The 114309-nt window shown below is 69.2% G+C and carries 107 protein-coding genes, 2 tRNA genes and 4 pseudogenes (1 of these 113 only partly in view); 61 read left to right on the forward strand and 52 right to left on the reverse strand.

From position 1 onward, the window contains the following. Together ABD743_RS04720 and ABD743_RS04725 are read left to right on the forward strand one after the other, a co-directional pair. Positions 1-721, forward strand: a 721-nt coding sequence (locus ABD743_RS04720) for an MFS transporter (protein ID WP_344719238.1), incomplete at its 5' end; no start/stop codon positions are given. A gap of 28 nt (positions 722-749) precedes the next feature. Continuing rightward, positions 750-1328: a hypothetical protein gene (locus ABD743_RS04725; RefSeq protein WP_344719240.1), complete on the forward strand. Its 579-nt coding sequence runs from the start codon at positions 750-752 to the stop codon at positions 1326-1328. A gap of 13 nt (positions 1329-1341) precedes the next feature. On the opposite strand, the gene mdlC is transcribed toward ABD743_RS04725, so the two are convergent. Genes mdlC through ABD743_RS04740 form a run of 3 tightly spaced genes read right to left on the reverse strand, consistent with a single transcriptional unit; the run spans position 1342 to position 5088 of the window. After that, a complete protein-coding gene (mdlC, locus tag ABD743_RS04730; RefSeq protein ID WP_344719242.1) occupies positions 1342-2964 on the reverse strand; it encodes a benzoylformate decarboxylase in 1623 nt (540 codons plus the stop codon). After that, positions 2961-4253, reverse strand: coding sequence for an MFS transporter (locus ABD743_RS04735; protein WP_344719244.1), 1293 nt, complete (start codon positions 4251-4253; stop codon positions 2961-2963). Before ABD743_RS04735 ends, mdlC begins: the two co-directional genes overlap by 4 nt. 55 nt (positions 4254-4308) lie before the next feature. Next, entirely contained in the window at positions 4309-5088 is a 780-nt protein-coding gene (locus ABD743_RS04740) for an IclR family transcriptional regulator (protein ID WP_344719246.1), read from the reverse strand. 99 nt (positions 5089-5187) lie between these two features. Here ABD743_RS04740 and ABD743_RS04745 point away from each other — a divergent pair, with 99 nt between their 5' ends. Further along, positions 5188-5598: a DoxX family protein gene (locus tag ABD743_RS04745; protein ID WP_344719248.1), complete on the forward strand. Its 411-nt coding sequence runs from the start codon at positions 5188-5190 to the stop codon at positions 5596-5598. A gap of 191 nt (positions 5599-5789) precedes the next feature. Here the strand turns inward: ABD743_RS04745 and ABD743_RS04750 are convergent, their stop codons facing one another. From ABD743_RS04750 to ABD743_RS04760, 3 genes are read right to left on the reverse strand one after another with little or no spacing between them, the layout of a single operon-like run. Next, positions 5790-6581, reverse strand: coding sequence for an SDR family oxidoreductase (locus tag ABD743_RS04750; RefSeq protein ID WP_344719250.1), 792 nt, complete (start codon positions 6579-6581; stop codon positions 5790-5792). Further along, entirely contained in the window at positions 6578-6907 is a 330-nt protein-coding gene (locus ABD743_RS04755; RefSeq protein ID WP_344719252.1) for a nuclear transport factor 2 family protein, read from the reverse strand. Before ABD743_RS04755 ends, ABD743_RS04750 begins: the two co-directional genes overlap by 4 nt. Positions 6908-6961: 54 nt before the next feature. Continuing rightward, positions 6962-7810, reverse strand: coding sequence for a helix-turn-helix transcriptional regulator (locus tag ABD743_RS04760; RefSeq protein WP_344719255.1), 849 nt, complete (start codon positions 7808-7810; stop codon positions 6962-6964). 227 nt (positions 7811-8037) lie between these two features. Here ABD743_RS04760 and ABD743_RS04765 point away from each other — a divergent pair, with 227 nt between their 5' ends. The 3 genes from ABD743_RS04765 to ABD743_RS04775 all read left to right on the forward strand — a co-directional run bounded on the left by ABD743_RS04765 (position 8038) and on the right by ABD743_RS04775 (position 10922). Then, entirely contained in the window at positions 8038-9141 is a 1104-nt protein-coding gene (locus ABD743_RS04765) for an LLM class flavin-dependent oxidoreductase (protein ID WP_344719256.1), read from the forward strand. Continuing rightward, on the forward strand, positions 9138-9755 hold the full coding sequence (locus ABD743_RS04770) for an FMN reductase (protein WP_344719258.1): 618 nt from the start codon (positions 9138-9140) through the stop codon (positions 9753-9755). The genes ABD743_RS04765 and ABD743_RS04770 overlap by 4 nt, the downstream gene beginning before the upstream one ends. Positions 9756-9944: 189 nt before the next feature. After that, entirely contained in the window at positions 9945-10922 is a 978-nt protein-coding gene (locus ABD743_RS04775) for a GlxA family transcriptional regulator (RefSeq protein WP_344719260.1), read from the forward strand. A gap of 7 nt (positions 10923-10929) precedes the next feature. Here the strand turns inward: ABD743_RS04775 and ABD743_RS04780 are convergent, their stop codons facing one another. From ABD743_RS04780 to ABD743_RS04790, 3 genes are all read right to left on the reverse strand, one after another. Next, entirely contained in the window at positions 10930-11721 is a 792-nt protein-coding gene (locus ABD743_RS04780; protein ID WP_344719262.1) for an MBL fold metallo-hydrolase, read from the reverse strand. Then, positions 11718-12557, reverse strand: a complete 840-nt coding sequence (locus ABD743_RS04785; protein ID WP_344719264.1) for an alpha/beta hydrolase — start codon at positions 12555-12557, stop codon at positions 11718-11720. Before ABD743_RS04785 ends, ABD743_RS04780 begins: the two co-directional genes overlap by 4 nt. A gap of 207 nt (positions 12558-12764) precedes the next feature. Next, a complete protein-coding gene (locus ABD743_RS04790; RefSeq protein ID WP_344719266.1) occupies positions 12765-13004 on the reverse strand; it encodes a helix-turn-helix domain-containing protein in 240 nt (79 codons plus the stop codon). A 180-nt stretch (positions 13005-13184) separates the two neighbouring features. Between ABD743_RS04790 and ABD743_RS04795 the strand changes: the two genes are divergently transcribed. Further along, positions 13185-14093 (forward strand): haloalkane dehalogenase, encoded by a 909-nt coding sequence (locus ABD743_RS04795; protein WP_344719268.1) that lies wholly within the window; start codon positions 13185-13187, stop codon positions 14091-14093. 7 nt (positions 14094-14100) lie between these two features. Here the strand turns inward: ABD743_RS04795 and ABD743_RS04800 are convergent, their stop codons facing one another. Together ABD743_RS04800 and ABD743_RS04805 are read right to left on the reverse strand one after the other, a co-directional pair. After that, on the reverse strand, positions 14101-14661 hold the full coding sequence (locus ABD743_RS04800) for a GrpB family protein (protein WP_344719271.1): 561 nt from the start codon (positions 14659-14661) through the stop codon (positions 14101-14103). A 70-nt stretch (positions 14662-14731) separates the two neighbouring features. Next, complete coding sequence (locus tag ABD743_RS04805) at positions 14732-15241, reverse strand: helix-turn-helix domain-containing protein (RefSeq protein WP_344719272.1); 510 nt, start codon at positions 15239-15241, stop codon at positions 14732-14734. A 67-nt stretch (positions 15242-15308) separates the two neighbouring features. Here ABD743_RS04805 and ABD743_RS04810 point away from each other — a divergent pair, with 67 nt between their 5' ends. Further along, positions 15309-16637, forward strand: coding sequence for an MFS transporter (locus ABD743_RS04810; RefSeq protein WP_344719274.1), 1329 nt, complete (start codon positions 15309-15311; stop codon positions 16635-16637). A 77-nt stretch (positions 16638-16714) separates the two neighbouring features. Here the strand turns inward: ABD743_RS04810 and ABD743_RS04815 are convergent, their stop codons facing one another. Both ABD743_RS04815 and ABD743_RS04820 read right to left on the reverse strand, forming a co-directional pair. Continuing rightward, positions 16715-17071, reverse strand: a complete 357-nt coding sequence (locus ABD743_RS04815; RefSeq protein WP_344719276.1) for a PPOX class F420-dependent oxidoreductase — start codon at positions 17069-17071, stop codon at positions 16715-16717. Beyond that, positions 17004-17990: an SDR family NAD(P)-dependent oxidoreductase gene (locus ABD743_RS04820; RefSeq protein WP_344719531.1), complete on the reverse strand. Its 987-nt coding sequence runs from the start codon at positions 17988-17990 to the stop codon at positions 17004-17006. Before ABD743_RS04820 ends, ABD743_RS04815 begins: the two co-directional genes overlap by 68 nt. A gap of 101 nt (positions 17991-18091) precedes the next feature. Here ABD743_RS04820 and ABD743_RS04825 point away from each other — a divergent pair, with 101 nt between their 5' ends. The 3 genes and pseudogenes from ABD743_RS04825 to ABD743_RS04835 all read left to right on the forward strand — a co-directional run. Then, a complete protein-coding gene (locus tag ABD743_RS04825) occupies positions 18092-18745 on the forward strand; it encodes a TetR/AcrR family transcriptional regulator (protein ID WP_344719278.1) in 654 nt (217 codons plus the stop codon). Positions 18746-19090: 345 nt separating this feature from the next. Further along, complete coding sequence (locus tag ABD743_RS04830) at positions 19091-19687, forward strand: TetR/AcrR family transcriptional regulator (RefSeq protein WP_344719280.1); 597 nt, start codon at positions 19091-19093, stop codon at positions 19685-19687. An 82-nt stretch (positions 19688-19769) separates the two neighbouring features. After that, positions 19770-20030 (forward strand): annotated as a pseudogene (locus tag ABD743_RS04835) (VOC family protein); the annotation flags it as partial. An 80-nt stretch (positions 20031-20110) separates the two neighbouring features. Here the strand turns inward: ABD743_RS04835 and ABD743_RS04840 are convergent. Beyond that, positions 20111-20404: a hypothetical protein gene (locus tag ABD743_RS04840; RefSeq protein WP_344719283.1), complete on the reverse strand. Its 294-nt coding sequence runs from the start codon at positions 20402-20404 to the stop codon at positions 20111-20113. 90 nt (positions 20405-20494) lie between these two features. Here ABD743_RS04840 and ABD743_RS04845 point away from each other — a divergent pair, with 90 nt between their 5' ends. Next, entirely contained in the window at positions 20495-20785 is a 291-nt protein-coding gene (locus ABD743_RS04845; RefSeq protein WP_344719284.1) for a DUF1330 domain-containing protein, read from the forward strand. 146 nt (positions 20786-20931) lie between these two features. On the opposite strand, the gene ABD743_RS04850 is transcribed toward ABD743_RS04845, so the two are convergent. Next, on the reverse strand, positions 20932-21672 hold the full coding sequence (locus ABD743_RS04850; RefSeq protein WP_344719285.1) for a class I SAM-dependent methyltransferase: 741 nt from the start codon (positions 21670-21672) through the stop codon (positions 20932-20934). A 147-nt stretch (positions 21673-21819) separates the two neighbouring features. On the opposite strand from ABD743_RS04850, the gene ABD743_RS04855 reads away from it, so the two are divergent. Continuing rightward, positions 21820-22173, forward strand: coding sequence for an ArsR/SmtB family transcription factor (locus tag ABD743_RS04855; RefSeq protein WP_344719287.1), 354 nt, complete (start codon positions 21820-21822; stop codon positions 22171-22173). 3 nt (positions 22174-22176) lie between these two features. Beyond that, on the forward strand, positions 22177-22662 hold the full coding sequence (locus ABD743_RS04860) for an SRPBCC family protein (RefSeq protein WP_344719289.1): 486 nt from the start codon (positions 22177-22179) through the stop codon (positions 22660-22662). Positions 22663-22743: 81 nt separating this feature from the next. On the opposite strand, the gene ABD743_RS04865 is transcribed toward ABD743_RS04860, so the two are convergent. Beyond that, a complete protein-coding gene (locus tag ABD743_RS04865) occupies positions 22744-23121 on the reverse strand; it encodes a DUF6223 family protein (RefSeq protein WP_344719291.1) in 378 nt (125 codons plus the stop codon). Between the two features lie 338 nt (positions 23122-23459). On the opposite strand from ABD743_RS04865, the gene ABD743_RS04870 reads away from it, so the two are divergent. Next, positions 23460-24650 (forward strand): sensor histidine kinase, encoded by a 1191-nt coding sequence (locus ABD743_RS04870; protein WP_344719293.1) that lies wholly within the window; start codon positions 23460-23462, stop codon positions 24648-24650. Positions 24651-24675: 25 nt separating this feature from the next. Beyond that, positions 24676-25356: a response regulator gene (locus ABD743_RS04875; protein WP_344719295.1), complete on the forward strand. Its 681-nt coding sequence runs from the start codon at positions 24676-24678 to the stop codon at positions 25354-25356. A gap of 55 nt (positions 25357-25411) precedes the next feature. Here the strand turns inward: ABD743_RS04875 and ABD743_RS04880 are convergent, their stop codons facing one another. Then, positions 25412-26023 carry a hypothetical protein gene (locus ABD743_RS04880; RefSeq protein ID WP_344719297.1) on the reverse strand — a complete coding sequence of 204 codons (612 nt, stop codon included), beginning with the start codon at positions 26021-26023 and terminating at the stop codon, positions 25412-25414. Positions 26024-26382: 359 nt separating this feature from the next. On the opposite strand from ABD743_RS04880, the gene ABD743_RS04885 reads away from it, so the two are divergent. From ABD743_RS04885 to ABD743_RS04900, 4 genes are all read left to right on the forward strand, one after another. Next, positions 26383-26952, forward strand: a complete 570-nt coding sequence (locus tag ABD743_RS04885) for a TIGR03086 family metal-binding protein (protein ID WP_344719299.1) — start codon at positions 26383-26385, stop codon at positions 26950-26952. Positions 26953-27027: 75 nt separating this feature from the next. Beyond that, positions 27028-27150, forward strand: a complete 123-nt coding sequence (locus ABD743_RS04890; RefSeq protein WP_344719301.1) for a hypothetical protein — start codon at positions 27028-27030, stop codon at positions 27148-27150. 75 nt (positions 27151-27225) lie between these two features. Beyond that, on the forward strand, positions 27226-28125 hold the full coding sequence (locus tag ABD743_RS04895; RefSeq protein WP_344719303.1) for an EamA family transporter: 900 nt from the start codon (positions 27226-27228) through the stop codon (positions 28123-28125). A gap of 99 nt (positions 28126-28224) precedes the next feature. Next, on the forward strand, positions 28225-29607 hold the full coding sequence (locus ABD743_RS04900) for a PQQ-dependent sugar dehydrogenase (protein WP_344719305.1): 1383 nt from the start codon (positions 28225-28227) through the stop codon (positions 29605-29607). A gap of 23 nt (positions 29608-29630) precedes the next feature. Here ABD743_RS04900 and ABD743_RS04905 read toward each other — a convergent pair whose 3' ends face one another. From ABD743_RS04905 to ABD743_RS04915, 3 genes are all read right to left on the reverse strand, one after another. Then, on the reverse strand, positions 29631-30878 hold the full coding sequence (locus tag ABD743_RS04905) for an epoxide hydrolase family protein (RefSeq protein ID WP_344719306.1): 1248 nt from the start codon (positions 30876-30878) through the stop codon (positions 29631-29633). A 267-nt stretch (positions 30879-31145) separates the two neighbouring features. Continuing rightward, positions 31146-31298, reverse strand: coding sequence for a hypothetical protein (locus ABD743_RS04910; protein ID WP_344719307.1), 153 nt, complete (start codon positions 31296-31298; stop codon positions 31146-31148). Between the two features lie 251 nt (positions 31299-31549). Beyond that, entirely contained in the window at positions 31550-32401 is an 852-nt protein-coding gene (locus ABD743_RS04915) for a dienelactone hydrolase family protein (RefSeq protein WP_344719309.1), read from the reverse strand. A 447-nt stretch (positions 32402-32848) separates the two neighbouring features. On the opposite strand from ABD743_RS04915, the gene ABD743_RS04920 reads away from it, so the two are divergent. Beyond that, positions 32849-33337 (forward strand): cupin domain-containing protein, encoded by a 489-nt coding sequence (locus ABD743_RS04920; RefSeq protein ID WP_344719534.1) that lies wholly within the window; start codon positions 32849-32851, stop codon positions 33335-33337. 6 nt (positions 33338-33343) lie between these two features. Here ABD743_RS04920 and ABD743_RS04925 read toward each other — a convergent pair whose 3' ends face one another. After that, entirely contained in the window at positions 33344-33931 is a 588-nt protein-coding gene (locus ABD743_RS04925) for an AAA family ATPase (protein WP_344719311.1), read from the reverse strand. 254 nt (positions 33932-34185) lie between these two features. On the opposite strand from ABD743_RS04925, the gene ABD743_RS04930 reads away from it, so the two are divergent. After that, positions 34186-34686 (forward strand): DUF3291 domain-containing protein, encoded by a 501-nt coding sequence (locus tag ABD743_RS04930; RefSeq protein ID WP_344719313.1) that lies wholly within the window; start codon positions 34186-34188, stop codon positions 34684-34686. Positions 34687-34788: 102 nt separating this feature from the next. On the opposite strand, the gene ABD743_RS04935 is transcribed toward ABD743_RS04930, so the two are convergent. From ABD743_RS04935 to ABD743_RS04950, 4 genes are all read right to left on the reverse strand, one after another. Further along, a complete protein-coding gene (locus tag ABD743_RS04935; RefSeq protein ID WP_344719315.1) occupies positions 34789-35625 on the reverse strand; it encodes an LLM class F420-dependent oxidoreductase in 837 nt (278 codons plus the stop codon). Positions 35626-35832: 207 nt separating this feature from the next. Further along, positions 35833-36423, reverse strand: a complete 591-nt coding sequence (locus tag ABD743_RS04940; protein ID WP_344719316.1) for an NUDIX hydrolase — start codon at positions 36421-36423, stop codon at positions 35833-35835. Between the two features lie 29 nt (positions 36424-36452). Beyond that, entirely contained in the window at positions 36453-37694 is a 1242-nt protein-coding gene (locus ABD743_RS04945; protein ID WP_344719318.1) for an alpha/beta hydrolase, read from the reverse strand. 226 nt (positions 37695-37920) lie between these two features. After that, the gene (locus ABD743_RS04950) at positions 37921-38166 is read right to left on the reverse strand and encodes a hypothetical protein (protein WP_344719320.1); all 246 of its coding nucleotides are present in this window, start codon (positions 38164-38166) and stop codon (positions 37921-37923) included. 172 nt (positions 38167-38338) lie between these two features. On the opposite strand from ABD743_RS04950, the gene ABD743_RS04955 reads away from it, so the two are divergent. Beyond that, the gene (locus ABD743_RS04955) at positions 38339-38854 is read left to right on the forward strand and encodes a 2'-5' RNA ligase family protein (RefSeq protein ID WP_344719535.1); all 516 of its coding nucleotides are present in this window, start codon (positions 38339-38341) and stop codon (positions 38852-38854) included. A gap of 29 nt (positions 38855-38883) precedes the next feature. On the opposite strand, the gene ABD743_RS04960 is transcribed toward ABD743_RS04955, so the two are convergent. Beyond that, on the reverse strand, positions 38884-39888 hold the full coding sequence (locus ABD743_RS04960) for an FAD-dependent oxidoreductase (RefSeq protein WP_344719537.1): 1005 nt from the start codon (positions 39886-39888) through the stop codon (positions 38884-38886). Positions 39889-40414: 526 nt separating this feature from the next. Continuing rightward, positions 40415-41389, reverse strand: a complete 975-nt coding sequence (locus ABD743_RS04965) for a helix-turn-helix domain-containing protein (RefSeq protein ID WP_344719321.1) — start codon at positions 41387-41389, stop codon at positions 40415-40417. Between the two features lie 630 nt (positions 41390-42019). Between ABD743_RS04965 and ABD743_RS04970 the strand changes: the two genes are divergently transcribed. After that, entirely contained in the window at positions 42020-43561 is a 1542-nt protein-coding gene (locus tag ABD743_RS04970) for a GMC family oxidoreductase (protein WP_344719322.1), read from the forward strand. 378 nt (positions 43562-43939) lie between these two features. Here ABD743_RS04970 and ABD743_RS04975 read toward each other — a convergent pair whose 3' ends face one another. After that, on the reverse strand, positions 43940-44269 hold the full coding sequence (locus ABD743_RS04975) for a peptidase inhibitor family I36 protein (RefSeq protein WP_344719324.1): 330 nt from the start codon (positions 44267-44269) through the stop codon (positions 43940-43942). Between the two features lie 1115 nt (positions 44270-45384). On the opposite strand from ABD743_RS04975, the pseudogene ABD743_RS04980 reads away from it, so the two are divergent. The 3 genes and pseudogenes from ABD743_RS04980 (at position 45385) to ABD743_RS04990 (ending at position 48942) form a co-directional block, all read left to right on the forward strand. Next, positions 45385-46110: pseudogene (locus ABD743_RS04980) on the forward strand (YoaK family protein). 14 nt (positions 46111-46124) lie between these two features. Next, entirely contained in the window at positions 46125-47837 is a 1713-nt protein-coding gene (locus ABD743_RS04985) for an NAD-dependent malic enzyme (RefSeq protein ID WP_344719326.1), read from the forward strand. A gap of 31 nt (positions 47838-47868) precedes the next feature. Then, entirely contained in the window at positions 47869-48942 is a 1074-nt protein-coding gene (locus ABD743_RS04990; RefSeq protein WP_344719328.1) for an AEC family transporter, read from the forward strand. A 32-nt stretch (positions 48943-48974) separates the two neighbouring features. On the opposite strand, the gene ABD743_RS04995 is transcribed toward ABD743_RS04990, so the two are convergent. Both ABD743_RS04995 and poxB read right to left on the reverse strand, forming a co-directional pair. Further along, complete coding sequence (locus ABD743_RS04995; protein WP_344719330.1) at positions 48975-49895, reverse strand: LysR family transcriptional regulator; 921 nt, start codon at positions 49893-49895, stop codon at positions 48975-48977. Positions 49896-50594: 699 nt separating this feature from the next. Continuing rightward, positions 50595-52331: a ubiquinone-dependent pyruvate dehydrogenase gene (poxB, locus tag ABD743_RS05000; RefSeq protein WP_344719332.1), complete on the reverse strand. Its 1737-nt coding sequence runs from the start codon at positions 52329-52331 to the stop codon at positions 50595-50597. A 1024-nt stretch (positions 52332-53355) separates the two neighbouring features. Between poxB and ABD743_RS05005 the strand changes: the two genes are divergently transcribed. After that, positions 53356-54102, forward strand: coding sequence for a phosphotransferase family protein (locus ABD743_RS05005; RefSeq protein ID WP_379659078.1), 747 nt, complete (start codon positions 53356-53358; stop codon positions 54100-54102). 422 nt (positions 54103-54524) lie between these two features. Here the strand turns inward: ABD743_RS05005 and ABD743_RS05010 are convergent, their stop codons facing one another. Next, entirely contained in the window at positions 54525-54911 is a 387-nt protein-coding gene (locus ABD743_RS05010) for a DUF302 domain-containing protein (RefSeq protein ID WP_344719336.1), read from the reverse strand. A gap of 1121 nt (positions 54912-56032) precedes the next feature. Between ABD743_RS05010 and glsA the strand changes: the two genes are divergently transcribed. Both glsA and ABD743_RS05020 read left to right on the forward strand, forming a co-directional pair. Further along, positions 56033-57661: a glutaminase A gene (gene glsA / locus ABD743_RS05015; RefSeq protein ID WP_344719539.1), complete on the forward strand. Its 1629-nt coding sequence runs from the start codon at positions 56033-56035 to the stop codon at positions 57659-57661. Positions 57662-57716: 55 nt separating this feature from the next. Continuing rightward, positions 57717-59090, forward strand: coding sequence for an ammonium transporter (locus tag ABD743_RS05020; protein ID WP_344719338.1), 1374 nt, complete (start codon positions 57717-57719; stop codon positions 59088-59090). Positions 59091-59097: 7 nt separating this feature from the next. Here the strand turns inward: ABD743_RS05020 and ABD743_RS05025 are convergent. The 3 genes and pseudogenes from ABD743_RS05025 to ABD743_RS05035 form a co-directional block, all read right to left on the reverse strand. Continuing rightward, positions 59098-59371, reverse strand: a pseudogene (locus ABD743_RS05025) (transposase family protein); the annotation flags it as partial. A 97-nt stretch (positions 59372-59468) separates the two neighbouring features. After that, positions 59469-60092 carry an NADPH-dependent F420 reductase gene (locus tag ABD743_RS05030; RefSeq protein WP_344719339.1) on the reverse strand — a complete coding sequence of 208 codons (624 nt, stop codon included), beginning with the start codon at positions 60090-60092 and terminating at the stop codon, positions 59469-59471. Positions 60093-60339: 247 nt separating this feature from the next. Then, entirely contained in the window at positions 60340-61074 is a 735-nt protein-coding gene (locus ABD743_RS05035; protein WP_203922400.1) for an SDR family NAD(P)-dependent oxidoreductase, read from the reverse strand. Between the two features lie 292 nt (positions 61075-61366). On the opposite strand from ABD743_RS05035, the gene ABD743_RS05040 reads away from it, so the two are divergent. Continuing rightward, positions 61367-62005, forward strand: coding sequence for a TetR/AcrR family transcriptional regulator (locus ABD743_RS05040; RefSeq protein WP_344719341.1), 639 nt, complete (start codon positions 61367-61369; stop codon positions 62003-62005). A 508-nt stretch (positions 62006-62513) separates the two neighbouring features. Here the strand turns inward: ABD743_RS05040 and ABD743_RS05045 are convergent. Next, complete coding sequence (locus tag ABD743_RS05045) at positions 62514-63737, reverse strand: FAD-dependent monooxygenase (RefSeq protein WP_344719343.1); 1224 nt, start codon at positions 63735-63737, stop codon at positions 62514-62516. Between the two features lie 338 nt (positions 63738-64075). On the opposite strand from ABD743_RS05045, the pseudogene ABD743_RS05050 reads away from it, so the two are divergent. Continuing rightward, positions 64076-64277 (forward strand): annotated as a pseudogene (locus tag ABD743_RS05050) (2OG-Fe(II) oxygenase); the annotation flags it as partial. Positions 64278-64361: 84 nt separating this feature from the next. Here ABD743_RS05050 and ABD743_RS05055 read toward each other — a convergent pair. After that, the gene (locus ABD743_RS05055; protein ID WP_344719344.1) at positions 64362-65771 is read right to left on the reverse strand and encodes a pyridoxal phosphate-dependent decarboxylase family protein; all 1410 of its coding nucleotides are present in this window, start codon (positions 65769-65771) and stop codon (positions 64362-64364) included. 430 nt (positions 65772-66201) lie between these two features. Continuing rightward, positions 66202-66275 (reverse strand) — tRNA-Gly (locus ABD743_RS05060). Positions 66276-66601: 326 nt separating this feature from the next. Between ABD743_RS05060 and ABD743_RS05065 the strand changes: the two genes are divergently transcribed. After that, positions 66602-66675: transfer RNA gene (locus ABD743_RS05065), tRNA-Pro, on the forward strand. Between the two features lie 81 nt (positions 66676-66756). Here ABD743_RS05065 and ABD743_RS05070 read toward each other — a convergent pair. Beyond that, positions 66757-67329, reverse strand: a complete 573-nt coding sequence (locus ABD743_RS05070; RefSeq protein WP_344719346.1) for a DinB family protein — start codon at positions 67327-67329, stop codon at positions 66757-66759. A 57-nt stretch (positions 67330-67386) separates the two neighbouring features. Between ABD743_RS05070 and cutA the strand changes: the two genes are divergently transcribed. Continuing rightward, positions 67387-67743, forward strand: a complete 357-nt coding sequence (gene cutA, locus ABD743_RS05075; protein ID WP_344719348.1) for a divalent-cation tolerance protein CutA — start codon at positions 67387-67389, stop codon at positions 67741-67743. 4 nt (positions 67744-67747) lie between these two features. Here cutA and ABD743_RS05080 read toward each other — a convergent pair whose 3' ends face one another. Next, the gene (locus tag ABD743_RS05080) at positions 67748-68917 is read right to left on the reverse strand and encodes a cytochrome P450 (protein ID WP_344719542.1); all 1170 of its coding nucleotides are present in this window, start codon (positions 68915-68917) and stop codon (positions 67748-67750) included. A 199-nt stretch (positions 68918-69116) separates the two neighbouring features. Between ABD743_RS05080 and ABD743_RS05085 the strand changes: the two genes are divergently transcribed. Then, positions 69117-69749, forward strand: coding sequence for a TetR/AcrR family transcriptional regulator (locus tag ABD743_RS05085; RefSeq protein WP_344719350.1), 633 nt, complete (start codon positions 69117-69119; stop codon positions 69747-69749). Positions 69750-69756: 7 nt separating this feature from the next. Beyond that, entirely contained in the window at positions 69757-70671 is a 915-nt protein-coding gene (locus ABD743_RS05090) for a COX15/CtaA family protein (RefSeq protein ID WP_344719351.1), read from the forward strand. Between the two features lie 55 nt (positions 70672-70726). Here ABD743_RS05090 and ABD743_RS05095 read toward each other — a convergent pair whose 3' ends face one another. Further along, positions 70727-70930, reverse strand: coding sequence for a cold-shock protein (locus ABD743_RS05095; RefSeq protein WP_169395190.1), 204 nt, complete (start codon positions 70928-70930; stop codon positions 70727-70729). Between the two features lie 276 nt (positions 70931-71206). On the opposite strand from ABD743_RS05095, the gene ABD743_RS05100 reads away from it, so the two are divergent. Continuing rightward, on the forward strand, positions 71207-72568 hold the full coding sequence (locus ABD743_RS05100; protein WP_344719353.1) for an acetamidase/formamidase family protein: 1362 nt from the start codon (positions 71207-71209) through the stop codon (positions 72566-72568). On the opposite strand, the gene ABD743_RS05105 is transcribed toward ABD743_RS05100, so the two are convergent. Next, on the reverse strand, positions 72540-73157 hold the full coding sequence (locus ABD743_RS05105; protein WP_344719355.1) for a TetR/AcrR family transcriptional regulator: 618 nt from the start codon (positions 73155-73157) through the stop codon (positions 72540-72542). The two genes, ABD743_RS05100 and ABD743_RS05105, sit on opposite strands and share 29 nt — an antisense overlap. 89 nt (positions 73158-73246) lie before the next feature. Between ABD743_RS05105 and ABD743_RS05110 the strand changes: the two genes are divergently transcribed. Together ABD743_RS05110 and ABD743_RS05115 are read left to right on the forward strand one after the other, a co-directional pair. Beyond that, positions 73247-73759, forward strand: a complete 513-nt coding sequence (locus ABD743_RS05110) for a PH domain-containing protein (RefSeq protein ID WP_379659079.1) — start codon at positions 73247-73249, stop codon at positions 73757-73759. Further along, the gene (locus tag ABD743_RS05115) at positions 73756-75276 is read left to right on the forward strand and encodes a PH domain-containing protein (RefSeq protein WP_344719358.1); all 1521 of its coding nucleotides are present in this window, start codon (positions 73756-73758) and stop codon (positions 75274-75276) included. Before ABD743_RS05110 ends, ABD743_RS05115 begins: the two co-directional genes overlap by 4 nt. On the opposite strand, the gene ABD743_RS05120 is transcribed toward ABD743_RS05115, so the two are convergent. After that, positions 75266-75808 (reverse strand): TetR/AcrR family transcriptional regulator, encoded by a 543-nt coding sequence (locus ABD743_RS05120; RefSeq protein WP_344719360.1) that lies wholly within the window; start codon positions 75806-75808, stop codon positions 75266-75268. The genes ABD743_RS05115 and ABD743_RS05120 overlap by 11 nt on opposite strands. Positions 75809-75854: 46 nt before the next feature. Between ABD743_RS05120 and ABD743_RS05125 the strand changes: the two genes are divergently transcribed. Further along, a complete protein-coding gene (locus ABD743_RS05125; RefSeq protein ID WP_344719362.1) occupies positions 75855-76352 on the forward strand; it encodes a GNAT family N-acetyltransferase in 498 nt (165 codons plus the stop codon). Positions 76353-76374: 22 nt separating this feature from the next. Here ABD743_RS05125 and ABD743_RS05130 read toward each other — a convergent pair whose 3' ends face one another. Together ABD743_RS05130 and ABD743_RS05135 are read right to left on the reverse strand one after the other, a co-directional pair. Further along, positions 76375-76527, reverse strand: a complete 153-nt coding sequence (locus ABD743_RS05130; RefSeq protein WP_344719364.1) for a hypothetical protein — start codon at positions 76525-76527, stop codon at positions 76375-76377. 90 nt (positions 76528-76617) lie between these two features. After that, positions 76618-77358, reverse strand: a complete 741-nt coding sequence (locus ABD743_RS05135) for an HAD-IIA family hydrolase (protein WP_344719544.1) — start codon at positions 77356-77358, stop codon at positions 76618-76620. Positions 77359-77472: 114 nt separating this feature from the next. On the opposite strand from ABD743_RS05135, the gene ABD743_RS05140 reads away from it, so the two are divergent. Together ABD743_RS05140 and ABD743_RS05145 are read left to right on the forward strand one after the other, a co-directional pair. Next, a complete protein-coding gene (locus ABD743_RS05140; protein ID WP_344719365.1) occupies positions 77473-78255 on the forward strand; it encodes a hypothetical protein in 783 nt (260 codons plus the stop codon). A 63-nt stretch (positions 78256-78318) separates the two neighbouring features. Then, positions 78319-79545 carry a cytochrome P450 family protein gene (locus ABD743_RS05145; RefSeq protein WP_344719367.1) on the forward strand — a complete coding sequence of 409 codons (1227 nt, stop codon included), beginning with the start codon at positions 78319-78321 and terminating at the stop codon, positions 79543-79545. A gap of 95 nt (positions 79546-79640) precedes the next feature. On the opposite strand, the gene ABD743_RS05150 is transcribed toward ABD743_RS05145, so the two are convergent. The 3 genes from ABD743_RS05150 to ABD743_RS05160 all read right to left on the reverse strand — a co-directional run bounded on the left by ABD743_RS05150 (position 79641) and on the right by ABD743_RS05160 (position 82347). Next, the gene (locus ABD743_RS05150; protein ID WP_344719369.1) at positions 79641-80459 is read right to left on the reverse strand and encodes an Fpg/Nei family DNA glycosylase; all 819 of its coding nucleotides are present in this window, start codon (positions 80457-80459) and stop codon (positions 79641-79643) included. A gap of 13 nt (positions 80460-80472) precedes the next feature. Beyond that, positions 80473-80964, reverse strand: a complete 492-nt coding sequence (locus ABD743_RS05155; protein WP_344719371.1) for a ribose-5-phosphate isomerase — start codon at positions 80962-80964, stop codon at positions 80473-80475. 69 nt (positions 80965-81033) lie between these two features. Next, positions 81034-82347 (reverse strand): AI-2E family transporter, encoded by a 1314-nt coding sequence (locus ABD743_RS05160; protein WP_344719372.1) that lies wholly within the window; start codon positions 82345-82347, stop codon positions 81034-81036. A gap of 129 nt (positions 82348-82476) precedes the next feature. Here ABD743_RS05160 and mobA point away from each other — a divergent pair, with 129 nt between their 5' ends. The 3 genes from mobA to ABD743_RS05175 all read left to right on the forward strand — a co-directional run bounded on the left by mobA (position 82477) and on the right by ABD743_RS05175 (position 86405). Beyond that, positions 82477-83352, forward strand: a complete 876-nt coding sequence (mobA, locus tag ABD743_RS05165; protein WP_344719374.1) for a molybdenum cofactor guanylyltransferase — start codon at positions 82477-82479, stop codon at positions 83350-83352. Between the two features lie 97 nt (positions 83353-83449). Further along, positions 83450-85246 carry an aldehyde ferredoxin oxidoreductase family protein gene (locus tag ABD743_RS05170; protein ID WP_344719376.1) on the forward strand — a complete coding sequence of 599 codons (1797 nt, stop codon included), beginning with the start codon at positions 83450-83452 and terminating at the stop codon, positions 85244-85246. A 421-nt stretch (positions 85247-85667) separates the two neighbouring features. After that, positions 85668-86405, forward strand: coding sequence for a DUF3616 domain-containing protein (locus ABD743_RS05175; protein ID WP_344719377.1), 738 nt, complete (start codon positions 85668-85670; stop codon positions 86403-86405). Positions 86406-86459: 54 nt separating this feature from the next. Here the strand turns inward: ABD743_RS05175 and ABD743_RS05180 are convergent, their stop codons facing one another. Then, entirely contained in the window at positions 86460-87977 is a 1518-nt protein-coding gene (locus ABD743_RS05180) for an Nramp family divalent metal transporter (RefSeq protein WP_344719379.1), read from the reverse strand. Positions 87978-88257: 280 nt separating this feature from the next. Between ABD743_RS05180 and ABD743_RS05185 the strand changes: the two genes are divergently transcribed. Both ABD743_RS05185 and ABD743_RS44390 read left to right on the forward strand, forming a co-directional pair. Continuing rightward, positions 88258-90117 (forward strand): ABC transporter ATP-binding protein, encoded by a 1860-nt coding sequence (locus ABD743_RS05185; RefSeq protein ID WP_344719546.1) that lies wholly within the window; start codon positions 88258-88260, stop codon positions 90115-90117. A gap of 262 nt (positions 90118-90379) precedes the next feature. Continuing rightward, on the forward strand, positions 90380-90706 hold the full coding sequence (locus tag ABD743_RS44390; protein ID WP_465270062.1) for a DUF981 family protein: 327 nt from the start codon (positions 90380-90382) through the stop codon (positions 90704-90706). On the opposite strand, the gene ABD743_RS05190 is transcribed toward ABD743_RS44390, so the two are convergent. Continuing rightward, positions 90646-91212: an ArsR/SmtB family transcription factor gene (locus tag ABD743_RS05190; RefSeq protein ID WP_344719381.1), complete on the reverse strand. Its 567-nt coding sequence runs from the start codon at positions 91210-91212 to the stop codon at positions 90646-90648. The two genes, ABD743_RS44390 and ABD743_RS05190, sit on opposite strands and share 61 nt — an antisense overlap. 70 nt (positions 91213-91282) lie before the next feature. On the opposite strand from ABD743_RS05190, the gene ABD743_RS05195 reads away from it, so the two are divergent. From ABD743_RS05195 to ABD743_RS05215, 5 genes are all read left to right on the forward strand, one after another. Then, a complete protein-coding gene (locus ABD743_RS05195; protein ID WP_344719383.1) occupies positions 91283-92728 on the forward strand; it encodes an alpha/beta hydrolase family protein in 1446 nt (481 codons plus the stop codon). Between the two features lie 152 nt (positions 92729-92880). Next, positions 92881-95862, forward strand: coding sequence for a formate dehydrogenase subunit alpha (fdhF, locus tag ABD743_RS05200; RefSeq protein WP_344719384.1), 2982 nt, complete (start codon positions 92881-92883; stop codon positions 95860-95862). Beyond that, positions 95859-97616 (forward strand): NAD(P)H-dependent oxidoreductase subunit E, encoded by a 1758-nt coding sequence (locus tag ABD743_RS05205; RefSeq protein WP_344719386.1) that lies wholly within the window; start codon positions 95859-95861, stop codon positions 97614-97616. The genes fdhF and ABD743_RS05205 overlap by 4 nt, the downstream gene beginning before the upstream one ends. Before the next feature lie 150 nt (positions 97617-97766). Continuing rightward, a complete protein-coding gene (locus tag ABD743_RS05210) occupies positions 97767-99002 on the forward strand; it encodes a molybdopterin-binding protein (protein ID WP_344719388.1) in 1236 nt (411 codons plus the stop codon). Positions 99003-99338: 336 nt separating this feature from the next. After that, positions 99339-100670 (forward strand): AI-2E family transporter, encoded by a 1332-nt coding sequence (locus ABD743_RS05215; RefSeq protein ID WP_344719390.1) that lies wholly within the window; start codon positions 99339-99341, stop codon positions 100668-100670. Between the two features lie 45 nt (positions 100671-100715). Here the strand turns inward: ABD743_RS05215 and ABD743_RS05220 are convergent, their stop codons facing one another. After that, entirely contained in the window at positions 100716-101957 is a 1242-nt protein-coding gene (locus ABD743_RS05220; RefSeq protein ID WP_344719392.1) for an FAD-binding oxidoreductase, read from the reverse strand. Positions 101958-102013: 56 nt separating this feature from the next. Here ABD743_RS05220 and ABD743_RS05225 point away from each other — a divergent pair, with 56 nt between their 5' ends. The 8 genes from ABD743_RS05225 to ABD743_RS05260 all read left to right on the forward strand — a co-directional run bounded on the left by ABD743_RS05225 (position 102014) and on the right by ABD743_RS05260 (position 111924). Continuing rightward, positions 102014-102976 carry a helix-turn-helix transcriptional regulator gene (locus ABD743_RS05225; RefSeq protein ID WP_344719394.1) on the forward strand — a complete coding sequence of 321 codons (963 nt, stop codon included), beginning with the start codon at positions 102014-102016 and terminating at the stop codon, positions 102974-102976. A 214-nt stretch (positions 102977-103190) separates the two neighbouring features. Beyond that, positions 103191-105101, forward strand: a complete 1911-nt coding sequence (locus ABD743_RS05230) for a molybdopterin biosynthesis protein (protein WP_344719396.1) — start codon at positions 103191-103193, stop codon at positions 105099-105101. Positions 105102-105248: 147 nt separating this feature from the next. Next, positions 105249-107129 (forward strand): potassium transporter Kup, encoded by a 1881-nt coding sequence (locus ABD743_RS05235; protein ID WP_344719398.1) that lies wholly within the window; start codon positions 105249-105251, stop codon positions 107127-107129. A gap of 12 nt (positions 107130-107141) precedes the next feature. Next, positions 107142-107879 (forward strand): 2-phosphosulfolactate phosphatase, encoded by a 738-nt coding sequence (locus ABD743_RS05240; RefSeq protein WP_344719400.1) that lies wholly within the window; start codon positions 107142-107144, stop codon positions 107877-107879. Between the two features lie 20 nt (positions 107880-107899). Next, on the forward strand, positions 107900-108544 hold the full coding sequence (locus ABD743_RS05245; RefSeq protein ID WP_344719401.1) for a TenA family protein: 645 nt from the start codon (positions 107900-107902) through the stop codon (positions 108542-108544). A 151-nt stretch (positions 108545-108695) separates the two neighbouring features. After that, positions 108696-111272 (forward strand): glutamate--cysteine ligase, encoded by a 2577-nt coding sequence (locus ABD743_RS05250; RefSeq protein WP_344719403.1) that lies wholly within the window; start codon positions 108696-108698, stop codon positions 111270-111272. Positions 111273-111342: 70 nt separating this feature from the next. Beyond that, complete coding sequence (locus ABD743_RS05255; RefSeq protein WP_344719405.1) at positions 111343-111651, forward strand: type II toxin-antitoxin system Phd/YefM family antitoxin; 309 nt, start codon at positions 111343-111345, stop codon at positions 111649-111651. Positions 111652-111660: 9 nt separating this feature from the next. Next, entirely contained in the window at positions 111661-111924 is a 264-nt protein-coding gene (locus tag ABD743_RS05260) for a type II toxin-antitoxin system RelE family toxin (protein ID WP_241041406.1), read from the forward strand. 93 nt (positions 111925-112017) lie between these two features. On the opposite strand, the gene ABD743_RS05265 is transcribed toward ABD743_RS05260, so the two are convergent. Together ABD743_RS05265 and ABD743_RS05270 are read right to left on the reverse strand one after the other, a co-directional pair. Next, a complete protein-coding gene (locus ABD743_RS05265) occupies positions 112018-112566 on the reverse strand; it encodes an EF-hand domain-containing protein (protein ID WP_344719407.1) in 549 nt (182 codons plus the stop codon). Positions 112567-112776: 210 nt separating this feature from the next. Beyond that, a complete protein-coding gene (locus ABD743_RS05270; RefSeq protein WP_344719409.1) occupies positions 112777-113580 on the reverse strand; it encodes an LLM class flavin-dependent oxidoreductase in 804 nt (267 codons plus the stop codon). 145 nt (positions 113581-113725) lie between these two features. Here ABD743_RS05270 and ABD743_RS05275 point away from each other — a divergent pair, with 145 nt between their 5' ends. Then, positions 113726-114309, forward strand: the 5' end (the start) of a protein-coding gene (locus ABD743_RS05275; protein WP_344719410.1) for an N-acetylglutaminylglutamine amidotransferase. The gene runs 1198 nt beyond the window's last position; only the first 584 of its 1782 coding nucleotides appear in the window; it begins with the start codon at positions 113726-113728; the stop codon falls past the right edge of the window.

A 114309-nucleotide genomic window follows, 5' to 3' on the forward strand; every position in this document is an offset into this window, starting at 1 on the left:
CCTCATCGGACTCTTCGCCGTCGTCATGCGCAAACGCATGACCGAAACCCCCGTCTTCACCCGCACCACCGGAGCACGCACTCCGATCCGCCAGCAATTCTTCGCCCACCCCACGCTCCTGCTCCGCGTCATCGGCCTCACCGCGGGCGGCACGATCACCTTCTATCTGTGGTCGGTCGCCGCTGCCCCGTTCGCCATCCAGCAACGCGGCACCGACCCATCCGGCGCACTCTGGGCCGCCACCGCCGCTCTCGTGCTGTTCATCCTGGTGCTGCCGCTGTGGGGAGCGCTCTCGGACCGGATCGGCCGCCGCCCGGTTCTCATCATCAGCTGGGTACTGCTCGCCGTGCTGACCTTCCCGCTGGAAGGCCTGATCCAGGGGCAGGCCTGGCAGTTGCTGGCGGCGATGGGCGTGGCGCTGGTGCTGGTCGCAGGAACGGTGTCGATCATCCCGGCGTTGTTCGCCGAGATGTTCCCCACCGGCATCCGCGCCGTGGGCTTCGGCGTGCCCTACTCGCTCGCCGTCGCACTGTTCGGCGGCACCGCGCCCTATCTCCAGGCCTTCTTCGACCAGCGCCAGAGCACGTCGCTGTTCTACTGGTGGGTGATCCTGCTGATCGTCGTCTCGGTGGTCACCGCATTGCTCTCCCCCGAGACCCGCGGGCGCGACCTCACGGCCGTCGAGTCCACCATGGTCCCTGCCGGGACAGCGCGCTCGTGATCAACGCGTGCCCCTACGATCACGGCCGATGGACGAGGCCGAGCATCGCAACGACGTCCGGCACGATCTCGTCGACGACGTGTTCGGGAGAGTCACCATCGCGGTCGACGTCGGCGGAGGCCTTGTCACCGTGCAGGGCGAGTCGCTTCCCGAGGTCACCGTCGAGCGCCGCAGCGGCGTGCCCCTGCTCGGCTACATCCCGATCGGCACCCGCGACCCCGCGGCTCTCACGCTGCGGGTCGCGGGCACCAGGCAGGAGCTGAACCCGGCGAAGGCCGGTCTCTCCCGGCGGTCGTACCGGGTACGGGCCCGGATCGACTCCGTCGATCTGCTCCTCACCCCGAATAGTCCCACCACCGCCCGTCTCGTCCGGGGACGCTCCTACAAGCCCGAGCGCGAACTGGGCGTCTACGAGCGTCTCGACGACGGGTCGGTGGCGGCGAGATGGCACCAGGACGTCGCTGTTCTCGGCGTCGTCGCTCCAGCGGCACGACCCGAGCCCGCGGAGGCCGCGGTCGGATACGCACTGGCGACAGCCTTCGGAACGGGCGCCCGCTTCTTCCTGTTCGCAATGTTCGCCGGGCTGGGCGAGAACGCCCCCTGGTGAGACCGTCGGCGCACTAAGGCGGGAAGGACCGTTCCGGCTCCACCGCCACCTCGAGCACCAGCGGTTGCCTGCGGTCACCGAGGGTCGGCACCACCGCGTCCAGCCTCTCGACGAGCGCGGGATAGTTGTCCACCCGCTCGGCCGGACACCCCAGTGCCAGCGCCAGCCCGTGCACGCTGACCTCGGTGAACGCCGGCCACGGTGGTTTGCCGCCGCCGTTCCCGTGCTGCTCGGCCAGCCGGTCCATGATCGCGTAGCGGCCGTTGGCCAGCACGACGAACAGCACGCCACAGCCGTAGTGGGCGGCGCTCCACAGCGACTGGATGCCGTAGAGCGACGAGCCGTCCCCGACCACGGCGATCACCGGCTGGTCCGGCCGGGCCATCCGCACGCCGATCGCCGCGGGCATGGCGAACCCGAGCCCGCCCATGGCCGCGCTGAGGAAACCCAGCGGGCGTCGCGCAGGCACCAACCGGTGCAGGTCGGGACGCGTCGACGGCGTCTCTTCGACGATGACGGTCTCGGCCGAGATCCGCTGCGCCAGAGCCGCCATCACGTGGGCGGCGCGTAACGGCTCGCCCGCCCTTGGAGGAGGCGGCGGCGCGACGCGGTCGGCTACCGGGACGGGCGCGTCCGTCCGCTCGGGCAGGCGCGCGGCGAGCTGGCGGCAGACCGGTGCCGGGCGCGCCACCACGGCGAGGTCGACGGGACTGTGGTGAGCGTCCTCGGCGTCGTCGGTGACCAACGCGACCACCGTGCCGTCCTCGACCAGCGGGCCCGCCTCGAACGGGTACTGCCGGAACACCGGCGCCCCGACGACGAGCACGACATCGTGGCCTGCCAGTACCTGCCGGAGCCGGGCCCGGCCGGAAGGAAGGTGCCCGGCGAACTGTGGATGATCCTGCGGGAACCCGGCGCGGGCGGCGAACGACTCCTGCCACACCGGGCAGCGCAACCGCTCCGCGAGCTCGACCAGCGCCGACCATGTCTCGGCGTCGTCGGCGTCTGCTCCCACGACGAGAGCCGGTGACTCGGCCCGGCCGACCACGTCTGCGAGCGCGTCGACGGCCGCGGGGTCGACGGCCGATGCGCGATACAGCACCGCGGGCGCGCCGGGCGGGGTGTCGTCGGCGGGAGCGCTCCAGTCGTCGCTCGGCACGATCACGAGCGCCGGGCCGCGTCCGTCGCGTGCCTCGTGGAAGGCCCTCGCCACCGCACCCGGCACGTCCTGGGGGCGCGCGGGCGTGGTGACCCACACCGGGTACCGCCCGGCCAGCCCCTCCAGCTCACCGGCGAGGAACGGCTGCAGCGCGAGATGCCGGCGATCCTGCTGGCCCACGATCACCACCAGCGGCACCCGGTTCACCCGCGCGGTCGCGAGCGCCCCGACGGCGTTGCCCAGGCCGGCAGTGGTGTGCAGGTTGACCAGCGCAGGCCGGTCCAGGGCCGTCGCCCACCCCGTCGCGATTCCGACGACCGAGCCCTCGTGCAGAGCCAGGACGAACTCGATGTCGTCGGGGAGATCGGTCAGGAACGCGATCTCCGTGGAACCGGGGTTGGCGAAGATGGTGGTCAGACCGTGTCGACGCAGAACGTCGAAGGTCGCATCGCGGACGGTGCGGCCCGGCTCGCTCATCCCGCGTCGTCCCTCTCGACGGCAGCCCTCTCGACAGCGGCCCTCTCGACGACGGCAGGGTCACCGGTGCGGGCCACGATCGCCACGGAGACGGCGCCGACGGCTGCCACCGCGGCGAAGATGTAGAAGCCCCACGGGTAGGCGATGCCGGCGGTGAGCAGCGCGCCACCGATCAGCGGGCCGGTGATCGCACCCAACCTGCCGATGCCACTGGCAGCGCCGATGGCCGTGCCGCGGGCGGCGGCCGGGTAGAACTGGCTCACGTAGGCGTAGACGAGCACCTGTGCGCTGAACACGAACACACCGGCCAGCAGCACGCTCACGTACACGCCGATGCCCGGGAGCCGGATGCTCAGCAGCACCAGGAAGAGTGCGGCCAGGGTGAACCAGGCGATGGTCGAGATTCGCGTGCCGATGCGGTTGGCCACCTGGCCTGCCACCAGCAGCCCGACGATCGCGCCGACGTTCAGCACGAGCAGCAGGGCGAGCGCGGCCCCCAGGTCGTACCCGGCGGAGCGCATGATCTCCGGCAGCCATGTGTTCAGGCCGTAGACGAGCAGCAACCCCATGAACGAGGTCACCCAGAACGCGATGGTGGCGCGAAGGTACCCACCGCGGAACAGGATCGTCACCGGGTTGCGCTCGCGGTCCGACCGGGCCCCTGACGCGCGTTCCCGCAGGAAGGACTCCGACTCCGGCAGGTACCGCAGGATCAGCGGCACCAGCACCAGCGCGGGCAGGGCGCCGATCACGAACATCGCCCGCCAGCCGAGTGCCGGGATGACGACGATGCCGAGCAGGGACGTGACCACGGCGCCGACGTGGTAGCCCGTCATGAGCGTCGTGGTGGCGCTACCGGCGCGCCCCTGGTGGGCGTACTCGTTGACCAGCGCGATTGCCACGGGCAGCACGCCACCGAGGCCGAGCCCGGCGAGGAAGCGCAGCAGCCCGAAGATCCACGGGTTCGGAGCGAACGCGCAGAGCAGAGTGAGCACCGAGAACGCGATGACGGTGAGCAGCATCGTCCGGCGGCGGCCGACGATGTCGGTGACGGGGCCGATGGCGAGCGCTCCGACCATCACGCCAAGCAGGCCGACCACCGAGATCAGCGAGGCCGTGGCCGGGTTCAGCCCCCAGTCGGGGTAGCGCAGCAGCGACGGCAGCACCACGCCCAGCACCACCAGGTCGTAGCCCTCGAGAGCCACGGCCGACCAGCACAAGGGCGCCACCCAGCCGGCGGCATGGCGATCTCGGACGGTGGTCGGGTTCACCGTTGAATCCGCGGACATCTCCTGAGCCTTTCTGCCGATGTGCGCGGGAGTATCGGCGCCCGGCGCGGATCCGTCAGCGCTTCCTCTCACCCAGTGGAGAACGGGGGCGCAGCGTCCGGGTAACAGCGGCAGCCCCGATCCGCACGGCAGGCACCAGCCGCTGGAGGTTCTCGGTGCTGCTGGGCACGACCACGGCGATGCTCGCGACGACGTCCCCGGACGGTCCCGTGATCGGCGCCGCCACGGAGGACGCGCCGTCGGTCATCTCGTTGCGGGACAGGCAGTACCCGGTGCTGCGAACCTCGGCGAGAGCCTGCCGGAACTGCCGCGGGTCGGTGATGGTGCCGGCGGCGAGCCGGGGCAGCCCGCGGGCCACCACCTCGTCGACGAACTCGGCGGGGGCGTGCGCGAGCATGATCTTTCCCGGGCCGCTCGCGTGCAGCGGCAGCCGTCCGCCGACGCGCGAGCGCACGTGCACGTGGGAATGCCCGGCAAGCCGCTCGACGAAGAGGGCCTCGTGGCCGTCGAGTACGACCAGGTGCACGACGTGGCCAGTCACCGCGGCGAGGTCCTGCATGACCGGCAGAGCAGAGTCACGCAGGGTGCGCGGCACGGGCGCGAGGGCGCCGAGCTCCCACAGGCGGATGCCGATCCGATAGCGCCCGCGCGCCGGCCGCTCCAGCGCACCCCACTCCACCAGCTCCGCGAGGAGCCGATGGGCGGTGGCCGAGGCCAGGCCGGTGGCCGAGGCGATCTCCCCGAGCGTCAGCTCCGGATTCTCGTCGGAGAAGGACTCGAGCACAGCGAGCGCTCGGCCGAGCACCGATCTGCCCGCGCGAGCGGAGTCACCCATCGGCTGCCTCCCGTCCTCCGGAGCACCGATGACTTCTCCGATGCCGGCGGGTCCTACCCCCGACAGCCAGATCGTGCTCCTCACCGGAAGGAACATTCCATGACCGTCTCCGCCCCCGCAGCTTCCCTCGGCCGCACCACCCACCGCGTCCTCTGGGGCCTCCAGATCGTGGTCGGCCTGTTCTTCGTGATCGCCTCGGCGATTCCGAAGTTCTACGGCGACCCCTTTGCGGTGTGGCTGTTCGAACAGATCGGCGCAGGCCAGTGGTTCCGCTTCCTCGTCGGCGTCCTGGAGCTGGCCGGCGGGATCGGGCTCCTCATCCCGCGGCTGGCCGCACCGGCCGCGATCGGGCTCATGGGCCTCATGATCGGGGCGGCGTTCACCCAGGCCGTCGTGCTCGGGGCGCCCGCCGGCATGGTGACGCCCGCGATCCTCTTCGTCCTGCTCGCCCCGATCGCGTGGGGTCGCCGGGAGCAGCTCTCCGCATTGCTCTCCAGCCGCACTCGTTGACCCCACCCCCCGGTCCGGGCCAAGTGTCACGGAAACGAGGTCGTCTTACCCGCCTCCGGCACCCAGGCGGCGCCTCGCGGCGTTGTCGTCGGCCCCGATACAACAGCGGTATCGGCGCCTCCTCCGCCTTGCGATGCATCCGCCTGGGACACCGGATCCGGGCAAGGAACCCCGTTTCCGCGACACTAGCGTCAGATCGTCCGCGTGCTCCCGCCGTCGATGACGTGCTCCGCGCCGGTGATCGCCGAGGCCCGGTCCGAGACGAGGAAGGCCACCAGCTCGGCCACCTCCTCCGGCCGGGCCGGGCGACCGAGCGGTATCCCGCCGATCGACTCCATGATCCGCATGCGGGAGGTGGCCTCGTCCACGCCGTCAGCGGCCGCGAGCGCGCTGACCATCCCGCGCGCCCCGGCCGTCTCGACGAATCCGGGCGCCACCGTGTTGACCCGCACCCCCTTCGGGGCCATCTGCGTGGCGAGGTTCTTGCTGTAGCTGGTCAAGGCGGCCTTGGCCGCCGCGTACGGCACGGTGGTGGGCAGCGGCACCCTGCGCTGGATCGAGGTGACGTGCACGATCGCTCCCCCGCCCTGGTCGATCATCGACGGGAGCAGTGCGCGGTCCAGGCGCACGGACGCGAACAGGTTCACGGCGAAGGCCTGCTCCCAGTCGTCGTCGGACAGGGCGAGCACGCCGCCGGGTTCCTGACGCGATCCGCCGACCACGTGCACCACGATGTCCACGCCACCCAGCCGTTCCAGGGCGGCATCGGCGACCAGGGCGATGCCCTCCGCGGTGCCGACGTCCGCGGCCACGAACAGCTCGGCGTCGGCCAGATCGTCAGGCGTGGATCGGGCGGTGGTGAGCACACGCGCGCCTGCCTCGGTGAGCCGCGCGGTGATCGCCGCACCGATGCCGCCGCGCGTGCCGCCGGTGACCACGGCCCGGCGCCCGTCGAATTCGCACTCGCGCATCAGGCTGCTCACGGGCAGATCGTGAGGGCCGTGATCCGGTCCTCGGAGACCGTGAAGTGATGGTGCAGGTCGACCGGGCTGCCCGGGAAGTTCCCGGCGACCCGGACGAGAACCACCGCCGCCCCGCCGATCCGGTGCGTCTCGACCACGGTGCGCTCGAGCCGGTACCTCGTGGATATCTCGGCGGCCCAGTCGCGGATCGCCGAGATCCCGACGTGGTTCCTGCCCTCGTCGTGCACGACCGCGTCGTCGGCGAAATTCTTCAGCACCGCCTCGACGTGGTCGTCGACCTTCGCCGTCAGGTAGCCCGCGACGGGCGCGGGGATGTCCGTAGGCATGCGTGTCTCCTCGAATGTGGTGCGGATGTGTGACGGACGCCGAGGCGCCCGTGGTCAGTCGCGGGTCGGCGTGAGGTCCTGGTCGCCGATCACGCGCAGCAGGCTCAGCTTCTCGGCCGTGGCACTCCCCGGCGGCGGGGTGAAGACGAGGAGCCTTTGGTCCTCGGCCGGGGTGAGCAGCGTCTCGCTGTCCAGCTCGATCAGCCCGATGCTCGGGTGCAGCACGCACATCCGGCTGCGCCTGCGCACGGCGACCTCGTGCCGGTCCCACAGCTGCGTGAACTCGTCGCTGGCCGCGCGCAGCCGCCGGACGAGCCCGGCCGCGGTGGCGTCGGTGCCCCGACGAGCCACGGCGGCGCGCAGGTCGGCTACGTGGATGCGGCTGAGGTACTCGTGCTCCTCGGGTGAGTGGGCCGCCCGCACCGCCGGGTCGGTGAACCATCGCACCACCACGTTGCGGGACTCCTCCCGCTCCGAGCAGACCGACCCGAACAGGAACCGGGCCATCTCGTTCTGGGCGAGCAGGTCACCGAGGTCGCCGAGGATCTGTGCGGGCGTGCCGACCAGCGCGTCGAGCAGATGCATCAGGCCGGGCCGGACGTGGTCGCCCGCTGCCCGCCCGGCCGGTACCGGATGACCCGCCAGGACGAACAGGTGGTCGCGCTCGTCGTCGGTGAGCCGCAGCGCGCGGGCCAGCGCCGCCAGCACCTGGGGTGACGGCTGTGAGCTTCGCCGCTGCTCGAGGCGCATGCAGTAGTCGGCGGACACCCCCGCCAGCTGCGCCACCTCCTCCCGGCGCAGGCCCGGCGTGCGCCGCCGTGGGCCTGCCGAGAGCCCGACGTCCGCCGGGCGCAGCTGCTCCCTGCGGCGGCGCAGGAAGTCGGCGAGCTCGGAGCGGTCCATGTCCCGAGCATCGCCTGTTCACCGCTCCTGTGCCACGGAGAGCCGCTCCTAGCCTCCGGGCATAACCGGCGCGCGCGGCACGTTCATCTCACAGTGATTGCAGATGCAACAATCCGGAGGCAAGATCGCAGGCAGTCGCGCGGCTCGACCCTCAGGGCATAAGCGAGGAGCCCTTGGAGTTGATAAGAATCAGTGACTGTTTAAGTTTCAACGACCGGAGGCAGGACATGCAGCTCGGCATCTTCTCGGTCGGGGACGTCACCCCTGACCCGACGAACGGCCGCACGCCGACCGAGGCGGAGCGGATCAAGGCGATGGTCGCGATCGCGCTGAAGGCCGAAGAGGTCGGGCTGGACGTCTTCGCGACCGGCGAGCACCACAACCCGCCGTTCGTGCCGTCGTCACCGACGACGTTGCTCGGCTTCATCGCCGCGCGCACGAAGCGGCTCGAACTCTCGACGGCGACCACGCTGATCACCACGAGCGACCCGGTGAAGATCGCCGAGGACTTCGCGATGCTCCAGCACCTCGCCGACGGCCGGGTGGACCTCATGCTCGGCCGGGGCAACACCGGCCCCGTCTACCCGTGGTTCGGCCAGGACATCCGCAACGGCATCCCGCTGGCCGTCGAGAACTACGCGCTGCTGCGCAGGCTGTGGCGTGAGGACGTGGTCGACTGGGAGGGCCGGTTCCGCACGCCCCTGCAGAGCTTCACCTCGACGCCGCGGCCGCTCGACGACGTGCCCCCGTTCGTCTGGCACGCCTCGATCCGCAGCCCCGAGATCGCCGAGCAGGCGGCCTACTACGGCGACGGGTTCTTCCACAACAACATCTTCTGGAACAAGGAGCATGTCCAGCGGATGGTGGAGCTCTACCGCGCGCGCTTCGAGCACTACGGCCACGGCCCGGCCGACCAGGCCATCGTCGGACTGGGTGGGCAGGTGTTCATGCGGAAGAACTCCCAGGACGCCATTGCCGAGTTCCGCCCGTACTTCGACAACGCGCCGGTGTACGGCCACGGCCCGTCCCTGGAGGACTTCACGGACCTGACGGCGCTCACGGTGGGCAGCCCGCAGCAGGTGATCGAGAAGACACTGTCCTTCCGCGAGATGGCAGGCGACTACCAGCGCCAGCTGTTCCTGATGGACCACGCCGGGCTGCCGCTCAAGACGGTGCTCGAGCAGCTCGACATCCTGGGCGAGGAGGTCGTGCCGGTGCTGCGCCGTGAGTTCGCCGCACTGAAGCCTGCCGGCGTCCCGGACGCCCCGACGCACGCGAGCCTGCTGGCGGCGGCCGCGTCCGAAACGAAGACCGAGGAGGTCGTTGCATGACAACTCGCACGATCGCCGTGGTGAGCGCCGGGATCAGCGTCCCGTCGTCGACCAGGCTGCTGGCCGACCGGCTCGCCGCAGCCACAGTATCGGCCCTGCGCGAGCGCGGGGTCGACACGAAGGTCGACGTGATCGAACTGCGCGACCACGGCCACGAGCTCGTCGACAACGTGCTGACCGGGTTCCCGAGGCCAGAGCTTCAGGCGGCCCTGAAGGCCGCGACCGACGCCGACGGCCTGATCGCCGTGACGCCGACGTTCTCGGCGTCCTACAACGGGCTGTTCAAGATGTTCTTCGACGTGCTCGAGTCCGACTCGCTCGCCGGGAAGCCGACGCTCATCGCCGCCACCGGCGGCACGGGGCGCCACTCCCTCGCGCTGGAGCACGCCGTACGCCCGCTGTTCGCCTTCCTGCGCGCGATGGTCGTGCCGACGTCGGTGTTCTCGGCTCCTGAGGACTGGGGCGCCGGTGACCGGACGGCCCAGTCGCTGGACCAGCGGATCGCCCGGGCAGCCGGGGAGCTGGCCGAGATAGTCGCCGCCCGCCCGGCGCAGAAGGCGGCGGACCCGTTCCTCGAGCCGACCCCGTTCGAGCAGCTCCTGAACGGCTCCTGACCCGGCAGCCCGGTCCGGAATGGACGATCGCTGAAGTTCACCCGCGGCTCCTGGTCAACCCGGGAGCCACGGCTCTACGATCCGCCGCCTGAGGATCTCGGAATCAACCGGGGCCGGACAGGAGACGCCGATGGCCGGGCTCACCGAGATGAAGGTCGACACCCTCCCCCGCGACCACGGCTGACGCCGATGCGGACCGTCGCGCTCCTTGCGTACGACGGGGCCCAAGTCCTCGACCTCATGGGCCCGGCCGAGGTGTTCTACGTCGCCGACCAGCTGGCCGGCGGCGGCATCTACGGCGTTCACATCGTCTCGGCCGACGGGCGCGACACCGTCAGCGCCTCGGGTCTTCGGATGGGCGTCGCTTCGTCGCTCGCGGAGCTCGACGGTCCGATCGACACGTTCCTGATCCCCGGCACGCCCCACTGGGCGCGTCTGATGGAGGACGAGCCGCTCCTCGCCGTGCTCCGCAGCGGGGCGGACCGGGCCCGGCGCGTGGCGGCCGTCTGCGCCGGCGCCTTCCTCCTGGGTTCCGTCGGCCTGCTGGAAGGCAGGCGTGCCACGACCCACTGGCTGTTCCTCGATGACCTCGCCGAGCGCTTTCCCGCCACCACCGTGGAGCGCAACCCGATCTTCGTGGGTGACGGGCGGGTGTTCACCTGCGCGGGCGTGACCGCCGGGATCGACCTCGCGCTGGCACTGGTCGAAGCCGACCACGGCCCCGACCTCACCCGGCAGGTGGCCCAGTTCCTCGTGGTCTTCATGCAGCGTCCGGGCGGGCAGGCCCAGTTCAGCGTCCGGATGCGGACACAGCCGCCCGCCCGGTCACCGCTGCGCGAGATCCTCGACGCCATCGTTGCCGACCCCGCGGGCGACCATCGGGTCGCCGCGCTCAGCGAACGGGCCGGGTTCAGCGAAAGGCACCTCGCCCGCCTGTTCCTCCGCGAGCTCGGCATGACTCCGGCCCGCTATGTCGACCAGGTACGGGTCGAGGCTGCACGCATGCTGTTGGAGGTGTCGGACGCACCGCTCGACACCATCGCGCGGCGGGCCGGGATGAGTTCCGCGGAGGCGTTGCGGCGCAGCTTCACCCGTGAGGTGGGCACCACACCGCACGCCTACCGCCAGCGCTTCCGCACGACCGGGGTGGCCGCGGGCACCGCGTGAGCCGGGCTCACGAGGCGATGTCCACCCCGTCGCCGAGGGGCAGCCAGCGCAGCCGACGTCGGAGGTCCTCCGGCGCTCCGGCGAACTCGCGATCGACGGCGTCCCGGCCCTGCGCGAAGTGCGCCCACCCCTCGTAGTGCACGGGGACGGCGGTGTGCGGCCGCACCAGGCGCACCGTCTCGACCGCCTGCTCGGCCGTCATGGAGTAGCGCACCGGACCCGTCACCGGGAACCGCACGCCCCCGAGGTGCAGGACCGCAATGCCGACCTGCAACCGGTCGGCGACCTGACGCACCCCGTCGTAGAGCACCGTGTCGCCCGAGATCCACAGCACCCCGTGCTCCTGACCGTCCCAGCGCAGGGCGAAACCGATCACGTCACCGACGATGACGCGGCTGGCGGGTGGGCCGTGGCGGCACGGTGTGGCGGTCACGTCGATCGTCGGCCGTCCTGCCGCCTCGAGCCTGGTGGTCTCCCACGGCCGCAGACCACGGACGCCCCTGCCCAGCCGCCCTGCCCCGGCCACGGTCGTGAGGACCGTGCCCGCCGACGGGAGCAGCGCACGCCCGGCGTCGTCCAGGTTGTCACCGTGGTGGTCGTGGCTGAGCAGCACGGCGTCGATCGGCCCGAGGTCCGGCGCCGCGATCGCCGGCCCGGTCAGCTTCCGCGACGACGTCCCCCAGCCGAAGGTGTACCGACGGCCGGGGGCGTCGAAGGTGGGATCGGTGAGCAGCCGCCAGCCGTCGATCTCGATCAGAGCGGTCGGCCCACCGATGTGGGTGATGCGAAGCCCGATCATGCCGGGGTCGTCGCTCCAGCGACCCTCGCGGTGGCGTGCCGGACGGCCCAGGCGAGGGCGTAGTCGGCGATCTCCTCCCACCCCTGCTGCGCGGGCAACAGGTGTGCCTTTCCGCTGAACTCCACCACCTCGGTGACCGTGTCGGACTTGTAGTGCTTGGCGTTCGACCACTGCACCTTGGGCGGCATGAGGTGATCCTCGGTGCCGGCGATGAACAGCAGGGGCGCACGGCGGTCGTTGTGGTAGTCGACCCAGGTGCCCTGGTGGCCCGGCTGCAGGTTGGCAAGCGCGGACTCGAAGAGGATCGAACCGGAAGCGGGGATGTGGTAGCGCTCGTAGAGCGCCTTCGACTCCTCTTCGGTGAAGGTGTTCGTGAACGCGTAGTGCCACTGCTCGTGGGTGTAGCCGACAGCCTTGTGCCGGTTGGCGGGGTTGCCCAACACAGGGAACGTCGCCTTGATCTGGCTCAGCGGCACCACGGGCACCCCCTCGGTGGGGGCCGAGTTCAGCGCCACCCCGGCGGCACCGAAGCCGTGGTCCAGCAGGATCTGCGTGAACGCACCACCTGCGGAGTGGCCCATCAGGATGGGTGGCGAGTCGAGGTCACCCACCACCGACTCGAGGTGCTCGACGATCCCCGTGATCGTCGCGGCCTCGATCGGGGACGGGTCGGCGTTGAGCGCCTCGACCTCCACCTCGTAGCCCGGGTAGGCGGGTGTGATCACGCGGTATCCGCGCTGCTCGTAGCGGGTGATCCAGTGCTCCCAGCTCCGTGGGGTCACCCAGAACCCGTGGATCAGCACAATGGTGTCCGGGGCCGTCGACTCGCTGCTCAAGATCGTCCTTTCGCCGGGTCTTCGACACGGAGCATCGGGCCGGCGGCCGGGCCGGACAAGGACACGAAACCCCTGTTTTCGGACATTCCACGCCCACCCGGACGTCGGGGGTCGCACAGGCCGAAGAAGCTCGCCTGCCCCACATCGGTGGCGCGCAGCGTGCGTGACACGCCTGGGGGAGCGAGGTGACCGACGGCCCGGCGCGGCTCAGGCGTAGCCGAGGACCCGCAGGTAGGTACTGAAGGCCGGCCGCGGCGGGATGATCCTACCCGCTTCGAACTCGGCGACGTCCTGTTCGCTGACGCCCGCGCGAGCCGCGAGCTCTGCGGCACTGACGTGCTTGATGGCCCGCAGCTCGCGCAGGACGCGACCGCAGTCGTCGGCATCCTCGGCAGCGGTGACGTCAGCGGAGGCAACGCACTGGGGGTATCCGTGGCGCGCTTTCATAAGCTCTCCTTTCGACGGTCCAGGTCGGACGAACGGCGGCAGTCGGGGGTCTGCCGCGCCGCGTGGCACTCTGCCGCATGATGTTCGCAATTGCCAGTCCTGCTCGGTGATCAGCACACTGCATGTCGCCGTGCGGCCACGCAGCAGGACTCCACAGGGCACGCCCCGTACTGTCATTTCATGCGATTCCTGAGAACGCCGGACGAAAGTTTCACCGACCTGTCCGATTTCGACTTCTCGCCCGAGTACGCCACCATTGTCGATGACTCCGGTGGATCACTGCGAATGGCGTACGTCACGGCCGGCCCGCCTGCCGGCCCCGTCGTTCTCCTGCTCCACGGCGAGCCCACCTGGTCGTTCCTCTACCGGTCGATGCTCCCGGTGCTGGTCAACGCCGGGTTCCGCGTGATCGCACCGGACCTCGTGGGCTTCGGCCGCTCCGACAAGCCCGCCGAGCAGTCCGACCACACGTTCGAACGGCACGTCCAATGGCTGGGCGCACTGCTCTTCGAGGCCCTGGACCTGCGCGATGTCACCTTGTTGGGCCACGACTGGGGCGGGGCCTTCGGCCTCGGTGTGGTGGCCGAGGAGCCGGGCCGGTTCTCCCACCTCATCATGTCCAACACAGGCATCCCCAATGGCCACACGGAGATGCCCCAGCAATGGTGGGACTACCGGCGGACCATCGAGACCTCCCCCGACCTCCGCATCTCCGCACTCATTCCGGAACTGGTCCAGAAACCATTACCGCCGGCCACTCTCGCCGCGTACGACGCCCCGTTCCCCGACGATTCTTACAAGGCCGGACCACGCGCCATGCCCGGCCTGGTACCCACCGCTCCCGACCATCCGACCGCCGCAGCCGCACGCCGGATCTGGACGGTTCTTTCCGAACTGCACATACCCCTGCTCTGCGCCTTCAGCGACGGCGAGGTGTTCACCAAGCCCATGGCTGCTGGGATGATCGAGAACTTCCCCGGAGCGGCCGGGCACGATCATCCCGACATCCCAGAGGCCGGTCACCTCGTGCAGGAAGACGCCGGACCGGCGCTCGCCAGGACCGCTGTCGAGTTTGTTCGGGCGTACTGACAGGTGCCTACTCCTGCCATCCGCCACGAGCGAGGATCTCGCCGATGACGGGCCATTTCGCCTCGGCGTAGTAGTTGACGTCGGGCCACTCCCGTTCAGCGAGCTCCCGCTTCGTCCTCTCGTAGAGATCACGGTCCGCGTCGTTCGCCCGGAGCCGCTCACGGAAGATCAGATACTTGCGGACCTCGGCGTCCTCCGGGGGATAGCAGTGCAGGTTCACCTGCTCGTCGGGTTCACCGATGCGCAGGCACCGATGACCGGGCTCGCGGACCCGCAGTTCATAACCCGCGGCCTCGAGATCGGGGAGAAAAGCCGGTTCGTCGTCCGGGTCGTCGATGCCCATCACGATGTCGACGATCGGCTTGGCCGCGAGACCGGGCACCGAGGTGGAGCCGACGTGCTCGATGAGCCGGGCCCGATCACCGAGGATGTGACGGAGCTCCGCCGCGCGGGAGGCGAAGCGAACGGGCCACTGGGGGTCGTACTCCGCGATCACGACCCGGGTCGGGCGCAGGCCACGCAGGAGCTTGGAGCTGAGGACGTCATCGGTGAGCGTTTCGCGGGACATCGGTGCAACCTCTCGATAGGCAGCAGGCCAACGTAGCGCCGCGCTCGAAGCGTGATCAACACGATTGCGATCAGTCGCGGTCGGGATCCGGATGGATGGCCACGAAGACCGACCACGGCCGCCCGTGCGGGTCGGGGGAACGCGCGGCGAACTCGTTCAGCACCTCGTCCAGACGCCGCACGAGGTCGGCGTGGCCCGCGGCGTCGAGCCGGAGCCCGAGCCGCGACACGGATAGATCCTCCTCGCCGACATCGGACGTGGTCTCCAGGAACGCCTCGATCATCGGCCGGCTCGACCGGTGGTCCTCCAGCATCCACGACTTGCGCGTGGCGCGGTACGGCACCGGCCGTGACCCGCGGGGACCCTCCTGGACGGGGAGCGCTTCGAGGAAGCCCGTGGCCGTGAGCGTGCGGACGTGGTGCAGGACGCTCGCCGGAGGACGACCCAGCCGCTCGGCCAACTGGGCGTTGGTCATCGGTTCGTCCAGACACATCCGAAGGATCCGCAACCGCAATGACGACGCCAGCGCCTTGGCCTCGGCGTCCGTAGCGGGCCGGCGCCCGAGCTCGGAAGGGTCCACAAGACCACGGTAGCGTTGCGAAGGTAACTGATTGACTTTTCCCAATCGGTCGCCGAACATCACATGGGTGATCCCGGCCGAACCCGCCACCCCGTCGCGGCTCCCCCGCTGGTACCGCACCAGCCTCGTAGGCCACCCCGCGGGCCGGGACTTCCGGCAACTCTGGATCGGCGACACGATCAGCCAGGTCGGCACGCAGGTCGGCACGATCGCGTTGCCGCTGCTGGCGGTATCCGTGCTCGGGGCGGACGAGTTCGAGATGGGCATGCTCGCAACATTCGAGCACCTCGCCTTCCTGGTCGTCGGTCTGCCTGCAGGTGCATGGGTGGACCGGATGCGCAAACGCAACGTGCTGATCGCGGGAGACCTCGTGCGCGGCGTCGCACTGCTGTCGCTGCCACTCGCATGGCTGGCCGGGGTGCTCACGTTCCCGCTCGTGCTCGCGGTCGCGACCGTCATCGGCGTCGCCACGGTGTTCTTCGACGTCGCCTACCAGAGCTACCTGCCCTCGCTCGTGCCGTCGTCGCGCATCAGCGAGGGCAACGCGAAACTGCAGGTCTCGCACTCCGTCGCACAGGTGGCGGGGCCGGGGCTCGGCGGCGTGCTCGTCCGCGCGCTCGGCGCACCGTTGGTGATCCTGGTGGACGCAGTCTCCTTCCTCGCCTCTGCCGTGTTCATCCTGCGCATCCGGCACCGGGACGAGCGCTCGTCCGGAAGCGATCGCCGCGCCCTGCACATGGAGATCGGCGAAGGGCTCACGTTCGTCTTCCGGCAGCCCTTGCTGCGTCGCATCGTCGCCACCACTGGCGCGTCGAATCTCTTCGGCGGCATCAGCAACGCGCTGCTCGTGCTCTACGCGATCCGCGACCTCGGAGTGGGCGAAGCCGGCCTCGGCCTCGCACTGAGCGTCGGCGCGATCGGCGGGCTCGCAGGCGCCCTCCTCGCCGGGCCCCTGATCAGGCTCGTCGGCGAGGGTCGCACGATCGCCATCGCCCTCCTGCCCGGCCTGCCTGCGCTCGCGCTCGTCCCGCTCGCCGCCGGTCACTCCCGTCCGGTCGCGATCGCGATGCTCGCGGCGTCGACCGCCGTGGTCGGCGTCGGCATCGTGGTCTACAACGTCGCCCAGGTGTCGTTCCGCCAACGCCTGTGCCCGAGGCGGTTGCTGGGCCGGATGAACGCCTCTGTCCGCTTCGTCGTCTGGGGGACGATGCCGGTCGGAGCGTTCCTCGGCGGGGTCATCGGCAGCGAGTACGGAGTGCTCACCGCGCTCTGGGTGGGAGTGGCGGGCCAGGCACTCGGCGCTCTTCCGGTGTTGATCAGCCCGCTCGTGCGCATGCGCGACCTGCCGAGACACCTTGACGAGCACGCCGACGCCGAGTCGACGCCGCAGAGCTGATCAATCACTCCTTCGTCACACAGCGGACGTCTACGGGACAGCCGTGACCCTGCTCGATGCGTCGCCTGATCGACGTATCAGAGACGTCCGGCGACCGTGCCGGGCGTGACACGGACCGCGACCGTCCCGGCGAGTCCCACGTTCGCCTCAGGAGTGGCCTCGACGTGCTCCGCGAAGGTCTTCCCGGTGTACTTGAGCGACAGTTCGTCCCGGAGCCAAAGGTCGGCCGCAGGATCGAAGGTCGCGGTTCCGCGGATCGCGGCGTAGCCGTACGGCGCGTCCGGCGGGAAGACGAGCACGCTCACGCGCGGATCACGGCGCAGGTTCCGTTCCTTGCGACTGCCCACGCCGATCATGAAGAGCACGTCATCGCCGTCCCGCGTCACCCAGACCACCGACTGCTGCACGCTGCCGTCGGGCTGGATGGTTGCCACGGTGGCGAAGATCCGGGAGTCGAGCACCTCCCGCAGTCTCTGCGTCGACACCCCCCGACATCACGTACGGCTGCCGGGGCGATGCGGGCACGGCTGACAGCAGCTTCTCGGTCTCGACGTACAACCGCCGGGCGGCCTCCAGGTCGAAGGAGGGCCCGGCAAGGCTGATCGGCTCACCCATCATCGAGGCGCTGATCGGCTCGGCAGGCGGGTCGTCCAGCATTGCGAGGATCGGCTCGATGCCTTTCTCGATTGGCGTGGCGGCCTGGCGCAACGACTCGATCTGAGCCTCGGTCTCCGGGTCGTACTCGCCGGAGAAGCTGGTGGCCACGGTGCCCGGGTTGAGAAGCACGTATCGCACCTTCCGCGACGGCCGGTTCACGGCGAACCCGACACCGAGCAGGTCGTTGAGCAGACCACCCTGCATCATCGCGTCCGTGCCGTGGTAGTTCCGCTCGAAGCCGAGGTCGTTCCAGCGGATCTCACCCGGACCGGCGCCCGGCCCGCAGACGTTGAGGATCATCGGCTCGTCCGCGGCGTCGAGCAGGTCGGTCATTCCGTAGCTCATGAGGAAACGGCTGAGATAGAAGAGCGCAAAGTTGCTCTCGAACCCCTCCTCCGTGACGGACCTCGTGGACCTGTAGTGCCGGGCACACAGCACCAGCGCGTCGATCTTCGGAAAGAGAGTTCCGATCTCGCCGATCACCCTCCTCGTCTCGGCAACCAGGCTCAGGTCGGCGAGGACGAAATGGGCTCGCCCTGCAGCACCGAGTCGCGCCGCCGCGTCGAGGAAGGCGGCACCCTTCTCGGCGTTGCGTCCGACGATCGCCACTTCGTCGCCCCGGCCGAGGCGGGCAAGAGCAACCCCTCGCCCCATGCCATCCGTGCCACCTGTCACCACGACCGTCTTCCCATCCATTGAACTCACGAGTTCAACGTAGTGTCCTCACACGTATCGTTGCAACCAGCACGTCCAGTGCATTGAACCGATGAGTTCAGATCGCGCAGTACGATCTGGCAGTGCGCACAACCTCAGCCACGTCCGGGCGCAACGCCGCACGCGGACGTATCGACAAGCGGCAGGCGATCCTGAGCGCCGCGGTCGCCGTGTTCTCGCGCGAGGGATACGCCCAGGCCGGGGTGGACGTCATCGCTGCCGCGGCCGGCGTCGCCAAGCCCACCGTCTACAACCACTTCGGCGACAAGGAGAACCTGTTCCGTCAGGCGATCGCAGCCGACTCAGACCGGGCGCTCGCCGAGCACCTGGCCGTGGTCGAGCAGTTGCAGGACACCGGTGGCGACGTGAGGACGATGCTCGAAGACGTGGGACACCACATGCTCGAGTGCTACTGCGACGACCGGTCCTGGGCGCTGCGGCGCCTCCTGTACGCCGAGCTCACCCAGTTCCCCGACCTGATCGACATCGTCCGTGGGCACGCGGCGGATCGCGTCACGGATGCCCTGGCGGACAAGCTGGCTCGCCTGTCCCTGGCCGGCCGACTGGGCCGACTCGATCCGGCCCAGGCCGCCGAGCAGTTCGTGGCACTGCTCACCGGTCCGATGGAGGCACGCGCGCGGCTGGGCACCCGGCGAGTCCCGGACGACGAACTGTGGGCCGTCACGCGGGCGGCGGTGAGCACTTTCCTACACGCCTTCGGGGCGGAGCCCGTATAGATCGCACGAGCTGGATCTGCCTGAGACGGTCTCAGCGTTGCGCCCGTCACCTTCGGCCGGGTCGTCCACCAGGTCCGTCTCACCGACAGCGGTGCCGAGATGCGCAGCCGGTGCTTGCTCGACCACCCGAAGCACCTGGATCTGCCGCCTTTGTCCGTGGCTGCCCCTCCCGAAAACCGCGCACCTTCGGCCGAACCCGGCACGGACGTGCTCGGGCGTCGCTCTGCTGAATCACGGCGCCGCGCAGATGAATGATCTCGCGTCGTTTCTCCCCGCCCTTGACGAGGAGTTCAACGGCATGCCGTGGCTCCGCCACCGCGATAGTTTTGCTCGAGGAGGAGAAACATGAAGCCGCTGCCGACAACAGAACGCGGGCGCCGTAGCCGCATGGCGATCGTCTCGGCGGCGGCGAAGCTCATGCACGAGCGAGGGCTGGCCGCACCATCGATGGACGACGTCCTGGCGGCCAGCGGCGCGGGGAAGTCGCAGCTGTACCACTACTTCGGCGGCCGGCAGGACCTCCGTGTGGCCGTGCTGCATCACCAGTTCGATCTCGTGATCGCTGCGCAACCGGCGCTGCGCGACCAGACGTGCGACGACATCCGCCGCTGGCGCGACGAAGTGCTGGCCGCCCACCGGTCGAGCGGCCTCGGCACCTGCCCTCTCGGCACCTTCGTCGGCCAGACCGACGGCGACCAGGTGCTCCAGGACACGCTTGCCGGTCTGTTCGCACGGTGGCAGGACGCGATCGCCGGGCTCGTGGCGCGAGCGCAGCGCACCGGCCGGGCCGATCCGGAAACCGACCCTGCCGCGGCCGCTCTCTCCCTGCTCACAGCGTTGCAGGGCGGCATCATGCTCGCTCACCTGAGACGTGACCCGGCGCCGCTGCAAGACTCGCTCGACACTGCCATGAGCCCGCTGCTCATCCGCACATCGCAGTGACTCCGTTCCGCAACAGACGCAGCGACGTCGCAGCCCGTCGCGCGTCCTCGCAGCACGCCGGGACGCTGCGAGGTCACCACACGCGCTGCGAGGTTGCCGCGCTCGTCCTGACCCGGCCGCTGCCCGGCGGCTGCACCTGGACTTCGTCGTGGACGACCTTGACGAGGCCGAGGCGCACCTGTGCTCGATGAGCGCTCGCCTCGCGGAGGTGCAGCCCGGTGGTGATCGCTTCCGAGTGCTCATCGATCCCGCAGGGCACCCGTTCTGCCTCGCCACCTCTCAGGCGGCATCGACACCGAGCGGCCAGGTGCGCGAAGTGGATAGGAGCAGGCAAGGCGCCTGAAGTCGGAGCGCTCGCGTTTTCGTCACCTTGGCAATAATCGCGAACGGCGCCGGTCGACCTTTCCATCATCGGAAGCTGCATCATCTCGGTGGTGCGGTGAACGTGAGAAGGTAACGCCAGAAGAGTCCCCGCCGGAGCCGGAATCCGGGGATCAGGCGGCCGGCCGTGTCCCGGATATCAGCGAGCGTCATATTCGCCGGGGTGATGGGCGCAGACATCGGCAAGGGAGGCGCGGCCGCTGGTTGCGGCTCCGATACAGACCGATCGCCATGTTCGCGCTGCCGCAGGACCCAGGGGTGGTAGTAGTTGTTGTGGTTCCAGGCGTGAGCGGCGTTGAACCGGTTGATCCGGGTCACCAGCTGTTCGGGCAGCACGAGACCATCGTCCCGGGTCGACGTGGCGCGGCATCTGGGATTGGGCCGAGACCTGGGATGCAGGCAGTCGATCGAGAGCCGAGGAGCGACGTGACCGCTTATGTCGTGGTGGAGATCCAGGTGCACGACCCGGAGCTGTACGAGCAGTACAAACCCATCGCGGCGAATTCGATCGAGCTGCACGGCGGCCGGTATCTCGCTCGGGGCGGCGAGACCGAGCTGCTGGAGGGCGACGTTTCGCCGGCGAGGATCGTCATCCTCGAGTTCCCCGACGCGGCCGCGGCACGCCGCTGGTACCACTCGGCCGAGTACGCGGAGGCGCTCAAGATCCGGGAGCGGGCCTCGGTCGGCCGCCTGATCGTGGTCGAGGGACTGGCCTGAGAACAGTCGACCGGGTTCGCCGAGGGTCGGTGCGACGCCTTCACCATGTGCACATCGGCGCTGCCCTCAATGGGAATCCCCTCGCCGTTGAAGCCGGCGCCGGCGCCCAATGTCCAGCCGGGACGAGGCTTCCCGAAAGGCCGTGCCTACTTCCGCGGGACGGCGTTGATCCACAGAAAGAGCGGCATGCGTTCCCATCGCGCCCGGACTGGGTCGTGCCCGTTGAGGCGGGCCGGGCGGGGCTCACGCAGTGATGTGATGGCAAGTCCCGCGACCTGAAGAGCGGCGACGTAGTCCTCCAGAGGGTATGACCACCCGGCAAAGTGCATGGTGCGGCCCGCTCGGGATTCCGTGCCGGTGAAATGGCTACGTCCGAAGTAGGTACCGGGGACCACGAAGGGGGCGTCGGGTTCGACGCCGGCGAAGGAGCCGCGGTCGACGAAGGGGTGAACGATCGAGATCGTCAGGACGCCGTCGTCGGCGAGCACGCGGGCAGCTTCAGCCACCGCGGCCGCCATGTCCGGCACGTCCATCAGCATGTTGTAGGCAACGACTCGGTCGAACGCGCCGTCCTCGAACGGCAGCGAGGTCGCGTCGGCGACCATGTAGCGCTGTTCGGAGCCTGCCGCTTCCGCCGCAGCGACGAGGCTGGGCGAGATGTCGGTTGCGGTGACGTGATGACCCAGGGCGGTGAGATCGCGGGCGATCCGGCCCTCACCGCAGCCGATCTCCAGCGTCGCGACGCCCGGCCCGGGCAGGAACTCCCGGAAGGCATCGCGGTAGTACCAGTAGGCGTCGTGCTCGGGTGCTCGGGCCCAGTCCGTCCACTCGTTCGCGACCTCTTCCCAGTGTCTTGCTGCGTCGTGCTCGGCCGGCCGATCGATCATGCCGACAGCGTTCCCGCGGGCGACGAACCGCCGCAACGGGGTTCGAGCCATCACGATCCAGCGCCGTCGCGTGCTGTCGGTCGGCAGATCGACCGCTGGGAGCCGACCTCTTGACAACGTACAACCGATTAGTTGTATATTTTGCCCGTGACCGAGACCGACGAGGAGCGGGCAGACGCCCTGTTCCACGCACTCGCCGACCGGACCAGGCGCGACATCATGCGCAGGGTGCTGGCCGGGGAGCACTCGGTCTCAGCTCTCGCGACGAAGTACGACATGAGCTTCGCGGCGGTGCAGAAACACGTCGCCGTCCTGGAGAAGGCCGGCCTGCTCACCAAGCGGCGCAACGGTCGCGAGCAGCTGGCCAGCGGCGACGTGTCGGCGGTGCGGTCGGTGGCGTCCATGCTCACCGAGCTGGAACAGGTCTGGCGTGGCCGCATCGCACGCATCGACGAGCTGATCGCATTCGACACCACAACCCACCCCGACCAGGAGGACTGAGCCATGCCCGTCACCGACGTCAAGCACGATCTGGACAGCCGCACCCTGACCATCACCGCCGAGTTCGCCGCCCCGGTGGAGCGGGTCTGGCAGATCTACGCCGACCCGCGCCAGTTGGAGAAGGTCTGGGGCCCGCCGTCGCACCCGGCGACCGTCGTCGAGCACGACCTCACCCCCGGCGGCCGGGTGAACTACTTCATGACCAGCCCGGAAGGTGAGAAGTTCGCCGGGTACTGGACGGTCACGGCCGTCGACGAGCCGCGGAGCTTCTCGTTCGAGGACGGGTTCGCCGACCTCGAGTTCAACCCGAACCCCGACCTACCGATCGCGTCGAACGTCTACACCTTCACCGAGCACGACGGCCGCACGCACGCGACGTACGTGGCTACGTACGCCACCGTGGAAGGCCTGCAGAAGGTATTGGAGATGGGCGTCGTCGAGGGCTCCAGAGGGGCGATCAACCAGATCGACGAGTTCCTCGCCTCCTGAGGCGCCAGGCCGCGGCGGCCGGTCTCGATCAGAGAACAGCCGGTCGGACGGCCGCCGTGGCGTTCGGCGGCAATGCCACGATCAGGATGTTGCGCTGCGGTGGGAGCGGACGAGCACCAGCCCACCGATGATCATGCCGATCAGCCCCAGCACCAGGGCCACGATGGCTCCAGCCAGCCCGTTGCCGGTACCGAGACCACCGGCAGAGTTGGCCATATGCAGCCCTCCGATCGCTGCGCTGATCAGTCCCAGCCCCAGGCCCACGATGGCCCCGGCTCGCCCGTTGCCGACGCCGATGCGACCGGCGGAGCGGGCCAGTGCCAGCCCACCGACGACCACGCTGATCAACGCCAGCACGGCGGCTACGGTGGGCACCGTTCGCCCGGAGCCGATGTCGTAACCACCGACGGCGACGGAGACGTGCGCGGCCTGTTCGACAAGCAATTGACGGACAGTCATCGAGGATCCCTTCGGTCGGATAAACGAGTGCCGGCAGCGCATGCACCACGCCTGATGCGAATACTGGTTCTCAATGCGGCAGGCCTGGAATTCACGGATCGGTCGCGCGGTCGGTGCAGCGATGCGTGAGCGAGAGCGATGGTGGTTGCGGGGGCGGCGTCTGCGCATCGGGCGCCAGTCGTGTTCCCCGGCTGATGCCCGCGGGGTACGGTCGATCGCCGGTAGTAGACGCTCTCAACCGGTGCGGTAGTGCCGAGACACCGCGCCCGGTGGATGCGCACCCACGGCGGCACCCGCGAACATGGGGCCGGGCGACGGGTGCCCGGATCGAGGGCGGAATGGTCAACACCATGCGTGAGGCCGTGCGTCGCGGCGCGCTGTCGCCGGTGGTGGCCGACGCGAGTCTCGGCGCTTGCGTGGCGGTGGGATTTCTCGCCGCCGCGTTCGCCGGGGTCGACCCGGTAGTGGCAAATACCCGCGCGCTGGACGCCGGAGCGGTAGCTCTGGGCGCGACGGTCGCAACTGCGGTCGCGGTGCGCCGCCGCTACCCGATCGCGGCGTTGGCCGTGCTCAATGCGGTCTCCGTCATCTGGTTCCTCGGCGCCTATCCCGGGCGTCTGGTCACCCTGGCCCCGCTGATCGGCTGTTACACCCTCGCGGCCTATCGGGGGTGGCGGTGGGGCCTCGCGGGCGCCGCGTTCACCGCGCTGATCCAGATCGTCGCGATCCGGTTGGTGCTCGGCGACACCGAGACCGCCGGCGTGGTCCCCTTCGCGGTGCTGTTGGTGGCCACTGCGGGCAGCGCAGGCGCGGCCGCTGGGTACTACCGGGCGGTTCTCGCAGCCACCCGCGCCCAGCTCGCTCGGGAAATCCAGACACGCGAGGAGCGGGCGCGCCTACTTGCAGCCGAGGAACGGCTGCGCATCGCACGCGAGCTGCACGACGTCTTCGGGCACGCCATGGCCACGATCAGTGTGCAGGCCGGAGTAGGTCTGTACGTCATCGAGCAACGCCCCGGGCAGGCCCGCGACGCACTCGCAGCGATCAAGAAGATCTGCGACGACGGCCTCACCGACGTCAAGACCATCCTCGGCATCCTGCGTGCCGACACCCCGACGGTGGAGGAGGAACCGCGCGCGCCCCGGGGCGGGCTCGACCGGCTCACCGACCTGCTCCACACCGCCGAGGCCGCAAACCTTCAGGTGGAGCTGAACGTCGAAGGCGAGCCGCGGCCGCTGCCCGCCCCCGTCGATCTGGCCGCCTACCGGATCATCCAGGAAGCGCTGACCAACGTGCTCCGCCACGCCGAGGCCCACACCGTCCAGCTGACGCTCACGCATGAACCGTCGCGGCTCCTCATCCGGATCCGCAACGACGGGCCCACGACCAGCGCGGACACCCCGTGCGGACACGGCATCGACGGGATGCGCGAGCGTGCCCGTGCGCTGTCCGGCCGGCTCACCGCCGCTCCCCACCCCGACGGCGGCTTCGAAGTACGCGCCGAGTTGCCCATCCCGAACCCGCGATGATGTCGACGTGCGCCCGAGTCACCCGATGACCGAACCCATCCGCGTGCTCATCGCCGACGACGAGGCCCTCGTGCGGGGCGGCTTCCGGGTACTCGTCGACACCGAGCCAGGCATGATCGTGGTCGGCGAAGCCGGCGACGGCGCCACCGCGGTGGAGCTGACCCGGCAGACCCGCCCCGACGTCGTGCTGATGGACATCAGGATGCCCGGCGTCGACGGCCTGAGTGCCACCCACCAGATCGCCGCCGACCCGGATCTCGCCGGCGTCCACGTGCTCATCCTCACCACTTTCGACCACGACGAGTACGTCATCGATGCGCTGAGCGCCGGCGCCGCCGGCTTCCTGATCAAGAACACCGAATCCGTCCAGTTGTTGCGCGGTATCCGTGTGGTCGCCGGCGGCGAAGCACTCCTGTCCCCCGGGCTGACGCGGAGGCTGATCGCCCAGCTCACCGCCCGAAGCCCTACTCCGCGAATCGACGCTCGCGCACTGGCCCAGCTCACCACCCGCGAAAGGCAGATCGTCGGACTGGTCGCCCAGGGACTGAGCAACACCGAGATCGCTACGACGCTGACCATCAGCCACGCCACCGCCAAGACGCACGTCAGCCGCGCCATGACCAAGCTCGGCGCGCGCGACCGCGCTCAGTTGGTGGTCCTGGCCTACCGACACCGCCTCGCCGAACCACCCGCCCCCGCCCCATGACCGCCGGCGGCCAGTGAGGATGCGGCCGTTGCGGCTGCTGGATCCGTTGGAGCTCTCAGTCGAGTCGCACCGAGGTGCGAATCACCGTGCAGTTCTCGACGTCGAGGAATTGGACGCCGGCGTGTTCGGTCGCTCGGGCCCTCAACTGCTCCGCGACGGGCCAGAACGCGTCGGCGGCCGTCAGGTTCTCCCAGCTCGATACGACCATTCCGTGGCCGGTGTCGCGGTTGAACAGCAACTGGAAGCTGCACACACCATCGGCGCTCTTGACCCGGGGCACTGCTCCCTCGCGCATGTTCGTGATCGCCTCGTCGACCCTGGCGGGCTCCACCAGGAACCGTGAAAGCCGTAACAGGGCGCCTCTGGCCGGGATGGAGCGCCGGAAGCCGGCCACCACCTCGAAGCGCTCGATGCTCATCTCGGCGCGGGCCATGTCGGCGGCACGCGCCCGTGACTCGGCAAGTGCGGACTCCGCGTTCATCATCGATTCGCGGCTGTCCCAATAGGATGCGCCGATCAGCAAGCCGCCGGCGGGATCGGCAGCCACCCCGAAACCACGGTTGCCCGGTGTCGCTTCGACGGCAGCCCTGACCTCTCCATCCACATACTCGATCGCGGCCTCGATCTTGTCGCGATCGCCTCGCAGTGTGGTGTATCGAGCGAACATGTCGGTGCCCCTTCTCTGTTCCGTCCCCCCTCCGACCGAGCGAAACGAGTCCTGCTTTCGAGAGTGTTCGCCTGCGCACGTCTCGTCAGGAGTGCTGCGAGGTGCGCGACGGACCAGCGTGCTCGCGGCGGCTGGGACCCACAAGGGCCCGGATCGGGGGTCACCCGGCGTCGTCGGTAACGCCGTGATCTCCGAGCGGTGTCGGTCCGGGCAGCGCCCGGCCGCAGGAGGCACGTGTCGGCTGATCCATCACGCCTTCGACCGATGATTTGAGCACGGGGCTGTGGTCGTGTCTGTGACAGCACGCGAACGGGCGTCGCCCGTCGCACCCACCGGCCCTCTCCAAGGGAGACGACGTCGTGATCGCGAACCAGACCCCCGCCGACGAGTACCGCGAGATCGCCGACCGCTTCACCAAACTCGTCGAGGGTGTGCCCGACGATGCAACGTGGAATCGCCAGTCCCCCGTCCCCGAATGGACCGCCCGCGACGTTGTGGGTCACCTTGTCGAGTGGTTCCCCGGATTCCTGGCCGCCGGCGCAGGCGTCACGCTGCCGCAGGGGCCCGGCGTCGACGAGGATCCGGTCTCCGCCTGGCGCACCATGAGCGACGGCGTCCAGGCCGTCCTCGACGACCCTGCCTCGGCCGACAAGAAGCTGGTCAACCCGCACATCGGCGAGGTAGCGCTGCCGACGGCGATCTCACGGTTCTTCACCAGTGACGTGTTCATGCACAGCTGGGACCTCGCCCGCGCCACCGGTCAGGACGAGACCCTCGACCCTCAGCGCTGCGCATTCCTGCTGGAAGGAATGCAGCCCCTCGATGACCTGCTGCGCTCGAGCGGGCAGTACGGGCCCAAGGTCGACGTCCCCGACGACGCCGACGTGCAGACCAGGATGCTCGCCTTCATCGGCCGCGACCCACGCTGAGCGTCGCTCACACAGAAATCGACGCGTTGAACGCGTCGGCGGCGGGCATGCCGTCCGAGTAGGGTCTCGGACAGCATGTGGTTGCGCCTAGGGTTCCGCCTGCTGCCTGCCTACCAGCCCACAACCAGGGTGGTCGGGGTCTGGACCGAGCGGCGCCACGGCCGCCCGACCGTCGGGTCGGGGCCGGTCGACACCTGACGGGATAAAAACCCCGAGGGCTCCGTGTTCGACGTGCCCATCTTCGGATGGCACCGACGCCAAGGAGCCTCCTCGGTGGCCGCTGATGTTGCTGTCCTTCCCCTCTCGACTGCTGTTCCTGCCCTCGGCGATGGCCACGCGCTGTCCGCCGGTGTCGTCGCACTCACGCTGTTGGCCGCGTTCCTGCACGCGGTATGGAATGCCGTCGCCCATGGCGTTCCCGACCGTCTCGTGGGGTTCGCGCTGATCGGGGCGGCCTACGTCGTGATCTGTGGGGGCGCCGTGCTGGTGCTGGGCCTGCCGCCCGCCGCGGCATGGCCCTTCATCCTGGCCTCGGCCGTCCTTCACGTGGTCTACAACCTGCTGCTGTGGGCGAGTTACCAACTCGGCGAATTCAGCCACGTCTACCCGGTCGCGCGCGGGACCGCGCCGTGGGTGGTCGCGATGATCGAGGTGGCGCTGGGTCACGTCCCGCCGGTGGTGCAGTTGGTCGGGATCGCCGTGATCTCCTTCGGACTGATCAGTCTGGCGCTCGACGGAGGCCGTCTCTCACGCGCGGCGCTGCCCGCGTTGGGTGCCGCAGTGGCCACGGGGGTCTGCATCGCCGGCTACACCGTGGTCGACGCCGCGGCGGTCAGCACGACACCGGTGCTGGTCTACGCGGCGTGGATGTTCCTGCTCCAGGGCCCGGTGATGCCGGCGATAGCGCTGGCCCGCAGGAAGCAGGGCCTGTTCACCCTGGCACGACCGGTACTGATCGCGGGGCTCGGCGGCGGGGTGATGTCGCTCGCCGCGTACGGGTTGGTGCTCGTGGCCCAGACCAGCGGGGCGACCGCAGCCGTCGCGGCGCTACGCGAGACCAGCATCGTCGTCGGAGCCATCATCGGCACGGTCTTTCTCGGTGAGCGCTTCGGGATCGGTCGTGCTGCTGCCGCTGCGGTGGTCGCAGCCGGCATCGTCGTGGTCAACTTGTGAAGCGGAACGCCCCGCGGCGCATTGATCCAATCGGAGCGCGGCAATGCCGGGCGACGAGGTCGCCCGCGCGCGCCCGGTTCGGGGACTACCCTGCCGACGATGAGAGCGCTGCGATCGGCGCTGGCCACCGCAGCGGTGCTGGCCGTTGTGGTCAGCGGCTGCGCAGGCGGCGGCTCGAACACGAACGGCGCCATGGCCGCGGCGGCCGCCGACCCGGCGCTGACTGCAGACCCGGCGACGACGTCGGTCGAGCTCTCGGTTCCCCAGGCCAACGCGACGCCGCCGTTCGACGCACCACACGACGTCCAGGTCCCGGTGGGGTGGAACGCCTCGGTGTGGGCGCGCATCGCCAACGCACGCTACGAGGTGTGGACGCCCGCGGGCGACCTGCTGGTCAGCCAGCCCAACGACGGCACCGTGTCGCTGCTGAGCCCGGGCAGCGATCCCAGCGCCGTGCCGCAGCAGCGGGTCCTGCTGGCAGGCCTGACCCAGCCGCAGGGTCTGGCCTTCGACACCTGGCACGGCCAACGCGTGCTGTACGTGATCGAGTCCGATCGGCTCGACCGCTACCCATGGTCGGCCGCAGGCCCGGGCACCCGTACGACGGTCGTCGATCACCTGCCCGACCTCGAGCCCGGCGGGGACGACGTGCACCGCCTGAAGTCGATCGTCGTCGGGCCCGACCACACGCTCTACCTCCCGCTGCCGAGCTCGACGAACGCCGGCCCCGCCGACCAGCAGATGAACCCGCCACGCGGCACCGTCGCCACCGTCGATCCCGACACCGGCAAGCTACGCATCTTCGCGCGCGGGATCCGCAACGGCGAGGGCCTGGCGTTCGCGCCCGACGGGTCGCTCTGGGTCGCGGTCAACAACCGCGACAACATCGCCTACCCGTTCCACCGCGCCTACGGCGGCCAGCCCGACGCGTTCGGCAAGGTCATCACGGGCTACGTCACCGACCATCCGCCGGAGGAGGTGGCGCGCCTGACGCCGGGCCGCGACCTCGGCTGGCCGACCTGCAACCCGGATCCCGACGTCGATCCCGGTGTCGCGGGCACCGCGCTGGACGAGACCGATCCGCCGTACACGCCCGACGCGCAGAACAACCCCGATGGAAAGGTCCGCAGCTGCACGGGCCTGACGCCGATCGAGCGCGGGATCCCGGCCCACAGCGCACCGCTCGGGCTGCATTTCCTGCCCGCCGGCACGCTGGGCACCGACCGTGGCGAGGGCGCGGTGCTCGCGCTACACGGCTCGTGGAACGCGCAGCCGCCGCGCGCGCCCGCGGTCGTCTGGATGCCGTGGGACGCGACCGGCAAGACGCTCGGCGCGCCCCAGACCATCCTCGGCGGCTTCCAGGACGCCAAGGGCGATCGCTGGGGCCGCCCGGTCGACAACGTGATCGGGCCCGACGGCGCGCTCTACGTCAGCGACGACAACTCCGGCGCGATCTACCGCCTCACGCCGAAAACGAAGTAGTACCGCGAGATCGTGACCGGTGATCAACGCAGTGACCGGAACGCGGCCCGTACCTCGGTCGTGTAGAGCTCCGGTTCCTGCCAGGCCGCGAAGTGGTTGCCCTGGTCGACTTCGTTGAAGTAGATGAGGTTCGAGTAGGCCTGCTCTGCCCAGCTCCGCGGCGCTTGATAGAGCTCTCGGGGAAAGACGCTCACCGCGGCCGGGATGGTGACTCCTTTGACATCGAAGAAGCCGAGCTTGTTCTCCCAGTAGAGACGACCCGAGGAAACCCCTGTGTTCGTCACCCACATGAGCGTGATGTTGTCGAGGATCTCGTCTCGTGTGAGGTTTCCTACGGGGTCGCCTTCGAAGGCCCGTGCGATGTCCTCGTAGCTTAGCGCGTCGTGGTCGATCATCCAGGCGGCGAGGGCGACGGGCGAATCAGCGAGGCCGTACAGCGTCTGCGGGTGTAGTCCCATCTCGGTCGCGTATCCGATGCCCTTCGCGAAAAAGAAGCTCAGCTGCTCCCACGCGCGGTTCTCCTCGGCTGACAGGCCGACTGGTGCCGGGCCCCCGGACACGAGTGCCTTCGAAACGTCAGGTGGGAGCGCGCCGGGCATGTTGGAGTGGATGCCGAGCAACCCCGGAGGAGCCTGCGCACCCATCAGGTCCGTGATCAGCGCACCCCAGTCGCCGCCCTGGGCGAGGTAGCGGGTGTATCCGAGGCGCTTCATCAGCTCGGCCCAGGCTCGAGCGATGCGCTCCGGGCCCCAGCCGGTAGCGGTCGGCTCGCCTGAGAACCCGTAGCCCGGCATCGACGGAACCACCACATCAAACGCGTCCTCCGCGTCGTCGCCGTGTGCCGTCGGGTCGGTGAGTGGGCCGACGACGTTCAACATCTCGATGACCGAGCCCGGCCAGCCGTGAGTGATGATGAGCGGCAATGCGTTCTCGTGCGGTGACTTGACGTGGATGAAGTGGATGTCGAGCCCATCGATCTCGGTCATGAACTGAGGCAGTGCGTCAAACCTCGCCTCGAGCCTGCGGAAGTCGTAGTCGCCGGCCCAGTAGCGCACGAGTTCCTGCATCGTCGCGAGCTGCACGCCCTGCGAGGCATCTACCACGGTCTCGCGTTGGGGCCAGCGCGTCGCCGAGAGGCGCCGGCGCAGATCGACCAGTTCCTCTTCCGGAACATCGACACGGAAGGGGCGGACTTCAGTTGCTCTGGACATCGATCTCTTCCTTTCCGCGGATTGATCGACCTGATGAGCTGCCGCCCGGACGGGGTGCAACCCCGGGAAGGTCCGCGCGGCCATGACGGCTCCCGCCCGGACTTCGAGCTCTTCCGCCGTCGCGCGCCGAAGCCGTGCAGCATCCGCGGGAGGCCGAATCGGGCACCTTCTGGGTGCAGCGTCCCCGCGGCGCCGGCTGATGGCCTCACCCATCGGAGATGAGCGGCGTCAGCGCGGCATCGTTTCCGCTGTGACGTACAGAGACGGCGTCACTCGTCGGGCGCGAAGGCCGGCAATACGCACCTAGCGTGACTACGTGCCACGCGATCATCCATCCAACCCGACGTCGTCGGAGCCACGTTCCACGTGTGCCCGGCGGCGCTGGTCACCCCAGCACGTCGTGCTCGCCGCGGCGAGCGCCGTCTTCGCGCTGGGATGTGCGGTGCCGAGCGCGTCCCCGTCCGATCCGTCGAGACCCATCTCCACGGCCGTACGGGACGGTTGGTGAGCCGCCCGGAGACCGCACGGTTTTTCTGCCCGGCGATCACCCTTTGATCTGCCACCTCCACGTCCACCTCACCGTTCCGAGGCACTGGGCGGCGCGGGCGGCATGCAGCGAGCCCGGATCGGACCTCGGCGACCGGTCCGTCCGGGCGTGGCCCCTGGTCCAGGCCTCCGCGGGGGATGCTGCTCAGTGGTGCTCCACTGCCACGGGCAGCCGCATAGCGGGCTCAGTCCTTCCCGGACAGGTGCTTGCCGAAGAAGGTTTCCACGCGCTCCCATCCGTCGATCGCGGACGCTGGGCGGTATAGCGGCATGTCGACAGAGAAGAATGCGTGCCCCGCCTCGTCATAGCGGTGGAACTCGTACTCCTTGCCGTGGGTCTGCATGAGCCTCTCCAGCTCGTCGACCTCATCCGCCGACGGATAGGTGTCCCTGCTACCGAAGAGCCCGAGCACCGGGGCGCGCAGCTCGGCCACGCGGCCGGCGAGCGGCTGGACCTGCAGCGCGTGACCGTCGGGCGGCGTGCCCACGACGAAGGATCCGTAGCAGTCGACGGCGCCCTGGATATCCAGCTCCAGGGCGGTCAGGAACGCCTGGCGGCCCCCGGCGCAGTAGCCGATGGTGCCGACCTTGCCGTTGGAGGTGGGTTGGGCGCGCAGCCAGCGCACCGCACCCGCGGCGTCGCCCACGAAGCGCACGTCCGGCACGCCGCCCTGCGCCCGAGCCGTGGCCGCGGCGTCGTCGGGCTCCACACCGGGTGCCTCGCGGCTGTAGAGGTTCGGGCAGATGGCGTTGTAGCCGATGACGGCGAACCGCCGCGTGATCTCCTTGGTCTCGCGGTCGTAGCCGGGCATGTGGTGAATCACCAGCACGCCTCCGCGACTTCGGCGGTCCATGGGGCGCGCCGCGTAGGCCTCGATCTCGTCGTTGTCGGCACCCTGGATACCCACCGTTTCGGCGAGCACGGCGTCATAACGCACGAAAGCACGTCTCCCTCGGTCGTCACGGTCCCGGCGTGGGATGGCAGGGCTCAGCTGATTGATCGGCGAGCCGAGTAGCTCGCGGAGAACCGTCTCCATCGGACTGCTCCGCGATATCCGCTTGTGCAATATCGACGGAACAGTCCCTGATCGACCGTGCGCCCCGAATCACCACTCTGGCACGTCGGCGGAGGCGTGAGCGAGACGATCTGTTGACGTCTCAGGTGGGCGCATCCGGCAGGCGTACGGCGAGCCATGAGGGCATCAGATGTCGGTACCGAACGCGGCGACCGGCGGCGAAATTGGCCCAGTAATCCGTCGTGGGAATGTCCCAGATCCCAGCACCACGGGCACGTAGCGTCGCGGGCGTGACAACGAACAACGCGCGGGTTGATACGAATATCTCCCGGACCACGCACCGCGCACGAACTGAATGAAGCGTGCCCGACGGCCTACAAGGCCATGATCCGCAGAGCGACACACCGAAACCCGAACACCCACATTCACAGTAGAAATCCGACAGAAGGAGAGCAGGACGTGAACAAGATGGTCAAGATGGGATTGGTATCCGTGCTGGCGTTCAGCAGCGTACTGGCGTGCAGCAGTGGCCAAGCGTCCAACAACGCCCAAGCACCCAGCAGTGCCGCCCACGCGCCCGACAGTGCCCATGACCAGGACGGGGTCCGTCACACGAAAGCGGGGACAGTGACACGTCTGATGACCCAAGAGCTTCCCGACCTGCCCGGCAAGGAAGGCATGATCGAAATCGTCGATTTCGCCCCAGGCGAAACCTCCCAGGTGCATCGGCACAATTCCGATGTTTTCGTCTACGTGCTCGAAGGAAGCGTCGTGACGCAACTGAAGGGCGGCAGCCCCCAGACCGTCAACACCGGCGGCGTCTTTTACGAATCACCGACGGATGTGCACATCGTGAGTCGCAATGCCAGTGAGACGCAGCCCGCGAAACTGGCTGTCTTCTACGTGAAGGCGAAAGGTACTCCGCCGACCGTGATCCTGAATGACGGAGACAAGTAGCGCCCCTCACCCCACCTGAACGAGACCGGGACCGAGGAAGCCGACGATCGTCTCGAGTCCGGGCTCGTAGCCGTCCGTGGTGTCGACCTCCACCCACGGAGCGTCGATCGAAACTCGGTCGAACGCGTCGTGACGCAATGCCTCCACGGCCGCATCGACGGGGCGGGAGGCGTCGTGGGCGCGCCGCAACGGATCCTCGGCGATTCGTCGGATCCTCCGCTCCAGCGCGACCTCCGCGGGGACGGTGCAGTGGACGACGCGAATCCGTGCAAGTCTCTGGAGAGGCTCCAGGCCGGGCCGCCACAATCTGTCCTGGAACGCCGACTCCGCCACGATCGTCACGCCGGCTTTCAGCAGGAGCTCAATCACGGCGAAGAACGTCGGAAGCGTGCGCATCGCAAGCTCGTCACGATCGCTCGCGATGAACCCAGGAGTGGCGTGCACCATGCCCTCCTTGATCTCGTCGCGGCAGATCGCCGGACAGCCCACCGCGCGGGCTATCGCATGAGCAAGCGTGGTTTTGCCAGTCCCAGGCGGACCGCTCACGACGACGAGCGTGGGAAGCGACGTCACCCGGCCAGGCAACCAGGCCACGCCCGCGCACGCGAGAACCAGTGGCTATCAGGCCGTGGACGGCAGCTTGACATACCGCTGTCATATCGGCTCTGACCTGCGACCGAAGACTGCTCCAGCGGTCCGCGTCCGTGCGCGGGTCGTTCTTGACCTCGGACGATGGCCCGTGGTGGCGCGTCCCCTGATCTCCGAAGCGGTGCCGGGTGCGGGCGGAGACAGGCGTAGTTCCTCCCGAAGCTGGCGATCGGTCGATTCGACGTCTAGCTTCCGAGATCATGACGAACTGGGAGATCGCTCAGGTCAACATCGCGCTGCCTGTGGTGCCCTTGACCGAGCCGGAGCTGAAGTGGTTCGTGGACGCGCTGGTTCCGGTCAACGCCGTTGCCGACGCGGCCCCGGGCTTCCGCTGGCGGCTGCAGACCGAGGATGGCGATGCCACTGCCGTTCGCGCGTTCGGCGACGATCGACTGATCGTCAACTTGACGGTGTGGGCTTCGCTCGAAGCCTTGGGTGACTTCGTGTACCGGGACCCTGCTCATCTCTCGGTGCTACGGCGCAAGCGTGAGGGGTTCAGCCGGCTCGGGCAGGCTCATCAGGTCCTGTGGTGGGTGCCGGAAGGCCATCGGCCGACGGTCGAGGAGGCGGAAGAGAGGCTTGCGCATCTGCGGGAGCATGGACCGTCGGCATGGGCGTTCACGTTCCGCGCGCCGTTCCCCGCCCCGGACGCCGCCCAGGACTCACTTGGCGGCCAGGAGGACTGGTACTGCCGAGCCTGACCCCTGCGCTTAACAGACTCCGTCGGGGCCGGGGTGTCGTGAACGAATCGGCGAGGCCGGCCCGCGTCCCGGAAGGCGGCATGCCTGATCCTTACGGAGCCCTCATTGCATGGACTCGATCTGGCTGGCCAGCCTGTCCAGGCGATGCAGTGTTTCGCTCTCCCGTCCTGTCGGAAGAAGGAACAATATCCGCTCGACTCGGCTCTCCATATACGCGGACAGCACGGCATGATTGCTCGGGTCGAAGCTTGTAATGGTAATCGGCGTGCCGCTGCCGTCTTCAGCCCGCTCAGCCATCGCCAGCTGCTGAGCGACGAGCTGCGGCTCGGAGACCGAGAAGGGAAGCCAGCCTGCGTCATGGCGGATGGCCCTGGCGACGGCAGCGGCACTGTTGCCCCCGACGTAGACCGGAGGATGGGGCCGATGCACCGGTTTGGGCCAAGAGAAAATCTGGTCGAAGTCGACCAGCGACCCATGGAATTCGGCTTCTTCCTTGGTCCATATCTCACGGATGGCCGCCAGCCGCTCGTCGGCCAACCGCCCTCGGGAACTCGGGTCCGTGCCGTGGTTGCGCATCTCCTCGATGTTCCAGCCGATGCCGACGCCGAGCACCGCTCGGCCACCGGATACTTGATCAAGCGTTGCGACAACCTTTGCGGTGTGAATCGGGTCGCGTTGAATGATCAGCGTTATCGCCGTGCCGAGTAGGATTCGTTCCGTAACGGAGGATATGCTCGCCAAGGCGACGAACGGGTCATAGGCGCGGTAGTACTCGCGAGGGAGGTCGCCGCCGAGCGGGAAGGGAGTTTCTCGACTCGCCGGAATGTGCGAGTGTTCGGCAAACCAAATCGAGTCGAACCCACGTTCTTCGACCGCCTTCCCGAGCTCGCTGGGCTCGATTCCCTCGTCGGTGGCAAACAACGTGATGCCAAACTTCATATTTCCTCACTCTCGAGACATGTCAGGGCTCGACGACTCGCTTCCGGCAACAGGAGCGGCGGCTATCGCGCCGACCTGCGAAGAGACGGAGAATGCCGTCCGGGCTGCGAACGATCGCCCGCGACACGGTGTGCGCCGGGACGGTCACCCTCGTCTGTCCGGCCATGACGACGACCGTAGCCAGGTAACTTCCCCATTGCAAGTTAGCTATTTCACTGCACTTCGCATCGTGTACAAAAGGTTGCTATGGGCGAAAAGTGAAGCGTCGGGACTTCGGCCAGTGCAGTGGCTCGCCCGCACCCTGTGATCGGGCCTCAATGCTGGATCAAGCCGCCGACAGGGACGGGAGCGACGTGGCCGGTCGCCGGAACGGTCTGTGCCAGGTGCAGGCCGACGTCGACGAGCGATAACCGGCGCCGGCAAGCGACATCGAGGATCGGGGTCCAGACGGACTCGAACGATTTCACCGTTCGGCTCAGGCCGCAGTTGGCCACCAGTGATACGGACTCGGTAGAAGATGCCGACATTCTGGTGCTCGACCCTCGCACGCGCGGTGGCCGCGGGGATCACTCTGGAGTCCACGCCCAGCAGGCGTTCAACCACTGCGTCGCAGCCGGTCTCCTCGACGACCTCCCGGATCACCGCATCGAACGGATCCTCCCCGTGCTCGACCTGGCCGCCCGGAAGGGTCCAGCTGCTCTCGCCCATCGGTGGTACATGACGGGCGAGCAGCACACGCCCGTCCTCGACGCACACGGCGTACGCCGCCAGCCGGAAACTCATCCCCCGCACCAGCATCACTATCCAGCAGGTGCGCCAGGACGTTGCTACGAGCCGAACGCCAGTTGCTGGGAGAAGAACGGCAGGACCTTCTCCTCGAGGCGCTGCGGGACCCCGCTGTTGTGGTCGCCCTCGTAGGTCTCGAAGGTGTGCGGCACGTCGAACCGGTTGAGGCGGTCGACGAAGACCTGGTCGCTGGCGAGCAGGCTGTCCTGGAGCCCGATGTCGAGCGCGATCGCCTTGTATTTCTTGAGGTTCCCGGCGTACTGGTCGAGCATGGCGACCGGCGAGTTCGCCGCCCACTTCTCGGCAACGTCCGGCAGCACCTCACCGTTCTTCGTCGGCAGGTCGAAGAAGAACGGTGGATTCTTCGGGTTCGGCGCCCATGCCGCGGCTCGAGCCAGCGTGCCCATCACATCGCGATTGCCCTGTGCTTCTTCGGGGCTCTTGATCGACTCGGCCAGCGGGGTCACACCGCCGGCCGGAGGGCGGATGGTGCCTTCGTTCAGGCAGCAGGAGCTGAGCGCGTAGAGCGCGTTGAACACGTCGGGGCGCTTCATACCGATCCGGATCGTCCCGTAGCCGCCCATCGAATGGCCCGCGAGCCCACGGCTCGCACGCGTCGCGATCGTGCGGTAGTTCTGGTCGACATAGCTGACGAGATCGTCGGCGACGTACGTTTCCCAGTCGCCGGCCGTCACCGAGTTCGAGTACATGCAGCCGCCGTAGGCGTTCATGCAGTTGGGCATCACGAGGATCATCTCCTGCGCGCTGCCGTTGGCGAAGACGCGTTCGGCGATCTGGTCCAACTGGCGGCCGCCGGGACCGAAGTAGGACAGGTCCGTCCCGGTGTATCCGTGCAGCAGATAAACCACCGGATACCGGCGATCGGAATCGGTGGCGTAGCTCGCCGGCAGGTAGATCGACACATCGGGGTCGGCCGATTCGCCCATCAGGTTGCCCTCGAGCGACTTTCCGTGCACCTTGACGCGCTCCAGCTTGCCCGCACCGGCGGACGGTGCGGCAGCCTGCGGTTCCGGCTCCTGGGCCTGCGATGACCAGCTCCCGCATGCAGAAAGGGCGAAGAGAACCGCGGAGCAGGTTGCCGCCAGCAGCGCCCGTGAACGAATCAGCGCCATACGAACACCTCCACATCCTTGTGCCCGGACCAATATCCGGCGAGGCAGTCCTTCGGGGCCGGATCGGGGCGCCCGGGGAAAGCGGGGCGAATCCGTTCCGCGATCTTGTTGTATTACGGCCGATGTTCCACTGCGGACAACCATGATCATGAGATGCCTCAGGGCCGGTGTCAACCGATGATCCGTGGGGCGGAAACGCTTCGACGATCTCGCGTGCCCGCGGAGCCGGACGCTGTCACTCCTGTTCGCCTAGGTCAGCTGCGGTTGAGTGACAGGGGATGTCGCGACTGCCACTCGCGCTGTCACCACCGTTTCAGCCCCGCCTCACGCGGCCATCTCCGCTTCCACACGCTTGACCCGCCCTCGAATCAGCCGGTCAGCACTGACGCGCCGACACGACGCGTCCGTCTCGGTGCCAGATGCGGATGCGGTCCCCGCGCAGGTCGAGACTGGCCTTCCAGTCCGTGTCCAGGTCGAAGAGGTCGACGCGGAAGCCGCCGGCCTCATAGACGGCGGCAACATCCTGAGCGACCTGCCCCACCGCTGCCTCGAGGGGTGGCTCAGGCTGAGGCCAATTCGCCGGGTACCCGTCTGGGCGTCGTTCGTCCTCGATAGCCGCCATCACCTCACGGTAGGCGACGAACTCGCTGATCCCCCGCATCTGGTTGTGACAACGTTGCGTTGCCACTCCTCCCCCGGGTTGACTGTGATCTCCGCGCGGCGACGCCCGCCGAAGTCCGCGGTGCAATTCGGTGGCCGCCCTGCCGGACCCCTCGGATGATCGTTGAGTGGACATGAGCGAGAGTGCAGTCATCGTGCCGGTGCCAGAGGCCGAGCCGGTGGTCGGCGAGTTTCGCGCCTCGTTGGATCGCTCTGCTGGATGGGGCGTGCCGGCGCACGTGACCGTCATCTACCCATTCCTTGCTCCCGATCGTCTCGGCCTCGACGAGCTGCGGCGGCTGCGCGATGCGGTTCGATCTGTGCCGCGCTTCGACGTCTCCTTTCCGGAGGTGCGCTGGTTCGCCGACACCGTCGTATGGCTTGCTCCACATCCGGCCGACGGCTTCCGCGCGTTGATCGACGCCGTGTGGTCTGCGTTTCCAGAATGCCCGCCCTACGGCGGAGCGTTCGACACGCCGGTGCCTCATCTGACCATCGGAGACGATGCCGCCCTCGACGCGTTGTCCGCCGCGGGTGACGCGGTCTCCAGACGACTGCCGGTGACAGCGTCAGTGCAGGTGGCGCACCTGTTCCAGGGCTCGGCCACGCCCGGGGCATGGCGCAGCGTGGCTGAACTACCTCTGGGATGAGTGGCGATGCAGGCCGCGTTGACGGTGCTCTACCTGGTCAAATCGAGGTCCTCGGCGGTCGCCGCGATAGGGCGCTGTCCAGGCGAAGGGCGATAGGCGGCGAGTGCGACGGGGCGGCGGTTGCTGGTGAAGGACTCGAGGGCCTGACGCACGGCGAACTGGGATTGCCGCAGGTATCTGGCCAGGATGATGGCGTCCTCGATGGATGAGGTCGCGCCCCGACCGGCCGCCGGGGACAGCGCATGGGCGGCGTCGCCGATGACAACCGTGTGGCCGCGGTGCCAGACGTCGGTGGGGTCGAGGTCGTAGAGCGCGATCGGGCGGCTCACCGAAGAGCTGTCGAGCACGGAATGCACGGGCGTGTCTCGTAGCGGGGCGATCATCGTCGGCAGTTCGATCGTCGCGGTGGGGCTGTCACTCTGGTGGCGGCAGAACCAGAACGAGCCGTCGCGTGCGTCGCCGACGTAGCCGGCAACACCGTTGCGGTGTCGCCAGAAGTGCAGCACGCCGGTCGGTAGTCCGGCTACCGAGCGGGGGTGGTGGCCGTAACGGATGATCTCGCCGGTGTAAGCAGGTTCGACCAGGTTGCCGATCGAGCGGCGGGTTGCTGAACGGGCTCCGTCCGCACCGACGATCAAGTCCGCGTTGAGATCGGCTGCGGTTGCAGCGCTGCCGTAATGGCAGGTGATGCCCAGCTTGTCCAGCTGATCCCGCAGAATTGACACCAAGTCCTGTCGCCACACGTGGGTGCTCGGGTACCGATGCGTGGGTTCAGAACGCGCAAACTCCGACACTGCGCCGGTAGCGACGTCGACGGTGCGCACCTTTGCAATGGGGAAGCCGACGGCCCGCACGCTGTCGGCGACACCCACCTGATCGAGCCCGGTCATCGCAGCGGGCCCGAGCGTGACCCATCCCCAGTCCTCCACGGGCCGCGCCCCGGCTTCATGGACTTCGACCTCGACACCGATCGCGGCAAGGGCGAGCGCCCCGGTTGCCCCACCGATACCACCACCGATCACCACTGAGCGCATGTCCGCCAAGCCTTCCCCGACTACCGTCCTTGTCGCTTTGGTCGTCAATCTGCCACGCCCCGCATACGAACGTACGGCGCTCACCGACCTCCGTTCACATCCCCACAGCACCAGATTATGTGAACTTGCCGCCGGCGTCGGCGCGCGCAGTTCGTCGGCGATCGTCAATCCAGCACGGAGCGTGGAATATGTCCGCTGCAGAAGCAGGAACACTTTTCCTCTCGACATCGCAGCAGGGGGAGATCACCCCCTTCGGCACCGATCTTCTGCCGCCTGCGGAGGCAACGAGATCACGGTCCCGGAGGGCACGTCGATCTACGACGCCCGAGCAAGTGGGCGTCGGCATCCCGGTGCTGTGCCCCACGTATCGATTGCCGGCCGCTCAGCGGGTGAGCAGCAGACCGATATGGCGGTGGCAGCGAGCAGGGCCACGATGAGTGCGTTCTCCTTTTCGTTCTTTCTCACCTCGGAGTTCTCACCCCAGTTGACGGCACCGGGCGGCCAACTCGGCGCGGACGTTTCCTCGTCAGCGGCGAGGCGTTTCCTCCTTGAGGTTTCCCGGAGCAGACCCGGAGTGGCGATGCTCACGGCGCCAGCATCTGGGCGTCATCCCGTACTGCCGCTGGAATGCCCGCTCGAACGTCCTGCGGTCGCCGAACCCCACCTCAGCCGCGATGTCCGACGTCGTGAGCCACTCGCGCCTCGGGTCGGACAGCATCGCCTGGGCCGCGAGCAGCCGTTGCTCGCGCAGGTACGCAGCGGGCGTGGATCCGATCCGTTCGAACAGGGTGTAGACGTGACTGACCGACACGTGGTGCCGCCGCGCCAGCTCCTCGACCCGCAGGTGCGGATCAGCCAGGTGTTCGCGCAGATGCCGACGCATCATCTCCAGCAGCACCGCCGCGGAGCCATCCCCGCCCGGAACCGAGGGGACGACGCCCCGCAGCGCCATGGCGAGCAGATCGATCGCGACACGCCCGGCGTCCAGCCGCTGCGGCGCGGTAAGGCCTTCGGCGGCGTCGAACAACCGACCGAGGTAGTCGGACAGCACCTGCATGGCCGGCGCCGCGGGCTCCATCCTGCGCGCACAGGCCTCATTGATCTCGGCGGCGCGGAGTGGGAGCAGCTCGCGGGAGAAACGCAGCGTCAACCGCTGGGTCTCGGCCTGCGTGACCCACCGGAAGGGACTACGCGCCTCGATCAGAACCCCCGCACCGGCCGCTAACTCGGCGAAACGGCCGCGCTGGAACAGATCGCTCCGACCGGCCACATGCACGGCGAACAACATCCGGCTACCGTCCGACGCCCTCGCCGCCATCCGGTCGGTCCGCTCCGTCGACCTCGGCCCTCCCCAATGCGACCGCGAGAGCGTCAGCCCGTTGTCCAGCTCCTGCAACGCCACCCGCCCGCGAGAGTCGGGACCCATCCGAGAGATCGCCGGTATGAAGAGCTTACTGACGACGTCCGAGGACTCCCCACCGGAGAACTCATGAATCAGCACGTACCCGAGGTTAGCGCGCACCGTTAGAGGTCTCAGCTATCCACTCCGATTTGCGTGGATAGCGACATTCTCCAGACGCCGACGAAAGATTATTCGATCAGCCGACCCGACCCCGTTCAGGCTTGCGCTCGGGCTGCGGACATCGAGCGGATGCGCCACCCTGCGCGACGCGTGGCCCAAGCGGCCCGTCGGCGCAGCCGAAGGGTCCCCGGCGCCGGGAGGCCGCAGAACTCGAGGAGGAAATGCCTCCCCGCCGACGAGGAAACGCCCGCGCCGAGACGGCCGGGTGCGGTCAACTCGGGTGACCCGGTGGAGCATCAGGAAAAACGTTCATGCCAGCCGCCCGCAAGCCGTCGCGACGGTCTCATCATCGGCGATCGTGAGACGGATGTGCATCCCGGACATGTCCGATCCGCGCGCAGTTCACAGACGGCACGCGAGCTGGAGAGAGAAGCGACAATCGTGACTGATTTCACCCGAGATGGGGTCGGGCCGATCCAGGTGGAGCGGCTGCGGTTTCCTGGCAGCCATCGGCCGACTGGTCAGTTCTGACTCCCCCCAGTCCGAGATTTCTCCGGTAGCAAGAGCGGGGACAACGGTGCCCTGTGCATCTCCATGGAAGGTCGGTTGATGACTGCTCGTTCGGATTCGTACGACTTCGTGATCGTGGGTGCCGGTACCGCCGGTTGCGTGCTCGCGTCCCGGCTGACCGAGGATGCCGGCACGCGGGTGCTGCTGCTGGAGGCAGGGAGTCGGGATCCGCTGCCCGCCGCCGCCGACCCCCAGGCCTGGCCGTCATTGGCGGGCACCTCGATGGACTGGGGCGACGTGTCGGTGAGCGTGCCGGGTAGCCCGCGGGTGCGGCTGACGCGCGGTCGCGGTGTGGGCGGGTCCTCGGCGATCAACGCGATGTCGTTCATCCGAGGCCACCGGGCGAGCTATGACGCGTGGGTCACTGCCGGGGCGAGGGGATGGGGGTTCGACGACCTGCTGCCGTACTTCAAACGCAGTGAGCACGTCGAGGGCCGCGACCCCGCCCTGCGGGGCCAAGGCGGTCCGTTGCGGTTGTGGCGGGTGTCCCCGCCGCACCCGCTGTCGCAGACCATGCTGGAGGCGGCCGGGCAGGTCGGTTACCCGGCCGTGGACGATATCGACAGCGGTGTGCAGGAAGGATTCGGCTGGGCGGAGTTCACGATCCTCGACGGCAGGCGGCTGAGCGCGGCGGACGCCTACCTGACCCCGGCACTGCAACGGCCCAACCTCGATCTCGTCACCGACGCGCTGGTGCACCGGCTCATCGTCAGCGGCGAGCGCTGCACCGGAGTCGAGTACAGCGTCGACTCGCAGGTCGTCCGCGTGAACAGCGGCCGTGACGTGGTGCTGGCCGCCGGCGCGATCGGCTCACCCCAGCTGCTGTTGCGCTCCGGCCTCGGCCCCCAGTCGCACCTGCGCGAGGCCGGGATCCCGATCGTCGGCGACCTTCCCGGGGTGGGCGCGAACCTGCACGACCACCCGATGACCGGCGTGGTGTACCGGTCACGGCAGCCCATCCTGGGCAGCGTGGGCAACGGCGGGGGCGAAGCCAAGGGCACGATCCGCACCACCACCGACGCCGCCTGGCCGGACGTGCAGCTGTTCTGCGCGATCGCACCAATGCTGGGCGACACCGTCCCGAGCCCCGAGCGAGGTGCGGGCTACACCATGGTGGTCGCGATTCTGGCGCCGTTCAGCCGGGGTTCGGTGCGCTTGGCAAGCGCCGACCCCGACGCGGCCCCACTGATCGACCCCGGCTACTACACCGACAGCCGCGATCTCGACGCCGCAGTGGCAGGCCTGCGCGCCGCACGTGACCTCGCGAACACACCCGCCTTCGCACCGTGGCGAGACGGAGAAGCTCAACCCGGCCCCGAAGCCTGGGACGACGACCACCAGCTGCGCGACTACGTACGCCGCAGCGTGCACACCTACTTCCACTACGCAGGCACCTGCCGCATGGGCACCGACGACCACGCCGTGGTCGACACCGAGTTGCGGGTGCGCGGAATCGAGGGACTGCGCGTGATCGACGCCTCGGTGATGCCGTCCCCGGTCAACGCCAACACCAACGCCACGGTCTACGGAATCGCCGAACGCGCTGCCGAGCTCTTGCGCGCCCAAACAACGGCACACTGAGGTGAGGCCGGCGGCCGGCCTCCACCGGTATCGTCTGGCCGAGTTGGCGTGTGCTCACTTCGACCTGCAGAACCGCTCCGCCGGTCCAGCTCCGGTCCTCATTCCCTGACTTTGGCGATCATCCAGCGCGGCCAGATGCCCGTGACGACGCGGCGACGGTGGCAACGCACTCGACTGAGCCGTTCACACCCGATCCGCTCGCCGCGGACGCCGCGCGGGGCAGTGATACAGGTACTGGGCTCGGTAGCGGCCTCACCGCTCCCGGTCGGGGCGCTTCCAGGCTTGGGGAGCCGCTACCTCTCACCCGCAATGTTCGAACCACACGGCCGGGCGGACGTCGAGGCCCGGTGTGCGCTGTCCCGTGTGCCGGAACAGGTCCTAACAGTTGGTCCCGTCCGGCGAGGGCCGCACCGATGAGATCATGTTGTTGGCCTGGGGGTCGAATTTGTCAACGAACCCCCCGTTCTGAGGAAGAAAGACGAAGAACCCCTGAAATCCAGGGCTGGCGTACAGGCACATCGCCTGTCGCGTGTTGTTGACGGCAGACGAGAACCAGTTGCCGGTCAAATTTCCGGACGCGTTTCCCAGATTTGTGGTGCGGCCCTGGAAGTTGAAGTCGTCGAAGACGTCGAATTCGCCGGGATTTCCACGGGCGGCAGACTGGGCGGCAGACTCACCCAGGTCAGTCGACGGGGCTGCGGCGGGCACGGCGGCCGACGCTATTCCGGGGATGGATCCACCGAGAGTCATCGCAAACGCCAGTGCGGTACCGGCTGCGCCGACACTCAGAGCCCGTCGAACCGAACTTCCAGACATGTCATTCCTCCCATGTGGCGCCGCCGCGTTCTGCGCCGGCCGATACACCGACCACACGGGGGCCCTTCCGGTGCAGGTTCGAAGCCCGGGTATGACGAAGGTAATAATGGGAGAGATTGCGCATCCGGCCATCTCGCCCTAATGTCTGCCGACCCCGCGCCCTGTCGTCGGCGTTCACCGCGTTCCCGCGAGAATTCTGATGACAGATCTGGTTGAACACATCCCGAAGATCGGTTGAACAAAGAGATTCGACGCGCGGACAGGCGATGCTCGGAGCCGAGGACGCCGGCCGTGGTGAAGCGATCCGTGACTGTTCACCAATCTGCTCATCGGCGGGCGGTTCTGCGTTCATCTCGGGGCGCGTGAACTCTTCCGTGGCGGAGAGCCGTCGGCGCGCGGGTCGCAGCACGGAGGATTGCCCCCGCCTTGAAGAAGGCGCTCACGTCTCAGTCGACCGCAGCGGCCGGATCCCACTGCGCGACGGCGGCGTGCGCGTAGAGCCGTGGCGCGACGTCGGCCCATCCGTCGGTAGCAGTCCCGGCGCTGGGGTGAGTCATCACTCCGCAGCGGGTCGCGCGTGCCAAGGAGAAGACCGCTCGATGAGCATCCCTGCCGCCCTTCCTGCCTCCCCTACGGACGGGCCCCGTGAAGCCGGGGGAGTTTGAACAGTTGCAGCGCCGTGCACCTGTCGCGCCACGGTTGGATGTGGTGCGCTTTGAACGCGGTGCCGGTCACAGTGGCGCTATTGATTGCGACCTGGGAAGGCCCGGTGGCTGCGTTACCGGACATCCATGCGGCCACGGCATGGGTTCAAGAAAATATAGGCATTGGACGAATAGACCCCGGTCCTCCAATACTGGTCTCAGATCCGCTCAACTGCGGACGACGAGATCGTGAGGAGAACGACCATGCCGGGTGTCACAGAGCAGATTGCTCTGCGCCATGTCCCCCCGGTAACCGTGGGCACACACTCCGGCAACCGCACGGCTCGCACTACTCATCGGTCCTTGGGGCTCGGGCTGCTACTCGCGGTGGTCGGCGGCTTTCTGGACGCCTTCACCTACGTCGGACACGGACACGTCTTCGCCAATACCATGAGCGGCAACGTGGTCCTCGTCGGTGTATCGATTGTGGCCGGTCAGTGCACCCAGGCGATGCACAGCCTGACTACGATTCCGGCTTTCCTGGCGGGCGTCGCCATCGCCAACCTGCTCCACCTACCATGGGTGACCGCCCTGGTTCGCCGGCCCAAACTTGACTGTCTGCTGCTGGAACTGGTGTTTCTGCTGATCGTCGGCGGCCTGCCCGCAGGCTAGCCCGATTACGTCACGACGCTGGGCATCTCGTTCGTCGCGGCCGTGCAGACCTCGACATTCCGGGAGCTGCGCGACTGGCCCTACAGCTCTGTGATGACCACCGGCAATCTGCGCTCGTTCGTCGACGCGACCGTCGCGTGGCTCAGCCTGCGTGACCGCGCCGAGGCGCGCAAACTCACGCATTTCGGCACGGTGTGTGCCGCCTTCTTCGGTGGTGCGCTGCTCGGCGGTACGTGCACCACGGCCTGGGGCAACCACACGGCGTGGCTGGCAGCTGCCCTGATCGGTGCTGCCGTATTGCTGCTCGGGTTCAACGCCCGCTCGACGGCCGCCGGTTCGGTTCCGCCCGAGGAGAAAGCCATAGGGCCGCAACAGCACCACACGGACGGAAACCTTTCCCACCAACAGATTCTGTGAATCCGGAGACAACCATGAATGCCAACCCGACCACCTGGAACACTGAGTACGGACGTTGGGAGACGACGGCCCGGGGCCACGCGGTGCTGACGGATCCCCGGCTGAACCGGGGCACCGCGTTCACCGACGAGGAACGGCGCGCGCTCGATCTTGTCGGTCTCCTGCCGCCCCGAACACTCGGCCTGGACCAGCAGGCGACCCGCGCCTACACGCAGTACCACGCCCAGCCCGGTGACCTGGCCAAGAACGTCTACCTGACCGCCCTGCACGACCGCAACGAGGTGCTGTTCTACCGGCTGGTCGGCGACCACCTCGCCGAGATGCTGCCGATCGTGTACACGCCCACCGTCGGCACGGCCATCCAGCGGTACAGCAACGAATACCGTCGCCCGCGCGGGATCTACCTCTCCGTGGATGCACCCGAGGACATCGAGCGCGCTCTGCGCGCCTCCGGTTTGGGCTCCGGCGACGTCGACCTCATCGTAGCCACCGACGCCGAGGCGATCCTGGGCATCGGGGACTGGGGCGTCGGCGGGATCGACATCGCGGTCGGCAAGCTCGCCGTGTACACCGCCGCGGCAGGCATCGACCCGGCACGCACCCTCGCGGTCATTCTCGACGTCGGCACCAACCGGCGCGAGCTGCTGGATGACCCGCTGTACCTGGGCAACCGGCACCTGCGGGCAGAACGGGAAACCTACGACTCCTTCGTCGATGCCTATGTCACCACCGCGAGCTCACTGTTCCCCGACGCGCTGCTGCACTGGGAAGACTTCGGTGCCGACAACGCGCGACGCATCCTCGAGCGATATCGCGACCAGGTGCTCACCTTCAACGACGACATGCAGGGCACCGGCGCAATGAACCTGGCCGCGGTCCTGTCCGCGGTGAAGGCCAGCGGCACCACCCTGGACGGGCAGCGGATCGTGGTGCTCGGCGCGGGCACCGCGGGCACCGGCATCGCCGACCAACTCCGCGACGCCCTGATCGCGGACGGCCTGACCCGCGACGAGGCCAACCGGCGATTCTGGGCAGTGGACCGGTACGGCCTGCTCACCGACGACATGACCGACCTGCGTGACTCCCAGGTGCCCTACGCCCGCCCCGCGCACGAGGTCGCCGAGTGGAACCGCGACCCTGCCCTGGACGGCATCGCGCTGGCCGAGGTCGTGGCCCGGGTCCGGCCGACCATCCTGATCGGCACCTCGGGACAGGGCGGCGCCTTCACCGAACCGATCGTCCGGGAGATGGCCGCACACACGGAGCGCCCCATCATCCTGCCGATGTCCAACCCCACCCCGCTCGCCGAGGCGACGCCCGCCGACCTGCTCGCCTGGACCCATGGCCGGGCCCTGGTCGCCACCGGTAGCCCCTTCGATCCGGTCACCCACGGGGGCGTCACCTACCAGATCGGGCAGGCCAACAACTCACTGATCTTCCCCGGCCTGGGCCTGGGCGCCATCGTGGCGCGCGCCACCCGGATCACCGACGGCATGTTGACCGCCGCGGTCCACGCGGTCGCCGCGCTGACCGATCCGACCACGCCCGGCGCGCCGATCCTGCCGCCGCCGGTGCGGCTGCGCGACACCTCGGCCGCCGTCGCCGTGGCCGTGGCATGCGCCGCAGTCCGCGACGGAGTGGCCCGCCAGACCCTCGACGACGACATCGAAAAGCGTGTCCACGCGGCCATGTGGCAGCCCCGGTACGCGCCGATCCACGCCGTCTAACCGCCTCACTCGACCAGAAAAGGAAGATTCGATGATCGGTCTCGCCGACATCCTCACCATCGTGGTGCCGGTGTTCGTCGTCGTAGCCGTCGGGTACTGCGTCGGCCGCATGCGCCTGTTCGACGGAGGGCGGGCCCAAGCGCTGCGCGACCTCACCATCCAACTGGCACTGCCGGCGGTCCTGTTCGTCAGCATCGTGAACACCCCGCGCAGCGTGCTGCTCGGGCAAGGGCCCCTCGTGGGCCTGCTGGCCCTGGGCCTGCTAGGCCTCTACGCGATCCTGGTCCTGGCGCTGCGCTTCGGGGCACGGCTGACGATCCAGCGCAGCGCCCTGCTCGCCCTGGCCTGCGTCCAGCCGCAGTTCGCCTTCATGGGAATCTCCATCCTCGGCGGGCTGTTCGGCCCGCGGCAGGCCGCCATCCCGATCGCCGTGGCCGGCATCCTGGTCAACGTCGTCCTCGTCCCCGTGGCACTGATCCTGCTCAACCTGCGCAGCCGGACCCACGCCACCGCGGAGATCACGGCCGTCCGCACAGCCGCACCGGTCCTGGTCGGCGCCGCCGGTGGGCCCCCGCCACCCGCCGCAGACCGCGCACCCACTGTCCCCGGGGCGTCCGGTGCCCTGCCCGCCCACAGCGGCACCGGCGCGGTCCTCGCACGGGTGCTCGGCCCGCTGCGTGAGCCGTTGGCCTGGGCACCACTGCTCGGCCTGGTCCTGGCATTCGTCGGCGTGCATCCGTACACGATCATCTCATCGTCGCTGACCCTGATCGGCGGAGCATCCTCCGCCGCGGCCCTGCTGTTCGTCGGTATCACCGTCGCCCGCGCCGGCCGCCCCCGGCTCAGCCTCGAGGTGTGGGCGATCGCCCTGGCCAGCGTGGTCGCCCAGCCGCTGCTCACCTGGGTCGTCGGACAGTGGATCACCACCGGCGCCATCGCCGCCCAGGCAGCGCTGATCACGGCGTTCCCCATCTCCCCCGTGGCGATGATGCTCGCCTCGCGTCAGGGAACCAAGAAAGACGAGCAGGTCATCGCGTCCGCGGTGGCACTGACCCTCGTGCTGTCCTTCGTCACACTGCCCCTGATGATCCATCTCACCCGGTGACAGCACGCCTCTGACGAGCAGCTGACGAACAACTACCCGGCGTAGTCACCTGGGAGTGTCAGGGGTGCGGTGGCCAGCACGTGCCGGCGGAAAGTCTCGCTCAACGGCGGCAGGGTACGTCCCGCCGCCCAGGCCATGCCGATGTCCCGCTCAGCGCGGACATCGGTCACGCCGAGATGAAGCGCCGGGTGTCCAGTGGGTGACGGCGGGAACGTAGCCGTCTGAGGAAGCGGTAGCAAAGACACGCCCAGACGAGCGGTGACCAGGCCGCGCAGGGTCGCGACCTCGTCGGCCTCGTAGCAGATGTGCGGGGCGAACCCGGCTTCCGCGCAGAGCAGTTCGGTGGTCTCCCGCAGGGCGTATCCCTGCCGCAGCGTGATGAAGCTCTCGTCGGCGACCTCGGCCAGCTTGGCCTTCTTCCGGTGCGCGAGCCGGTGGTTCGGCGGTACGGCCAGCCGCAGCGGCTCGACGAGCACGCGTTCCCACACGAGCTGGGGATTACCTGGATCGCGACTGGTGATGACGAGGTCGGAAGTGCCGTCAACGAGCTCGTCGACGAGGAGGGCCTCACCGTGCTGCCGCAATTCGAAACGGGCTCGCGGCCAGAGCTCTAGGAAGCTACTGATCACCGCCGGGACCAGCCAGGTGCCGAAGGTGCGCAGAAACGCCAGCTGGACCAGACCGGTCTCCGGAGCGACTATCTCCTCGACAGCCCGCAGGCCCTGGTCGTAGTGATCCAGAACGTCGTCCACGTGCATCTTGAACGCATGTCCGGCCGGGGTCAGGCGCAGAACACGACCGGATCGCCGGAACAGCTCGGCGCCGGCTTCGTGCTCGATCCGGCGCAGGGCCCGAGACAGCGCGGGCTGAGTGAGGTGCGCCCGAGCAGCAGTGTCCGTCACGGTCGCGCCGTCGGCGACCTCCCGGAAGAACCGCAAAACCTGCAGGTCCACGGCATCAATACTGCCACGACATGACTATGAGGAATACGAGGAATTGGACGCATAGCCGCCGGGGAGCCCAGGCTGACGGCAGCGGTGGCCATGCCCCGCAGCGTCGCGACAAGGTCACCCGCGACTCAGGACCGTCTCACCGAGCCTGCACGGTCGGTGAGTGACGCGCATCGGAGACGCTAATGAAGATCACCGCAATCGAGACCGTGCCGTACTCGATCCCGTACCGTCATCCGCCGGCTTTCAACCGGTGTGCTGAGAATTGCTGACCATGTTTTGATCCGGGTGAACACCGAGGACGAGCTCGTCGGAGTCGGCGAGGCGTTCGCCCGTCCAATGGTCTACGGCCCACGTTGCCCGGGCCGACGCATTCGCCGCGGAGGAGGCGCTCGACCGGACCGAGTGGGTCATCGCCAACAACACCGCGCGCCGCCGTCGATATTGCCCTGCACGACCTGCACGGCAAGGCGACCGGGCTACCGTCGTGGCGGCTGCTCGCCGGATCCGCCGCCGGTATCCGGGTGCCACGCATGCTGAGCATGGGCGAGTACACCGAGGTCGCCGACGAAGCCCACGCTGCGGCGGAGGAGCGGGCATCGCGTCGTTCGCGGTGAATTCGGGACCGACCCGCGTACCGACATCGCCCGGGTGGCCGCGGTCCCCGTCTGAGCTCCGTGCTCGTGGGACGGCGGCGCGGCGTCATTCGACGGACAGCTCCCGCAGGTTGGTCCGAGCGAGCTCGATGAGCTCCTTGCCTTCTCCGGACAGAATGGTCCTGGTGGCGTAGAGCGTGAAGCCCTTGATCTGGCCGTAGGTGAGCTTGGGTGGCAGCGCGAGTTCCTGCCGGGCAGTGCGGACGTCGAGTAGAGCGGGGCCGTCATGATCGAACGCCGCACGCAGCGCACCCTCGAGTTCGTTCGCCGCCTCGACCCGCGCGCCGAACAGCCCGGCTGAGCGGGCGATTCCTGCGAAGTCAGGATCGGTGAGATCAGTGCCGAAGGTGACTATCCCGGCCGCTTTCATTTCCAGCTCGACGAACGACAGGGCGCCGTTGGTGAAGACCACGACCTTGACCGGAAGCTGCTGCTGGCGCAACGTGAGCAGCTCCCCAAGCAGCATCGCCAGCCCGCCATCTCCCGACAGTGCGATGACCTGCCGCTCGGGGTGGCTCGCCTGGGCCCCGATCGCATGCGACAGCGCGTTGGCCATGCTGCCGTGGTTGAAGGAACCGATAAGCCGCCGGGTTCCGTTCATCCGCAGGTAGCGGGCTGCCCAGATGCACGGCGTGCCGACATCGGCGGTGAACACGGCGTCGGCGGCAGCGAGGCGGTCAACGGTGGCCGCGATGAACTGCGGGTGCAAGGGCGAGCCGTCCGATCCGGGCCTGGCCAGGCGGTCCAGTCGGGCGCGGGCCCGACGGTAATGTGCGGTCATTCGGTCCAGGTGCGCCGAATCTGTTTTCGAGTCGATGAGCGGCAGCAACGCGTCGATCGTGTCTTTGACGGTGCCGACCAGCGGGACCTGGACCGGCACCCGGCGGCCGATCCGCTCGCCCCGCACGTCGACCTGTACTACTGGAACGCCCTCAGGGTAGAAGGGCCTGTACGGGAAGTCGGTGCCGAGCATGAGCAGCGCGTCGCAGTGCTCCATCGCCCGGTACCCGGAGCTGAACCCGATCAGCCCGGTCATCCCCACGTCGTAGGGATTGTCGTACTCGACGAACTCCTTGCCGCGGAACGCATGCAGGACCGGCGCCTTCAGTGCTTCGGCGAGTCGGATCAGCTGGTCGTGCGCGCCGGCGCAGCCCGCTCCGGCCAAGATGGTCACGCGGGTAGACGCATTCAGCACCTCCGCCGCGGCCGCGAGGGAGCGCTCGTCGGGGCGTACCTCTGCCGATACCGCCCGCACCGGCGCTGCACTCGCTCCGGCCGGAGCATCGGCCAGAAACACCTCCCCCGGGATGACGACAACGCCGACACCGCCGCGTTGCAACGCCACGCGCATCGCCATTTCGAGCAGCCGCGGAACCTGGCCAGGCACGCCGGCCAGCTCGCAGTACACGCTGCACTCACGGAACAGCTCCTGCGGATGAGTCTCCTGGAAATAGCTCCCACCGATCTCCTCACTAGGGATTTGCGCGGCGATCGCCAGCACCGGCACGTTGCTGCGGTTGGCGTCGAACAGGCCATTGATCAGGTGCAGGTTGCCTGGGCCGCAGCTACCCACACACACCGCCAGCTCCCCGGTCAACGCCGCCTCCGCGGCCGCTGCGAATCCTGCGGCTTCCTCGTGCCGGACGTGCTCCCAGGAAATGGCGCCGTCCCGGCGCAGCGCGTCGGTGAACCCGTTGAGCGAGTCTCCGGGAATCCCGTACACCCGGCGCACCCCGGACGCCTTCAGCTTCGCCACCATCGCATCGGCCACCGTGCCCGCCATAACGTGTTCCCTTCCATCTGATCGGAGTTGCAGCGAGCTGCGAACGACCCGACCCTCGGTGCCGTGCTCTGATTACCTATCCGACATCAGTCATGCTTTCCCGGCTGGGGTGAGAGGATCACTGTCAGGGGGACTCGTCGAGCAAGGTTGGGATTGCCAGTCCCCCTGAAACTGCGAAGTAGCGTTTGCGTTTTATTTGCCCGAGCACCTCACAGTCGTGCCGTTTCCCTCTTCAGCGGTAGCCGCGAGAGTCCTCCCCGGATGCGGCATGGTCGATAGACTGATGGAGGGATTTACGCTTAGTAGGCGAAGTTAAGCCCCGAGTAGCTCGGTAATAGGCGATCTAATATTGATTGATCCGACGTTCTCGTCCACGATCACGGCGGCGAGCCAATGACTCGGCAACGGGCCGAGTCAGCCACTCCGCGGCGGGTGGGTGATGGCGTTGCCGAGCTAACGCACCTGCTCGCGGCGGGTGCCGCGGACCCGGTAGTCGCGTCGCAAGGGGCATCGCCGCCTGGATCTCGGCCGGCTCGAGCATCCGGAAGGTGCAGTCCTCCACCACGGGGACGTCACACCCCTAGCCGACCAGCGAATGGTGTCCCGCTGTGAGCGGGTCCTGGCCGGCGTACACCCGCACCCGCAACGACCCGCTGGGCAAGACATCCATGCTGCCTCGTGCACGGGCCTGCCGACGCACCTTCGAAGTCGCCACGTCACGACGCTGATGCAGTCCGTGTCACGTTTCGTGTCACGAAGTCGCCTGCGGCGCAGGCGCGCTGCTTAAACCAGCTGGTCAGACGCAGAGCGGGCGACGGGAATCGAACCCGCGTAGCCAGTTTGGAAGTCAAGGGCAACACCGCCGCGCTGACCTGCGCAGACGCGGCGTTGTGGTTTGCCGTGGGTGTCTGCGACTCCGCGCTCGATCTGGCACGCATCTGGCACGCGCATCACGCGCGAGACGCGGTCAGCCGCGCAGCCGCACGCGATAAACCGGCGACGTCGATGGCCATCCCCCGCGATTATGGCCGACGTGGAAGAGGTCGAGGTCGTCGTCGCCCATCACGAGCGCGCGACTCTGCGCGTCGGCGACGTGTTTCTGAAGATCGACGCTGATCAGACGCGCACCGACATCGAGGTCGAGGCGATGGCTATGGCGCCGATCCCGACTCCGGAGGTCCTGTGGCGGAAGCCGCCCGTGCTCGCGCTCGGCGCCCTCCCAGGGACGGCACTCGGCCGCCTCGGCGAGCCGTCGATCGCGTCGTCGGCGGCGTGGGCCGCGGCGGGTGCTGCCACACGGATGCTGCACGACGCGCCGCTGCCGCCATGGCCCGGCCGGAGCCTCGACGAGATCGCATTGCGCCTCGACCGCGAATGCGAGTGGCTCATCACGAACGGCGTCCTTCCCACCGACCTGGTCACGCGCAACCGCCGGGTTGCCGAGGCTGCGCTCCGGCCATGGACACCGGTGTTCACGCACGGCGACCTGCAGATCACCCACGTGTTCGTCGACGGTGCCGAGATCACCGGCGTGATCGACTGGTCCGAGGCGGCCCAGGGCGATGCCCTCTTCGACCTCGCCACTTTGACGCTCGGACACGAGGAGCACCTTGGCGACGTCGTCGCCGGCTACGGCACCGACGTGGACCTCGACATGATCCGGGCGTGGTGGTCGTTGCGAAGCCTGCTGGCGATCCGCTGGCTGGTCGAGCACGGCTTCGACCCGTCCTCGCCAGGCTGCGAGGTCGACGTGCTGAGATCCCGGATGTGAGGCTGCAGGAGCCCGACGGCTCTCGCGAAGCGCGTCGTCGACCGGACCGACGAGGTCATGGTCCTCGAAGATCCCGGGCAGCCGGTCGGCGACATCGGCAGCCGACGCACGACTCGGATCAGGGTGAGCCAGTCGGTGCGCGCGTCACAACAACGCTTACCGTGGCAGCCACGCGAGACGCCCAGTGCCACGGACCGCTCGACGCGGCGAGTCCCTATCGGTTGTTCGGGGGTCGCCGCGCAGAGTCAAGGTCGCTGACTATTGATGTGCTCGCGGACCGGATCGAACAGGCCCGGTATGAGCTGGATCTAGGCATCCATGACGGGACGCCGGGGAGCTGGGTGAACGCCTGGCGCCGTGAGCACTCCGCGCCCGATCAGCCGCTGACCGCTGCTCAGGGGCTCGTCCGAGTTGCTGTGTCGTCATGGCCTCGACCCGGCGGCGGCCGTGATGATTGTCTTGATGCCGGTCAGCGGTGCCGCTGAGGCGGGAGGCAACCCGTAACGCTCCAGCAGGGCGGTGGGGTCGGTGGAGACGAGTTCGACGCCATGGTCGGTCTGGCGGATCAGGACGCGCAGCGGGAGATCGAGGGCCAGGTCGGGTGTGTGGATCATCAGGGGTATCCCGGTCAGCCGGCTTCCGAAGGTGACGACGATTGTGGCCGGCATCCGCAGGCCTACCGTCCTAGCGTTTGCAGCGTGATCGATTCGGGCGAACACATTTAGCCCTCGGTTGGCCAGCTCGCGCTCGAGCCTTGCTACCGTCTGCTGGTAGCTGTTGGCACTCTGGGTGATTTGCAGATCGCTCATCGCTCATCCTGGCAAGTTGATCGTGCCTTCGGCCAAGAACAAGATTCATGTCTGCTAGTGATCATCAGCACGTCCCTCCGCAGCATGGCCAGCTGCATCGTCATGGGAAGGCCAGTCTCATGCCGACAGCTTCGCCTCGCCCCCGGAAATGCCTCGGGGTTCGCACAGGCCAAATCCCGGGAACCCGGGGAACCGCCCCGGGTAGAGGTGACTGTGAACGGGAGCGCTAGTGGTTTCCGTCAAGTGTCGGCTGCGACAGCGCCGTGCTGACGGGGGTCGTTGTGCCGGACTCGGATCTTGTGATTCTCAAGCCAGCGGTGCCTGCGCTGGTGTCGATCCGTGATCAGAACCGTACAAAGTGGCAACCGTAGCGATGCGCTGTGCGGTGGGCATGCGCGACTGGGACGCCGATATCGACCTGGGCAACGTGCGCCGATCCTCGCCGCGCCGTCCGTGTTATCCGTCCAACCCCGTGCCCGTTGCGCCGCGTTACACCGGCCCGGACCGCCCACCCACCCACGCCGCACCTACCGCGACGCCCCGATCTCGCCGGTCTCGCGGTGGCCTCCGGGACGCGCCCTGCAACTATCTGGTCTGCGCCGAATACGAGGATTTGCCTACGCCGCGCCACGACTACCGAGTCGGCCCGGTGTCGTCACGAGCTGTGCGCGCAGGGGCACCGGTGGCAGGCCACGAGCCGAAGCCTGTATCCATTCAGACCGCCTTCGCCGAAGCACGGGTCCCGTTCCCGTGGTCGACCCGCGTGAAGTCCGGGGTCGACCACGGGGGCGATGCGAACGGTGCCGGCTTGAGGCTGGCCTCCTCATAGCGATGCAAGCGCCGAGGCCTGCAGGGCTAGCGCGATGATTGGTACGAATAGGAACTTGGTTCGTCGTCGAACGCGTCTCGTTCTCCGATCCGACAGGACGCTCCGAGTACCGAGCAGCGGCATGAAAGGGGCCCGCGGCGGGGAGATCGCGGCAGCACGCCTGGCGCCGTTGGTCACCATGCGGTCGATCGAGCGATCGACCGACCCGGCCAACCCGTCGGTACTTCTGATCTCACTACAGGACGCCCGCGTACCACGATGTCATCCCCGAGATCCTGCGAAGGGAACGGAAATGAGCAAGACGCAGCCCACCCCCGCCCGAGTGAGATCCGTCGGAGTTTGCGATTCGGGCGCACCCGAACTGAGTGACAAGCAGAGGTCCTACAAGGCGCTCTTCGACTCGTTCACGCAGGACTCGCGAGGGAGGATCTCGCCGTTCGAGGTGCTCACCCGGCTGACGAACGCAGGGATCCGTGCGGACGATCGGCGGATCCAGGACGCGTGGAGCGCGTTGGACACGCCGGGCCAGGACAGCGGCCGGCTCGACCTGGACAGGTTCATCGCGATCTGTCAGCGCAACAGCGGCATCATCAGCCGGGCCATCCGGGGCGAACTGGTAGTCCCGGACTTCCCGCGTTTCGTGCAGGACATCGAGTCGATATATCAAGAGCTGCTGAACGAGCGAACCGGGGCGGTGGCGACCTACATACCGCAGTTGGCCAGGGTCGACCCGGAGCGGCTGGCCATCGCGGTCTGTACCACCGACGGCCAGCGGTTCTCGGTGGGCGACTACAGCGTCAACTTCTGCCTGCAGTCGGTGTGCAAACCGATCAACTACCTGCTGGCCCTGGAGGAACACGGCGCGTCGACCGTGCACCGGCACGTCGGCTGCGAGCCCAGCGGCGTGCACTTCAACGAGCTGTCCCTCAGCGACAAGGGCATCCCCCACAATCCGATGATCAACTCCGGGGCGATCATGTGCAGCTCCCTGATACGGCCCGCGGACATGATGGCCGACCGATTCGACTACGTCGCCGACTCCTGGCGGCGTCTGGCCGGCGGCGGACGGGTCGGGTTCAACAACGCGGTCTACCTGTCCGAGCGCGACAGCGCCGACCGGAACTTTGCACTGGGCTACTTCATGCGTGAGAAGAAAGCGTTTCCGTCCGGCGCTAACCTCGTGAACACGCTGGAGTTCTATTTTCAGTGTTGCTCCATCGAGATCGATACCGAGTCACTCGCGGCCACCGCCGCCGCACTGGCCACGGGCGGCGTCGCACCACTGGCCGAGACCCGCCTCTTCAGTACGGATAACGTGAAGAAATGCCTCTCCCTGATGTCTTCGTGCGGCATGTACGACTACTCCGGAGAGTTCGCATTCCGCATCGGACTGCCTGCCAAGAGCGGAGTCTCCGGAGCTCTCATGATCGTCGTCCCGCAGGTTATGGGAATCGCCGTCTGGTCGCCCAGGCTCGACGAACTCGGAAACTCGGTCCGAGGCATCAAGTTCTCGCAGATGCTCGTCGAGAAGTACAACCTTCACGTGTACGACGGCCTGGTCAGCGGCGACGAATCCGGTAAACGCGACCCCCGCCGACGGAAGAACCAATCCACGGCCGACGGCGTCGTCCGCCTGTGTTGGGCCGCCAGCCAAGGCGACCTGGACGACGTACGCGGCGCCATCGCCACCGGCATCGACCCCAGCACCTCCGACTACGACGGCCGCACCGCCCTCCATCTTGCGGCATCCGAAGGTCAACTCGAGGTCGTGCGCTACCTGCTTCAACAAGGCGCCAACCCCCACGCCCGTGACCGCTGGGGCGGAACGCCGGCAACCGATGCCGACCGCGAAGGCCACACCGCCGTGGCGCGGCTCCTCACCCGCACACCCGCCGAAAACAAGGCCGCCGCCGTCTCCTGACTCCCGGCTCTCCAGATAAGTCGTCAGACATCTGCTTCTGCAGGAGGACGGAACAATGCTCAACACCGGCGATACCGCCTGGGTGCTCGCCGCCGCCGCGCTGGTGATGCTGATGACCCCGGGACTCGCGTTCTTTTATGGCGGCATGGTCAGGAGCAACAGCGTCCTGAACATGTTGATGATGAACTTCATCTGCCTGGCAGTGGTCGGCGTGCTCTGGGTGCTGTTCGGCTACAGCTGGTCGTTCGGCAACGACACCGTTGGCGGCCTGCTCGGTGACAACGGCTTCGCCGGTCTGGGTCAGACGATCGGCCACCTCGTCGGAGTCGCCGTCGCTGGACCACCCGTCATGCCCTGGCCCGGACCGGACGCGTTACCGGCCACGGCGTTCGTGATGTTCCAGCTGATGTTCGCCGTCCTCACACCGGCCCTGATCTCCGGTGCGATCCCGGACCGGGTGAGATTCTGGTCCTGGACGTTGTTCGTGGCCCTGTGGGCGAGCATCGTCTACTTCCCGGTCGCGCACTGGGTGTTCTCCTTCGACGGCTTCACCGGTCCCGACTCCCACGGCGGCTGGATCGCCAACACCCTCAAAGCCGAGGACTTCGCCGGCGGCACCGCCGTGCACATCAACGCCGGTGCCGCCGCCCTGGCACTGGCCATCGTGCTCGGCCGCCGCACCGGCTGGCCACGCGAATCAACCCGTCCACACAACCTGCCCTTCGTCCTGCTCGGAGCCAGCCTGTTGTGGTTCGGCTGGTACGGCTTCAACGCCGGCTCAGCACTCAGCGCAGCCGACCTCGCCGGTCTCGCCTTCACCAACACCACGGTCGCTGCCTGCGCCGCGGTGCTCGGGTGGCTGCTGGTCGAGCAGGTCCGCGACAGCAAACCCACCGCCCTGGGTGCCGCCTCGGGTGCCGTCGCCGGACTGGTGGCGATCACACCCGCCTGCGCCTTCGTGACCCCCCTCGGCGGGGTACTCATCGGCCTGGCCGCCGGCCTGCTGTGCGCGCTGGCGGTGGGTCTGAAATACCGGTTCGGGTTCGACGACTCGCTCGACGTGGTCGGCGTACACCTGGTCGGCGGCATCATCGGCACACTGCTGATCGGCTTCCTCGGCACCAGAACGGTGAACCCGACCGCTCTGGGCAAGGACGGCCTCTTCTACGGGGGCGGCTTCACCCAACTCGGCCGGCAAGCCGCCGCCGCAGGCGCAGTGATGATCTACTCATTCACACTGGCACTCGTCATCGGGCTCATCATCAAGAAGACGATCGGCTTCCGGATCGACGAGAAAGCCGAGATCGCCGGCATCGACGAGCAAGAGCACGCCCAACGCGGCTACGACTACTCCAGCATAGGCGGCCCGGTCACCGGCGAAATCGGCCTCTGTCAGAAGACTTCCACTGTGGATCCTCGTCGACAATGAGGATGCCGATTCTCCAGATCCGTGCCGCGGCGTTGTCGTGGGTGCTGCCCGGCAACTCGCCCGACACCCACAAGATCGTCCCGTCCGGCGACGCGGCCACCCGCAGATTCACCCCATGGCGTTTGTGCTTGCCGAGTAGAACGGCCGGTCCGCAGCGATCCGGTCGACCGGGATCAACGTGCCGTCGATGATCACAAGGCCAGTCCGTCACGCTTCGCCTTCCGCAATGCCGCCCGCAGCTTCGGCGCTCGTCCGGACAGCAATTCGACTGTCTCTTTCACATTCGCCACATTGATATCCGACATCAGCGAGTCGGTGATCCATCAAGCATTGTCAGGGCGCACGGCGCCCTGTTCGCCGACTGCTCGGCCCCGGGGCTCAGCCGGTAAATTCGTTGACGCCGAGGGCGAAGTCCCAGTGGCCAACCCCGTTGCCGGCGAGGCCCACCGTGACCACGCCCACTCCTTCCAGCCAGTGCGCCATTTTCAGGCCGCCGACGTCCAGCGGGCGCAGCCCGAGGCTCTCGATGAATGCCGCCACGCCCGCCTTGGCCTGCGCATTGTCGCCAGCGATGAAGACGTTGGGCCGGCCCTTCTCCAGGAGATTACGGAAGATGGTGTTGAATGCCTTCACCACGCTGGCGCCGGCCGGGGCCACCTTGGCGACTTCCTGCGCGATCGAGGTCTCCTCGCTGTGGGCCAGTCCGTCGAACGTGGCGTTGAAGGGGTTGCTGATGTCGACGATGACCTTGCCCGCGAGGGCGTCTCCGTATTCGGCGACGACCGGAACGACACCGTCGTACAACAGGGCCGTGATGACGATGTCCCCGGCCGGGACGGCGCCCCACTTGCCCGTCGTCGCGCCGCCGCCCAGAGCCTTGGCCAGGTCATCGGCCTTCGACTGATCGCGTCCCATGACCTCGACGGTGTTGCCGCCCGCCACCGCGAGCGTGCCGATGGTGCGAGCCATGTTCCCCGTACCGATGAGGGTGATGCTGCTCATGAGGTGTGCTCTCTTCCTGTTCTCGAGGTGTCGCTCTGTCTCGTTCATGCCGGGTCAGGCGCAGGGCGTCGGCCGCGACGTTCCTGGGCCGGCTGCCGCGTCTTTTCCGGCACCTCCGGCTCGTCTTCCGCCGGCAGATTGGGATGAGTGAACCTGCCGCCATTCCAAAAAAGAGGGGGTCAGGTCACAGTTCCTTGTGGCGACTGGGTTGTTGTGGGGTGCGCCCGCGGCATTCCTGGCGTGTGGTTCAGATGGCGGTGGTGCCGCCGTCGGTGACCAGTTCCAGGCCGTTGACGTAGCTGGAGTCGTCGGAGGCGAGGAACAGGGCGACGGTAGCGATTTCTTCTGGGCGGCCCATCTTTCCGCGGGGGATGAGGGACTCGAATGCGGCCTTGGTTGCCTCGTCGAACAGTTCTTCCTGTTTGGCGGTGGCGACCTGGCCGGGGGTCAGGACGTTGACCCGGATCTTGCGGTCGCGCAGTTCGTTGAGCCAGACGCGGGCCCAGGCCTGCTGGACGGCTTTGCTTCCCGCGTAGAGGCTCCAGCCGGGGAAGGCGCCGAGGGAGGCGTTGGATCCGGTCATGAAGATCGAGCCGTTGTCGTTGATCAGCGGCAGTGCCTTCTGCACGGTGAACAGGGTGCCGCGCGCGTTGAGCCAGAAGGCGCGGTGGAACTGCTCCTCGGTGATCTCGCCGAGGACGGCGGGTTCGCCCATCCCGGCGCTGGCCCACAGCACGTCGATCGAGCCCTTTTCCCGCTTGACGGTGTCGTACAAGCGGTCCAGGTCGTCCAGTTCGGCCGCGTCACCCTGGACGGCGGTGACGTTGCGGCCGATCAGCTTGACGGCGTCGTCCAGCGCTTCCTGCCGCCGGGCCTGGATGAAGACGTGCGCTCCTTCCTCGACGAACAGTTTGGCGCCGGCCAGTGCCATGCCGGTGGATCCGCCGGTGATCACCGCTACCTTGCCATCGAGCTTTCCCACGATCACTCCGTTGAATTGATGGTCAGCCGAAACAGTTGATTCTTATATACACCAGACCGTGTATGTAACGTGCCCGATGGCCGGTCGGACGCAGGCTACATACACCGATCGGTACCGCCCCGCCGTGGGACGCCCGGTGCGCCATGGCGCACCGACGATCATCGGGACGGCTCCCACCTTGCAAATCGCCGTCATCGCTATGTACACCGTACTGTTTGCGTAACGTAGCGGATGATCAACCCGAACGCAAGCTATGTAGACCGATCTGTACCGAACGGCCTATGCTGGAGGCATGACCGAGTTGGAGAAGGGCCCCCTGGGCCGGCGCCGCGGGAGGGGCGCACGCGAGCGCATCCTCAGCGCGTCACAGCAACTGTTCCGCGATCAGGGCATCAACCGCACCGGCATGGACCAACTCTGCGCCGTGGCCCAGGTGTCCAAGCGCACGGCCTACCAGCACTTCACCAGCAAGGACGAACTCGTCGCCGAATACCTGCGCCGATTCGATCCCGACGTCATGCCCGGAGTGTTGGACCGCACCGACCTCACACCCCGCGAACGACTCCTCGCCGCCTTCGAGATACCCGCGTCCACGCCCCTGTGCCCCTACATCGCGGCGGCCGTCGAACTCCACGACCCCCAACACCCCGCATCCCAGTACGCGCGCGACTACAAGACCGCCATCGCGGCGCGGCTCACCGAAACCGCCCGCGAAGCCGGCGCCACCAACCCCGAACAACTCGGCGAACAACTGGCGCTGCTCATCGACGGCGCCTCGGCCCGCACCCGAGTCCTCAACAGCGAATCCTTCCCCACTGCTGCCGCCATCGCCGCCGTCCTCATCGACAACGCCATCCCCGCGTCATCTCCTCGGCAGCCCAGCGATGACCGCGGAACTACGGGTGCTCCCGTTCCGGTGGGAGGCCAATGACGGCCCGATCACGCCTCGTCGGCCGGAAGACGACGTCGAGTTCGGCGCGGCCGGAGCGGTAGCTGCCGGGACTCGGGCTGGAGAGCGGGTCGCGAGATCTGGCCGCGGCCATCCGTACGTATCGTCGAACTGCTATTACACCCGCGCGCCGGGGCGTCTTGCGCCGCCTACCGCCGACGGATTCACAGTGCGCTGGCATGTGATCTGCTGACAGTCGAGCGGTCAGGGTCGGCCGACACGATGCCGCCACCGCGCCGGCGGCCGTTGATCTGGCACGAATCTGGCACTACAGCGGATGCCCGCCCGTCCCATGATCGGGACGGGCCCTCCCGCTGGGGCACGCGAAGGGCACATGCAGCGCTGCCTGACACGCCCACCCTGGACGTCGGCGGCAGCCGCCGTAAGGATGCGGGCGATCGTGTAGGTGTCGACTGGCTCGCGCTTGTTCGACTTCAAGCGTTAGGTGTCGCTATCGCGCACGCTGGTTCGCCGCGCCCGAGGCGGTGGCCTACGGCCTGGCCGACGAGGTGATCGGCGACCCGACCGGGGCCCCGGAGTCCCGCATCCCGGTGTAGTCGGGGAGCTCGACGCCGTTGATCGCGCGCTCGACCAGCTCCATGAGCGCCTCCATGTCGGGCTCCGGGCTCGGATCCGCGTCCGGCGCGGGGACCTCGCGGCTCTGGACGTGCATCCGGCCGATCTCCTGGTTGGCCTCGACGAACGAGCGCATCCGCGCCTCGTATCCGGCGAACCCTGCCTCCGGGTCCCATCCGGCGGCAGCCAACTCTCCGGCCAGTAGGTAGGCGCCGACCAGGGCCAGCCCGGTGCCACCCCCGGACATCGGCGACGAGCTGAACGCCGCATCCCCGAGCAGCGCCACCCGTCCGCTCGACCAGCGGTCCATCACGACCTGGGCGACCTGGTCGAGGTAGAAGTCCGGGGTGTCGTCCAGGTGCTCGAGGATGCGCGGGGTCAGCCAACCGAAGCCGGCCATCCGCTCCCGCAGCAGACGCTTCTGGGCCGCGGCGTCGCGGTAGTCGACGTCGAAGTCGGCGGCACTGAACGAGAGCATGGCCATCGCCCGGGTGGCGTCCGGGAGGGGCCGCAGGCCGGCGGAGCGCCCGGACTCCTGGTGGTCGATCAGCCAGCGGTCCACCCCGAACTCGTTGGGCACGCTGTAGAAGGCCAGGACGAGCCCGAGGTGGCGGATGAACCGCTCGCGCGGCCCGAAGACCATCTCGCGCAGCGCAGAGTGCAGCCCGTCCGCGCCGATCACCAGGTCGAAGCGTCGCCGGTCGCCGCCCGCGAAGGTCACGTCGACCCCGTCCGCGTCCTGGGTGACCTCGGCGATCCGGTCGCCGAACACGTACTCGACGCTGTCCCGGGTGTCGTCGTAGAGCACCCGGGACAGGTCCCCGCGCAGGATCTCGATCTCCGCGATGTACCCGTCGCCGCCGTGGTCGTCCGCGCGGAAGGTCTCCAGCACGTTCCCGTCCACGTCCACGGTGTACGCGCCAGCGGTGTCGGTGCAGGCCGCGCGCACCGCCGCGTCCAGCCCCATCCGCCGGATGACCTCCTTGGCCACCCCGCGCGCGTCCACCGCCTGCCCTCCGGGACGCAGCTCGGGGGCCCGCTCCACCACGGTCACCTCGGCCCCCCGCCGATGCAGCCAATGAGCCAGCGCGGGCCCCGCGATGCTCGCCCCCGCCACCAACACCCTGATACCGCTCACAGCGCCACCTGCTCGTCCAATTCGTGTCGATGATGTGGAGTTGGCACCGTCCTCAGTCCGCCCCCATCTAGAAAGTGAGACTCGGTCGCGGCCAGGAACTCATCTCTGCGCAGTCATCGGGTTCAGTGCTGATGGATCACCGCAGTCCACAACAGTCATGCCGTACACCGGACCTCGGGGTTCGACGCCCTCATGTGGTGCCACGCAGACGAGCAGAGCGATCCTGCACTCGGCATCGCCGCTGGTCAGAGGTGGAGCGGGCGACGGGAATCGAACCCGCGTAGCCAGTTTGGAAGACGGCTCCGCTGAAGGCTGTATGGGAGTTGACTGAACCGCCCCGCGGCACGGCGACGCTCGTCCAACAGGGCTACGGCCCGGCGTTCACCACGCGCGACCGACCGATCCGCTCGACCCCGGGGCTGGTCGGCCGTGCCCGCCGGACACGGCGGGTCCACGATCCGCTCGGACCGCCGCCACACGCGGGGTCTTGTGTTCCATGACGCCGCTCAGCGTGGCGAGTGTGGATCAGGGCTGTCATGACAGCCAAGGAATCCGACCGCATGACCATCTGTCATGCGGTGCCGATGGCCTGTCGGCGTTCGTGGCGGCGATGTTGCACGCGCGTCACTCAGGCACGGCCGACGTGATGAGATCCATCAACTCGACGACGTGGCCGGCATGTGTCCGATTCGCGAGAATGCAGATCCGGATCGCCTGGCGTCCGTCGAGTTCGGTGCTTGACAACGAGAAGCGTCCGTCAGCCAGGATGCAATCGAGCAACCGGCGGGTAGCTTCATCGGCATCACCGCTCGCGAGGGCACGGACGCGGAACACCACCGTGCTCAGCATCGGGCGCCAAGGTACTTCCAGTGACGGGACCAGCCTCAGCTTCTCGTAGACCAACTCCGCGAGGTCGAGCTTCTCGTCGAGTTGCGCGCGGAAAGCAGCGACACCATGGACGTGCAGTGGCAGCCAGACACGCAGACCGCGGACCTCACGGCTGAGTTCGGGACCCAGAAGTGCGTAGTCGGGCAGGCCACCGGTGGACACGTAGTCCTGTTGATAAGCACCCGTCTCGTTGTGCGCAGCGAAAAGCAGGCGCGGATCGCGTACCAGGAGCGCTCCGGTGCCGAACGGCAGGAAGAGCGACTTGTGTGGATCAAGCGTCACCGAATCGGCGAGAGCCATGCCGGACAGCCGGTCCCGGCCACGCTCGGTGAGCCGGAACAGGCCACCGTACGCGCCGTCCACATGGCACCACAGATCGTGATCGGCGGCCACCTTCGCCATGTGGGTGAGTGGGTCGATCGCGCCGGTGTCGGTGGTACCCGCTGAACCGACGATCAAGAACGGCCTGAGCCCTGCCCGCTTGTCGGACTCGATCATCGCTCGTGCCGCGTCCATGTCCATCGCCAGACTGGCGGTGCTCGGCACCTCGCGGACGTTGTCCCGCCTGATGCCGGCCATTCGAGCCGCCTTCGCGACCGAACGATGTGTGTGTCGAGTGACGTAGATCGTGCCCTGCTCGATGTTCTCACCGAGGCGGGTTTCACGCGCGGTGACGACAGCGGAGAAGTTCGCCATCGATCCGCCGGTCATCAACAATCCCCCGCTACCGGCTGGTAGGCCACAGACGTCGTGGGCCAACCAACGCACGACGCTCTCCTCGGCCGCAATGAGACCGGGTGCCACGAAGGCGACACCCCCGAACCTGTTGAGGGCGCGGGCGTAGAACTCCGCCAACGCCGAGGTGAACAGGCCACCGCTGGGGATGTAGGCGAAGTTCCCGGCACCGGACGCCTCCCATGCGTTGAGGCTCGCACGGTCGAGCCGGTCGAGCAGCTGTCGCACGTCTCCCGGGGTTTCCGGCGGTGGGGCCAGAAACTCATCGACCAGCGGCCCGAGCACGTTGCCGTTCGCCACGTTGTCGACCGGGCGTGCATCGATCTTCGCGACGATGTCGACAACGTGATCGAGCACGAGTCGACCCATCTCGAGCATGTCGACGTCCGTCGGTTCGAGCGCATGGTTCAACGGTCAATCCCTTCTGCGCGTCGCTTCGGTCGCCCCCGGGGCCACACGGGTCACGGTCGCATCCGGTTCACGTGGGAATGACCACGCAGTGGACCTGGCAGAGATCGGGTCGACGCAGGCGCCCGCGAGCTCGGCTTCGTCCACGTCCACGACTGGCCCGAACGACCTCAGAAGGGCGAGGCGTGTGGTTAGTGCACAAGTCCCCCCTCTGACACCAGGCCGGTGCGCACGAAAGTGGGGCACCCGCTCGCCGCGGGCCGCGCTGATCTACCTCCACGCCCGTGATCACCGGGATCGTGAGATCGCCGCCGGGCTCGATCGGCCCGTGGCGGAGGCACGAAGCCTGCCGGAGGGGCACGGAAGGGGCACGAAGGGCACAGCAGCCGCTCCCTTGATCGAGAACGACCGCCGTTGAGGCTGATAGATCGGGTGGAGCGGGCGACGGGAATCGAACCCGCGTAGCCAGTTTGGAAGACTGGGGCTCTACCATTGAGCTACGCCCGCGTGCTCCCCGTGTCCGAGGAACGGGCCCAGCCTAGCGGACTCCGCCACGCATCCTCCCCGCGCCTCACATGTTCACCCTGTCACCACCGATGACGAGGGAGTCATCGGATCGGCCCGTGCGCTGAAGCGCCACGTGACACGTACGCATCGAACGGCTCGAACACGCCAGGGGCTCATGGAAGCCGCCACCGGGGGCCGAACCACCCGCCTGCGGGTCTGCTTTGACCTTGTCCCAGGCGGTACCCGTTCTGATCAGGACGGGCATCGGGACTCGCCCGGGGAGGCGGCACGTCACGACTCATGGCGAACGCATAGACTTCGTTCGACGGGGTGTGGCGCAGCTTGGTAGCGCACTCGCTTTGGGAGCGAGGGGCCGTGGGTTCAAATCCCGCCACCCCGACGACGTCAGAGCCGGTCTGGGCGATCTTCCAGACCGCTCAGGCCGGCGGCAGCGCCGGGTCGACGAGCACGCACGCCCCGCTCAGGCCTGCGCCGGGTCGAAGGCCTTGGCGGCCTGCTCGATCTTCGCGCGGCGGTTCTCCCAGAAGGCTGTGCCCCGCTCCTGCAGGGCCGTGTTCCCCGCGTCCGTTCCCACGGCGCCGTCCACCTGCTCGCGCAGGATGTCGGCGTGCCCGGCGTGGCGATTGGTCTCGGTGAGCACGTGGACCATGACGTTGAAGAGCATCACGTCCGGGCGCGGCCACCAAGGCACGTGGCCAGGTGCGTCGATGTCGAGCGCGGCGATCGTCGCGTCCGAGTGCTCCCACACGCGCCGGTAGCGGTCGACGATCTGGGCGCGCGACTCGTGCTCGGTGGCCCACTTGTCGGTGTCCCACCAGGGCAGTCGTTCGGGGAATGGGCGCCCGAACACCTCGCCGAAGTACCTGGCCTCGGTGTTCGACAGGTGCTTGACCAGGCCGAGGAGATTGGTCCCCGTGGAGGTCAGGGGGCGGCGCGCGTCGTATTCGGGGACGCCCTCCAGCTTCCAGAGCATCGTCGCTCTCACATCGCGTAGGTCGCTGTGCAGGTACTCTTTCGCGAAGTCATCGATCATGGGTAGCGAGCCTGCCAGGCCGCGACGCCCGCGGCGCGACGACGAGAAAGGCGCCCGATGACCGAGCCGACCGACGACGACCTCGACTGCGTGGAGGTCGTGATCACCGCCGAGAGCGCCGACTGGCTCGCCGCGTTCACGCGCTCGCTCGTCGAGGATCGCCTCGTCGCATGTGGACACACCATCACGCCCATCCGGGCGATCTACCGCTGGGAGGGCACGGTCTACGACGAGGCGCAGGCGCGCGTGGGTCTGCACACGCGCGCCGCGCTCGTCCCCGAGATCGTCGCCCGGGCCGACCGCGACCACGCCGACGACGTTCCGTGCGTGATCGCGCTTCCCATCACCGCAGGTCATCCGGCCTACCTGCGCTGGGTCCACGACGAGACCCGCGCGCCCTCGTCGACGGAGTGAGCAGCTACCAGGTCACCGGCAGTGCCTGGACGCCGTAGACGACGGCGTCGTCCTTGTACGACAGGTCCTCGACCGGGGCGGCCAGCTTCAGGCCGGGAATGCGGCGGAAGAGGGTGTCGAAGACGATCTGCAGCTCGGCCCGAGCGAGGTTCTGCCCGAGGCACTGGTGCGGACCGAACCCGAACGCCACGTGGTGCCGCGCCCCGCGCTCGAGGTCCAGCGCATCCGGGTCCCGGAACACCTCCGGGTCGCGGTTGGCCGCGTAGGAGAGCGCGAACACGCCCTCCCCCGCCTTGATCTGCACCCCGTCCACCTCGACGTCCTCCGTGGCCACCCGAGCCGTCGCGGTGTCGGCGATGCTGAAGTAGCGCAGCAGCTCCTCGACGGCCTCCGGGGTCTTGCTCGGGTCGTTCGCGATGATCGCGAGCTGTCCCGGGTTCTGCAGCAGGGCGATGGTGCCGAGCGAGATCATGTTGGCGGTGGTCTCGTGCCCGGCGATCAGCAAGAGGAACGCGAGTGACACCAGCGACTCGTGATCCTCCGTGCCGTTCTCGCGCTGCTTGAGCACCTGCCGGCCGATCAGGTCGTCGGTGGGTGCCTGCTGCTTCGACGTCACCAGGTCGCTGAGATAGCGCTGCAGCTCCTCCACCGCCTGCTGCCGCACCTCTCCACTGGTGCTGCGGGCGATCAGGAGCTTGGAACGGGTCTGGAAGAACTCGTGGTCCGCGTAGGGCACACCGAGGAGTTCGCAGATCACCAGTGAGGGAACGGGCAGCGAGAGCGCCTGCACGAGGTCGGCCGGCTGAGGTCCGGCGAGCATCGCGTCGATGGCGTCGTCGACGATCTCCTGGATGCGCGGCTGCAGCCCCCGCGTGCGCTTCACGGTGAAGTCGCCCACCACGGCGCGACGGGCAGGACCGTGCTCGGGCGGGTCCATCGAGATGATCGACGGCGAGAACACCCGCCTGTTGGGCATCAGCTCGATCAGGCGGGGGAAATCGGGATGGTTCCGGTCGGAGCTGAACCGCGTGTCGATCAGGACCGAGCGCACGTCCTCGTGCTTGGTCACCAACCACGCGTGGCGGCCCGTCGGCAGCAGGACGCGTGCGATCGGCGACTCCTCACGCAGCTTCCGGTACTCCGGTGGTGGCGTGAACGGGCACTGGCGCTGCATCGGAAAGCTCGGAACGTTCTGCTCGACGGCCTGTGTCACGGCGGTACCCCATATCGGACTGGCTACCATCTGGAGGTCTTCCCTCCACTTACGTCTTCACGGTACGCAAGCGGAAGGCCTTCGTCCACCTAACGGGAGCAGGAGCCGATCAAATTCGGACGTCGTGCGACAATCCCGGCGACCTGCGAGAGGTGATCACATGACGGCGGAAGTCACCGGTCTGCGAGCCGACGCACGCCGCAACCGCGACCAGATCGTGGCTGCCGCCAAGCAGTGGTTCGCCGTACAGGGACCGGACGTGCCGATGGAGGAGATCGCGCGCGCCGCCGGGGTCGGGGTCGGCACCCTCTACCGCCGTTTTCCCGATCGCGAAGCCCTGATCCGTGCCGTGGTCAGGGAGAGCCTCACCATGTCGGTCGCCGAGGCACGAGCCGCCCTCGCGGAGGAGCCCACGGCCTGGCAGGCGCTGGTGCGCGTCCTGCGCCAGTCACGCGAGCTCCGGCTGGTCGTCCGGCTCACCACGGCGGCGCAGCCGGCCAAGAACGTGTTCAAGGACGACGAGGAGAGCAGCGAGCTCCGCCGGGCGATGATCGAGGTGCTCGACAACGTGGTGCACGCCGCGCAGGCCGAGGGCACAGTGCGCACGGACATCGACACCGGCGACGTGTCGATGCTGTTCACGCTGCTGGTCCGATCGGTTCCCCTGCCGGACGAGGAGACAGCCGAGCTGGCGCGGGAACGCTGCACCGCGCTGGTGCTCGACGGCCTTCGCGCCAACACGGGCACTCCCCTTCCCGGCCGCCCCCTCACCGCCGCGGACGTGGGGCTGTGATTCGGGCGTGAACGAGCACCGGAGCGACTCCGCAGGCGTGGTCACCCCGGCCGGTCGCCGTACCGCCGTGAGACTGGCGATCGCCGGGCTGGTGGCCAACGTCGTGATCGTCCTGACCGGGACGCTCGTGCGGCTCACCGGCTCCGGCCTCGGCTGCCCGACATGGCCCCGGTGCACCGACGACTCCTTCGTGGCCACTCCCGAGATGGGACTCCACGGGGTCGTCGAGTTCGCCAACAGGGTGGTGGGAATCGCTGTCGGCTTGATCACCCTGCTCATGCTGATCGCGGTGCTGCGCCACCGTCCGCGCCCACGACCGGCCGCGGCACTCGCGATCGGCACGCTGGCGTTGGTCGTCGCGCAGGGGTTCGTCGGCGGGCTCAGCGTCCGCCAGGAGCTCGCGCCCGAGATCGTGGCCGTCCACTTCCTGGTCAGCATGATCATCATCGCCGGCGTCACCGTCCTGGTCGACGTCCTGCGACGTCCCGGGGCACGCCTCGAAGCTCCGGAGCAACGAGGGATCGCCTGGCTGGTCGCGGCTCTTCCGGTCGCGCTGACAGCGGTGCTCGTCCTCGGCACGCTCGTCACCGGCAGCGGGCCTCATGCCGGCGACGAGGGCGCCCGCCGCTTCGGTTTCGACCCGGCAGCAATGAGCCAGCTGCACGCCGACGCCGTGCTGGTGTTCCTCGCGCTCCAGATCGCGGCCCTCGTGGCCCTGTGGGTGACCGGCGCGTCGTCGGCACAGCGGCGAGCCGTGCTGCTGTTGCTGGGCGCGTCGTTGGTGCAGGCCGCGATCGGCTACGCGCAGTACGCCCTCGGGCTGCCGATCCCACTGGTGGCCGCGCACGTCCTGGGCGCGGCCCTGCTGACCTTCACCGTCACCCACCTGTTCGTCAGGGTCTGGCGGGACGGATCAGCCTGAAACGCGGGGAGCCCGCCTCCCCGGAGGGCGGCGGGCTCCTGCTTAGCGAGGTGGATCAGACGACGCGAACGCCGGTGGCCTGCGGGCCCTTGGTGCCCTGGCCGATCTCGAACTCCACGCGCTGCCCCTCGTCGAGGCTGCGGAAGCCCGAGGCGTCGATCTCGGAGTAGTGGACGAAGACGTCAGCGCCGCCCCCGTCGACCGAGATGAAGCCGAAGCCCTTCTCGCCGTTGAACCACTTCACAGTTCCCTGCGCCATGCGATGTGCTCCTAGCTGACGGTGGGACCCGCACCGTGCGTGTCCCGGCCGGCCCTGGTGGGTTGATCGACATCTCGTGTCGACGCCGACTCCCCCACCAACCTGTTCCCGCGAGCGTGAATCACACGAACACCGAAACTGAACGACCTCCTCGTATCCAACCACGACGGAGCCGAAGTTGCTCCTCCGCCCGACGAGCTGCGCCCGATCCGGTGGATTCATCCGACCGACTCGGTGGGTAACGCCAGCGAAAAGGAGGAACAAGACGATCCGTTCATGAGCTCCCTTGATCCGGTCACTGCACGCGCACTCATCGTCGAGGGCATCGGCAGGCGCGGGTTCCTGCGCGCCGCCACTGCCGTCACCGCCATCACCGTGGGTTCGCCCCTGCTCGGAGCCTCGCCCGCCCTCGCCGCACCCGCGTCCGCGCCGACCGAACCTCTGCAGCCGGGCTCCGGCCCCATCCACGGCGACCACTACCTGCCCTCCACCCCCGACGAGGTCCGCTGGGGATACGTCCCGGCGATCGGAGCCGCGCCGTCCCTGCGCATCGCCTCGGGCGAGACGGTGACGATCGACACCGTCTCGCACGAGGGCATCCTGGAGGACCAGGGCCGCGATCCCGTCGCGTACTTCGGTGGCCACCACGTGGCCGAGAACGACGTACTGACCGACGCGATCGCGATCGCCCGGGACTACCGCCGCACCCCACGCAACTTCGACGTCGACGGTCCACACGTGATCACCGGCCCGATCTTCGTCGAAGGCGCCGAACCGGGTGACGTGCTGAAGGTCGAGACGCTGTCCGCCGTGCCGCGCGTGCCGTACGGCGTGGTCTCCAGCCGGCACGGCAAGGGGGCCCTCGCCCGCACCTCGGACGGGGGCGCTCCGGCCGGAATCACGCTCGATGAGGTGATGCCACCTGTCGCCGCCGACGGCCGCGCGACGAAGGACCCGCTGCGCTACGGCAACGTCTCGGTCTTCACCAGCGTCCGGGAGGGGAAGGACGGCGCGGTCGGAGTGATGCCCTTCGGCTCGAGCGGGCGCGAGGTCGTGTTCCCCTTGCAGCCGTTCATGGGGACGATGGGCGTCGCGCACACGACGGCGACCGGCGAGACCGCACCCGAGCTCAACTCGATCCCCCCGACGCTGGGTGGCGGCAACATCGACATCCGGCTGCTGGGTCCGGACTCGGCGTTCTACCTGCCCGTCCACGGTGAGGGCGCACTGTTCTACGTCGGTGACCCGCATCTCGCGATGGGCGACGGCGAGGTGGCCCTCACCGCGGTGGAGGGGTCGCTTCGGGCCACCTTCCGGCTCACGGTGTGCAAGCCCGGCTCGGGCGACGCGCCGTCGGTCGCCTACCGCTATCCCTTCGCGGAGACGCCCGACGCGTGGGTGCCGATCGGCCTGTCCGACCCTGACGGCGCCGCGAACGGGCAGGGCAGCGACCTCGACGCCGCGATGCGGCGGGCCGTGGTCAACGCCCTCGACTTCCTCGAGCACGACCAGGGCATGGACCGCGCCACCGCGTACGCCTATCTCTCGGCGGCCGCGAGCTTCACGGTCTCGCAGGTGGTGGACCGCACGGTCGGCGTGCACGGAGTCATCACGAAGTCGCACTTCCCGGCGGGCTGAACAACCTGTCCAGGTAGTAGTCCACCGTGGCGACGGCCTCGTCCGGAGTGCTCTGCCCGAGCACGACGGCCGTCGCCTGGGAGTCGACGATCGACCACAGCAGGATCGCCTCCTGCCGGACGTCGACGCCCGTGGCGAGGTCGCCCGCGCGCCGGGCGGTGTCGAGTTGGTCGGCGAAGAACGCGATGAGCTTCGGCACGCCCTCGGCCATCGCGGCGGCCACCTGCGGCTCGCTCAGGGCCCGGATGAAGTAGGCGATTCCGGCGAGCCACTCCGAGCGTCGCTGTTCGTCGGTGGGAAGGACCTCCACCAGACAGGTCCGTAGCACCGACCGCACCGTCGGCGGGTCGGGCGCGACCGAGAGCCGCTCGGTGATCCGCTGCTCGCGCTGCTGGGCGAGATGCTGCAGGGCGAAGAGCAGCATCTCGTCCTTGCTGTCGAAGTAGTGCTGCACCGACCCCATCGAGATGCCCGCCTCGGCCGCAACGTGGCGCAAGCTCACGGATTCGAGCCCCTCACCTGCGGCGAGCCGCAGCACCGCCGCGGAGATTTCGCGCCGTCGCTCATCGTGATCAACCAGCTTGGGCACCAGCCTCTGTCCTTTCATCATGCGCTCGCATTGCGAACCGCCCGCCCCAGCTTATACGATGCGATCGCATGACAACGGGGGGAGAAACGGTGACCACGTCACACGCGGAACCGGTAGAGGTACGACTACGGCCGCCCCGCAACGAGGTCGACCCGCGCGCGGTGGCCTGGTGGCGTGCAGGAATCGCGCTGACGTTCGCCCCGCCGGTCGTGGTGCTCGCGGTGCTCGGGTTGCTGATCGAGCCGGCCCGTTTCTGGCTGCTGATGCCTGCGGTGGTGCTGGCGCTGGCCGGACTCCCGCTGGCGCTGCTCCTGCCACGGTGGTGGTTCCGCCTGCACCGTTGGGAGGTCACCGACACCGCGGTCTACACGCGCTCCGGCTACTTCTGGCAGGAGTGGCGCGTGGCGCCCCTGTCCCGCATCCAGACCGTCGACACGCAGCGCGGCCCGCTGGAACAGCACTTCGGCCTCGCGACGGTGACGGTGACCACCGCGTCGGCCAAGGGAGCGGTGAAGATCGAGGGCCTCGACCAGCAGACCGCCGCGGACGTCGCGGAACGGCTGACCGAGACCACCCAGGCCACGGCCGGGGATGCGACATGACCGGCCCGGAGTGGGCGGCGCTCGACCGCCGCACGGTCGCCGTCACCGCCCTCCTCGTCGCCGGCGGATGCGCGGGCGCGGCGGTGCTCGCGATCTACTGGATCACGCGCGTCACGTCCTTCGGTACCGCCCTGTTGTGGGTGCTGTCGGCGGCCGTGCTGGTCGTCGCCGTCTCCTGCGTGATCGACCACGTCCGGTGGCGCCGCACGCGCTACCGCATCACGCCCGAGCGGGTCGAGCTGCACACCGGGGTGTTCATCAGCAGGCGCCGCTCGCTGCACCGCGACCGCGTCCGCACCGTGGACGTCACGGCCGACCCGCTCCTGCGGGTGTTCGGCCTCGTCCAGGTGCTGATCGGCACCGGCGAGCAGTCGGGCTCCGAGGGATCGGTCAGGTTGCGCCCCGTGACGAGGCAAGTGGCCGAGGAGCTTCGCCGCACTCTGCTCGACCGCGCGACCGACATCACCGCCGACGGCTCCCTCGCGCGGCTGGACCCGGCATGGATCCGGTACGCGCCGCTGTCGTTCCTCACCCCGGTGCTCGGCGGCGGGGCGTTCGGCGTCGTGCTCAACGTGGCGGACTGGTTCGGCATGCAGGACGGCGTCATCGGCTGGGCGATCGCACTCTTCCGCGGCGTCCCGATCGTCACCACCGTCGTCGTGCTGGCGGCGGTGGCCCTCGTGATCGGCGTGATCGGCTCGCTCGGCCTCTTCGTGGAGATGTGGTGGTCATACCGGCTGGACCGGGAGCCGGGAGGCACTTTGCGGGTCCGGCGCGGGCTGCTGACCACCCGCTCGATCTCGCTGGAGGAGCGGCGCCTGCGTGGCGTGGAGATCGTGGAGCCGCTCGGCGCGCGCCTCGCCGGTGCCGCCCGTGTGGACGCCGTGGCGACCGGGATGGTGGCACCGTCCGAGAAGGACAAGACCGACCACCGCACGCTGCTGCCCGCCGCACCCCGCGCGGTGGCGGACCGGGTGGCCGCCAGCGTTCTGCGGGAACCCGACGGACCGCCCACGTCGATCCGCCTCACGGCTCATCCGGCGACGGCGCGCAGCCGCCGCGTGCGCTGGGCCGTCGGCACCGCCGCCGTGCCCGTGGCCGTGCTGGCACTGCTGGGGCTGCTCCTCACCGAGGTGCTGCTCCACGTGGCGTGGATCGCCGCGCTCGTGCTCGTGCCCGCCGCGGTGCTGCTCGCACTGGACGCCTACCGCGGCCTCGGCCACGGTCTGACACCCGAGTACCTCGTGACCCGCAGTGGCACCACGCGACGCGCGACGGTGGCCCTGCAGCGCAGCGGGATCATCGGCTGGACGGCGAAGCAGTCGATCTTCCAGCGCAACGCCGGCCTCCTCACGATCAGCGCGACGACCGCGGCGGGCGCCGGCGCCTACTCGATCCTGGACGTCGGCGTGAGCGACGGGCTCCTCGTCGCCGAACGGGCGGTTCCGGACCTTCTCACCCCGTTCCTGCAGGTCACACGGCCGCACGTCGCCGAGGGAACGCCCGTCAGCCGGTGAGCAGGGCGATCTGCCGGTGCACGGCGGCCGTGGTGCGTTCGACGTCGCCGGTGGCGAGCAGGTCCAGCATCGCCCCGCGCAACACGGCGAGCACAGCGGTGGCGTCCGTGCGGTCGAACACCTCGCCGAGAACGTCGAGCCAGTCCTCGACGCTGCGCGCGGCGAACCCGCCCCAGGGCCCGTGCGGCTCGACCATCGATCGCGCGTAGCCCTCCGCCCAGAGCCGCAACAGGTCGGTGTGGGCGGGGTCGGCGAGCCAGCGCCACAGCCGCCCGACCGCCTCGGCCGGCTCGCCCGTCGGACCGGCCGCGGCGAGCAGGTCGAGCTCGTCGACACGCGAGCGCGCGAGCAGCGCCTGCACCAGGCCGTCCTTCGAGCCGAACAGGTAGATCAGCACGCGCGGGCTGGACCCGATGGCCTCGGCGAGCGGCCGCAGCGACATCCCCGTCAGGCCGTGGCGCAGTACGTATCGATAGGCCATCTCGAGCAGTTCCTCGCGGCGAGGCGAGAGGACTTGCCGATCCGCGGTCATTGCGCCATTCTCCACTGAAACGACCGTTTCAGTGGAGGGATCCCCTATGGGTGATGTGCAGATCCGATCGCTCGGCGAGCCGGGCGACCTCGGCTGGATGGTGCAGGCGCACGGCGAGCTGTACGCGAAGGAGTTCGGCTGGGACGTCTCGTTCGAGGCGCTGGTGGCAGGGATCGTCGCCGACTTCGCCCACGCTCACGACGAGCGGTGCGAACGCGGCTGGATAGCCGAGCTGGACGGCAGGCGCGTGGGCTGCGTGCTCTGCGTGGCGGGCGACGAGCCCGGAACGGCGAAGCTGCGGATACTGCTCGTGCACCCCGACGCGCGGGGCCACGGTCTGGGGACCCGCCTCGTCGACACCTGCGTGGATTTCGCCCGCGAGGCCGGCTACCAGCGGATGCGGCTCTGGACGAATGACGTGCTGACGGCCGCCCGCCGCATCTACCGCACCGCCGGCTTCCGACTGGTGGCGCACAAGCCCACGCACCACTTCGGCCTCGACATGGCGGAGGAGGACTACGAGCTCGACCTGCGCCCGGCCTGAGGGCCGGGCCGGGAGCGCCCGTTCAGGCGGCGGTGTCCCACTGCCACTGCTCGGCCATCGCATCGCCGCAGTCGGGGCAGGGAACCAGGCAGCCGGACGCCGCCGTGTCCGGCAGCTCCACCTCCACGCCGCAGCCCGGGCAGCTCCACCAGCTGGTGGTGATCGTGATGTCCATGGAGCCCGATGCTAAATCACACGGCTGTCATTTTCCGCGGCTCGGACCTCCGCTGGGCCTGCGACCTGGACCGTTGACAGCTCCAGTGGTTCAGATCTCGTCCACCAGGTCGGCGATCGAGGGCACCACCCGGTACGGCCGGTAGGGGAAGCGGTCGATCTCGTCGGCCTGCATGATTCCGGTCAGCACCAGAATCGTGCGCATCCCCGCCTCCAGCCCGGCCACGATGTCGGTGTCCATCCGATCGCCCACCATCACGGTGGTTTCGGAGTGGGCCTGCACCCGGTTGAGCGCGGCCCGCATCATCAGCGGGTTCGGCTTGCCGATGAAGTACGGGCTGACCCCGGTGGCGCGGCTGATGAGTGCGGCGACCGCACCGGTTGCCGGGAGCACGCCGTCGCTGGAGGGTCCTGTGGCGTCGGGGTTGGTGGCCACGAACCGGGCACCCGACCGGATCAGCCGGATCGCCGTGGTGACCGCCTCGAAGCTGTACGTGCGGGTCTCACCGAGCACCACGTAGTCGGGTGAACTGTCGGTGAGCACGTAACCGATCTCGTGCAGCGCGGTGGTGAGCCCCGCCTCCCCCACGACGTATGCGCTGCCCTGCGGCCGCTGGTCGTCGAGGAAGGTGGCGGTGGCCAGCGCGGACGTCCAGATCGACTCCACCGGCAGATCGATACCGCTCGACCGGAGCCGGAACTGCAGGTCGCGCGGGGTATAGATCGAGTTGTTGGTGAGCACGAGGAACGGTTTGCCCGCCTCACGCAGCCGCGTGACGAAAGCGTCGGCCCCGGGGATCAGCCTGCCCTCGTGGACGAGCACGCCGTCCATGTCGGTCATCCAGCATTCGATCGCCTTGGGATCGCCCACAGTGGGAGCCTAGGGGAACGATGCCTGGGCTACCGGCGTTGTCCGGGTTGACTGTTTCCGAGGGAGTGGTGGGTAATGGCGGGCACGATACTTACCGTGGTCGTCCTGGTACTGGTAGTGGTCGGCGCCGTCTGGCTCATCCGCCAGCGCGCGGCCACGCGCGAGCGTGAGCTCGAGGACGCGAAGTCCGAAGCGCGGCGCTGGGTCGAGCGGCTGGGCGGCCAGGTGCTGAACCTGATCGGCACCGACGAGGCGTCGAAGCAGGCGCTGGCCGATGCCGCCGAGCGGTACAACGCCGCGGGTTCGCAGCTGGACCAGGCCAAGACCACTGCTCAGGCCCGGCACGTCACGGAGACGGCGTACGAGGGCCTCTACTACGTGCGCGCGGCTCGCACCGCGATGGGGATCGACCCAGGGCCGGACCTGCCCCCGCTGCCCGGGCAGCAGCGCGCGGGCTCCGTCACCGAGGACCGGGACGTCGACGTCGAGGGCCACTCCTACAGCGCTTCCCCGGAGGCTTCCGAGCGCAACCGGCACTACTACCCCGGCGGAATGGTCGCCGGACGGCCGGTGCCCCGCGGCTGGTACTCCGAGCCGTGGTGGCGCCCGGCCCTGGTGGCCGGGGCGTGGGGGATCGGCTCGGCCCTTCTCTTCAGCTCCCTGTTCTCGGGCATGTCCGGGGTGGCCTACGCCGACGGGTTCGCCGACGGCGCCGCCCAGGGCGACATGGGCGGCGACGGTGGCTTCGACGGCGGCGACCCGGGAGCGGGCGACCCCGGAGGCGACTTCGGGGGCGGCGATCTCGGCGGCGACTTCGGGGGCGGGGACTTCGGCGGCGGAGGATTCGGCGACTTCTGACGCCGGCCTCACGGGCCCGGCCGTCCCACGGGCGAGACACGGCCGCTCCCGTACGGTTGGCCGATGATCGTCGGGGCGGGTCCGTCACCCTTCACGGAGACCAGCACGTCGGCACGGCGAGCGGCCTTCGCCGAGTTGGCGGCGTCGGGACCGGTACAACAGACGGTGCTGTTCACGGGCGTGCGGGTGTGGCTGATCACCGGCCACGCCGAGGCCCGTGAGCTGCTGACCCACCCCCACGTCATCAAGCCGCACCACGACGGCCCGCATCTCGACGAGGTTCCCGCCGAGCTCGGCGCAGCGCGGGACGCGCACATGCTCATGAGGAACCCACCGGACCACACCCGCCTGCGGCGTCTGGTCTCGGCGGCGTTCACCCGCCGCAGGGTCGACACCCTCGCGCCACGGGTCCAGGCGATCACCGATGCACTGCTCGACGACGTCGAGGGCGCCGGGGCCGATGGCACGCCGGTGGATCTCGTGGCGGCGTTCGGCTACCCGCTGCCGATCGCCGTCATCGCCGAGATGCTCGGGGTACCCGCCGATATCCGCGACGAGTTCCGCGCGTGGACGACGATCGCCATCAACGGGGCGGTGTACCCGGCGGACGTCTACATCGACGCCGCTGAACACCTGGTCGCGTACGTCCGGGAACTGATCGCGGAGCGGCGTGCCCAGCCCGCCGACGACCTCCTGTCCGATCTCATCGCGGTGCGGGACGGAAGCGACCGGCTCTCCGAGGACGAGCTCACGTCCATGGTCAATCTGCTGCTCCTCGCCGGGTTCGAGACCACGGCCAACCTGATCGTGCTCGGCACGTACGCGCTGCTGACGCATCCCGCCCAGCTCCGGTTGCTCCGCGCCGAGCCGGCGCGGCTGCCCGCCGCGATCGAGGAGATGCTCCGGTACGACGCGCCGGTGCAGGTTGCCATCCCGTCCGTCACCACGGCACCCGTCGAACTCGCCGGCGTCACGATCCCTGCCGGTGAGGTGGTGATCCCGGTTCTCTTCAGCGCCAACCACGACCCCGCTCGGTTCGAACGTCCCACCGAGTTCGACATCGGCCGTGCGGACGCAGCCCAGCACGTCGGGTTCGGCCACGGCATCCACCACTGCCTCGGCGCACCCCTCGCCCGGCTGGAGGCCCGCATCGCGATCGGCTCGCTGCTCGCCCGGTTCCCGGACCTGCATCTCGCCGAGCCCGACGCCGACCCCGCCCGCAGCCCCGCGCTGCTGGTGAACGGGCTGACCAGCCTTCCGGTGATCACGAGCAGCGGTAACCCGACCTAGCCGGCCAACCACGCGACATGGACACACATCGCGGAACGGGAGCGTGCCGAACAGCGACACGTGTCCATGTCGCGCTGACGGGCGGGGCGTGATCGTCAGGCGGTCGCTGCCGGCTGGCAGGTCGGGCACCAGAACAGGTTGCGTGCACCGTGCTCCACGTGCGCGATCGGCGTGCCGCAGACGAGGCAGGGGTGCCCGGCGCGGCGATAGGCGTACACCTCGCCGCCGTGCCGGTCCTGACGCGGGGCGCGGCCCATCCGCCGGGGGTCGTGCTCGGGGGCGACCGTGTCGATCCGGCCCCGGCGCACACCATCGCGCATCAGGGCCACCAGGTCTGCCCACAGCACGTCCCACTGTGGCTTCTCCAGCGCGCGGCCGGGCAACTGCGGGTCGAGCCCGTGTCGGAAGAGCACTTCGGCCCGGTAGACGTTGCCGACCCCGGCGATCACCGTCTGATCCATCAGCAGTGTGGCGAGTGGGGCGCGAGAGCGGGAGATCCGCTCCCAGGCGCGGTCCGGATCGGCGTCGCGACGCAGTGGGTCGGCGCCGAGCCGCGCACGGATGGCCTTGGCCTCGGCGGCGGTGATCAGTTCACAGGCCGCGGGGCCGCGCAGGTCGGCGTAGTGCGTCACCCCGGCCATCCGCATCCGGACGAGACCGCGCGGAGCCTCGGCGGGCAGGGGCTCATCGCTGAACGTCCCGTACAGCCCGAGGTGGACGTGCACGACGAGCCCGGGACCGTAGTGGTGGAACAGGTGCTTGCCGTGGGCCTCGGCCCGCAACAGCACGTGGCCGTCGATGGCCGCCGCGCTCGCGGCGAAGCGGCCCTGCGGGCTCGACACGGAGACAGGAGCGCCGGCGAACCGGCGGCGGTGCAGCCGGGCGAGCCGGTGGAGGGTGTGGCCTTCCGGCATCTACGGGAGGTCTCTACGGCGCGGCCGGGACCTGGCCGGGCGGCAGCGGGGGCGGGGTGCCGGTGCGCTCGTACTCGGCGAGCAGGTCGATCCGCCGCTGGTGGCGGGGCTCCTCCGAGAAGGGCGTGGCGACGAACGCGTCCACGAACTGCGTGGCCTCGTCCACCGTGTGCATCCGCGCGCCCACGGCGACGACCTGCGCGTCGTTGTGCTGGCGGGCCAGGGTGGCGGTCTCGACACTCCAGGCGAGCGCGGAGCGGATGCCGGGCACCTTGTTGGCGGCGATCTGCTCGCCGTTACCCGAACCACCGACGACGACGCCCAGGCTGCCCGGGTCGGCGAGGGTCCGCCTGGCCGCCTCCACGCAGAACGGCGGGTAGTCGTCCTCCGGGTCGTAGGTGACAGGCCCCACGTCGATCGCCTCATGGCCCTGGCTGGTCAAGTGCGCAACCAGGTGGGCCTTGAGCTCGAAGCCTGCGTGGTCGGAACCGAGGTAGACGCGCACGAGTAGAAATACTGCCCCACGCGGCTCCACCCCGGCCCGGACGGGGTTGCACACGGACGAGTGGTGGCCTCAGCGGCGAGGGTCGTCCCGCTTCGCGGCGTCCGTGTCGGCCTCGGCGCTCCCGTCCCGGTTCGCCTCGTCCTGGTCCTCGGGGGCGGGGTCGGGGATATGAGTGGCCGGACCGGCGGGTTCGGGTGCGTCAGGGTCGGGCACCGAACCGTCCGGAGACGGCGCGTTGGGCACGGAGAGGACCGTCTGCAGCGACTCCAGCGGCGGATCCACCCGGGGCGCCGTCTCACCGCCCGCCCGGGCATCGATCCGCTCGCTCAGGTAGCGCAGCACCACCGCGCCCGTGGCGGCCACCGGGACGGACAGGAACGCTCCCGCGATCCCGAAGAGCGTGCCGCCGGCCGTGACGGCGAGCAGCACGACCGCGGCGTGCAGCCGGAGGCTGCGCCCCTGGAGGATCGGCTGCATCACGTTGCCCTCGAGCTGCTGCACGGCGACGATGATCGCCAGGACGATGAGCGCGGTGGTGAAACCGTTGCTCACCAGCGCCACCAGCACCCCGAGGGCCCCGGCCACGATCGCACCGACGATCGGGATGAACGCGCCGATGAACGTGATCACGGCGAGCGGGAGAGCCAGCGGCACCCCGAGGATCCCCAGCCCCATCCCGATCAGGACGCTGTCGACGAGCGCGACGAGCGCCTGCACGCGGATGAAGTCGGAGATGGTTCCCCAGACCCGCCGCAGCACCTCGGCCAGGTGGCCGCCGGCGCCCTCGCCCGCGACCCCGCGCAGCCAGGGCAGGAACTTGGGACCGTCCTTGAGGAACAGGAAGACGAGCACCAGTGTCAGCAGGGCGGTGACCACGCCGGAGGCCACGCTCCCGAGCCCGGCGAGCACGCCCGTGGTGATCGTCGACAGGCTCTGCTGCAACTGGGTGGTGATCGACTGCAACACGGCGTCGAGCTCGCCCCTGGCGAAGTCCACCTGAGGTCCGGCCAGCCACTGCTGGATCGCCGTGAGACCGCTGGACGCACTGCGCGTGATCTCGGGGATGGCGCCCGCCACCGACGTGGCGATCAGCGCGATGAGCCCGGCCAGGATGACGACCCCCACGAGCAGCACCGTCGCCGAGGCGAGCGCGGGCGGGAAGCGGTGCTTGCGCAGCCACGCGACGGGCGGCCACAGCACCGCCGTGACGATCACCGCCAGGATCACCGGGAAGATGACCGACCACAGCAGGCCGATCACCGTCCAGATCAGGAATGCGCCCGCCGACACCAGGATCACCCGCAGGCTCCAGCGGGCCGCCCAGGTGAGGCCCTCGCCGATCGCGGTTCCGCGGCCCCGGCGCGGGCGCTCGGTGGTGGTCACGACGACTCCTCTGTTCGGTCCGGAGGCACCGCTGCGTGTCGTCCCGCCCGGCACGCCAGCCTTACCCGCGGACAAGGTTCTCAGACATCGGAGATCCGCACCTGTCGCCGTACCGCCTACGATTCCGGGGTGAGCACCGACAGCACCGTCACGGGCGGCGACGGTCCGGCTGCGGGAGTCGTGCTCGTCGGCGGCCGCTCGTCGCGGATGGGCGAGTCCAAGGCCGCGCTCGAATGGCACGGCTCCACACTGGTGCGCCGCACCGCAGGCCTGCTGGCCCGCACGGTCGACGGACCGGTCGTCGTGGTGCGTGCGCCCGGCCAGCCGTTGCCCGAGCTGCCCGCAAGGGTCGAGGTCGTCGACGACCCCGCGGAGGGCCTCGGGCCGATGCAGGGCATCGCCACCGGGCTCGCGGCGCTGTCGGACCGCGCGCTCGTCGCGTTCGTCTGCTCCACCGACCTGCCGTTCCTGCACCCGGCGTACATCCGACGGGTGCTTGCCGCGCTCGACGCCGACGTCGACGTCGTACTGCCGCACGTCAACGGCCACCGCCAGCCGCTCGCCACCGCGTACCGCACGGCGCTCGCGCCCGTCGTGGCCGGGCTGGTGGCGCACGGACAACTCAAGCTCGCGATGCTCTTCGACCACTGCCGCGTGCGCCGGATCGACGACGCGGCGCTGCTCACCGACCCCCGGCTGCACGCCCTGGATCCCGCACTCGACTCGGTGCTCAACGTCAACGAACCCGACGACTACCGGGCCGCCCGGGCCCGGCCGGCCCCGGAGATCACCGTGCAGCGCTACGGCGCGCTGGCCTCTGCCGGCAAGCGCGGGCCCACCGCGGTGGAGGCGGCCACGCTGGGTGCCGCTGCCGCCGCGGTCGGGCTGGCGCTCGACCGGCACGTCGTCGCCGCCCTGAACGGCGACCAGATCACCCGCGACCCGGAGATGCCCCTCGTCGCCGGTGACGCCATCGCATTCCTGTCGGCTGACGCGGGCGGCTGACCCGCCCACGCGCCCCGTGAGTCGTCCCTTGCCCGAGTGCACGACGTCCGGTGGCACGGACGAGCGGTGTCACGGTCATCGGCATACAGTCGTCAGTGTGACGGCAGGCGGATATTTCGGACGAGCCCTGGTCGTCGACGTCCACGGCGACGGCGCCACCGGCACGCCCCTCGAGCTCTCCGACCAGGTGCTGCGTAGCTACCTCGGCGGTGTCGGGCTCGGCACCTGGCTGCTCCACCGGCTCGTCCCCACCGGCGTCGACCCGCTGGCCCCCGAGGCCCCACTCGCCTTCGTGTTCTCCCCGCTCGTCGGCACACCGCTCACCACGAGCGCCAAGTTCGCGGTGCTCGCCAAGTCTCCGCTCACCCGGATGGTCACCGACGCACTGGCGTCGTCCCAGTTCGCGATCTCCGGGAAGCTCACGGGCAACGACGCGATCGTCGTGCGCGGACGCGCCGACGCGCTCTCGGTGCTGTTGGTCGACGCGACGGGCGTGCGCCTCGAGCCCGCCCCCGAGCTCGCCGGGCTCCCCGCCGCCGAGGCGGAGTCGGCCGTCCGGGAGCGGTTCGGCCGCGGCTGGCGAACCGCCGCGATCGGGCCGGCCGGGGAGCGCGGCGTCCGCTACGCCACGATCAGCCACGACGGTCGGCACGCCGGGCGCGGGGGCCTGGGCGCTGTGCTGGGGGCCAAGAACATCAAGGCGGTGCTGGTCAAGGCCGGGACGCGGGTGGATGTCGCCGATCCCACCGCCGTGCTCGCCGCAGCGAAGAGCCTGCGCGAACGCAGTTTCGGCCCCGCGACGGCCAAGTACCGCGAGCTGGGCACGCTCGCCAACCTGCTCGCGTTCAACGCGGTGTCGACGCTCCCGACGCGCAACTTCACCGCCGCCACGTTCGCCGAGGCGCCGCGGCTGGCCGCTGAGGAGCTGCACGAGATGCGCGGGGTCGCGCGCAACAGCTGCGCGTCGTGTTCCATCGGTTGCGAGCACATCTACTCCCGCAAGGGCGGTGGCAGCCAGCGGATGGAGTACGAGAACGTGTTCGCGCTCGGACCGCTCTGCGGGGTGTCCGATCCGGACGACGTGTTCGCCGCCAGCGCCCGCTGCGACGAGCTCGGCATCGACACGATCTCTGCAGGCGGCACGATCGCGTGGGCGATGGAGTGCGTGGAGCGCGGACTGATCGATGCGCCGTGGCTGCGTTTCGGGGACGGTCCGGCGCTGCTACGGGCACTCGACCTCATCGGTTCGCGCTCCGAAGGTCTCGGCGAACTGCTCGCGCTCGGCTCGCGCGCGGCGGCCGACGTCGTCGGGCACGGCTCGATCGACTTCGCGCCGCAGGTCAAGGGCCTGGAGCTGCCGGGGTACGAGCCGCGGTCGCTGCAGTCGATGGCTCTGGGGCTCGCGGTGAACGCCCGGGGAGCCGACCACAACCGTTCCGGCGCCTACGAAGCCGACCTGTCCGGCGATCTGGACCGGCTGGCCGGCGGTTCCGCACACGTGGCCGCCGCGATCGGCACCGAGGACCGCGCCGCGGTCATGGACTCGATGATCCTCTGCAAGTTCCTCCGCGGTGTGTTCACCGAGCCGTTCGACGAGTGGGCGGGGCTGCTGCGGTCCGTCACGGGCTGGGACATCACGCCCGACGAACTGCGGGCGGCGGCCCGGCGCATCGTGCTGGCCAAGCGGGTGTTCAACCTGCGGGAAGGCGCCACCGCCGAGGACGACACCCTCCCGCGCCGCATGCTCGCCACCCCGCTCGAGCTGGGCTCGGGCCGCACCGCCACGCTCACCGCCGAACGCCTGCGGTCCATGGTTGCGGGTTACTACACGGGCCGTGGTCTCGACGTCGAGGGCCGCCCCGACCCCGCCGACCTGGCCGATCTCCTCCTCTGAGCCCCCAGTTCTCAGGGCCGTCAGAACGTCCCGAGAACAAGATCCACCACGGCGAGCGCAACCAGCATCAAGCCCACCATGACCCAGTTGGACAGGTCGGTGCCCTGCTGCTCCAATGCTTCGTTGCCGGCCATTCAATTCTCACACAGGAGGAGCCGTGCCAACGACAAATACGTCCTGGTCGCCACCCCAAGCTATCGAACCGATACACCCGATACCTTTTCCTGCGACTCCGTGGATCGATGTGTTCAACGCATCCGAGGTCGTCGCTCTCGGCGACTCCAGGTTCCTGTTCTGTGACAACAACCTGAACGACAGCCTGGTCGAGATGGTCATCGGCTCGGACGGAACGCTTGCCGAACCGCTCATCCGCCGCCCGCTCCAGGGGCTTCCCGAGGGCGCAGTGGACGACATGGAGTGCATGGCACTCGTCGAGCACGAATACGGTAAGACCATCTTCGTCTCGCCGTCGCTCAGCAATAAGATCCGCAAGGGTTTCGAAACGGCGCCGCAGCGCCGCGACCGCGCGAAGCCCTCCGCCGCACGCGCCGGGTTGCTCCGCGTAGACGTCCGTGAGGACGACTCACTGCACGCCAAGCTCATCCCGGACTTTCGCGAGTGGTTCGTCGCCTACTCGCCGAAGATCGGAGAGTCGGCCGAGTGGACCCCCGACGATGCCGGGTTGAACGTCGAAGGCCTCTCCTGGGACCCGACCTCTCGCGCCCTCGTCTTCGGCGTCCGGACGCCCGTACCCCACGGACGGCCCATGCTCGTTCGGGTCAAGGTCAAGGATCTCGCGGCTCCGTGGACCCTCGAAAACCTCGAGATGCTCGATCCCGTCTTTCTCAATATCGACGTCACGGGCGACGAGATGGGCGTGCGCTCGATCGAGTACGACCCGGCACGCGAGGCTTCGCTCGTCGTCCTCGCCAACTCGACCAGCGAGTCCGAGGCGCCTTTCCTGCTGTTTCTCTGGGACGGCAACGACAAGGGCGAGGTCCATCAGTTCGAGGACGTCTGGTTCACGGAGAGAATGCGAGTCGAAGGGGTGGCTCCCGGCACGGTCGCCGGACGCGAAGCGATCGTCTTCGTCGACGACCGAGGCGGCTACCAGCTCATCTGGAACGAGGATCCGCGGCTGGAGAAAAAGTCGAAGTGACCGGCCCCGAAGGCAGTCCGGAGCCGGCCGATCCGACAGATCTCCGCTTCGAACTCAGAACGTGATCAGCGGGTCGCCGAACGCGTCCGCCACGAAGTTGACGAAGAAGAACCCGAAGAACAGGAAGTTCAGCAGCAGGATCACGTAGTGCCACGGTCGCGGCCGGGCCACCTTCGGCAGCCTGCTGTTGAGGTAGATCAGCATGAACGGGTAGATCAACGCGCCGAGGTTCGACATGTTCGCCGAGAACTGGACGAGCGCCACCGGCACCGCGAGGTGCATGATCACCGAGATCGCGACCAGCAGCACGATCATGAACGGGTAGTAGAAGCGCCGCGGGTCGCCCTCGACGAGCTCGCGCAGGCGCGGGCTGAGCGTCGGCGCCGCGTCGGTGACCACCCGCACCATGCCCTCGAATATCCCGAGCTGCGTGGAGAACAGGATGAGCACGCCCATCAGGAGCAGCAGGTAGAACATTCCGGAGCCGTACTCCGGCTGCAGCGCGCTCGCCACGAACGTGGGCACGTTGGCGGTGGTCGGCTGCTCGCCCGAGATCGCCACGGCCTGGGCCATCAACACCGTCGGGAGCAGCATGCCCAGCATCGCTCCGACGAAGAACACGCCCCACATGTCCACCATGAGGAACCGGTACCAGCGCCGCCACCGGCTCGCGTTGCGCTCGTCGTCGGGGAAGGTGACACCGACGGACATCAGCTCACGCCGGCTGCCGCGCATACCGGCGATGTAGCCGGTGCGGTGGCCCATGCCGTAGCCCTTGTCGCGGTAGTGGCCCATCACGTACCAGTTCAGGCCCGACGCCAGCGCGGTGAACCCGGCCAGGGCCCCGAGCTGGGTGGCGGTGATTCCCGCGGGTGGCGCGGCCGGGGTGACGAACCCGCGGATGCCCTCCCACCACACGCTCCATGGCACGACGATGAGGTCGACCACGACGAGCGTCACCAGGATGAAGCCCACCATCACCCAGTTGCTCAGCTCGAGCGCCCTGCTGATCCGGCGGGCAGCCGCGGTGATCAGGAAGACCACGATGAGCAGGCCGATGGCGTACCACCGGGTCTGCTGCACCTCCGACGCGTCCGCGACGCGGCCGTTGACGAGCGCGAAGAGGCCCTGGCCCGCCGAGGCGGCCCACCCGCCCGCGATGAAGGCGAAGATCACGAGGAAGACGGACAGCGGGATCCACAGCATCTTCCCCGGCGGCACCCGCCCCCAGCCGACCACGGGCGCCTCGCCGGTGGCCACGACGTAGCGGGCGCACTCCACGTTGTAGAAGGTCTGCAGCACGGCGGACACCACGATCACCCAGCCGACACCGACGAACCCGTACTGCCCGACCGCCTGCGGTCCGAGCAGCCATTCGCCGCTGCCGATCGAGATGCCCAACGCGATGAGGCTCGGACCCACCACGAACATGACCAGCTGACGGAAGCCGATCCGCTTGACCCGGAACACCTCCTCGGGTGTCGGCAGGTCCTCGACGGCGAGTTCGGGTCGGCTGACGCCGAGCGGGTAGGTCCGGGCGCCGCGCTGCACCTCGGTCATGGCTGTCCCCATGTCCAGTTTATGAGCATTGTGAGCTTTGTCACAAATGATCGCCCCGGTAGCGACAAAGGTCAAGAGGCGGCTTGACTTGTAGTTGACTTCAACTTCTAGCGTCTGCTCCAGACCCGGGGAAACCGGACGAGAATGTCGGTCTCCCTCGCCACACTGACGGGGCGAGGTTGTTCCACACCGATGAGTTCGGTCGGCTCCCCACGTCCTACGGGTGCGCAGCAGATGCGGCGACCGGAACGAGGAGTAGCTCATGAGCATGGAGATGGTGGCGTGGAACTCGATGTACCACGCGGCGAACGCCCACGAGGAGAAACGCCCCTTCTCGCTGGCCACACTCCGCCGGATCGTGGCGTTCGTGCGGCCGCACCGGCGCCGGATGGTCGCGTTCCTGCTGGTCAGCGTCATCGGCGCGGTGCTCGCGGTCGCCACTCCAGTGCTCGCCGGCCGGGTGGTCGACGCGATCGTCAACCACGGCCCGGTCGGGGTGGTGGTCGGTCTGTCCGTGCTCATCGCGGTGATCGCCGTGGCCGTGGCCGTCAGCGGGATCGTGCAGCGCTGGCTCTCGGCGTCGCTCGGTGAGGGGCTGATCCTCGACCTGCGCGCCGCGGTGTTCGACCACGTGCAGCGCCAGCCGGTCGCGTTCTTCACCCGCACCCGCACCGGCGCGCTGGTCAGCCGGCTCAACAACGATGTGATCGGCGCCCAGCACGCGTTCAGCGAGACGCTCTCCGGGGTGGTCGGCAACCTGGTCACGCTCACGCTCACGCTGATCGTGATGCTCACGCTCTCCTGGCAGGTCACCCTGCTGGCGCTCGTGCTGCTGCCGGTGTTCGTGCTCCCCGCCCGGCGGATGGGTCGCCGGCTCGCCTACCTCGAACGCGAGGCCGCCGACCACAACGCGGCCATGGGCACGCAGATGACCGAGCGGTTCTCCGCTCCGGGCGCCACCCTGATCAAGCTCTTCGGCCGCCCCGCCGACGAGACGCGCGAGTTCGTCGCCCGGGCCGCCCGCGTGCGCGACATCGGGGTGCGCTCCGCGATGGTCCAGTGGGTCTTCGTCACCGCGCTCACGCTCGTGTCCGCGCTGGCCCTCGCGCTGGTCTACGGGCTCGGCGGCTACATCGCGATCACCGGCGGGATGGCCGCGGGCGACGTCGTCGCGCTGGCCCTTCTGCTCACCGGTCTCTACGCCCCCCTCACGGCACTGGCCAGCGCCCGCGTCGAGGTGATGAGCGCACTGGTGAGCTTCGAGCGCGTGTTCGAGGTGCTGGACCTGCCGCCGCTCATCGCCGAGCCCGCCAAGCCGCTGCCGCTGCCCGACGGGCCGTTGTCCGTGGAGTTCGACGAGGTCCGCTTCGGCTACCCGGCCGCCGACAAGGTGTCGCTGGCCTCGCTGGAGGAGGTCGCGCAGCTCGACCGCCGGGGCGGCGAGGAGGTGCTGCACGGCCTGTCGTTCACCGCGGAGCCCGGGCAGATGATCGCGCTCGTCGGCTCGTCAGGAGCGGGTAAGTCCACCATCGCGCAGCTGCTCCCCCGGCTCTACGACGTCGACGCCGGTGCAGTGCGACTGGGCGGGGTCGACGTCCGCAGCCTCTCGTTCGACACGATCCGCGGAGCGCTGGGCCTGGTCACGCAGGACGGCCACCTGTTCCACGAGACGATCCGGGCCAACCTGCTGCTCGCCCGACCCGAGGCCCACGACGACGAGCTGTGGGAGGTGCTGCGCCGGGCACGCCTGGACGACCTGGTGGCCGGCCTGCCTGACGGTCTCGACACGGTGGTCGGTGAGCGTGGCTACCGGCTCTCCGGCGGAGAGCGTCAGCGGCTCACGATCGCCCGGCTCTTGCTCGCGCGGCCGCGCGTGGTCGTGCTCGACGAGGCCACCGCCCATCTCGACTCCACCTCGGAGGCCGCCGTTCAGGAGGCCCTGGGTGAGGCGCTCGAGGGGCGCACCGCGATCGTCATCGCCCACCGGTTGTCCACCATCCGGGCCGCCGACCAGATCCTGGTACTGGAGGGCGGTCAGATCGTCGAACGCGGCACCCACACGGAGCTGATCGCGCGGGACGGTCGCTACGCGGAGCTGCACCGCACCCAGTTCGACCAGCCGAGCGACCCGGTCGAACTGGCCGCGCTCTGACCGGGCTCGGCGCGGCACCGGCCTGTCCGGCGGATGGCATGGGGATGGCAGCGGGAACTGCAGCTCTCTACTAGTCGACAAGATCATCATCGGCGATGTCGGTCGGCGCAGTTCCCGCATGATGATGTGTGACGAGAGCTGACCGCAGGGTCACAGTTCCCGCACTTCCCTGGCGGAATTGTGATCCGCGGACCCGACGATCTGCATTCTCCAGAAGAATTTCCCGTCTCCAATCCACAGTCCGGGACAAGCTGTTGCGCGCATTGTGGGGATCATCCTGATCATCGCCGGCGCACCGCTGACCGTGCTGAGCGCGGTGGCTGCGATCACCTGGCCCCTCACGGTCAACCCGCCGATCAACGTGGCATTCTTCGAGCCCACCCTGATGCTCGGGGTGCTCGCTATCGCAGCCGCGACGGCCCTGCTCCGACGGAACGACACCGAGCTCGACCCCGCCACATACGCCCGGCTCCGCCCGCTGACATGGCTCGTGGTCGAACCCACCAGTGGTAGCCCGCTGAAGCGGTCTCAGTCCACATCGGGGAACGCTACGAAGCGCAGCAGTACTCGCCGGGAATCATCGCCCTGAGGATCGACGTCGCTCGCGTAGCGCCCGTAGAGCGCCATGTAGTCCTCCCAGAAGCGGCGCAGCTGCGGCATCGTCAGCCGCAGCGCGCCGCGGGCGAACAGCAGGGCGTCGCCCCATTCACCCAGGGAGTCGCGCTGTTGCTGGAAGCGCGCGAAAGCCGCCACGTCGTCGGCGACGTTCAGCCGGCCGAGCTCGTCGAAGGCCGCGCGCACCTCGTCGTCCATGCGGCTGCGTGGCGGGAACCGGATGTCACGGACGCGGGCCTGCCACCACCGTTCCCGGCCCCGCCCGCGCTCGGGCACCTCTTCGACGAACCCGTGCTCTGCGAGCTGGCGCAAGTGGTAGCTGGTGGCCCCGGTGTTCTCGCCCAGCGCCCGCGCGAGCGACGTGGAGGTGGCCGGGCCGTCTCGGTGCAGCTGTCGCAGGATCCGCTGCCGCAGCGGATGGCCGAGCGACTTCAGGGCCGCCGGATCGGTGAGCTCTCGGGGTTCTCCCTGATCCGTCACCGCGCCGAAGCTAGCAGAGTTCCTGTTGCAAAGATTTCTTTGCATATAAGCCTCTGCACGGGGAGCGGACATGGAACTTCGACGCGGACTGGTCACCCTCGGTGCCGGCGCTGCGCTGCTGGGGGCATTGCTCGGAACGGCAGCGTGGACGGCACCGCCTGCCGTCGCACGGATCGCGGAGGAAGGGACGCGCGCAACAGCAGACCCGGCCGTCCGCGAGATAGAGCTGAGCGTCCCCACCAGCGACGGGCTGGTCCTCCCCGCAACACTGCGGGTGCTGGCAGACGCGCGGCCGAAGCTGCCCGGCATGGTGCTGGTGCACGGAGCCGGGCCCGGTCCCCGCGAGAAGTACCGCGCCGAGGCGGAGGCCCTCGCGCGCGCCGGTATCGCGACGTTGGCCTACGACAAGCGCACTGCCGGTTACTCGCTCTTGGAGCGGTCGTACTCCCGCCTCGCTGACGACGCCATCGCCGCCGCCGATCTCCTCAGGGGGCGGCCGGAGGTCGATCCGGACAAGGTCGGGCTCTGGGGGTTCAGCGAGGGCGGCTGGGTCGCGCCGCTGGCGGCAGCACGTGCCCCGGACACGGCGTTCCTCGTGGTGGTGGGCGCGAACGGGGTGGCTCCGCTGCGCCAGCAGACCTGGGCCGACACGATCAAGATGGATCACGCAGGCGTCACGGGCTCGCTCGTCGATGCACATGCGCGCACGCCCTATCGCGTGCTCACGGCCATGGGCCTCTTCCCGGAGCCGTTCTTCGACCCCGCCCCCGCGCTGCGGAGCCTCACGCTTCCGGTGCTGGGTGTCTGGGGCGCGCAGGACCGGCTGACCCCGCCCGTCGAGAGCGTCACCGCGTACCGGGCCGCCCTCGACGGGGCCGGTAACCGCCACTACACACTGCGCACGGTCGAGGGGGCTGAGCACTTGCTGCGGACCACGACCGACGGCTTCGACAAGGGCAGCGCGTTCGCCCCCGGCTACGTCGACCTCGTGACGGGTTGGGTCACCGATGTCGCCGGAGGACGGCTGCCGGCCACCAGCGTGGCCGGCGTGGGCGAGCAGCCCCGGCCGACCGCTGCCGTGCCGCCGCCCGCCTGGTACGAGTCGGCGTGGGTACAGCTGGGCGCGCCGGCGGTGCTCGTGCTCGGCTTCGCGGGGTTCGGCCTGACGGCGACGTGGCGCCGGCTGCGCGGACGCCCGGTCGTGCGTTCTTCCTGGCCTGCCGGGGTGCTGGCGGGTGCGGGCCTCACCACGGTGGCGGGCACGTTCGCGTACCTCGGTTATCTGCAGGCGACCGCCGGACGCACCGTGACTCCGGGACCGATGCTCGCCGGACGACCGCTGGTGTGGTTGGCACTTCAGGTCTTGGCAGTGGTCGCGGTGATCGCAGCGATCATGGCCTCCGCCCGGTGGCGGGCCACCGCGAACAGCGCGGGCCGGACGAGAGCGGCGCTGCTCATGGCAGCCGGCGCGGTGTTTGTCCCATGGGCCACGTTCTGGGGCCTGCTCGTGCCCTGATTTCTCGATTCGACCCCCTGTCGGCGCGCCGCTGTGGGTACGGCCAACTAGTCTCGATTGTGATTGCCCGGCCGAAATCTGCGCCGGGGATGACGGGATTGCATACAGTCGACTACGGTCAGATCAAGACACCTGACCGACGGAGGCACGAGATGACAGCCGTGCAGGAACCGGCGACCGCGGTACGCACGGTCACCACCACGATCAACGGCAACGAGATCACGGTCCCGGAGGGCACGTCGATCTACGACGCCGCCAAGCAGGTGGGCGTCGACATCCCGGTGCTTTGCCACAACGAGCGTTACGACCCGGTCGGCGTGTGCCGGATGTGCGTGGTCGACACCGGCGGGCGTGTGTTCGCGGCGGCCTGCGTGCGGCCGTGCGAGGACGGCATGGAGGTCAAGACCTCCACCCCGGAGCTGGAGCGCAACCGGGCCACGCTCACCGAGCTGCTGGTGGCGGACCAGCCGCCGCGCGCCGAGGATCCCAAGCAGACCACCACCGGCGACAATCTGCTGCTGGCGCTGGCCGACGGGTTCGGCGTGGCCCGCGAGACCACCGACCTGCCGTGCGGATCCGGGCGCGGCCTCGACTCGTCCAACCCCGTGATCGACGTCAACCACGACGCCTGCATCCTGTGCGACCGCTGCGTCCGCGCGTGCGACGACATCCAGGGCAACGACGTGATCGGCCGCTCGGGCAAGGGCTACTCCACCCGCATCGCGTTCGACCTGAACGACCCGATGGGCTCGAGCTCCTGCGTCACGTGCGGCGAGTGCGTGCAGGCCTGCCCCACGGGCGCGCTCACCAACAAGCCGATCCGCAACATCCCGATCCAGCCGCGCGAGAAGCTCGACGCCGTCGACTCCGTGTGCCCGTACTGCGGTGTCGGCTGCGCACTCACCTACTACGTCGACCGCGAGCGGGGCGCCATCGCCTTCGCCGAAGGCCGCGACCAGCCCGGCTCGCAGAGCAGGCTCTGCGTCAAGGGCCGCTACGGCTGGGACTACGCCGCTTCCCCGCAGCGGATCACAAAGCCGTTGATCCGCATCGACTCCGCCTACCCGAAGGGCCCGTTGTCGGCTGACGTGCGCGGCGACGGCAACGGCTCGGCGAACGGCGCCACCAACGACCGGGGGCGCGGCGGCAACGGCGGCAACCGCAGCGGCGGCGGCCGGAAGGACGACCCGAGCGCAAAGCGGGGCGGGGGCCGCAAGCCCGGCGGCCTCGTCGACTACGACGAGGTGCTGCCGCACTTCCGCGAGGCCACCTGGGAGGAGGCGCTCGACCTCGTCGCCCGGCGCCTCAAGGAGATCCACGCCGAGGGCGGCCCCGGCGCGATCGCCGGATTCGGCTCGGCGAAGTGCTCCAACGAGGAGGCCTACCTCTTCCAGAAGCTGATCCGCACCGGCTTCGGCACCAACAACGTCGACCACTGCACCCGGCTCTGCCACGCATCCTCGGTGGCGGCCCTGTTCGAGGGCGTCGGGTCCGGCGCGGTGTCCACCACCTACGGCGACGTCGCCAACGCCGACGTCGTGATCATCACCGGCTCCAACCCGACGGCCAACCACCCGGTGGCCAGCTCGTTCTTCAAGCAGGCCCGCCGCCGTGGCACGAAGATCATCTACGTCGACCCGCGCGCCTCCACGGTCGCCGAGCACGCCGACATCTTCGTGCAGCTCAAGCCCGGCACCGACGTGGCCTTCTACAACTCGCTGATGCACGAGGTGATCCGCCTCGGGCTGATCGACCGCGAGTTCATCGCGAGCCGCACGTCCAACTACGACGAGCTCGCGCGCACCGTCGCCGACTACCCGCCGGAGCGCGCCGCGCAGATCACCGGCGTCGACGCCGACAAGATCCGCGAGGTCGCGAGGACCTGGGGCGAGGCCAGGGCCGGCGTCGTCTACTGGGGGATGGGAATCTCCCAGCACACCACCGGCACCGACAACGCCCGCTGCCTCATCGCGATGTGCTCGATCACCGGCAACGTCGGGCGTCCGGGCACGGGGCTGCACCCGCTGCGCGGGCAGAACAACGTGCAGGGCGCGTCCGACGCCGGGCTGATCCCGATGTTCTACCCCGACTACCAGGGCGTCGACCTCGACGCCACGCGCCGGCACTTCGAGGAGGCGTGGGGCACCACGCTCGACCCCAACCGAGGCCTGACGGTCACCGAGATCATCAAGTCGGTGCTGCAGCCCGGTGGCGTGCGCGGGATGTACATGCTCGGGGAGAACCCGTTCCTGTCCGACCCCAACATCAACAAGGTGCGCAAGGCGCTCTCGGCACTGGACTTCCTCGTGGTCCAGGACATCTTCCTCACCGAGACCGCCGAGTTCGCCGACGTGATCCTTCCCGCGAGCTCCTACCTGGAGAAGGACGGGACGTACACCAACACCGACCGCCGGGTGCAGCTCGGCCGCAAGGTGATGGACCCTCCCGGCCAGGCCCGGACCGACTGGGAGATCGTGCAGGACATCGCACGCAGGATCGGGCTGAACTGGACCTACGGCAGCCCGAGCGAGGTCTTCGACGAGATGGTCGCGCTCATGCCGTCGTACAAGAACCTCTCGTACGGCAACCTGGGGCTGTCCGGGAAGCTCTACCCGAACGACGACCCGGAGCACAGCGACGGCACCATCGTCATGTTCGACGAGAAGTTCAACACCGACGACGGGCTCGCCCACCTCGTGCCCGCCCAGTGGTTGCCGCCCCGCGAGCTGCCCGACGCCGACTTCCCGCTGGTGCTCAACACCGGCCGGTTGCTCGAACACTGGCACACCGGATCGATGACGCGGCGCTCGTACGCCCTCGACGCGATCTCGCCGGTCGCCGAGGTGTACATGCACCCGAAGGACGCCGCCGATCGCGGGGTCGCTCACGGGGAGATGGTCCGCGTGCGGTCCCGGCGCGGCACGATCGAGCTGCTGGTCCGCATCTCGCACCGTGAGCAGCTGGGCAACTGCTTCATCCCGTTCCACTTCCGCGAGGCGGCGGCCAACCTCCTGACGATCGACGAGGTCGACCCCTTCGGCAAGATCCCGGAGTTCAAGTTCTGCGCGGTGCAGGTCGAGGCACTCGGCGCGGCGCAGGCAGAGACCACATCGATTGCTGGAGTCCGTGCATGACCGAGCTGTCCGACCGCATGGCCGATGTGAGGGCGCGGCGCGTGCCCGGCGTGGAGGCGCGTGCCGGGAAGTTCCCCGGCCCGTCGCTCATCCCGGCGCTCAACGCGATCCAGGCCCGGCTCGGCTGGCTCCCGCGCGAGGAGCTGGAGGAGCTCGCCCGCGATGCCCGCCGGCCGCGGTACGAGATCGAGGGACTGATCTCGTTCTACCCGCACTTCCGCACGGAGCCGCCGACGAAGGTCGCGCTGCACGTCTGCCACGACCTGGCGTGCTGGCTGCGCAACGGTGAGGCGCGGATCGCCGAGCTGCGCGATCGCTACGGCGAGGACGACGATGTCGAGATCGTCGAGGTGTCCTGCCTCGGCCGCTGCGACATCGCGCCCGCGGTGGCGGTGAACGAGCGCCCCGCCCCGGTGGCCGACACGGACGACCTCGTCGGGGCCGCCCGCGACAAGGGTGTGGGCGACGCAGCCGCGGCCACCCGCGTCGAGCCCTGGCCGAACGACCCCTACCCCGCAGGCTCCGGCGTCCCCGAGCGGTACACCACGCTGCGCGCGCTGCTCGCCGGTGAGCTGGACGCCGACGACATCGTCGCCACGTTGAAGGACTCCGGTCTGCGAGGAATGGGTGGCGCGGGCTTCCCCACCGGGCAGAAGTGGGGGCTGGTCCGGGCCGCCGAGCCGGGCACCACGAAGTACGCCATCGTGAACGCCGACGAGTCCGAGCCCGGCACGTTCAAGGACCGCCAGATCCTGGCGCAGCAGCCGCACCTCGTGCTGGAGGGCCTGCTGCTCGGCATGGTCGTGGTCGGGGCCGAGGAGGGCTGGGTCTTCATCCGGCACGAGTACGGCCCCGAGGAGCACGTGCTCCGTGAGGAGATCGACGCGCTGCGGGCCGCGGGCGTGATCGGGCCGGATGCGTGCGGCAGCGGGCGCCGTCTGAACGTCGACGTGTTCGTCTCGCCGGGTGGCTACATCCTCGGCGAGGAGACCGCGCTGCTGGAGTGCATGGAGGGCCACCGAGGGGAACCGCGGAACAAGCCCCCCTTCCCGGGCAACTACGGCCTGCACGGCCGTCCCACGCTGATCAACTCGGTGGAGACCTTCGCCGACGTGCCGGTGATCGTGCAGCGCGGGGCGCAGTGGTGGAAGGACCAGGGCGTCGGCGACTCGGTGGGCTGGAAGTTCTTCGCCGTGTCCGGCCACGTCGAGAAGCCCGATGTCTACTGCGTGCCGATGGGCACCACCGTCCGCGAGCTGATCGACCTCGCCGGTGGCGTCACCGGCGGGGCGCAGGTCGGCGCGGTGCAGCCGGGCGGGGCGTCGTCCAACTTCATCGGACCCGACCAGCTCGACCTGCGGCTCGACTTCGGCACGGCGGCGGAGGCGGGCACGATGCTCGGCTCCGGCGCGCTCGTCGTCCTCGCCGAGGGCACCGACCTGCTCGCGGCGTCCACGAACGTGCTGCGGTTCTTCCGCAACGAGTCGTGCGGCAAGTGCGTGCCGTGCCGGGTGGGCTCCACCAAGGCCCACGAGCTGCTGCGAGGTGTGCTGGAGACGGGCACCTCCACCCTGGACGACGCGCAGCGCGGCCGGATCCTGCAGCTCGAAGAGGCCATGCGCAAGACGTCGATCTGCGGGCTCGGGCAGGTGGCACTCGGTCCGGTGGTGAGCGTCCTCGGCCTCGACAAGGGTGGGGCGGCCGCCCGCGAGCAGCCCAGGCCGAACGGCGCGGCGGCTCAGCCAGACAGGTGAGCGAGCTTGCGAGCTCACCGTCCAACACAGCAGCGCCGCGAATGCGGCTGACGAGCGTCCGCGAGGAGGCTGCGTGAGCGAGCTTGCGAGCTCACGGTCCAACACAGCAGCGCCGCGAATGCGGCTGACGAGCGTCCGCGAGGAGGCTGCGTGAGCGGAAGGGAGTTCTTCACCACCCGCACGGTCGTCCAGGCCCTCGCGGGGTTCCGGCCCGCACGCCGCACCACGTTGGAGGAAGTCCCGCTCGACGACGCCCTGCACCGCGTGCCGGCCGCCGACGTGGCGGCTGCGGCGCCGCTGCCGGGGTTCGCCAAGTCCACGGTGGACGGCTTCGCGGTGCGGGCCGCCGACACGTACGGCGCGTCCGAGGGGCTGCCCTCCTACCTGGACCTGGTGGGAGCGGTCCGGATGGGCGTGCCACCGAGCGTCGCCGTCCGGCCGGGCGGCGCTGTCGCGATGCCGACCGGCGGTGTGCTGCCCGACGGCGCCGACGCCGTCGTCATGGTGGAGCACACCGCCGAGACGATGCCCGGAACGATCGAGGTGACCCGACCGGTGGCGCCGCTCGACGGTGTCGTGCGCGCCGACGAGGACGTCGCCGCCGGGGCGCCGCTGGTGCCCGGAGGCAGACCACTGCGGGCTCCCGACCTGGGCCTGCTCGCCGCCGCCGGGGTCACCACCGTGATCGTGCGGGCCCGTCCGCGGGTGGCGATCGTCTCGACCGGGGACGAGGTGGTGCCTCCCTCCACCGGACAGCTGCGTCCGGGGCAGGTCCGCGACGCCACCGCGTCGGCCCTGGCCGGACTCGTCCGTGACGCCGGGGGCGAGCCGACGATCGCCGGGATCGTGCCTGACGACGCCGGCGCGCTGGAGACGACGCTGCGCAAAGCGCTGCAGGACTCAGACCTCGTCGTCGTGTCGGCCGGGTCGTCGGTGGGAACCCGCGACGAGACGGCAGGCGCAGTGGCCGCGCTGGGCGAGATCTGGTGTCACGGGCTCTCCATCAAGCCGGGCAAGCCGACACTGCTCGCGGAATGCCGGTCGGACAGCGGCGACGGAATCCCCCTCATCGGGCTCCCCGGCAACCCGCTCTCGGCGCTCGTCGTGTTCCGGGTGATCGGGGTGCCGCTCGTGTGGCGGCTCGCGGGCTGCTCGGTCCCGCCGCCGGAGCCGTCGGTGCCGGCCTGCCTCACCCGCGACCTGCCCTCGGCGGCGGGCCGGCTCGACGTCGTTCAGGTCAGCGTGCGCGACGGTGCGGCCACGCCGATCTTCGGACCATCGGCACTGCTGTCGGTGCTCACCCGCGCGGACGGCTGCATCGTGGTGCCCGAGCCGGCCACCGGACTTCCAGCGGGCTCACAGGTGCAGGTCATGCTGTACCGCTGACCCCGGTGCGCCGCGACGCTGAGTCCGGCGCATGAAATCGTGACCACGGCCTCTCCGAATCCCACGCATGTGGGATGTCACGCCACCGACCCGCGTGCAGGCTCGGGTCTGTTCAATGACACCGATTCGTACTGCGATATCTCTTTCCAGCATTACGCGCCCGTTTCCGGCATGAGGTGAGAAATTGGCGGATCTGGCTCCACTGCGCACCGGCCGGGGATTTCGCGCGCGACAATGTGCTACACCGTTACCGAGGTGCGCGACCTGACCGCGTAGGTTCGTGTTCGGGGCAACTCGCAGCCGGTTGGTTCGGCGAAAGGCATCCCACGAGAATGAATGACCGCACGGCCCACCAGCCCCGATCTCGGCAACCGCAGTTCGCTGGCAGCACAAGACCTCCGACGGCTCCACCCGGTCGTGGCTGATCGCCGTCGGCTCGCGACAACGGCGACCCGCCGGCGGCTCACGACAACGGCGGCCCGGCGCCGTCGAGCCACCACCGTCGCCGGCGCGGCCGCGCCGCTCGGCGTCACCCGCGGCCCGGCAACCTCCCGGCCCGCATCCGGTCGCGGAGTCCCGCGCAGCCTCGTTCTGGCGGCGGGCTGGTCGTGGCGGCTGCTGGTGCTGGGGGTCGTGGCGTACCTGGCCATCCGGGTACTCGCGTTGCTCTGGCTGGTCCTCGTGCCGATCGTGGTGGCGCTGCTGGTGACAGCGCTGGTTCGCCCGCTGGCCGTGCTTCTGCGGCGCCGCCTACCGGGGCCGCTCTCGGCTCTGCTGACACTGCTCGTCGCCCTCGCGGTCCTCGCCGGACTCGGATGGGTGATCGATCTGCGGTTCACGCAGGAGCTGCCCTCGTTGATCGAGGAGGTCGTCCGCACGGTCCGCGAGCTGGGAGCCACTCTCGCGCGGCTCGGTCTCGGCGAAGAGCAGCTCGCCGAGCTGCAGGCGAACCTGATCCGATGGTTGCAGGACAACCGCAGCGAGCTGATCACGTACCTCACCACCGGCACGGGCTTCGCCGTGGAGATCGCCACCGCCATCGTCCTGACCTTCTTCATCACGTTCTTCCTGCTCTACGACGGGGAGCGCGTGTGGCGCTGGCTGCTCATGCCGTTGCGTCCCCCCATGTCGGCCCGGGCGGACCGCGCAGGGCGCATCGCCTGGAGCACGCTCACGGGATACGTCCACGGCACGGCGATCATCGCCACCATCCACGGCATCGTGATCGGGCTCGTGGTGTCGCTGCTGCACGTGCCGCTGGCCATCCCGCTGGCCGTGCTGGTGTTCATCGGCAGCTTCATCCCCATCGTGGGCGCGCTGGTGTCGGGCGCGGTCGCCGTGGTGGTCACGCTGGGCACCCACGGCCTGCTGGCAGGGCTGATCGTTCTCGGTGTCCTGGTCGTCGAGGACCAGCTGGAGGCGCACCTGCTCCAGCCGCTGATCGTCGGCCGGTACGTGCGGCTGCACCCGCTGGCCATCGGTCTCGTCCTGGCCACCGGCACCATTCTGGGCGGGCTCGTCGGGGCGATCGTCGCCGTGCCGGTCGCGGCGATCGTCCACCGGACGTGGCCTGCGCTGCTGGGGCACGACGAACAACCGGCGGCGCCCCCGGCGCCCGGACGCAGGGCACTCCTGCGGGCGAACCGTTCGGCAGCGCAGGAGGAGTGAGCGGGCGTCGCGCCGATCAGCGAGGAGCGGGCTCTCAGTTCCCGGTCACGCCGCCCCCACCTCATCGGCCCACGGCTGCCCGAACAGGAAGTTGCGCGACCGGCCGACGGTCCAGGGCGCCAGTGCGTCCAGCAACCGGCCGTGCGCACGGCCCGCCGCGGCGGGGTCACCGAGCACCGAGAGAACGCGTACGAGGTAGGCGGCGTCCCGGTGGCCGACAGCGTTCGGGACGGCGGGCGGGCGGGCCAGTGCGCCGCCCAGGTGGTTCAGCTGCACGATGCAGGGAATCGGCGCGCCCGGCCCGGCGAGCTCGACGAGGTCGCGCAGCGCCGTCGGGTGGAGCTCGCGGAGCATCGCGTTGGTGCCGCCGTAGGAATGCGGCCAGGCCGGGTCGTTGTAGATCGAGGCCGCCTGCGTGAACGGGAGCTCCCCGAGGGTGTCCCGCAGGCGGGGCACGGCAGCGCGCAGCGGTGCGACGAGCCGTTCGCCCTGCGCCGTCGGGCCTGCGAAGGCGATCCGGACGTGCGCGGCGTAGCGGCCCCGCAGCAGCTCCGGCACCGCCGCCATGTCGGGGTAGGAGATCAGCGCTATCGAGGACGTGAGCTCGTCGGGCAGGTCCGCCGTCCAGTCGCGGTACGCCTCCAGCAGCTCGGGCACGTGCGGGCCGTCGACGTAGAGCCCCCCGCCGTACAGCCGGGTGACGGGGACGAGCCCGATCTCCATCGCTGTCACCACACCGAGGCCGTGGCCCGCGCCGCGCAGCTCCCGGAACAGGTCGGGATCGTCGTCCGCCGTGACGTGCCGGAGGCTCCCGTCGGCTGCGGCGAGGTCGATGCTGCCGACGTGGTCGGCGGCATAGCCGTAGCGGCGTGCCAGCACGCCCAGGCCTCCGCCGAGGATGTAGCCGACGGCACCGACCTCCGGCGACGAACCGCTGAGCGGCGCCAGCCCGTGCTCCGCGGCCGCGGTGATCACCTGCTGCCAGCGCACCCCCGCCTCGATCCATGCCGACCGCCTGCCGGGGTCCACCCGCACGCCGGTCATCCGCCGTGTGCTGATCAGCACTCCACCGTCGAGCGGAACCGTCCGCCCGTGCCCCGTAGCCTGCACCGCCACGGGGAGCCCGCTGGCCCCGGTGAGAGCTGCGCGTACGTCGTCGGCGCCGGTGGCCGCGACGACGTACGCCGGCCGGTGCGGGTACGCGGTCTGGAAGCCGCTCGTCTCCTCGTCGAACTCGTTGTCGCCCGGCCGGAACACCGGGCCCTGCACCTGCTGCGTCCACGTCATGCAGGCGACGGTATGGCCGCTTGCGGACGAGATCGGTCCGCAAGCAAACTGCGGCGGTGACGACCACCCGGGTCCTGCGACTGCTCTCACTCCTGCAGAGCAGGCGCGAGTGGGCAGGCGGGGAGCTGGCCGAACAGCTCGGGGTCACCGGTCGCACGGTGCGCCGCGACGTCGCGCGGTTGCGCGAGCTCGGCTACCCGATCGAGGCCACCACCGGCACGGCAGGTGGGTACCGCCTCGCGTCCGGCAGCAACCTCCCACCCCTGCTGCTGGACGACGACGAGGCCGTCGCGGTGGCGGTCGGCCTGCTCACCGCGGCGCGGGCCGGGGTCGCCGGCGTCGACGAGACCGCCCCGCGTGCGCTGGCCAAGCTCCAGCAGGTGCTACCCGCCCGGCTGCGCCGGCGGATCGCGGCCGTCGGTGACGTCACCGTCCGGCTCCGGCCGGGCCGCGGGTCGCGCGTCGACCCCACCACACTTGCCGTGCTCGCCGCCGCCTGCCGGGACCACGAGCTGGTCACGTTCGACCACCGCAGGCGCGACGGCGTGAGCGGCGAGCGCCGGGTGGAGCCGTACCAGCTCCTCACCGGGTACGGGCTGTGGTACCTGCTCGCCTTCGACACCGGCCGCGGCGACTGGCGCACGTTCCGCGTGGATCGCATCGCCCGCCCCACACCGATCCGGCTGCGCTTCACCCCACGGCCACTACCCGCCGAGGACACCACCGCATTCCTGGCCTCGGCCATCCGTGAGGCGCCCTACCGCTACACGGCGCTGGCCACCGTGCAAGCGCCCGCCGATGTCGTCACGGCGCGCCTGCCGGACCCGATGCCGGACCGGGTGCAAGCACTCGATCCCCGGACCTGCACCGTGCTCCTGCGCGGCGACTCCCTCGACGTCCTCGTGCAGGACCTGGTCGCCCTCGGCGCCGACTTCACCCTCGACGGGCCTGCCGAGCTCCTCGACCACCTCCACATGCTGGGCAAGCGCCTCCAGGACGCCGGGCCCGGCCGGCCTTAGTGTCGCGGAAACGGGGTTCCTTGCCCGGATCCGGTGTCCAGGCGGATGGATCGCAAGGCGGAGGAGGCGCCGATACCGCTGTTGTATCGGCGCCGACGACAACGCCGCGAGGCGCCGCCTGGGCGCCGGAGGCGGGTAAGACGACCTCGTTTCCTCGACACTAGGGAAGCGTCCCGGTCAGCGCCTCACCTGCACGTGGTCGTACCGTCGACATGTGGTCGCCGACTCGCCGTTCGTGTCCGACGTCCCCGCCGCGGAGGCGCTCGAGGCCTGGCACGAGGGGTGCGTAGCAGCGGGCTGCCCGGCACGCGTCGACGTGATGCGGGTGCCCGTCGGCGATGCCGTCGGCCGGGTGACGGCCGAACCGGTCTGGGCCCGCCGTTCCTCCCCCGCCTTCGACTCCGCCGGCATGGACGGCATCGCGGTCCACGCCGCCGACACCGTCGGCGCTGCGGAGACCACGCCGGTGCGGCTCGCCGACTTCGCCGTGGTCGACACGGGCGACCCCCTGCCCGAGGGCTACGACGCCGTGGTCATGCGCGAGCACGTGCACCGCGACGCCGACGGCACCGCCGAGGTGCGCACGGCTGCACCGCCCTACCAGCACGTGCGTTCGATCGGTGAGGACATCAGCGCCACCGAGCTGCTGCTCCCGGCCGGCCACCGGCTCCGTCCGGTCGACGTGGCCGCGGCTGCGGCCGCCGGCGCGGTGGAGCTCGCCGTGCGGCGCGCCCCGGTCGTCGTCATCGTCCCGACCGGCGACGAGATCCGCCCCATCGGCACTGAGCCGGCCCCTGGCGAGATCCTCGACACCAACTCCCTCATGCTCGCGGCCCAGGCGCGCGAGCTGGGCTGCGAGGCCCGCGTGACGCCGATCGTCCGCGACGACCCGGCGGTGATCACCGAAGCGCTGCGTGCGGCGGCCGCGGATGCGGACCTGGTGGTGCTCATCGCGGGCTCCAGCGCCGGACGCGACGACTACACCGCGCGGGTCGTGGCCGGGGCGGGCACGCTCTCCGTCCACGGCGTGGCCGTGCGGCCCGGGCATCCGGTGGTACTCGGAGCGGTGGACGCCACCCCGGTGCTGGGCGCCCCCGGCTACCCGGTGTCGGCCTCGCTCACGTTCGACATCTTCGCCGCCCCGCTGCTCGCCTCTCTGGAGGGCGCCGCGCCCCGCGAACGCCCCACAACCACGGCGCGGCTCGCCCGCAAGCTCGCCTCCAACGTCGGGATGGACGACTGGGTGCGGGTACGGCTGGGCCGGGTGGGCGGCGAGGTGGTGGCGACGCCGCTGCCCCGCGGTGCGGGGGTGCTCACCTCACTGGTGCGCGCCGACGGACTGCTGGTGGTCCCGGCCGGGCTGGAGGGCCATCACGCCGGCGAACACGTGCGCGTCGAGCTGCTGCGCGGTCTCGGGGAGATCGGGCGCACGATCGTGGCGATCGGGTCGCACGACCTCGTGCTCGACATGGCCGCCTCCGCGTTGCGGGCCGACGACCCGCTGGTCACGCTGGCCTCGTCGAACGTCGGGTCGCTCGGCGGACTCGTCGCACTGCGCGACGGGCTCTGCCACATCGCCGGCTCGCACCTGCTGGACCCCGCCACCGGCGAGTACACGCTGCCGTACGTGGACAAGATCCTCGACGGGGACAAGATCGCCGTCGTCCGGCTCGTGCACCGCGAGCAGGGGCTGATCGTGGCCCCCGGCAACCCGCTCGGGCTCTCCGGCGTCGATGACCTGGTGCGGGAGGGCCTGCGCTACGTCAACCGCCAGCGCGGCGCCGGTACGCGTGTGCTGCTCGACCACGAGCTCGCGCGGCGTGACCTCGATCCCGGCCAGGTGAGCGGCTACTCGCGGGAGGAGCACACGCATCTCGCGGTGGCTGCGGCGGTGGCTGCGGGCCGTGCCGACACCGGACTCGGGATCCGCGCCGCCGCCCGAGCGTTCGGGCTCGACTTCGTGCCCGTCGCCGAGGAGCCCTACGACCTCGTGCTGCGCGACTCCGGTCTGCACGACGAGCTGCTTGCTCCGTTGTGGGCCCTGCTGGAGAGCCCCACCTTCCGCGCGGAGGTCGAAGCGCTCGGCGGGTACTCGTGCGCCGAGACGGGCCACCGGATCCGGTGACAGCTCGGTCACACCCTTTTCGCACTTCAGCGGGGCACAATAAGAACACATGGACCCCGTGACGCGCCGCCTCACCTGATGGCCTCGACGCCCGAGACGGCCCCTGGTCCGCCCGGGTCATCCGCCCCGGGCCCAGGGACGTCCGCAGTGAAGAAGAGCAGCGCCGCCGCATTGGCGCTCGGCGCGCTGGGAGTCGTCTTCGGCGACATCGGCACGAGCCCGCTCTACGCGCTGAAGCAGACCTTCACCGACACGCGTGGGCTGACCCCGGACCCGAGTTCGGTCTACGGCGTGCTGTCACTCGTGTTCTGGACGATCACCATCATCGTCAGCATCAAGTACGTCAGCCTGGTCACCCGCGCCGACAACGACGGTGAGGGCGGCACGATGGCGCTGATCTCGCTCATCGAGCGTGTGAAAGGGCTCTCCGCGCGCACGAAATGGTTCCTGATCGGGCTGGGTGTCCTCGGAGCGGCGCTGTTCTTCGGCGACGGGATGATCACGCCCGCGATCTCCGTGCTCGGCGCGGTGGAGGGTCTGGAGGTGGCCAGTCCCGGACTCGCGGATTGGGTCGTCCCGATCGCGATCGTGTTGCTGTGCGGCCTGTTCTTCTTCCAGCGCTTCGGAACGGGCGCGGTCGGCAAGGCTTTCGGTCCGGTCATGCTGGTGTGGTTCCTGGTGATCGGTGTGCTCGGGCTCGTCCACGTGATCGCGCAGCCCGGGATCCTCAGGGCGCTGTCACCGACCTACGCCATCGAGTTCTTCCTGGGCGACACCCTGACGGCGTTCCTGTCCCTCGGGTCGGTCGTGCTGGCGATCACCGGCTCCGAGGCGCTCTACGCCGACATCGGACACTTCGGCCGTCGCCCGATCCGCAACGCATGGTTCGCGCTGGTGTTCCCCGCGCTGATACTCAACTACTTCGGCCAGGGAGCCGTCGTGCTCTCCGATCCCGCTGCCGCGGACAACCCTTTCTTCCGGCTGGCGCCCTCGTGGGGCCAGTACCCGCTGCTGATCCTCGCGACGGCGGCCGCCGTGATCGCCTCCCAATCCGTCGTCACCGGCACGTTCTCCATGGCACGTCAGGCAGTGCAGCTCGGCTACCTGCCGTTCCTCACGATCCGGCACACGTCCGAGAAGGAAGCCGGCCAGGTCTACGTGCCGTTCGTGAACTGGGTGCTGTTCGTCGCCGTGATCGGCCTGGTGGTCGGCTTCGGGTCCTCCACCGCACTGGCCTCGGCCTACGGCATCGCCGTCACCGGCACGCTCACCATCACCACCGTCCTGTTCTTCGTGAACGCCCGGCACCGTTGGGGCACGCCGCTGTGGCTCGTGGTTCTCGGCGCCGGCAGCCTGCTCGTCATCGAGCTCGCCTTCCTGGCGGCCAACATGACGAAGGTCTTGTCGGGCGGCTGGTTCCCTCTCGTCGTCGGGGTGGTGGTCGCCGTCATCCTGATGACCTGGCACCGCGGGCGGGAGATCGTCACGCGCAAGCGCACCGAGCAGGAGGGCCCGCTCGAGGACTTCGTCAAGGCGCTCTCCACCTCGAACGCCCCGCCGATCCGCGTCCCGGGCAACGCGGTGTTCCTGAACGCCAACGCCGGCACCACGCCCCTCGCACTGCGCCACAACGTCCGCTACAACCACGTCCTCCACGAGCACGTACTGGTCATCAACGTGCAGAACGTGGGAATTCCGCATGTGCCCAGGTCCCAGCGCCTGGAGATCGACGACGCCTGCGTTCCCGACGACGGGATCTTCCACCTCACCGTGCGGTTCGGCTTCCAGGACAAGCCCTACGTGCCGGCAGCGCTGCGGCTCGCCCGCCAGAAGGGCCTCGACATCAACCTGAAGGACGCCACCTACTTCCTCAGCCGCGTCACGATCGTGCACACGAAGGAGCCGGGCATGGCGGGCTGGCGCAAGAAGCTCTTCTGCCTGATCAGCCGCAACGCGGTGAGCCCCGCCGCGTACTTCGGTCTCCCGACGCACCAGGTGGTCTCCCTGGGATCGGCGATCGACATCTGAGACGGTGAGCGCGTGCCGGTCGACGCTCGTCCCGAACATCGTCAACGCGCATACCGAGTGCGGCTGGAGTGGGGGCGCGAGGGCGCCGAACTGCTGGCGGCCGAGTGCGCTGTGGTGATCGTCGTCGACGTGCTGTCGTTCTGCACGGCCGTCGACGTCGCCGTCGGGCGGGGCGCCGCGATCCTGCCGCAGCGCTCGTCGGACGGTGACGCTGCAGCGCAGGCCCGAGCCCTCGGCGTGCAGCCCGCCGGGCGCCGTGACGGCAGCGGCCCGTCGCTGCGACCGTCGTCGCTGGTCGACCTCCCGCCCGGCACACGGCTCGGGCTGCCCTCTCCCAATGGCGCCACGTTGTGCGCCACGGTCGCGGCCACCGGCACCGCGCTGTTCGCCGGCTGTCTGCGCAACGCTTCGGCCACGGCGGCCGCAGCACTCGCGGTGGACGGACCGATCGGACTCGTCCCTGCCGGGGAGCGCTGGCCCGGTGGCACCCTGCGGGTGGCCGTGGAGGACGCGCTCGGTGCCGGAGCGATCGCGGCGGCGCTGCCCCCGGCCGACCTCTCCCCCGAGGCCGAGCTCGCCGCGGCGCAGTTCGTCGCGGCCCGGGACCGGGGACTCGCCGCTGTGCTCGCGGCCACCGCGTCCGGCCGCGAGCTCGTCGCCGACGGCTACGCCGCCGACGTCACGCTGGCAGCGGCGCTGGACACGAGCGTCCTCGCGCCGCGACTCCGGGGCGGCCTGCTGCAGGCGTAGCGGGGCTCTAGTGTCGGTACGTGACCTTGAGTGCTGAGCTACGAGAACTGACCGGCCCCACGTGGGACGCGGCGGTCGGCCACCGGTTCGTGGACGAGCTCTGGCGTGGACAGCTGGACCCCGCGGTGCTCACCACCTACCTCGTGCAGGACCACCAGTTCTTCGACTCCTTCCTGGCGCTCATGGGCGCCGCGGTGGCCGCCGCCGACCGGCTCGAACCCCGGGTCGTGCACGCCCGACAGCTCGGGCTGGTCGCCGGACCGGAGAACGACTTCTTCGCCCGGGCCCTCGACACCCTGGACGTCCCGCTCCCCGAGCGCACCGACCCGGTGCTCCTGGCTCCCACGGCCGGCTTCGTCGAGCTGATGGACACGGCACGACGCAGCGCCGACTACGCCTCCTGCCTCGCGGTGCTGCTCGTGGCGGAGTGGCTCTACCTGGACTGGGCCACGCGACCCGACGCCACCGCCCCCGACGAACCGCTGCAACGGGAGTGGATCGAGCTGCACAGGGGCTCGGCCTTCGAGACGTGGGTGACGTTCCTGCGCACCGAGTTCGACCGCGTCGTCGTCGGCCTCGAACCCGCCGACCTGGAGCGGGTGCGCGACATGTTCGTCCGGACGGTGGATCTCGAACTCGCGTTCTTCGACGCCGCTTATTCCTGACGTCCCCTATCGGGCTACACCGTTCGGAGCAATCGTCACAACCTCATGTGTTGCCATCGCACCCGAGTGGGCACAGTGCTGGGGTGCGGAACAGCCTCGGAGTAGCACCACGGCATCACGGCTGTAACACGAGTCTCCTAGCGTCGGCGTCATGAGCGACCTCCCCCTGCTGGGCGTCGAGGAGGAGTTCCACGTCGTCGACCTGGAGAGCAGGCGTTCCGCGCCCGAGGTCGACTCGCTGCTCGCGCAGCTCGACGGAGCGGAGTTCGCACCCGAGCTGCAGCGCTCCCTCGTCGAGACGAACACGCCGGTGTGCGGCACGCTCGACGAGCTGCGCGGGCACCTGCGACGGCTGCGCGCAACGTTGGAGGGCGTCGCCGAGCCGCTCGGACTCGGCGTGGTCGCGGCAGGCACCGTGCCGCTCGCCGAGCTCCACGGCGACGCCATCTCGGCGGGGGCGCGCTACGAGAAGATGCAGCACGAATACCAGATGCTGGTGCGCGAGCAACACATCTGCGGGGCTCAGGTGCACGTGGACGTGCCCGATCGCGACGAGGCCGTCCAGGTCGTGCGCCGCGTCGCCCCCTATCTGCCGGTGCTGCTCGCCCTCTCGGCCAGCTCGCCGTATTGGCGGGGCAACGACTCCGGCTACGCCAGCTACCGGTCGATGGTGTGGTCGCGGTGGCCCACCGCCGGCCCGCCCGCCACCGTGGGCACCGCCGCCGAGTACGACGCCATGGTCGCCGACCTGATCGCGTCGGGCACGATCAGCGACCCCGGAATGGTCTACTTCGACATCCGGCCGAGCGCCCACCTGCCCACGGTGGAGCTGCGGATCTGCGACGCCTGCCCCGACGTGGACGACGTGGTGCTCATCGCGGGCCTCTTCCGCGCACTGGTCGGCAAGGCCCGGGACGACCTTGCGGCCGACGTGCCGCTGCCCGACTCTCGGCACGAGCTGCTGCGCGCCGCCACCTGGCGGGCAGCGCGTTCCGGCCTGGAGGGCGACCTCGTCGACCTCTGCGGTCCCTCGCTGGTGTCACCGCCGCTGCTCGTCGGCCAGCTCGTCGACCAGCTCCGACCACAGCTGGAGGGGCTCGGCGACTGGGAACAGGTGCTCGAGCTGTCGCAGGCCACGCTCGCCCGCGGCAGCGGCGCAGCCGTGCAGCGGCGGGCATACGGCCGCCGCGGGGAGCTCAGCGACGTCGTCGATGTCCTGCTGGCGCACACCCAGGGCCGAACGCTGGCGATAGAGCCACCCGCCACCATCCCGCGCACGCCGGACCTGCTCGTCGGCTATCACGCCGACGGCTCCGAACAGCGGGCGTTCGACGAGGCCGTGAGCGCGGGCGGCACGGTGCTGCCCCACTACGGCTGGATGGTCCGGGCGCTGGACCGCCTCGGCCCACGCGGCCTCACCGCCGCCGAGTCGGCGTTGCGCACCGAACAGCGCGCCCGCGGCGTCACGTTCAGGGTGGGCGACGGCGAACCGGACCGGCTCTTCCCGCTCGACCTCATCCCCCGCATCGTCACCGCGGAGGACTGGGCGGGGCTCACCGCCGGGCTCACGCAGCGCATCCGTGCACTCGAGCAGTTCGTCCGCGACGTCTACGGCAAGCAGCAGATCGTCTCCGACGGCGTGATCCCGGCCCAGGTCGTGCGCGACGCACCGGGCCGCAGCCGGCTCGGCAAGCTCTTCCCTGCCGATGCCGTGCGCATCGCGGTCGCCGGCATCGACCTCGTCCGGGACCGGGCCGACCATTGGCTCGTGCTCGAGGACAACCTGCGCGTCCCGTCGGGCATCGGCTACTCGATCACGAGCAGGCGGCTGGTCCGCAGTGTGATGCCCGACCTGGAGCCGCCTGCAGGCGTCGTCGGGCTGGATCCGGTGCCAGGACAGCTGCGTTCGGCGCTGCTCTCGGCGACCGAACCCGACGACCCCGCTCTGGGGGAGGTCGCCCTGCTCTCGGCAGGCCAGGAGGATTCGGCGTTCTTCGAGCACCGACTGCTCGCCGATCGCATGGACATCCCGCTGGTCACGCCGCGCGACCTGCAGGTCACCGAGGACGGCGTCTTCCTCGTGGGATCCGGGGCGAGGCGGCGGCTCTCGGCGCTCTACCGGCGCCTCGACGAGCACGCCCTGCTCTCCGCGAAAGGCGCGGATCTCCGCCCGATCGGCCGAGCCCTGTGCAACGCGGTGGCCCGCGGCGACGTCGCGCTGCTCAACGCGATGGGCAACGGCGTGGCCGACGACAAGCTCATCTACGCCTACGTGCCGAAGATGATCTCCTACTACCTGGGCGAGGACGTCCTGCTCGACAACGTCCCGACCTATCCGTGCGTCGACCCCGACCGGCGGGCCGAGGTGCTCGACCGGCTCCACGAGCTCGTGCTCAAGCCGGTGGACGGGTACGGGGGGCAAGGCATCGTGATCGGGCCGCACGCCGACCGCGCGGAGCTGGCCGAGGCGGCCGCCGCGGTGCGCAGCAACCCGGCCGGATGGGTGGCACAGGACCTGGTGATGCTCTCCACCCACCCGACGTTCGCGAACGGCAGGCTCGAACCGCGAGCAGTGGATCTACGGACGTTCGTCCTACAGACCAGGCTCGGCGACCGCACAGGGGTGGAGGTGCTACCGGCGGCGCTGAGCCGCGTCGCCCCATTCGGAAGCATGATCGTCAACTCCTCGCGCGGCGGCGGGGCGAAGGACACCTGGGTGCTGCGCTGATCTCGTGCCGACGCGACTGGCTCTGCGCGCCGGCGGACTCGCCCGTCCCGCGCACTTGTACATTTCAGGGATGGTTGTACAGCTGAGTCCGCAGGCGTACGTTCACGAGGTGACCGAGGACGGGATCAGCATCTCGGACGCCCGCGAGCAGCTCGCTGCTGTGGTCGACCGGGCGCGCTCCGAGCACCGGCCGGTCTACCTCTCGCGGCGGGGCCATCGAGTCGCCGCCGTCATCGATGCCGACGATCTCGATCGGATCCTCGAGCTGGCAGAGGACATGGCGGACATCCGGGCGGCCGAGGCTGCCAGGGCGGAGCTGGCAGCCGCTGAGGCGGCTCCGATTCCGTGGGAAGAGGTCAAGGCGGATCTGGGCCTCTGAACCACCACCGTGACCTACCGCATCACAGTTGTCCCGAGCGCAGCACGTCAGCTGCGCAAGCTCGATGCCCCCGGCCGACGCCGCATCCAGGCGGCACTGGAGCTGCTCGCGACCGAACCACGCCCGCCGGCAGCCACGCAGTTGGTCGGCGGGGCAGGAGAGTGGCGCGTGCGCACGGGTGATTTCCGGATCATTTACGAGATCCACGACGGCGAGCTCGTGATTCTGGTTCTCGCTGTAGGCCACCGTCGGGACGTCTACCGGAAGCGCTGACCGCCGCAGGTCGCCGATCGACGGCGACGGCTCCCCCGTTGAGATTTCTGCGGTGGCCCGGCCGCCGTCCGAGCCACCGCCGGAGTGGGTCGATCAGCCGCGGACGCGCAGGTTGCCGGCGCCGTTGAGGTCGCCGGAGTTGAAGTACTTCTGCGCGGCTCGGAGGAACTCCTGCCGGGAGATCGTGCCGTCGTCATCGGTGTCCACCCGGCCGAACGCCTTGCTCGACTCCGGGGAGTCGGCCTTCCAGACGTCCCGCAGCAGGCGGTCGAACTCGTCCTTGTTGATCTCGTTGTCGCCGTCGGTGTCGACGACGTCGAAGATGGCGTGGGCGAGGCCCTCGACCACATTCAGGCGGCTGGTGTCGACGATGGTGAGGCGAGTGGCGGCGACGAAGACATTCTTCAGCAGCCGGTCCTCCCCTGCGCCCGCGTGCCGCAACAGCTCCAGCCACAGCATCTCGTGGATGGACTGCAATGCCCTGGCCCGGCGATCACCCCTGTCGAGCTGAAACGCGCCGAGGTAGCGATCGACGAGGTTCTGGTAGTCCGACCAGTCCACATAGCCGTCGTGGTTGCTGTCGAGGCCGTCGAAAGTCCGATCGATCCTCTGGTGGACCGAGTCCGTTGCGGCAGTGGTCAACTGTCCAGCCCTCCGGAAGGGTAGTGAGTGAATACGCGGGCAACCTTGGCCCGCCCCGGAGCAAGCGCCTGCCGGATTCACCCTTCAGCGGCACACACCCCACCCGCATGGCGGAGCTCATTCGAAACCCGAATTTCGTCCGCGCTCCGGATCACCGATCGAGAATTCACGCTGCGAAAGAAATGTGTTTTCGGGCACCGGCCCGTCATCTCACACACGGCCGGCTAGTCGGCCGCAGGCCTCCAGCAGCGGCTCCGGGTCGGGCGCCTCGCCGGTCGCCTGGAACACCACGGTGTCGGCGCCGGCAGCCGAGAACTCCCGCGCATGCTCCTCGACCTGCTCCGCCAACCGATCGGACGTGGCATCCAGCTCCAGGTAGACGACGGTGCGGAAGTCCCCGGTCCGTCCGGCCGCGGCCCGGCCCTCCTCCACCTGAGAGCGCGCCTCACGGACCTGGCCCACGGTGAGCCCGGAGTCGAGGAGGACCCCGTCGGCGATCTCCCCCGCCAGCCGCACGGTCTTCGGCCCCCTGGCCCCGATCAGGATCGGCGGCACCTCGCGGGGCGGCCAGTCGAGCGAGACGCCGTCCAGATGGACGAAGCGGCCGTCGACGTCCACCGTTCGGCCGTGCAGGAGGTCGCGGACGGCGGTGGCGTGCTCACGCAGCAACGTCATCGGCGACGGGACCCGAGCCCCGACCTGCGCCATCCACTCGAGCACGCCGTGCCCGAGGCCGGGTAGGAACCGGCCCGGGAACATCCTGGCGAGAGTGGCGATCTCCATCGCGGCCACGGCGGGGTTGCGCAGCGGCACCGGCAGCAGGCCGACACCGACCTTCAGCCGCTCGGTCCAGGCGAGCGCCGCCGTCGCCGTGGTGAGACCGCCCTCCAGGAAGCAGTCCTCCCAGAGCCACAGCTCGCCGACCCCGTACGCCTCGGCGGCGAGGGCCACGTCACGAAGCCGTTCCGGAGGTGACTGCGGCCGGAACACCACGCCAAGGTTCATGTCGTTCATGGACGCAAGTCCACCATGGCTCGACCGGACGAGATTCTGGTCACACACTCGAAACAAGGTGCGGGTTGCGCACGCGGGCTACCGCATCGTCCACTCAACCTCGACGTCCGGGAGGACCCGGTCGCCCGACCAGCGGAGGACACGCATGTGCGGTATCGCCGGCGAGATCCGGTTCGACGGCAGCGCTCCGGACGTGGAGGCTGTCGCCCGGATCACCGCCGAGATGCACCGCCGCGGCCCCGACGGATCGGGCGTCTACTCCGTCGGCGCGATCGCGCTCGGGCACCGCCGGCTCAAGATCATCGACCTCTCCGAACGCGGCGCCCAGCCCATGGTCGATCCGGAGCTCGGCCTGTCGGCGGTGTTCAACGGGCTCATCTACAACTACCGCGAACTGCGCGCGGAGCTCGAGGCCGCCGGCTACCACTTCTTCTCCACATCCGACACCGAGGTACTGCTCAAGGCCTTCAAGCACTGGGGCCCTGCCTGCGTCGAGCGCTTCCTCGGCATGTTCGCCTTCGCGGTGGCCGACCGCGACACCGGCGTCCTGACGCTCGGCCGCGACCGCCTCGGGATCAAGCCGCTCTACCTTGCCGAAGGGCAGGGCAGGCTGCGGTTCGCGTCCTCGCTCCCCGCCCTGCTCAAGGCCGGCGGCATCGACACGTCGATCGACCCGATCGCACTGCACCACTACATGACCTTCCATTCGGTGGTGCCCGCGCCGCGCAC

This window comes from Pseudonocardia yunnanensis (assembly GCF_039534065.1).
In the GTDB taxonomy this organism is placed as follows: domain Bacteria; phylum Actinomycetota; class Actinomycetes; order Mycobacteriales; family Pseudonocardiaceae; genus Pseudonocardia; species Pseudonocardia yunnanensis.

Coding starts and splice junctions, on each gene's coding strand:
- ABD743_RS04725 (WP_344719240.1), top strand. CDS start 750: ATGGACGAGGCCGAGCATCGCAACGACGTCCGGCACGATCTCGTCGAC.
- mdlC (WP_344719242.1), bottom strand. CDS start 2,964: ATGAGCGAGCCGGGCCGCACCGTCCGCGATGCGACCTTCGACGTTCTG.
- ABD743_RS04735 (WP_344719244.1), bottom strand. CDS start 4,253: ATGTCCGCGGATTCAACGGTGAACCCGACCACCGTCCGAGATCGCCAT.
- ABD743_RS04740 (WP_344719246.1), bottom strand. CDS start 5,088: ATGGGTGACTCCGCTCGCGCGGGCAGATCGGTGCTCGGCCGAGCGCTC.
- ABD743_RS04745 (WP_344719248.1), top strand. CDS start 5,188: ATGACCGTCTCCGCCCCCGCAGCTTCCCTCGGCCGCACCACCCACCGC.
- ABD743_RS04755 (WP_344719252.1), bottom strand. CDS start 6,907: ATGCCTACGGACATCCCCGCGCCCGTCGCGGGCTACCTGACGGCGAAG.
- ABD743_RS04760 (WP_344719255.1), bottom strand. CDS start 7,810: ATGGACCGCTCCGAGCTCGCCGACTTCCTGCGCCGCCGCAGGGAGCAG.
- ABD743_RS04765 (WP_344719256.1), top strand. CDS start 8,038: ATGCAGCTCGGCATCTTCTCGGTCGGGGACGTCACCCCTGACCCGACG.
- ABD743_RS04770 (WP_344719258.1), top strand. CDS start 9,138: ATGACAACTCGCACGATCGCCGTGGTGAGCGCCGGGATCAGCGTCCCG.
- ABD743_RS04775 (WP_344719260.1), top strand. CDS start 9,945: ATGCGGACCGTCGCGCTCCTTGCGTACGACGGGGCCCAAGTCCTCGAC.
- ABD743_RS04780 (WP_344719262.1), bottom strand. CDS start 11,721: ATGATCGGGCTTCGCATCACCCACATCGGTGGGCCGACCGCTCTGATC.
- ABD743_RS04790 (WP_344719266.1), bottom strand. CDS start 13,004: ATGAAAGCGCGCCACGGATACCCCCAGTGCGTTGCCTCCGCTGACGTC.
- ABD743_RS04795 (WP_344719268.1), top strand. CDS start 13,185: ATGCGATTCCTGAGAACGCCGGACGAAAGTTTCACCGACCTGTCCGAT.
- ABD743_RS04800 (WP_344719271.1), bottom strand. CDS start 14,661: ATGTCCCGCGAAACGCTCACCGATGACGTCCTCAGCTCCAAGCTCCTG.
- ABD743_RS04820 (WP_344719531.1), bottom strand. CDS start 17,990: ATGGATGGGAAGACGGTCGTGGTGACAGGTGGCACGGATGGCATGGGG.
- ABD743_RS04830 (WP_344719280.1), top strand. CDS start 19,091: ATGAAGCCGCTGCCGACAACAGAACGCGGGCGCCGTAGCCGCATGGCG.
- ABD743_RS04850 (WP_344719285.1), bottom strand. CDS start 21,672: ATGATCGATCGGCCGGCCGAGCACGACGCAGCAAGACACTGGGAAGAG.
- ABD743_RS04860 (WP_344719289.1), top strand. CDS start 22,177: ATGCCCGTCACCGACGTCAAGCACGATCTGGACAGCCGCACCCTGACC.
- ABD743_RS04865 (WP_344719291.1), bottom strand. CDS start 23,121: ATGACTGTCCGTCAATTGCTTGTCGAACAGGCCGCGCACGTCTCCGTC.
- ABD743_RS04870 (WP_344719293.1), top strand. CDS start 23,460: ATGGTCAACACCATGCGTGAGGCCGTGCGTCGCGGCGCGCTGTCGCCG.
- ABD743_RS04875 (WP_344719295.1), top strand. CDS start 24,676: ATGACCGAACCCATCCGCGTGCTCATCGCCGACGACGAGGCCCTCGTG.
- ABD743_RS04880 (WP_344719297.1), bottom strand. CDS start 26,023: ATGTTCGCTCGATACACCACACTGCGAGGCGATCGCGACAAGATCGAG.
- ABD743_RS04890 (WP_344719301.1), top strand. CDS start 27,028: ATGTGGTTGCGCCTAGGGTTCCGCCTGCTGCCTGCCTACCAGCCCACA.
- ABD743_RS04900 (WP_344719305.1), top strand. CDS start 28,225: ATGAGAGCGCTGCGATCGGCGCTGGCCACCGCAGCGGTGCTGGCCGTT.
- ABD743_RS04910 (WP_344719307.1), bottom strand. CDS start 31,298: ATGGGTCTCGACGGATCGGACGGGGACGCGCTCGGCACCGCACATCCC.
- ABD743_RS04915 (WP_344719309.1), bottom strand. CDS start 32,401: ATGGAGACGGTTCTCCGCGAGCTACTCGGCTCGCCGATCAATCAGCTG.
- ABD743_RS04920 (WP_344719534.1), top strand. CDS start 32,849: ATGGTCAAGATGGGATTGGTATCCGTGCTGGCGTTCAGCAGCGTACTG.
- ABD743_RS04930 (WP_344719313.1), top strand. CDS start 34,186: ATGACGAACTGGGAGATCGCTCAGGTCAACATCGCGCTGCCTGTGGTG.
- ABD743_RS04935 (WP_344719315.1), bottom strand. CDS start 35,625: ATGAAGTTTGGCATCACGTTGTTTGCCACCGACGAGGGAATCGAGCCC.
- ABD743_RS04940 (WP_344719316.1), bottom strand. CDS start 36,423: ATGCTGGTGCGGGGGATGAGTTTCCGGCTGGCGGCGTACGCCGTGTGC.
- ABD743_RS04945 (WP_344719318.1), bottom strand. CDS start 37,694: ATGATCATGGTTGTCCGCAGTGGAACATCGGCCGTAATACAACAAGAT.
- ABD743_RS04950 (WP_344719320.1), bottom strand. CDS start 38,166: ATGGCGGCTATCGAGGACGAACGACGCCCAGACGGGTACCCGGCGAAT.
- ABD743_RS04955 (WP_344719535.1), top strand. CDS start 38,339: ATGAGCGAGAGTGCAGTCATCGTGCCGGTGCCAGAGGCCGAGCCGGTG.
- ABD743_RS04960 (WP_344719537.1), bottom strand. CDS start 39,888: ATGCGCTCAGTGGTGATCGGTGGTGGTATCGGTGGGGCAACCGGGGCG.
- ABD743_RS04970 (WP_344719322.1), top strand. CDS start 42,020: ATGACTGCTCGTTCGGATTCGTACGACTTCGTGATCGTGGGTGCCGGT.
- ABD743_RS04985 (WP_344719326.1), top strand. CDS start 46,125: ATGAATGCCAACCCGACCACCTGGAACACTGAGTACGGACGTTGGGAG.
- ABD743_RS04990 (WP_344719328.1), top strand. CDS start 47,869: ATGATCGGTCTCGCCGACATCCTCACCATCGTGGTGCCGGTGTTCGTC.
- poxB (WP_344719332.1), bottom strand. CDS start 52,331: ATGGCGGGCACGGTGGCCGATGCGATGGTGGCGAAGCTGAAGGCGTCC.
- ABD743_RS05005 (WP_379659078.1), top strand. CDS start 53,356: ATGGCCGACGTGGAAGAGGTCGAGGTCGTCGTCGCCCATCACGAGCGC.
- ABD743_RS05010 (WP_344719336.1), bottom strand. CDS start 54,911: ATGAGCGATCTGCAAATCACCCAGAGTGCCAACAGCTACCAGCAGACG.
- glsA (WP_344719539.1), top strand. CDS start 56,033: ATGAGCAAGACGCAGCCCACCCCCGCCCGAGTGAGATCCGTCGGAGTT.
- ABD743_RS05020 (WP_344719338.1), top strand. CDS start 57,717: ATGCTCAACACCGGCGATACCGCCTGGGTGCTCGCCGCCGCCGCGCTG.
- ABD743_RS05030 (WP_344719339.1), bottom strand. CDS start 60,092: ATGAGCAGCATCACCCTCATCGGTACGGGGAACATGGCTCGCACCATC.
- ABD743_RS05040 (WP_344719341.1), top strand. CDS start 61,367: ATGACCGAGTTGGAGAAGGGCCCCCTGGGCCGGCGCCGCGGGAGGGGC.
- ABD743_RS05070 (WP_344719346.1), bottom strand. CDS start 67,329: ATGATCGATGACTTCGCGAAAGAGTACCTGCACAGCGACCTACGCGAT.
- cutA (WP_344719348.1), top strand. CDS start 67,387: ATGACCGAGCCGACCGACGACGACCTCGACTGCGTGGAGGTCGTGATC.
- ABD743_RS05080 (WP_344719542.1), bottom strand. CDS start 68,917: ATGCAGCGCCAGTGCCCGTTCACGCCACCACCGGAGTACCGGAAGCTG.
- ABD743_RS05085 (WP_344719350.1), top strand. CDS start 69,117: ATGACGGCGGAAGTCACCGGTCTGCGAGCCGACGCACGCCGCAACCGC.
- ABD743_RS05095 (WP_169395190.1), bottom strand. CDS start 70,930: ATGGCGCAGGGAACTGTGAAGTGGTTCAACGGCGAGAAGGGCTTCGGC.
- ABD743_RS05100 (WP_344719353.1), top strand. CDS start 71,207: ATGAGCTCCCTTGATCCGGTCACTGCACGCGCACTCATCGTCGAGGGC.
- ABD743_RS05115 (WP_344719358.1), top strand. CDS start 73,756: ATGACCGGCCCGGAGTGGGCGGCGCTCGACCGCCGCACGGTCGCCGTC.
- ABD743_RS05120 (WP_344719360.1), bottom strand. CDS start 75,808: ATGACCGCGGATCGGCAAGTCCTCTCGCCTCGCCGCGAGGAACTGCTC.
- ABD743_RS05125 (WP_344719362.1), top strand. CDS start 75,855: ATGGGTGATGTGCAGATCCGATCGCTCGGCGAGCCGGGCGACCTCGGC.
- ABD743_RS05130 (WP_344719364.1), bottom strand. CDS start 76,527: ATGGACATCACGATCACCACCAGCTGGTGGAGCTGCCCGGGCTGCGGC.
- ABD743_RS05135 (WP_344719544.1), bottom strand. CDS start 77,358: ATGGACGGCGTGCTCGTCCACGAGGGCAGGCTGATCCCCGGGGCCGAC.
- ABD743_RS05140 (WP_344719365.1), top strand. CDS start 77,473: ATGGCGGGCACGATACTTACCGTGGTCGTCCTGGTACTGGTAGTGGTC.
- ABD743_RS05145 (WP_344719367.1), top strand. CDS start 78,319: ATGATCGTCGGGGCGGGTCCGTCACCCTTCACGGAGACCAGCACGTCG.
- ABD743_RS05150 (WP_344719369.1), bottom strand. CDS start 80,459: ATGCCGGAAGGCCACACCCTCCACCGGCTCGCCCGGCTGCACCGCCGC.
- ABD743_RS05175 (WP_344719377.1), top strand. CDS start 85,668: ATGGCACTCGTCGAGCACGAATACGGTAAGACCATCTTCGTCTCGCCG.
- ABD743_RS05180 (WP_344719379.1), bottom strand. CDS start 87,977: ATGGGGACAGCCATGACCGAGGTGCAGCGCGGCGCCCGGACCTACCCG.
- ABD743_RS05185 (WP_344719546.1), top strand. CDS start 88,258: ATGTACCACGCGGCGAACGCCCACGAGGAGAAACGCCCCTTCTCGCTG.
- ABD743_RS05195 (WP_344719383.1), top strand. CDS start 91,283: ATGGAACTTCGACGCGGACTGGTCACCCTCGGTGCCGGCGCTGCGCTG.
- fdhF (WP_344719384.1), top strand. CDS start 92,881: ATGACAGCCGTGCAGGAACCGGCGACCGCGGTACGCACGGTCACCACC.
- ABD743_RS05205 (WP_344719386.1), top strand. CDS start 95,859: ATGACCGAGCTGTCCGACCGCATGGCCGATGTGAGGGCGCGGCGCGTG.
- ABD743_RS05215 (WP_344719390.1), top strand. CDS start 99,339: ATGACCGCACGGCCCACCAGCCCCGATCTCGGCAACCGCAGTTCGCTG.
- ABD743_RS05220 (WP_344719392.1), bottom strand. CDS start 101,957: ATGACGTGGACGCAGCAGGTGCAGGGCCCGGTGTTCCGGCCGGGCGAC.
- ABD743_RS05250 (WP_344719403.1), top strand. CDS start 108,696: ATGAGCGACCTCCCCCTGCTGGGCGTCGAGGAGGAGTTCCACGTCGTC.
- ABD743_RS05255 (WP_344719405.1), top strand. CDS start 111,343: ATGGTTGTACAGCTGAGTCCGCAGGCGTACGTTCACGAGGTGACCGAG.
- ABD743_RS05270 (WP_344719409.1), bottom strand. CDS start 113,580: ATGAACGACATGAACCTTGGCGTGGTGTTCCGGCCGCAGTCACCTCCG.